Source organism: Colwellia sp. KS18-150 (assembly GCF_057551365.1).
Window position 1 is genome coordinate 288,357 of record NZ_BAAJMC010000003.1, and the last position, 115,343, is coordinate 403,699.

The 115,343-nt window shown below is 37.9% G+C and carries 113 protein-coding genes (2 of these 113 cut by a window edge); 37 read left to right on the top strand and 76 right to left on the bottom strand.

All coding sequences use genetic code 11. The features are described from left to right. Together ptsP and rppH are read right to left on the bottom strand one after the other, a co-directional pair. Nucleotides 1-1,876 carry the 5' portion of a phosphoenolpyruvate--protein phosphotransferase gene (gene ptsP / locus AC27IF_RS06840; protein WP_487053133.1) on the bottom strand. It extends 446 nt beyond the left edge of the window, so the window shows 1,876 of its 2,322 coding nt (coding positions 1-1,876); it begins with the start codon at nt 1,874-1,876; its stop codon lies off the left edge, out of view. Nucleotides 1,877-1,950: 74 nt separating this feature from the next. Then, the gene (rppH, locus tag AC27IF_RS06845; protein ID WP_487053134.1) at nt 1,951-2,478 is read right to left on the bottom strand and encodes an RNA pyrophosphohydrolase; all 528 of its coding nucleotides are present in this window, start codon (nt 2,476-2,478) and stop codon (nt 1,951-1,953) included. 144 nt (nt 2,479-2,622) lie between these two features. Here rppH and mutH point away from each other — a divergent pair, with 144 nt between their 5' ends. Beyond that, on the top strand, nt 2,623-3,303 hold the full coding sequence (mutH, locus tag AC27IF_RS06850; RefSeq protein WP_487053135.1) for a DNA mismatch repair endonuclease MutH: 681 nt from the start codon (nt 2,623-2,625) through the stop codon (nt 3,301-3,303). 117 nt (nt 3,304-3,420) lie between these two features. After that, nucleotides 3,421-4,866, top strand: a complete 1,446-nt coding sequence (locus AC27IF_RS06855; RefSeq protein WP_487053136.1) for a sensor domain-containing diguanylate cyclase — start codon at nt 3,421-3,423, stop codon at nt 4,864-4,866. Here AC27IF_RS06855 and AC27IF_RS06860 read toward each other — a convergent pair. The 8 genes from AC27IF_RS06860 to AC27IF_RS06895 all read right to left on the bottom strand — a co-directional run bounded on the left by AC27IF_RS06860 (nt 4,850) and on the right by AC27IF_RS06895 (nt 15,137). Further along, entirely contained in the window at nt 4,850-5,731 is an 882-nt protein-coding gene (locus tag AC27IF_RS06860; RefSeq protein ID WP_487053137.1) for a D-hexose-6-phosphate mutarotase, read from the bottom strand. The two genes, AC27IF_RS06855 and AC27IF_RS06860, sit on opposite strands and share 17 nt — an antisense overlap. A 63-nt stretch (nt 5,732-5,794) precedes the next feature. Beyond that, entirely contained in the window at nt 5,795-8,014 is a 2,220-nt protein-coding gene (locus AC27IF_RS06865; protein WP_487053138.1) for a patatin-like phospholipase family protein, read from the bottom strand. Nucleotides 8,015-8,102: 88 nt separating this feature from the next. Further along, nucleotides 8,103-9,386: an amidohydrolase family protein gene (locus tag AC27IF_RS06870; protein ID WP_487053140.1), complete on the bottom strand. Its 1,284-nt coding sequence runs from the start codon at nt 9,384-9,386 to the stop codon at nt 8,103-8,105. Between the two features lies 1 nt (nt 9,387). Continuing rightward, complete coding sequence (locus AC27IF_RS06875) at nt 9,388-10,776, bottom strand: amidohydrolase (protein WP_487053142.1); 1,389 nt, start codon at nt 10,774-10,776, stop codon at nt 9,388-9,390. A gap of 214 nt (nt 10,777-10,990) precedes the next feature. Then, nucleotides 10,991-11,596, bottom strand: a complete 606-nt coding sequence (gene msrQ / locus AC27IF_RS06880) for a protein-methionine-sulfoxide reductase heme-binding subunit MsrQ (protein ID WP_487053144.1) — start codon at nt 11,594-11,596, stop codon at nt 10,991-10,993. A gap of 94 nt (nt 11,597-11,690) precedes the next feature. Further along, a complete protein-coding gene (gene msrP, locus AC27IF_RS06885) occupies nt 11,691-12,698 on the bottom strand; it encodes a protein-methionine-sulfoxide reductase catalytic subunit MsrP (protein ID WP_487053145.1) in 1,008 nt (335 codons plus the stop codon). Between the two features lie 94 nt (nt 12,699-12,792). Next, nucleotides 12,793-13,161 (bottom strand): glutaredoxin family protein, encoded by a 369-nt coding sequence (locus AC27IF_RS06890; RefSeq protein WP_487053147.1) that lies wholly within the window; start codon nt 13,159-13,161, stop codon nt 12,793-12,795. Between the two features lie 113 nt (nt 13,162-13,274). Continuing rightward, the gene (locus AC27IF_RS06895) at nt 13,275-15,137 is read right to left on the bottom strand and encodes a glycoside hydrolase family 3 protein (protein ID WP_487053148.1); all 1,863 of its coding nucleotides are present in this window, start codon (nt 15,135-15,137) and stop codon (nt 13,275-13,277) included. Between the two features lie 297 nt (nt 15,138-15,434). Between AC27IF_RS06895 and AC27IF_RS06900 the strand changes: the two genes are divergently transcribed. Further along, nucleotides 15,435-15,764: a GIY-YIG nuclease family protein gene (locus AC27IF_RS06900; protein WP_487053150.1), complete on the top strand. Its 330-nt coding sequence runs from the start codon at nt 15,435-15,437 to the stop codon at nt 15,762-15,764. A gap of 82 nt (nt 15,765-15,846) precedes the next feature. Here AC27IF_RS06900 and AC27IF_RS06905 read toward each other — a convergent pair whose 3' ends face one another. Both AC27IF_RS06905 and AC27IF_RS06910 read right to left on the bottom strand, forming a co-directional pair. Then, entirely contained in the window at nt 15,847-16,656 is an 810-nt protein-coding gene (locus AC27IF_RS06905; protein WP_487053152.1) for a tetratricopeptide repeat protein, read from the bottom strand. A gap of 103 nt (nt 16,657-16,759) precedes the next feature. Next, nucleotides 16,760-17,569: a tetratricopeptide repeat protein gene (locus AC27IF_RS06910; protein WP_487053154.1), complete on the bottom strand. Its 810-nt coding sequence runs from the start codon at nt 17,567-17,569 to the stop codon at nt 16,760-16,762. Nucleotides 17,570-17,985: 416 nt separating this feature from the next. Between AC27IF_RS06910 and mutS the strand changes: the two genes are divergently transcribed. Beyond that, complete coding sequence (gene mutS, locus AC27IF_RS06915) at nt 17,986-20,565, top strand: DNA mismatch repair protein MutS (RefSeq protein WP_487053155.1); 2,580 nt, start codon at nt 17,986-17,988, stop codon at nt 20,563-20,565. 61 nt (nt 20,566-20,626) lie between these two features. Here mutS and rpoS read toward each other — a convergent pair whose 3' ends face one another. The 9 genes from rpoS to ftsB all read right to left on the bottom strand — a co-directional run bounded on the left by rpoS (nt 20,627) and on the right by ftsB (nt 27,269). Continuing rightward, on the bottom strand, nt 20,627-21,520 hold the full coding sequence (gene rpoS / locus AC27IF_RS06920) for an RNA polymerase sigma factor RpoS (RefSeq protein ID WP_487053157.1): 894 nt from the start codon (nt 21,518-21,520) through the stop codon (nt 20,627-20,629). A gap of 120 nt (nt 21,521-21,640) precedes the next feature. Further along, nucleotides 21,641-22,504 (bottom strand): peptidoglycan DD-metalloendopeptidase family protein, encoded by an 864-nt coding sequence (locus AC27IF_RS06925; RefSeq protein WP_487053159.1) that lies wholly within the window; start codon nt 22,502-22,504, stop codon nt 21,641-21,643. Nucleotides 22,505-22,588: 84 nt separating this feature from the next. Next, nucleotides 22,589-23,167 (bottom strand): YqaA family protein, encoded by a 579-nt coding sequence (locus AC27IF_RS06930; RefSeq protein ID WP_487053161.1) that lies wholly within the window; start codon nt 23,165-23,167, stop codon nt 22,589-22,591. After that, nucleotides 23,167-23,829, bottom strand: a complete 663-nt coding sequence (locus AC27IF_RS06935; RefSeq protein WP_487053333.1) for a protein-L-isoaspartate(D-aspartate) O-methyltransferase — start codon at nt 23,827-23,829, stop codon at nt 23,167-23,169. Before AC27IF_RS06935 ends, AC27IF_RS06930 begins: the two co-directional genes overlap by 1 nt. Then, a complete protein-coding gene (surE, locus tag AC27IF_RS06940; RefSeq protein ID WP_487053163.1) occupies nt 23,829-24,581 on the bottom strand; it encodes a 5'/3'-nucleotidase SurE in 753 nt (250 codons plus the stop codon). The genes AC27IF_RS06935 and surE overlap by 1 nt, the downstream gene beginning before the upstream one ends. Further along, the gene (gene truD, locus AC27IF_RS06945; RefSeq protein ID WP_487053165.1) at nt 24,578-25,657 is read right to left on the bottom strand and encodes a tRNA pseudouridine(13) synthase TruD; all 1,080 of its coding nucleotides are present in this window, start codon (nt 25,655-25,657) and stop codon (nt 24,578-24,580) included. Before truD ends, surE begins: the two co-directional genes overlap by 4 nt. Nucleotides 25,658-25,699: 42 nt before the next feature. Further along, nucleotides 25,700-26,212: a 2-C-methyl-D-erythritol 2,4-cyclodiphosphate synthase gene (ispF, locus tag AC27IF_RS06950; RefSeq protein ID WP_487053167.1), complete on the bottom strand. Its 513-nt coding sequence runs from the start codon at nt 26,210-26,212 to the stop codon at nt 25,700-25,702. Continuing rightward, nucleotides 26,203-26,934, bottom strand: coding sequence for a 2-C-methyl-D-erythritol 4-phosphate cytidylyltransferase (gene ispD, locus AC27IF_RS06955; protein WP_487053169.1), 732 nt, complete (start codon nt 26,932-26,934; stop codon nt 26,203-26,205). The genes ispF and ispD overlap by 10 nt, the downstream gene beginning before the upstream one ends. 5 nt (nt 26,935-26,939) lie before the next feature. Further along, nucleotides 26,940-27,269 (bottom strand): cell division protein FtsB, encoded by a 330-nt coding sequence (gene ftsB / locus AC27IF_RS06960; RefSeq protein ID WP_487053170.1) that lies wholly within the window; start codon nt 27,267-27,269, stop codon nt 26,940-26,942. 212 nt (nt 27,270-27,481) lie between these two features. On the opposite strand from ftsB, the gene AC27IF_RS06965 reads away from it, so the two are divergent. Then, nucleotides 27,482-28,567 carry an energy transducer TonB gene (locus AC27IF_RS06965; protein WP_487053171.1) on the top strand — a complete coding sequence of 362 codons (1,086 nt, stop codon included), beginning with the start codon at nt 27,482-27,484 and terminating at the stop codon, nt 28,565-28,567. 63 nt (nt 28,568-28,630) lie between these two features. Here the strand turns inward: AC27IF_RS06965 and AC27IF_RS06970 are convergent, their stop codons facing one another. From AC27IF_RS06970 to pyrG, 3 genes are all read right to left on the bottom strand, one after another. After that, nucleotides 28,631-29,290, bottom strand: coding sequence for a hypothetical protein (locus tag AC27IF_RS06970; RefSeq protein WP_487053173.1), 660 nt, complete (start codon nt 29,288-29,290; stop codon nt 28,631-28,633). Between the two features lie 197 nt (nt 29,291-29,487). After that, nucleotides 29,488-30,786 (bottom strand): phosphopyruvate hydratase, encoded by a 1,299-nt coding sequence (gene eno, locus AC27IF_RS06975; RefSeq protein ID WP_487053175.1) that lies wholly within the window; start codon nt 30,784-30,786, stop codon nt 29,488-29,490. A 90-nt stretch (nt 30,787-30,876) separates the two neighbouring features. Next, a complete protein-coding gene (pyrG, locus tag AC27IF_RS06980) occupies nt 30,877-32,514 on the bottom strand; it encodes a CTP synthase (protein WP_487053176.1) in 1,638 nt (545 codons plus the stop codon). Between the two features lie 281 nt (nt 32,515-32,795). Here pyrG and AC27IF_RS06985 point away from each other — a divergent pair, with 281 nt between their 5' ends. Then, a complete protein-coding gene (locus tag AC27IF_RS06985) occupies nt 32,796-33,389 on the top strand; it encodes a DUF4202 domain-containing protein (RefSeq protein WP_487053177.1) in 594 nt (197 codons plus the stop codon). Nucleotides 33,390-33,410: 21 nt separating this feature from the next. Here the strand turns inward: AC27IF_RS06985 and AC27IF_RS06990 are convergent, their stop codons facing one another. The 5 genes from AC27IF_RS06990 to rlmD are packed head-to-tail and all read right to left on the bottom strand — an operon-like array spanning nt 33,411 to nt 38,982. Then, nucleotides 33,411-33,851 (bottom strand): YbaN family protein, encoded by a 441-nt coding sequence (locus AC27IF_RS06990; RefSeq protein WP_487053178.1) that lies wholly within the window; start codon nt 33,849-33,851, stop codon nt 33,411-33,413. Nucleotides 33,852-33,861: 10 nt separating this feature from the next. Beyond that, the gene (locus AC27IF_RS06995) at nt 33,862-34,491 is read right to left on the bottom strand and encodes an RNA methyltransferase (protein WP_487053179.1); all 630 of its coding nucleotides are present in this window, start codon (nt 34,489-34,491) and stop codon (nt 33,862-33,864) included. Next, nucleotides 34,491-35,306, bottom strand: coding sequence for a nucleoside triphosphate pyrophosphohydrolase (gene mazG, locus AC27IF_RS07000; RefSeq protein WP_487053181.1), 816 nt, complete (start codon nt 35,304-35,306; stop codon nt 34,491-34,493). Before mazG ends, AC27IF_RS06995 begins: the two co-directional genes overlap by 1 nt. A gap of 52 nt (nt 35,307-35,358) precedes the next feature. After that, nucleotides 35,359-37,578 carry a GTP diphosphokinase gene (relA, locus tag AC27IF_RS07005; protein WP_487053183.1) on the bottom strand — a complete coding sequence of 740 codons (2,220 nt, stop codon included), beginning with the start codon at nt 37,576-37,578 and terminating at the stop codon, nt 35,359-35,361. A 45-nt stretch (nt 37,579-37,623) separates the two neighbouring features. After that, nucleotides 37,624-38,982 (bottom strand): 23S rRNA (uracil(1939)-C(5))-methyltransferase RlmD, encoded by a 1,359-nt coding sequence (gene rlmD / locus AC27IF_RS07010; protein ID WP_487053184.1) that lies wholly within the window; start codon nt 38,980-38,982, stop codon nt 37,624-37,626. Nucleotides 38,983-39,151: 169 nt separating this feature from the next. On the opposite strand from rlmD, the gene barA reads away from it, so the two are divergent. After that, on the top strand, nt 39,152-41,944 hold the full coding sequence (barA, locus tag AC27IF_RS07015) for a two-component sensor histidine kinase BarA (RefSeq protein WP_487053185.1): 2,793 nt from the start codon (nt 39,152-39,154) through the stop codon (nt 41,942-41,944). 26 nt (nt 41,945-41,970) lie between these two features. On the opposite strand, the gene AC27IF_RS07020 is transcribed toward barA, so the two are convergent. The 12 genes from AC27IF_RS07020 to rpoE all read right to left on the bottom strand — a co-directional run bounded on the left by AC27IF_RS07020 (nt 41,971) and on the right by rpoE (nt 51,750). Then, nucleotides 41,971-42,219 (bottom strand): hypothetical protein, encoded by a 249-nt coding sequence (locus AC27IF_RS07020; RefSeq protein ID WP_487053186.1) that lies wholly within the window; start codon nt 42,217-42,219, stop codon nt 41,971-41,973. A gap of 159 nt (nt 42,220-42,378) precedes the next feature. After that, the gene (acpS, locus tag AC27IF_RS07025; protein WP_487053187.1) at nt 42,379-42,756 is read right to left on the bottom strand and encodes a holo-ACP synthase; all 378 of its coding nucleotides are present in this window, start codon (nt 42,754-42,756) and stop codon (nt 42,379-42,381) included. A 1-nt stretch (nt 42,757) separates the two neighbouring features. Further along, entirely contained in the window at nt 42,758-43,495 is a 738-nt protein-coding gene (gene pdxJ, locus AC27IF_RS07030) for a pyridoxine 5'-phosphate synthase (protein ID WP_487053189.1), read from the bottom strand. Then, a complete protein-coding gene (recO, locus tag AC27IF_RS07035; RefSeq protein WP_487053191.1) occupies nt 43,470-44,231 on the bottom strand; it encodes a DNA repair protein RecO in 762 nt (253 codons plus the stop codon). The genes pdxJ and recO overlap by 26 nt, the downstream gene beginning before the upstream one ends. 45 nt (nt 44,232-44,276) lie before the next feature. After that, complete coding sequence (gene era / locus AC27IF_RS07040; RefSeq protein ID WP_487053192.1) at nt 44,277-45,188, bottom strand: GTPase Era; 912 nt, start codon at nt 45,186-45,188, stop codon at nt 44,277-44,279. 3 nt (nt 45,189-45,191) lie between these two features. Next, entirely contained in the window at nt 45,192-45,944 is a 753-nt protein-coding gene (gene rnc / locus AC27IF_RS07045) for a ribonuclease III (RefSeq protein WP_487053194.1), read from the bottom strand. Then, on the bottom strand, nt 45,944-46,864 hold the full coding sequence (gene lepB, locus AC27IF_RS07050) for a signal peptidase I (protein ID WP_487053196.1): 921 nt from the start codon (nt 46,862-46,864) through the stop codon (nt 45,944-45,946). The genes rnc and lepB overlap by 1 nt, the downstream gene beginning before the upstream one ends. A gap of 63 nt (nt 46,865-46,927) precedes the next feature. Then, nucleotides 46,928-48,718 (bottom strand): translation elongation factor 4, encoded by a 1,791-nt coding sequence (lepA, locus tag AC27IF_RS07055; protein WP_487053198.1) that lies wholly within the window; start codon nt 48,716-48,718, stop codon nt 46,928-46,930. 109 nt (nt 48,719-48,827) lie between these two features. Continuing rightward, nucleotides 48,828-49,343: a SoxR reducing system RseC family protein gene (locus AC27IF_RS07060; protein ID WP_487053199.1), complete on the bottom strand. Its 516-nt coding sequence runs from the start codon at nt 49,341-49,343 to the stop codon at nt 48,828-48,830. Between the two features lie 24 nt (nt 49,344-49,367). Next, a complete protein-coding gene (locus tag AC27IF_RS07065) occupies nt 49,368-50,411 on the bottom strand; it encodes a MucB/RseB C-terminal domain-containing protein (RefSeq protein WP_487053201.1) in 1,044 nt (347 codons plus the stop codon). A 60-nt stretch (nt 50,412-50,471) separates the two neighbouring features. Next, nucleotides 50,472-51,098: a sigma-E factor negative regulatory protein gene (locus AC27IF_RS07070; RefSeq protein ID WP_487053203.1), complete on the bottom strand. Its 627-nt coding sequence runs from the start codon at nt 51,096-51,098 to the stop codon at nt 50,472-50,474. 73 nt (nt 51,099-51,171) lie between these two features. Beyond that, nucleotides 51,172-51,750: an RNA polymerase sigma factor RpoE gene (gene rpoE / locus AC27IF_RS07075; protein WP_487053205.1), complete on the bottom strand. Its 579-nt coding sequence runs from the start codon at nt 51,748-51,750 to the stop codon at nt 51,172-51,174. Between the two features lie 223 nt (nt 51,751-51,973). Between rpoE and nadB the strand changes: the two genes are divergently transcribed. Beyond that, on the top strand, nt 51,974-53,563 hold the full coding sequence (nadB, locus tag AC27IF_RS07080; RefSeq protein ID WP_487053206.1) for an L-aspartate oxidase: 1,590 nt from the start codon (nt 51,974-51,976) through the stop codon (nt 53,561-53,563). A 40-nt stretch (nt 53,564-53,603) separates the two neighbouring features. On the opposite strand, the gene AC27IF_RS07085 is transcribed toward nadB, so the two are convergent. Both AC27IF_RS07085 and AC27IF_RS07090 read right to left on the bottom strand, forming a co-directional pair. Beyond that, complete coding sequence (locus tag AC27IF_RS07085; RefSeq protein WP_487053207.1) at nt 53,604-54,083, bottom strand: protein YgfX; 480 nt, start codon at nt 54,081-54,083, stop codon at nt 53,604-53,606. Then, entirely contained in the window at nt 54,025-54,294 is a 270-nt protein-coding gene (locus AC27IF_RS07090; RefSeq protein ID WP_487053208.1) for an FAD assembly factor SdhE, read from the bottom strand. Before AC27IF_RS07090 ends, AC27IF_RS07085 begins: the two co-directional genes overlap by 59 nt. A gap of 150 nt (nt 54,295-54,444) precedes the next feature. Between AC27IF_RS07090 and ygfZ the strand changes: the two genes are divergently transcribed. Together ygfZ and AC27IF_RS07100 are read left to right on the top strand one after the other, a co-directional pair. Continuing rightward, on the top strand, nt 54,445-55,422 hold the full coding sequence (gene ygfZ, locus AC27IF_RS07095; protein ID WP_487053209.1) for a tRNA-modifying protein YgfZ: 978 nt from the start codon (nt 54,445-54,447) through the stop codon (nt 55,420-55,422). Nucleotides 55,423-55,479: 57 nt separating this feature from the next. Then, on the top strand, nt 55,480-56,031 hold the full coding sequence (locus AC27IF_RS07100; protein ID WP_487053211.1) for an FKBP-type peptidyl-prolyl cis-trans isomerase: 552 nt from the start codon (nt 55,480-55,482) through the stop codon (nt 56,029-56,031). Between the two features lie 182 nt (nt 56,032-56,213). On the opposite strand, the gene AC27IF_RS07105 is transcribed toward AC27IF_RS07100, so the two are convergent. Next, nucleotides 56,214-56,696 carry a YajQ family cyclic di-GMP-binding protein gene (locus tag AC27IF_RS07105; protein WP_487053212.1) on the bottom strand — a complete coding sequence of 161 codons (483 nt, stop codon included), beginning with the start codon at nt 56,694-56,696 and terminating at the stop codon, nt 56,214-56,216. Between the two features lie 126 nt (nt 56,697-56,822). Here AC27IF_RS07105 and AC27IF_RS07110 point away from each other — a divergent pair, with 126 nt between their 5' ends. Both AC27IF_RS07110 and AC27IF_RS07115 read left to right on the top strand, forming a co-directional pair. Continuing rightward, nucleotides 56,823-57,242: a VanZ family protein gene (locus AC27IF_RS07110; RefSeq protein ID WP_487053214.1), complete on the top strand. Its 420-nt coding sequence runs from the start codon at nt 56,823-56,825 to the stop codon at nt 57,240-57,242. After that, nucleotides 57,242-58,183 carry a ketopantoate reductase family protein gene (locus tag AC27IF_RS07115; protein ID WP_487053216.1) on the top strand — a complete coding sequence of 314 codons (942 nt, stop codon included), beginning with the start codon at nt 57,242-57,244 and terminating at the stop codon, nt 58,181-58,183. The genes AC27IF_RS07110 and AC27IF_RS07115 overlap by 1 nt, the downstream gene beginning before the upstream one ends. Nucleotides 58,184-58,188: 5 nt before the next feature. Here the strand turns inward: AC27IF_RS07115 and thiI are convergent, their stop codons facing one another. The 3 genes from thiI to pomA form a co-directional block, all read right to left on the bottom strand. Beyond that, nucleotides 58,189-59,643, bottom strand: a complete 1,455-nt coding sequence (gene thiI / locus AC27IF_RS07120) for a tRNA uracil 4-sulfurtransferase ThiI (RefSeq protein WP_487053217.1) — start codon at nt 59,641-59,643, stop codon at nt 58,189-58,191. Nucleotides 59,644-59,778: 135 nt separating this feature from the next. Beyond that, the gene (locus AC27IF_RS07125) at nt 59,779-60,720 is read right to left on the bottom strand and encodes a flagellar motor protein MotB (protein WP_487053218.1); all 942 of its coding nucleotides are present in this window, start codon (nt 60,718-60,720) and stop codon (nt 59,779-59,781) included. Between the two features lie 41 nt (nt 60,721-60,761). Further along, nucleotides 60,762-61,529 carry a flagellar motor protein PomA gene (gene pomA, locus AC27IF_RS07130; RefSeq protein ID WP_487053220.1) on the bottom strand — a complete coding sequence of 256 codons (768 nt, stop codon included), beginning with the start codon at nt 61,527-61,529 and terminating at the stop codon, nt 60,762-60,764. A gap of 242 nt (nt 61,530-61,771) precedes the next feature. Between pomA and AC27IF_RS07135 the strand changes: the two genes are divergently transcribed. From AC27IF_RS07135 to dxs, 3 genes are read left to right on the top strand one after another with little or no spacing between them, the layout of a single operon-like run. Then, nucleotides 61,772-62,038: an exodeoxyribonuclease VII small subunit gene (locus AC27IF_RS07135; RefSeq protein ID WP_487053221.1), complete on the top strand. Its 267-nt coding sequence runs from the start codon at nt 61,772-61,774 to the stop codon at nt 62,036-62,038. After that, complete coding sequence (gene ispA / locus AC27IF_RS07140) at nt 62,035-62,925, top strand: (2E,6E)-farnesyl diphosphate synthase (RefSeq protein ID WP_487053223.1); 891 nt, start codon at nt 62,035-62,037, stop codon at nt 62,923-62,925. Before AC27IF_RS07135 ends, ispA begins: the two co-directional genes overlap by 4 nt. A 41-nt stretch (nt 62,926-62,966) precedes the next feature. Next, entirely contained in the window at nt 62,967-64,844 is a 1,878-nt protein-coding gene (gene dxs, locus AC27IF_RS07145) for a 1-deoxy-D-xylulose-5-phosphate synthase (RefSeq protein ID WP_487053224.1), read from the top strand. Nucleotides 64,845-64,905: 61 nt separating this feature from the next. On the opposite strand, the gene nqrM is transcribed toward dxs, so the two are convergent. The 10 genes from nqrM to AC27IF_RS07195 all read right to left on the bottom strand — a co-directional run bounded on the left by nqrM (nt 64,906) and on the right by AC27IF_RS07195 (nt 74,442). Beyond that, nucleotides 64,906-65,127 (bottom strand): (Na+)-NQR maturation NqrM, encoded by a 222-nt coding sequence (gene nqrM / locus AC27IF_RS07150; protein WP_487053225.1) that lies wholly within the window; start codon nt 65,125-65,127, stop codon nt 64,906-64,908. A 91-nt stretch (nt 65,128-65,218) separates the two neighbouring features. Beyond that, nucleotides 65,219-66,250, bottom strand: coding sequence for an FAD:protein FMN transferase (locus AC27IF_RS07155; protein ID WP_487053227.1), 1,032 nt, complete (start codon nt 66,248-66,250; stop codon nt 65,219-65,221). A gap of 221 nt (nt 66,251-66,471) precedes the next feature. After that, nucleotides 66,472-67,695: an NADH:ubiquinone reductase (Na(+)-transporting) subunit F gene (nqrF, locus tag AC27IF_RS07160; protein WP_487053229.1), complete on the bottom strand. Its 1,224-nt coding sequence runs from the start codon at nt 67,693-67,695 to the stop codon at nt 66,472-66,474. Nucleotides 67,696-67,736: 41 nt separating this feature from the next. Further along, entirely contained in the window at nt 67,737-68,360 is a 624-nt protein-coding gene (nqrE, locus tag AC27IF_RS07165; RefSeq protein WP_487053231.1) for an NADH:ubiquinone reductase (Na(+)-transporting) subunit E, read from the bottom strand. 4 nt (nt 68,361-68,364) lie between these two features. Further along, nucleotides 68,365-68,988 (bottom strand): NADH:ubiquinone reductase (Na(+)-transporting) subunit D, encoded by a 624-nt coding sequence (locus tag AC27IF_RS07170; protein ID WP_487053232.1) that lies wholly within the window; start codon nt 68,986-68,988, stop codon nt 68,365-68,367. After that, a complete protein-coding gene (locus AC27IF_RS07175; protein WP_487053234.1) occupies nt 68,988-69,758 on the bottom strand; it encodes a Na(+)-translocating NADH-quinone reductase subunit C in 771 nt (256 codons plus the stop codon). Before AC27IF_RS07175 ends, AC27IF_RS07170 begins: the two co-directional genes overlap by 1 nt. Then, on the bottom strand, nt 69,751-70,953 hold the full coding sequence (locus AC27IF_RS07180; RefSeq protein WP_487053236.1) for an NADH:ubiquinone reductase (Na(+)-transporting) subunit B: 1,203 nt from the start codon (nt 70,951-70,953) through the stop codon (nt 69,751-69,753). Before AC27IF_RS07180 ends, AC27IF_RS07175 begins: the two co-directional genes overlap by 8 nt. 2 nt (nt 70,954-70,955) lie before the next feature. Further along, nucleotides 70,956-72,293, bottom strand: a complete 1,338-nt coding sequence (locus AC27IF_RS07185) for a Na(+)-translocating NADH-quinone reductase subunit A (RefSeq protein WP_487053238.1) — start codon at nt 72,291-72,293, stop codon at nt 70,956-70,958. A gap of 450 nt (nt 72,294-72,743) precedes the next feature. After that, nucleotides 72,744-73,934 carry an enoyl-ACP reductase FabV gene (fabV, locus tag AC27IF_RS07190; RefSeq protein WP_487053240.1) on the bottom strand — a complete coding sequence of 397 codons (1,191 nt, stop codon included), beginning with the start codon at nt 73,932-73,934 and terminating at the stop codon, nt 72,744-72,746. Nucleotides 73,935-74,127: 193 nt separating this feature from the next. Further along, a complete protein-coding gene (locus tag AC27IF_RS07195) occupies nt 74,128-74,442 on the bottom strand; it encodes a BolA family protein (protein WP_487053242.1) in 315 nt (104 codons plus the stop codon). Between the two features lie 210 nt (nt 74,443-74,652). Between AC27IF_RS07195 and AC27IF_RS07200 the strand changes: the two genes are divergently transcribed. From AC27IF_RS07200 to AC27IF_RS07220, 5 genes are all read left to right on the top strand, one after another. Then, nucleotides 74,653-75,813, top strand: coding sequence for a methyltransferase (locus AC27IF_RS07200; protein ID WP_487053335.1), 1,161 nt, complete (start codon nt 74,653-74,655; stop codon nt 75,811-75,813). Between the two features lie 28 nt (nt 75,814-75,841). Then, a complete protein-coding gene (locus tag AC27IF_RS07205; RefSeq protein ID WP_487053244.1) occupies nt 75,842-76,405 on the top strand; it encodes a YajG family lipoprotein in 564 nt (187 codons plus the stop codon). A gap of 24 nt (nt 76,406-76,429) precedes the next feature. Then, nucleotides 76,430-77,035: a peptidylprolyl isomerase gene (locus AC27IF_RS07210; protein ID WP_487053246.1), complete on the top strand. Its 606-nt coding sequence runs from the start codon at nt 76,430-76,432 to the stop codon at nt 77,033-77,035. 321 nt (nt 77,036-77,356) lie between these two features. Next, a complete protein-coding gene (locus AC27IF_RS07215) occupies nt 77,357-77,647 on the top strand; it encodes a hypothetical protein (RefSeq protein ID WP_487053247.1) in 291 nt (96 codons plus the stop codon). Between the two features lie 90 nt (nt 77,648-77,737). After that, entirely contained in the window at nt 77,738-79,345 is a 1,608-nt protein-coding gene (locus tag AC27IF_RS07220) for an AmpG family muropeptide MFS transporter (protein WP_487053248.1), read from the top strand. Nucleotides 79,346-79,584: 239 nt separating this feature from the next. On the opposite strand, the gene AC27IF_RS07225 is transcribed toward AC27IF_RS07220, so the two are convergent. After that, entirely contained in the window at nt 79,585-80,478 is an 894-nt protein-coding gene (locus AC27IF_RS07225) for an ATP-grasp domain-containing protein (protein WP_487053250.1), read from the bottom strand. A 135-nt stretch (nt 80,479-80,613) separates the two neighbouring features. Between AC27IF_RS07225 and AC27IF_RS07230 the strand changes: the two genes are divergently transcribed. Beyond that, nucleotides 80,614-81,456 carry an HDOD domain-containing protein gene (locus AC27IF_RS07230; RefSeq protein ID WP_487053252.1) on the top strand — a complete coding sequence of 281 codons (843 nt, stop codon included), beginning with the start codon at nt 80,614-80,616 and terminating at the stop codon, nt 81,454-81,456. 33 nt (nt 81,457-81,489) lie between these two features. Here AC27IF_RS07230 and AC27IF_RS07235 read toward each other — a convergent pair whose 3' ends face one another. After that, nucleotides 81,490-81,870 carry a YacL family protein gene (locus AC27IF_RS07235; RefSeq protein WP_487053253.1) on the bottom strand — a complete coding sequence of 127 codons (381 nt, stop codon included), beginning with the start codon at nt 81,868-81,870 and terminating at the stop codon, nt 81,490-81,492. 270 nt (nt 81,871-82,140) lie between these two features. Here AC27IF_RS07235 and AC27IF_RS07240 point away from each other — a divergent pair, with 270 nt between their 5' ends. Further along, the gene (locus AC27IF_RS07240) at nt 82,141-83,724 is read left to right on the top strand and encodes an FGGY-family carbohydrate kinase (RefSeq protein ID WP_487053255.1); all 1,584 of its coding nucleotides are present in this window, start codon (nt 82,141-82,143) and stop codon (nt 83,722-83,724) included. 67 nt (nt 83,725-83,791) lie between these two features. Here AC27IF_RS07240 and AC27IF_RS07245 read toward each other — a convergent pair whose 3' ends face one another. Next, nucleotides 83,792-85,183 (bottom strand): hypothetical protein, encoded by a 1,392-nt coding sequence (locus AC27IF_RS07245; protein ID WP_487053257.1) that lies wholly within the window; start codon nt 85,181-85,183, stop codon nt 83,792-83,794. 171 nt (nt 85,184-85,354) lie between these two features. On the opposite strand from AC27IF_RS07245, the gene AC27IF_RS07250 reads away from it, so the two are divergent. Together AC27IF_RS07250 and AC27IF_RS07255 are read left to right on the top strand one after the other, a co-directional pair. Beyond that, entirely contained in the window at nt 85,355-86,989 is a 1,635-nt protein-coding gene (locus AC27IF_RS07250; protein WP_487053258.1) for an FMN-binding glutamate synthase family protein, read from the top strand. A 28-nt stretch (nt 86,990-87,017) separates the two neighbouring features. Continuing rightward, a complete protein-coding gene (locus AC27IF_RS07255) occupies nt 87,018-87,578 on the top strand; it encodes a lipid-binding SYLF domain-containing protein (RefSeq protein WP_487053260.1) in 561 nt (186 codons plus the stop codon). An 85-nt stretch (nt 87,579-87,663) separates the two neighbouring features. On the opposite strand, the gene argR is transcribed toward AC27IF_RS07255, so the two are convergent. Then, the gene (argR, locus tag AC27IF_RS07260; RefSeq protein ID WP_487053262.1) at nt 87,664-88,146 is read right to left on the bottom strand and encodes a transcriptional regulator ArgR; all 483 of its coding nucleotides are present in this window, start codon (nt 88,144-88,146) and stop codon (nt 87,664-87,666) included. Nucleotides 88,147-88,334: 188 nt separating this feature from the next. Here argR and AC27IF_RS07265 point away from each other — a divergent pair, with 188 nt between their 5' ends. Further along, a complete protein-coding gene (locus AC27IF_RS07265; protein WP_487053264.1) occupies nt 88,335-90,518 on the top strand; it encodes a S46 family peptidase in 2,184 nt (727 codons plus the stop codon). A 99-nt stretch (nt 90,519-90,617) separates the two neighbouring features. Here AC27IF_RS07265 and AC27IF_RS07270 read toward each other — a convergent pair whose 3' ends face one another. The 5 genes from AC27IF_RS07270 to AC27IF_RS07290 form a co-directional block, all read right to left on the bottom strand. Continuing rightward, nucleotides 90,618-90,860, bottom strand: coding sequence for a hypothetical protein (locus AC27IF_RS07270; RefSeq protein ID WP_487053265.1), 243 nt, complete (start codon nt 90,858-90,860; stop codon nt 90,618-90,620). A 66-nt stretch (nt 90,861-90,926) separates the two neighbouring features. Further along, on the bottom strand, nt 90,927-91,379 hold the full coding sequence (locus AC27IF_RS07275) for a hypothetical protein (protein WP_487053266.1): 453 nt from the start codon (nt 91,377-91,379) through the stop codon (nt 90,927-90,929). Between the two features lie 191 nt (nt 91,380-91,570). Beyond that, a complete protein-coding gene (locus AC27IF_RS07280; RefSeq protein ID WP_487053268.1) occupies nt 91,571-92,836 on the bottom strand; it encodes an inorganic phosphate transporter in 1,266 nt (421 codons plus the stop codon). Nucleotides 92,837-92,846: 10 nt separating this feature from the next. After that, entirely contained in the window at nt 92,847-93,527 is a 681-nt protein-coding gene (locus AC27IF_RS07285; protein ID WP_487053269.1) for a TIGR00153 family protein, read from the bottom strand. A 225-nt stretch (nt 93,528-93,752) separates the two neighbouring features. After that, entirely contained in the window at nt 93,753-95,198 is a 1,446-nt protein-coding gene (locus AC27IF_RS07290; RefSeq protein ID WP_487053271.1) for a coniferyl aldehyde dehydrogenase, read from the bottom strand. 189 nt (nt 95,199-95,387) lie between these two features. On the opposite strand from AC27IF_RS07290, the gene AC27IF_RS07295 reads away from it, so the two are divergent. Then, on the top strand, nt 95,388-95,804 hold the full coding sequence (locus AC27IF_RS07295) for a CBS domain-containing protein (RefSeq protein WP_487053273.1): 417 nt from the start codon (nt 95,388-95,390) through the stop codon (nt 95,802-95,804). Nucleotides 95,805-95,878: 74 nt separating this feature from the next. Here AC27IF_RS07295 and AC27IF_RS07300 read toward each other — a convergent pair whose 3' ends face one another. Both AC27IF_RS07300 and AC27IF_RS07305 read right to left on the bottom strand, forming a co-directional pair. Continuing rightward, nucleotides 95,879-97,006, bottom strand: coding sequence for a PilT/PilU family type 4a pilus ATPase (locus AC27IF_RS07300; RefSeq protein ID WP_487053275.1), 1,128 nt, complete (start codon nt 97,004-97,006; stop codon nt 95,879-95,881). Between the two features lie 16 nt (nt 97,007-97,022). Further along, nucleotides 97,023-98,066, bottom strand: a complete 1,044-nt coding sequence (locus tag AC27IF_RS07305) for a type IV pilus twitching motility protein PilT (RefSeq protein WP_487053277.1) — start codon at nt 98,064-98,066, stop codon at nt 97,023-97,025. Between the two features lie 103 nt (nt 98,067-98,169). Here AC27IF_RS07305 and AC27IF_RS07310 point away from each other — a divergent pair, with 103 nt between their 5' ends. The 7 genes from AC27IF_RS07310 (at nt 98,170) to tadA (ending at nt 103,304) form a co-directional block, all read left to right on the top strand. Then, the gene (locus tag AC27IF_RS07310; protein ID WP_487053279.1) at nt 98,170-98,898 is read left to right on the top strand and encodes a YggS family pyridoxal phosphate-dependent enzyme; all 729 of its coding nucleotides are present in this window, start codon (nt 98,170-98,172) and stop codon (nt 98,896-98,898) included. 59 nt (nt 98,899-98,957) lie between these two features. Next, nucleotides 98,958-99,770, top strand: coding sequence for a pyrroline-5-carboxylate reductase (gene proC / locus AC27IF_RS07315; protein ID WP_487053281.1), 813 nt, complete (start codon nt 98,958-98,960; stop codon nt 99,768-99,770). 5 nt (nt 99,771-99,775) lie between these two features. Then, on the top strand, nt 99,776-100,321 hold the full coding sequence (locus AC27IF_RS07320) for a YggT family protein (RefSeq protein WP_487053283.1): 546 nt from the start codon (nt 99,776-99,778) through the stop codon (nt 100,319-100,321). Between the two features lie 91 nt (nt 100,322-100,412). Continuing rightward, nucleotides 100,413-100,853, top strand: a complete 441-nt coding sequence (locus AC27IF_RS07325) for a DUF4426 domain-containing protein (protein ID WP_487053285.1) — start codon at nt 100,413-100,415, stop codon at nt 100,851-100,853. Between the two features lie 147 nt (nt 100,854-101,000). After that, the gene (gene rdgB / locus AC27IF_RS07330; RefSeq protein ID WP_487053286.1) at nt 101,001-101,600 is read left to right on the top strand and encodes an RdgB/HAM1 family non-canonical purine NTP pyrophosphatase; all 600 of its coding nucleotides are present in this window, start codon (nt 101,001-101,003) and stop codon (nt 101,598-101,600) included. 40 nt (nt 101,601-101,640) lie between these two features. Beyond that, nucleotides 101,641-102,798: a radical SAM family heme chaperone HemW gene (hemW, locus tag AC27IF_RS07335; protein WP_487053288.1), complete on the top strand. Its 1,158-nt coding sequence runs from the start codon at nt 101,641-101,643 to the stop codon at nt 102,796-102,798. After that, nucleotides 102,798-103,304 carry a tRNA adenosine(34) deaminase TadA gene (gene tadA, locus AC27IF_RS07340; protein ID WP_487053290.1) on the top strand — a complete coding sequence of 169 codons (507 nt, stop codon included), beginning with the start codon at nt 102,798-102,800 and terminating at the stop codon, nt 103,302-103,304. Before hemW ends, tadA begins: the two co-directional genes overlap by 1 nt. Here the strand turns inward: tadA and AC27IF_RS07345 are convergent. Both AC27IF_RS07345 and mltF read right to left on the bottom strand, forming a co-directional pair. Next, the gene (locus AC27IF_RS07345) at nt 103,301-103,441 is read right to left on the bottom strand and encodes a hypothetical protein (protein WP_487053292.1); all 141 of its coding nucleotides are present in this window, start codon (nt 103,439-103,441) and stop codon (nt 103,301-103,303) included. The two genes, tadA and AC27IF_RS07345, sit on opposite strands and share 4 nt — an antisense overlap. A 104-nt stretch (nt 103,442-103,545) precedes the next feature. Beyond that, the gene (mltF, locus tag AC27IF_RS07350) at nt 103,546-104,985 is read right to left on the bottom strand and encodes a membrane-bound lytic murein transglycosylase MltF (RefSeq protein WP_487053294.1); all 1,440 of its coding nucleotides are present in this window, start codon (nt 104,983-104,985) and stop codon (nt 103,546-103,548) included. 201 nt (nt 104,986-105,186) lie between these two features. On the opposite strand from mltF, the gene purL reads away from it, so the two are divergent. Together purL and AC27IF_RS07360 are read left to right on the top strand one after the other, a co-directional pair. Then, a complete protein-coding gene (purL, locus tag AC27IF_RS07355) occupies nt 105,187-109,140 on the top strand; it encodes a phosphoribosylformylglycinamidine synthase (protein ID WP_487053295.1) in 3,954 nt (1,317 codons plus the stop codon). Between the two features lie 111 nt (nt 109,141-109,251). Beyond that, nucleotides 109,252-109,926 (top strand): nitroreductase family protein, encoded by a 675-nt coding sequence (locus AC27IF_RS07360; protein WP_487053297.1) that lies wholly within the window; start codon nt 109,252-109,254, stop codon nt 109,924-109,926. 44 nt (nt 109,927-109,970) lie between these two features. On the opposite strand, the gene AC27IF_RS07365 is transcribed toward AC27IF_RS07360, so the two are convergent. From AC27IF_RS07365 to AC27IF_RS07375, 3 genes are all read right to left on the bottom strand, one after another. After that, nucleotides 109,971-111,074 (bottom strand): ABC transporter substrate-binding protein, encoded by a 1,104-nt coding sequence (locus AC27IF_RS07365; RefSeq protein ID WP_487053299.1) that lies wholly within the window; start codon nt 111,072-111,074, stop codon nt 109,971-109,973. Between the two features lie 83 nt (nt 111,075-111,157). After that, nucleotides 111,158-111,538: a VOC family protein gene (locus AC27IF_RS07370; protein ID WP_487053337.1), complete on the bottom strand. Its 381-nt coding sequence runs from the start codon at nt 111,536-111,538 to the stop codon at nt 111,158-111,160. Between the two features lie 42 nt (nt 111,539-111,580). Continuing rightward, nucleotides 111,581-111,925, bottom strand: a complete 345-nt coding sequence (locus AC27IF_RS07375; protein WP_487053301.1) for a hypothetical protein — start codon at nt 111,923-111,925, stop codon at nt 111,581-111,583. 101 nt (nt 111,926-112,026) lie between these two features. Between AC27IF_RS07375 and AC27IF_RS07380 the strand changes: the two genes are divergently transcribed. Next, on the top strand, nt 112,027-112,941 hold the full coding sequence (locus AC27IF_RS07380; protein ID WP_487053303.1) for a LysR family transcriptional regulator: 915 nt from the start codon (nt 112,027-112,029) through the stop codon (nt 112,939-112,941). A gap of 41 nt (nt 112,942-112,982) precedes the next feature. Here AC27IF_RS07380 and AC27IF_RS07385 read toward each other — a convergent pair whose 3' ends face one another. Together AC27IF_RS07385 and AC27IF_RS07390 are read right to left on the bottom strand one after the other, a co-directional pair. After that, the gene (locus AC27IF_RS07385; protein ID WP_487053305.1) at nt 112,983-113,210 is read right to left on the bottom strand and encodes a hypothetical protein; all 228 of its coding nucleotides are present in this window, start codon (nt 113,208-113,210) and stop codon (nt 112,983-112,985) included. 19 nt (nt 113,211-113,229) lie between these two features. Further along, nucleotides 113,230-113,565: a ribonuclease E inhibitor RraB gene (locus AC27IF_RS07390; RefSeq protein WP_487053307.1), complete on the bottom strand. Its 336-nt coding sequence runs from the start codon at nt 113,563-113,565 to the stop codon at nt 113,230-113,232. A gap of 108 nt (nt 113,566-113,673) precedes the next feature. Between AC27IF_RS07390 and AC27IF_RS07395 the strand changes: the two genes are divergently transcribed. Beyond that, nucleotides 113,674-114,567: an RluA family pseudouridine synthase gene (locus AC27IF_RS07395; RefSeq protein WP_487053309.1), complete on the top strand. Its 894-nt coding sequence runs from the start codon at nt 113,674-113,676 to the stop codon at nt 114,565-114,567. 108 nt (nt 114,568-114,675) lie between these two features. Here the strand turns inward: AC27IF_RS07395 and dapA are convergent, their stop codons facing one another. Then, on the bottom strand, nt 114,676-115,343 hold the 3' portion of the coding sequence (gene dapA / locus AC27IF_RS07400; protein WP_487053311.1) for a 4-hydroxy-tetrahydrodipicolinate synthase. Its footprint extends 241 nt past the window's final position; 668 of the gene's 909 nt are visible here — the last part of the coding sequence; its start codon lies beyond the right edge, outside the window; it ends in the stop codon at nt 114,676-114,678.

Here is a 115,343-nt window from a genome sequence, read left to right on the forward strand (position 1 = left end):
CGGAAGGTACTTCCAACATGATCCCTATTTTAGGGCGTGTTAGTTTACTGACTTCCTTGCCATCACTTTTTTCAGTGTTGGCATCGTTTTTTGCTTCACTGAGTAATTCACTTTTAACTTCATAGTAAGCTTGGTTTATCAGTCTGATAGCTTCATCAACTTCGCTAACATTAGAGATCATTGGTAGCATGATCTCTAAATTTTTATGCGTTTTGTTTGCGCGCATCATGGCTCGAACTTGCACAAGAAATATTTCAGGATGATCTAAAGTGATTCGTATGCCACGCCATCCTAAAAATGGGTTATCTTCATTAATAGGAAAATACGGCAACGATTTATCGCCACCAACATCTAATGTACGCATGGTGACTGATTTTTTAGGAAAACCAGCTAATATTTCTTCGTATAATTTTGTTTGCTCTAGCTCAGAAGGGAAGCAATGACGATTCATAAATGGAATTTCAGTACGAAATAAGCCAATGCCTAACGCTGATAACTGCTCGGGACAATCAAATTCCGCCGACAAGCCCGCATTTAATTGCAACTCAATGATACGACCATCGGGAGTAATCGTCGGTAAATGTATTTCTGCTAGAATTTTTTCTGTTAACGCATGTTCTTGGGCTATTAAATGCTGGTATTCACGCTTTAGCGCTTCATCAGGATTAATAAACAATTCGCCGCTATAACCATCAATAATAGCCTGCTGCTCATCTATTTGAGCGATAGGAATGCCACTTACCCCCATAACCGCAGGCACTTCTAATGCGTGAGCGAGTATTGCCGCATGAGAGTTAGCAGAGCCTGTTAATGAAATGATTCCTTTTAAGCCTTTATGTTGATACTCAGCTAACATAGAAGCAGTAACTTCGTTAGCCAGTAAAATAAACTCATTAGGTAAATTAACCGGCTGAATATGTTGTTGCTGTAAGTTGAACAATAAACGATTACCTAGATCTCGAATGTCACTAGCACGCTCTTGCAAATAACTATCGTCAATAGCCTCAAACTGTACAACATAGTGCTCAATGACTAACTTCAGTGCGCTTTCTGCTTGCCAACCTTGATTAATGTTCTTAAACACTTCTTGGCTAATATCAGCTTGAGTCAGTAATTGTTTGTAAACATCAAAAATAGCCAAGCTGTCATCACTAACAATTTGGCTTAATTTTTGGCTTAACTCATCAAAGTCAGCAGTGGTTTTAGTTAATGCTTGTTCAAAGCGAGTGGTTTGTTCTTGCTGAGTATTTAATGCTGATTTTCGCAAAGCTAAGGTCGACAAATCAGCTTTAGGCTGACACACCATGATTTGACTAAGCGCTATACCCGGAGCACCCGCAATACCAGTAAGCTGCTTAACCGCTCGGCTTTTTTCTTGTGTTGAATTGAGTAGGTTTTTTACTTCGGCATCTGCAAGCGCATTGGCAAGTTGTGCAGATAAGGTCACTAAGAAAGCTTCATCGTTTTCAGTAAAATGTCGCGCCTGCTTTTGCTGAATAGATAAAATACCCAACACCTTACGCCGATGAATAATGGGTGTTCCTAAAAAAGCATTAAAATCATCTTCCTGTACTTCAGGAGCATTGATGAAGTGCTGATGACTATGAGCATCAGCAATATTAATAGGCTCTTCACGTTGCCCTACCAAACCAATTAAGCCTTCGGAAAAGCCTATGGTGGTTTGCCCTAATGAAGTAATTGCTAAACCATCAGAAGCCATCAATAAAAAATGTTGCTGTGAATAATCGGCTAAGTACACCGAACAACAATCGGTTTTCAAGGCTTTTTTGATCTGACTAACCATACGCTCTAAAGCACTATGCAATTGAGCATCTTGACTAAATTCAAGCACAATACGGCGTAGAGTGGTTAGCATGATATCCTTTTATAACAAGTGAAATAAAATGACCCACAATAATGTAGGTCATTTAAATTAAATCATAGTAATAATTAAGCGCGGCGTTTACGTCTATGAGAACGTTTATCTGGACGCTTTTCATAGGCAAAAGATAAAGCTTGAGCAGCAAATTCTTTCATTACACGGCGATAAACATCACGTTTAAACGAAACAACTTGTCGTACTGGATACCAATAGCTTACCCATCGCCAATCATCAAACTCAGGATGAGAGCTATGTAATAAATCCACGGCTGATTCAGGTGCAGTTAATTTTAATAAAAACCACTTCTGTTTTTGTCCAATACACACGGGTTTACTGTCGTGTCGAATATAACGCTTTGGTAATTTATACTTTAGCCAATGTTTAGTTGAAGCAACAATTTTTACATGTTCAGGTTTTAAGCCAACTTCCTCATGTAACTCTCGAAACATGGTTTGCTCTGCTGTTTCACCCTCATCAACTCCACCTTGTGGATATTGCCATGAATGTTGTCCGAACCGTCTTGCCCAAAATACTTGTCCCCTGTCATTAATTATTACTATGCCGACATTGGCTCGGTAGCCTTCGGCATCGATCACAGGAACTCCTGGAAAACTAAAAAATATTTACATCAATTCAACCATATTAACGGCTAGTGAGCAAATAATAATTTCACTTGCTTGCATTTAACTTGCCCTTGATAATAGTGATAAATTTCTTATTCAAGGGTGAGTATAAGCGTTTTGCCAACTCCAATAAAAATCCCCGCTTCTGAAGCTGAACTAATTGATAGGGTGCGCGCTCTTGCGGGATTAACGTTAGGGGAAATATCCTCAACAGCGGGAATTCAAATACCAAAAGATTTAAAGCGAAATAAAGGCTGGATTGGTTTATTACTTGAACATGTTCTAGGTGCTAGTGCTGGCTCTAAACCAGAGCCAGATTTTCCTGAGCTGGAGATTGAATTAAAAACCCTACCCATAAATAGCCAAGGCAAAGTGCTCGAAACAACTTTTGTCAGTGTTGCTCCTTTAAAAGGGTTAACGGGTATTAACTGGCAAAATTCTTGGGTGAAAAAGAAATTAAAACGCGTGTTATGGGTGCCAATCATTAGTGATAAAAACATCCCATTAGCTCAACGACAAATAGCGAGTGCATTTATATGGTCTCCTACTATTGATGAAGAGCAGCTGTTAGCAATGGACTGGCAAGAGCTTACCGATATGATTGTTTTAGGTGAAGTAGAAAATATTCACGGTAAACATGGACAAGTTCTTCAATTACGACCTAAAGCCGCTAATTCCAAAGCTAAAACTCAAGCTTTTAATCGAGATGGTGAGCCATTTATGACATTACCACGAGGATTTTATTTAAAAATTCCATTCACTCAAATGTTATTAAACAAGCACTTACGTATAGACTAACAAAGTACGTCGTCGAACAAGTTGCACTAAACTAAATTGCGTCGTACAGTTAAGTTACACATGTTAATTATTCAGTGTGACTTATCTCTTATATAGCTTACTAGCAATGCAACTTTTATGAAGTTTATAAAAAAATTTGACCATTATATTTCAGCTATTTTCATCATCACTATTATTGTCATAATAGCGACTTCTTACTTCACCTTTAAAGAGTTTTTTGTAAGTAGCCACCAAAAACAGCAAGAAGCGGTAATGCCGTTATTCTCACTAATTACCAGCGAGATAATTAGACCCTTAACAGTGTCTCAATATATGGCGAGTGATCCTTTTCTTCTGGACTACATACAACAAGAAGAAATTGATAAAGCCGTAATCTACAATTACCTAACCAGCATCTCAAGTCGCTTTAGCAGCATGTCATTTATTGCGCTTGACAATCACCAACTACTTATTGATTCATATAACAAAACTACAGATCTATCGAGCCAAGGTGCAGAATGGTATCAAAGGCTAAAAAATATAGATAAAACACATTTTGCAGATTTTGGTGATGCCGAAAACCCCCATTTATTTTTTGATGTAAAAATGAGAAATAAACAAGGAGACTTTCTCGGTTTTATTGGCCTTGGGATTGATTTAGACCACTTTGCTGACAAGTTTTCTAGCTTTGAGGAATTATTTGGGTATGAGATATATTTTGTTGATGGTGAAAACAATATTACCTTAAGCTCAAGCCAATTGATGAAAACATCGAGTCATCACCGACTTGATGAATTAATAAAAGTAGATGAATTAGATTGGTATCAAAGCTACCAAGAAAAATACCTAGATAATAATGTTAACGGGAGCAGCGATAATATTTTTGGTGCTACTGACGATTTATTAATTGTCTCTCAAATTCCATTAAAAGAGCTAGATTGGCGAGTGTTTATTGTTGCTCCACCAGCTAATCAACAAGGGGCTTACTGGTTGTTGTTTATTCCTAAATTGGTGATTTTTCTGCTTGTATCTTTAGCACTGTATTATATATTCACCCTTTGTATTCTTAACTTCAAATCAAAACTGGTTAAAGACTCAGAGACCGATTATCTCACTCAATTACCAAATAGAAGCTATATACACTGGAAATACTCACAACTTAGCCAGAAACATGAGCATGTCAGTATTGTGCTTGCTGACATTGATAACTTTAAAGTAATTAATGACACTTACGGCCATTTATTTGGTGATGACGTATTAAAAGTTATTGCCGATAAGCTTGATAAAAGCTTGAGAAGTATTGACTTAACTGGACGTTGGGGAGGTGAAGAATTTATTTTAATTTTACCTGATACCGATGCAAAACAGGCACAAGAAACGGTTGATAGGATCAGAAAAAGTATCGCTACCATTCCTTTTTCAGTCTCTTCTAGCAGTAAAAAGATCAATGTCACAGTTAGTTTTGGTATCAGCGAGAATAGTCTCGCTGATATAACCTTAGAAGAGATATTAGCAAAAGCAGATAAAGCGCTTTATCAAGCTAAAGAGAACGGTCGAAACCAAGTTGTTATTCATATGGAATAACGCGGACACGTTGTGATATTGTTTGGCTTTCTCCTGTTAATAACACTTGTCCTTTGGTATTTGCTGCCTCTAAACACACAAACTCCTGCTCACCATTAACATGAATATCCGCCATTTTGTTTGCTAACTCTACACCTGGGTTCCAAAAAACCCATTGCGCAGTATTTGTAGCACTGACTTCAATAACTCGTTGCCACTGGCTATCCTCGATTTGCATTAACTGATTTGAATGATAAATTCTATCAATAGGTCCAACACCATTTGCTAATGGTTGCGGCTCACTCGATTTACCCGTTAATTTATCATCAAAAGAAGCAGAGCTTAAACCTTCAATAACGCTACTCTCTGGATTGCTAACACGAAAATAACTATGTAAAGCTCCTGTATAAGCAATATCCTGCTCACCTAAATTAGTGATGGTAAGTGATTGACTAAACGTTGAACCAAAAGATATTACTTGCGTTAATTTAAAAGCATTCGGCCATAATTCATGTAAGTTTTCACCTTCGAAAGTTAAGCTTATTTCAACCGCACTTTCATTGATATTAATATGACTGACTTGCCAGATATTTTCACGGGCAAAACCATGATTTCCAAACTTATTATTTACATCGTCAGCATGTGTGCCAAACCAAGGCCAACAAAGTGGAATTCCGCCACGAATAGCTTTTCCTTGTTTAAAAGGCGTGGTATCAGAGAGCCAAAAAACTTCCTTTTCGCCACTAGGCTGCCAGTTAAGTACATGACCACCATAAAGGCTCACACTTGCTTGGCAATTTTGGTGCTCTATCACCAAAGATGAAACATCATGATTTATGTTTACCTGTTTTACTTGGCCAAATTCGTTCTGCTCTAACACTGACATTAATTTTCTCGTACGCTAGTTTAATTGAGATGATCTTAAACAAAGCGAAGCACGTTGCAAAGCTTAAAAGCTTTTACCTAATGATAAAAAGACTGTACTTTTTCCTTCTGAGGCAAAACCAACCCCAATTACCGCGGGTCCAAAACTCGTATCAGTACCAAGATATAAACTTCCTGAAGTGATTAAATCGTCAAATTTTACCGATTGATTAACAGTCCAAACATTACCGGCTTCGATACTAGTACCCAGATACATAGGTAAACTGGTGTCACCAAAAAGCTCCCTGCCTAGATCGTATTGATAAACTATCGCTGCAAATGCTTTGTGTACGCCAATTAGCGCATCTTTTTGGAAACCAGAAAGATTTAAGAAGCCACCTAGCTCACTAACATGCACTGAAAAATTAGTATCATTGTCTACCGTTGCGAAAGATGCGATCCCCACAAAAGCATGATTACGCACACTTAACGCACCACGCCAATCAAATTGAACTTCTACTGATTTATCATTAGGTTCAATTTCTTGATGATCATCATAATTATCATTTCTTAAAAAAACATTAATCGTGAATTTATTTCCTTGGGTTGGGAAGTTCATGCTGTTCAAATTATCGTAGCCGAAAGTAAAATACCCCCCGACCGAGTTATAATCTATAGATGGCGAAGACTGCTCTTTAAAAGCTAAATTACCTGTTTCACCAATAAGACCTATTTCAATTGCGCCGTTATCTGTGTAGTTAAACCCTAGCCCTAAGTTCCCTTGAAAATATTCATTTGTTAGCTCTGAGCGCTCATCGGTAGGCTCCCATTTATCTTGAGAGTATTCGATTCTTGTTCTAGAAAAATAATCGTGTGTTTCATTTAGCGGCTGATACAGCTCAGTGGCTAATTGATATTCCCAGCCTATTTTGGCTTGATTTCGCCACTGACCGCCATTAGGGGTGATATTATTTTTTATATAAGCGACATCTAAAGCAATAATCGATTTATAGGAAAAGTCCGTTTGAAGATTAAAGCCAAAATGAAGATAGTCTGGCCCCCAAGACTTTTGCTGTGTGGTTAACGTTAAATGCCGGCCTTCAGGTAAATCAACAAATTCGGCATCTACATGTTCGAATTCATCAATAGAATAGACTCTATCAATCGCCGCTTTTAATGCTTCTTTAGTTACTATATCGCCGACTTTTATCTCAAATTTATCTTCAATAATAATTTGGCTAACGTCGGAATTATTTTGATATTTAATGGCGATAAGAGGTTTATCGAAATTATCAAACCACTGTCGGCTTTGCGCTTCTTTCGCTTGTACGTAAGCCTTAAACTCTTGTGGACTAACAGAAAGTTGACTCAATTTTTCTTGCGCGGCTAAGGCAACTTCCTCACCTAGCACCAGTGCTTGAGGCATAATTGAAAAATCGGTTGTACTTAAATCATCGATAGCAGGACGTAATAAAATATCTTGTTCTTCTAGCTGATTTTTTTGAATTAAGGTTGTGGTATTGGTGAGAATATTAGATAACTGACTGATGACATCAATGGTACTTTTGATATCTTTTTTATCCATTAACGGTGAGCCAATATCCACAGCAATAACAATATCGGCTCCCATCGCTTTAACTACATCAACAGGCATATTGTTAGCGATGCCGCCATCCACTAATAACTTACCATCGATATTCACGGGTTCAACTACCCCTGGCACTGCTGCCGACGCGCGCATAGCGGTTGTGATACTGCCTTTATCGATAACAACAGCTTTGGCGGTAACAATATCACTGGCTATGGCACGATAAGGGATCACTAAGTCATCAAAACTGGTGAACAAAGGGACAACATCAGTAGAAGTTTTTAATAATTGTCCAGCAGATTGCCCCAATAACAAACCACTGGGTGTTTTCATTTCGCCATCGCTATAGCCTAGTCTAAATGAAAGGTTATATTGGTCTCTTATTTTCTTATTTTCAAAAGAAAGAAATTGGCGAGGAATAAAGTCCGAATAACCTTCATCCCAAGGAAGCGAGAGCATGATTTTTTCAATATCAGCGGCTGAATAACCTAAAGCATATAAACCACCGACATAAGAGCCAATACTTGTACCAACAATATAATCTACCGGTATATTATTTTTCTCTAGTACTTTTAAGACACCAATATGAGCAGCACCTTTAGCGCCACCACCACTAAGTACAAGCCCTACTTTTGGACGAGTTTGTAACTCTTGTGAGAAAAGGTTTGCAGTATAAAGACTAGCAAACAAGAAAATGATGAAAAGTAAGAAGCGCATATGCTATAAATGTTAATTATTATGGTATTGATATTACAAGATTTTGCTACCAATACCATAATTATTTATGCTGTGCAGTAAGATGAAACTATTTACTGTATGCTTTAGGTAGAACACCTTGGCTAGTATAGCGATTGCGAAGCGCATCTTGTCGTGATTGAGTAGACACTTGCTCGCCATTAATCCACATCAAGTCAACTTTTGAACTTAACTCGAATGGGTCCGCACTCCATAATACTAAATCAGCATTTTTACCTACAGCTATTCGTCCTGAATTAAGCTTAAACACATCGGCTACATTGGCCGTTAATGCCGACAAAGCATCTGTTTTAGCTAAACCATTGGCAACGGCAACACCCGCATCAAAACGGATTTGATTTAAGTTATGAGTTTCCCCTTTAGGAGCAAGAATCACTTTAACACCAGCGGCAGTTAGCTTTGCCATATTAGTTAGATCGCCATGTAATGAATCAAAACTACTCGGCAAGTTATCTATTGCACTCATAATAACCGGCACATTGGCAGCAGCAATTTCGTCAGCAATTAACACTGCATCACTGGCACTAACCAAGACTAAATCAAGAGAATACTTTTTCTTTAAAGCTAATAATGCCAGTAAATCTGTAGCGCGATCGGCATAAGCTAATAACGGTTTATCGCCAGATAACAGCGCCTTAATCACTTTTTCATCACGTTTAAGCGCTTTTGCAGGCTTGTCGCTCTTCTCTGATTTTTTGTTTAGCTTTTCTTGTAAATCAGCAAACTTATGATCTAGGCTTTGTAACTTTTGAGCTCTCGAGCCTTTGCTTTCTGAACCTAAATGAACAATCACCGCATTTTGTTTATCAATAACACTATCAAATGTTCCTGATAAATTTACCGCAAACGCTTGACCGACAAAGACACCTTCGCCACCACTAGGAGTAACGATATTACTCGTTATACCGCCCTTGCGGGTATAAGGGATTAAGGTTGATTTAGGGTTAAATGCTAAGCTTGCATCGAAAGTAATATCTGCTTTTTTATCGCTTGCATCACGTGTTCTAGCCACAGCGTTAACTTCAATTAAGCCAAGATAATTCATAGTGCCAATAAAACCTGGCGTTAGAATACGGCCATTTGCATCAATGGTTTCATCTACATCCACTTGCTCAGGGTTAATTGCCAAGATAGTGCCATCTTCAATAACCACTGTTGCTTGAGTTAAGATCCCTTGGCTAGCCACGGTATAAACTGTTGCGTTGGTAATCGCTGTTGTTTTTGCTGATGCTGTTGCTGATAACAGAACCAATGATAATGCACTTGATAGAGTGTAAGTAGCCGTTTTAAGCTGCTTTAAATTGGTAAATCGTGTTAATTTCATTGTTTTCATCCTACTCTTGCCCTAACAGAAAATCGCTTTTCGCTTGATACTTTTCATCAAAACGGTCATACACTTTGGCGCCATCTATAAAGACTTGCTCAGCTTTAGCATAAACACTAAAAGGGTTGCCATTCCATAATACTAGATCAGCATTTTTACCTGTCGATAAGCTACCGGTTTCATCACTAATACCTAGAGATTTAGCGGCATTGTAGGTAATCCATTTAATGGCATCTTCTGCTTTTAAGTCAAAACCATTTTCATTAGCACGATACATTACTTTACCCGCTTCTTGGTTCAAGCGTTGAATCGTAGTATCGGAATCTGAGTGTACTATGGCACAAGAGTTTTTCACGGCATCGACAATAGCAACATTTTCTTCAACCATGTCGTAAGCTTCCATTTTAAAGCCCCACCAATCTGGCCATAAGGCAGCACAGTTACCATTTTCAGCGAGTAAATCGGCAATTTTATATGCTTCAATACCATGATGGAAAGTGCCTGACTTGTAGTTAAACTCTTTACCTAAATCTATCATCACCGCCATTTCTTCAGCTTTATAACAGTGATTGTGAACTAATATTTCACCGTCAAGTACACCCATCAATGTATCTAACTCAAGATCTCTTGTTGGTGCTTGAGGGTTTTTCCCTGCACTGTAATCTGTATTGTAATCATCCCAAGCACGTTTATATTCTGTTGCTGCTGCCCAAGCTGCTCGGTAACCAGCAACATTACCCATACGAGTTGAAGGCAATTGTTTTCGGCCACCGTAAACACGCTTAGGGTTTTCACCACAGGCCATTTTTAAACCGTATGGTGCATTGGTAAACTTCATCCCCTGCATAGTTTCACTAGGAACATTGCGTAATGTTACGCCACGGCCACCAAATAAATTAGCTGAACCTGGTAAGATTTGTAATGTGGTAATGCCACCAATTCTAGCGGCTTGAAAACCCGGATCTTGTGGCCAAACACTATGCTCTGCCCATACTTCAGCAGTATTAGGTGCAGTCATTTCATTTCCATCGGCGTGAGACTCTACGCTCGGACTTGGATAAACACCTAAGTGAGAGTGAACATCAATAATCCCCGGAGTAATCCATTTACCCTCTGCATCAATAGTGGTGACACCAGCGGCGTTAATATCTACGCCCACCTGCGTGATTTTACCATCAACAACCAATACGTCGGCATTGTCAATACGTTGTCCTGTACCTGTTAACACAGTCGCGTTAGTAAACAAGGTGTCTTGCTTAGGTAATGCCTGGTAAGTACTAGGAAAAGGATTTTTATTGATGCTAACTTTCGCATCTTGTTTTTCTGAAGGTAAGCAGGCAGTTAAACTTAATGAAGTCGCTGCGACAATTAAGCTTAACTTAACTGATAGTTTTTGCATGAAGGTTCCTATACACGAAAGATTTAAATCGATTCTATTTTAGACCAATCGGATTAATTTATTGAACCGTTTGGTCTTATAACTAAAAATTCTATTACGCTTTGCCTTAGACAACAAGCAGTTGAGGAATATAAATAGACTTATATTGAGTAATTGCGACCAAAGCTCATAAAACTACGGTAAATTGCACTGATATCGCTCTTAGTCGTGCTATTTATGAAAACTTAGCGAGTAATATTCGTTTCAGTTTTTTATATCGAAGCAGCAGTAATATAAAACAAATGAGAAAATAGCTAAGTGGTGACGTTAACTCTGACTTTACCGACCAATAAAAATGTACGGTGACTAACAATACCAGTATATAGCTATAGTTATGCAAGGTTTGCCAGCTCTTACCCAGTTTTCTTTTTAGACGATTAAATGAGGTGACGGCCAATAGTGTGATGATGATAAAAGCAACCATTCCCACGGTAATGTATGGACGTTTAATCACTTCACTAATAAATAACGCGCCATCAAATTGTACTTCAAAAGCGAGAAAATTAACTAAGTGAAATGCCGCGTAAGTAAAAGCATAGAGCCCTAATAACCGTCTGACTTGCATTACGTAGCTTTGTTTTGAAAACTTAGCTAATGGTGAAGCACACAAGGTGATCAGTAATAGATTTAAACTACCGATGCCGGTAAAGTGAATTACCGCTTCAACGGGGTCAGCGCCGAGTTTATCTGCAAACGCTAAGTAGTATAAATTTATTAAAGGAATTAAGGCAGTTAAGTGAATAAATACTTTTAAGATATTCACTTTTTTATTGTTATTCATATAATTAACCTAAGCTTGCCTTAGCACATGTTGCCCTGGCAGCTGTATTAACTGATTTTTTCGCTAAAGATCTTTCAAACCAAGATCATGCTAATCAATAATTTTTACTTAAATCCATACCTCGGTATAAATCTCCAACCTCTTCCCCATAACCATTAAAAGGTAGTGTAGGAATACGGTTACGGGTAAATAAACCACCACTGGTAATGCGCCTTTCACTTGCTTGACTCCATCTTGGATGATCATGATTTGGATTAACATTGGCATAAAAACCATATTCTCTAGGAGCTAGCTTATTCCATGTTGTGGGTGGCTCATGCTCCATTAATTTAATAGTGACGATGGATTTAATGCTTTTAAAACCATACTTCCATGGCACAACCAATCGAATCGGAGCGCCATTTTGTGGAGGCAAGGTTTTACCATATAAACCAACGCTCATTAATGTTAATGGATTCATTGCTTCATCTATTCGTAAACCTTCTACATAAGGGTATTTAATTCCCCCACCTAAGCGCCTGCTAGCTTGACCGGGCATTTGCTCTGGATCATATAAGGTTTCAAAAGCAACATATTTAGCTTTGGATGTTGGTGCTACTTTTTTCAATAAACTAGCTAACGAAAAACCTATCCATGGGATCACCATTGACCAAGCTTCAACACACCTTAGGCGATAAATACGCTCTTCTAGAGGAAACATACTTAGTAAATCGTCATAATCTAAGGTTATAGGTTGTTCACATTCACCAGATACAGTTAGTTGCCAAGGATTTACCTTAAATTTTTGAGCTAACTCTGCAGGTTGATCTTTTTTAGCACCAAACTCATAAAAGTTATTATGAGAAATAACTTTTTGTTCCGGTGTTTTTAGTAGCTCAATATTTTTGCTGTCTTGAGTATATTTCAGCTCTTTTGTCACAAAACTCGTTTCATCATCACCAAAAAAGCTTGCTGAAGATTGACGAGAAATACTTGCACTAAGTAAGGCGCCAGCACCTAAGAATCCCATTTTTTTAAGGGTATTTCGACGCTCAAGATAAACAGATTCATCGGTTATAGCCGATTCTTTCAAAGAGGAATTTTTTGGGGTTTTAATTAACATACTAGTGCCTAACAACAAAAAGGGATGCTTTAGCTATTAGACACTAATTCTTGAGAAATAATTTCAAGCTAGTCTATTAAAATACTAATATTACTTAAGCAGGTTGAACCAATTGCTGTAAATGATTAACGACATCGCTTGATTCATACAACCATTGAACATCACCATTATCTTTTTCAATACGTAAACATGGTACGGTTCTTTTGCCACCTTCACGAATTAATTCATCACGAAAATTATTCTTTTGATTGATATTACGAAGCTCAATATTTAAGCCTTCACGTTTCATGGTACGACGTACTTTCACACAAAATGGGCAGCTCGGTAATTGATATAAACTTAAGTGCTGAGTTTTAGCATCGACACTTTCTTGCTCGCTTTGCGTTCTTTTTGGCGAACGAGGTGAGAAAATAAAGTTTAGTAATAAAATAAGACGGCCAATAGGCCAGCGTATGAGAGTCATGATCATAAGAATACTTCTGTTTTATATAAAGGTTATTGCCAACGATTAATTTCGCGACGGATAATAACATAAAAGTATCCAGATAAGCTGTTACATTTTTCTCACAACATTGATTACAAGCTTACCGGTAAAACACCTTTTGCTTGCTGAACTCCTGTTGCAATAGCCATACTCGCGTTCATTCCTGCGCTAAACTGCTGCCCTTGAGCATCCATCATAATTTTATCATCATAAATTAATATTGCCGAATCTGCAGAGTTTAGATATGGCTCAACCAAAAAAGGAGAGCCTTGTACAATCAGTAGTGATGGAATACTTTGATCTTTAGCAAGTGCCAATTGTAGCTTTGCTAGCTGGCCATATTTAACAGCTAATGAGGTTTGCGTACCTTTGTTTGACTTAAATTGGTTTATTGCCTGTTGCAACAAATCATCAACGCCTCCTAAATCAACGACACTGCCTTTTTTAAGGCTCAAAGTGGTAATAACCAGATCGGCATCTTTTAATTGTTTAATATTTTGAATTTTAGCTAAGGCTTTTTTGTGCTCGCCAATAATACTGGTAATTTTCAGCTGCCTTTGCCCTGCTCTTTGCCACTGGTGAACGATGGCATTTTGTAATGCCTGCTGCTCTTGCTCATTAGCGACCAGTAGATGAATATGTCCAACCTTGTCAGGAGAAAGAGGCAGTGTCTGGGTATTATTTTTTAACAAGGTTGTCGCTTCATTAGAGAGCTGCTGTTGCTCAGCAATATGGGCACCACTGGCAACAATCGCCTGCGCACTTTCAATTTGTTGAGAGATTGAACCAGGCGGCGTTTGAATATATAAATCTTTGTAATGATTCAACCTCGCAATTGATTCATCAATTTCATCATAAGTTAATGAGCCGGTTGAAATTTTATTTGTGATCCCTTTACTCACCGCAATCACAAAATGCTTAAAGTGATCAATATCTGCAGGTGTTCTCACTTTAAATGGCATTACGGCTAAATCAGCACCAGCGGCTATCGTTTCAACCGTAGCGGTAACTTGATCAAAATAATGCGCCACACCTGCCATGTCTAATGCATCAGTTGCGATAATGCCTTTAAAGGCCATCTCATTCCTCAATAAATCAGTCAGTATTTTTCGAGACATGGTTGCAGGTTTAACCGTCTTAATTCCGTCTTTGCTGATAAATGTCGAATTATCTAGTGCTGGATATTGAATATGAGCAGTCATTATCATTGCCGGCTCACTATGGGCAATAGCCCACTTAAAAGGAGCTAAATCTACTTTTTCTATTTTTGCCAAGTTATGGTCTACGCGAGGCAAGCCTAAATGGCTATCAACACTAGTATCTCCATGTCCCGGAAAGTGCTTCAATGTCGCCATTACCCCATGGGATTGCATAGCTTTCACGGCAGCAGCACCTAATTCTGAAACCTGTTGAGGGTTTTCACCAAAAGAACGTGTGTTGATAACAGGATTATTAGAATTGGTATTTACATCGACAACTGGCGCGTAATTATTATTAATACCTAGTGCCTTGAGCTCTGTTGCAATAACTTGATTTACACGGGTAGAAAATTGAGTGTTATGTTTAGCGTAGGTAGCACCAATAGCCATATTGCCGGAGAATGATGTTGCCTGTGGTAGACGAACAACTCTGCCACCTTCTTGATCGATAGAGATAATTAATGGTTTAGCACTTTGACTTTTTAGCGCAGCATTTTGTAAATCTTGAGTTAACTGAATAACTTGCTCATTAGATGCTAGGTTCTCAGCAAATAACACCACGCCACCAATATCAGTTTCTTGTACTAAATCGGCTAATGCTTTAGGTAATTTAAGCACGCCTTTAGTACAAGCTTTAGTTTCTTGAGGGGATTCATCACAAAAGTAACGGATATCTAAAATTATCTTTTGAGCTATTTTACGTTCGAAATCAGTAAACATTAATCTTGTTGCTTGATTGGTATCTTCTGCGGGCATATTACTACAAGATGACAGGATAAGTAGAGGAAATCCCATTAATAGTCTAAACACAAAATTCAATTTTAAATTAAAAGAAGAAAACTTTAGATAACCTGTCAGTACTTTGATCATAAACAACCCAATAAGAAAAATGATGTGATAAGTTCATAATTGAAAACTTACCTCGCGCTTAAGTATTTATTAATTAGAGGTGTGAAACAAGCGCTTTATCACTCAGCTATTTGATAAAAGATGTAAAGGCTATATAACAACTGAGGTATAATTTCCTCAAGTAAATCAAAGGATACAATTGAAATGGATACTGTAAATTCGATTAACGAGGACAATAATCTATCTTTGGGTCATGTATATGTGATGACTCATTCATTATTCTCTGATGTCGTTAAGATTGGTTGTACTCCAGAAGATCCTCAGTTGTATGCGCAGTCACTATCAACAAAAACCATTGGCGAATACACGGTTGTTTTTTCACTTAAATGCGATAATCCATGCAAACTAAAAAAGCAGCTTCGCGAGCATTTAAATGCCCAAACATATGTTAATGACTTTTACCAAGTGCCGACACAAGTAGTTAAAAATATAATCAAAAGAGAGGCGTTTCGAATTCCTACCCTTTCAAGTTAAGGAATTTAAGATATATATTTTTGAAAATGATAAAAACAACCAGCACTCAGTTAAAAATTGGTACTGGTTGTTTAGAAAATTACTAATTTGAGTAAGCAAAGCCTTCAAAAATATTGAAGAATGTATCAGTCGCCTGACCATTAAGCCTAGTTTGATAACAACCTATATCTTCATCACAAGTTTTTCCTTGCAGTTTAGAGCCAGTAGTTTTCTTTCTTTTCCTAAAAGTAATAATTTGCTCATCAAAGATAGTTGTTAATGGTGCCGAATTGATAGTAATTATTTCTATGTTAGATTTAGGCCAAGCGAGACCAGCATCAGACTCAATCAACGGTTTCTTTTCCATGGCCGCAATCAGTTTTGGGAAAGAAGTAGAATACTTTTCTAGGGACTCATCAATTGACTCAAGTAGCTCAGGCAGTCTTTTATCTTTTTGCTGATATGCTTTTGCCAAATAATAATCTGCTTTTTCTATATCTTTAGGAACTAATTTATCATTAAGGTAAAGCGTACCAAGTAGATAGTTAGCGTCTTTATAGTTACCTTTCGCCACTTTCTCTAAGTACTTAATTCCTTTTTCAGGATCTTTATTTTTTTCACTTACTAAAGAAATTACCCCAACAAGGTATTGTGATGAATACTCACCCTTCACTGCCGCTTTTTGTAAATATTTTAAGGCTTTATCTTCATCTTTTTCAGTACCGTACCCTACATAGTAAAATTGACCTAAACTTGCATTGGCCTGCACATAACCACGCCTAGCACCTTTTTTAAATTTTTTAAAATAATCGATACACGACTCTGTTTGACACTCTTTGATCTCTTCTGCTTTTGTATACGTTGTCATAAGCAACAACACAACTGAGATTAAAATGACGACTATACTTTTCATACTAAATCCTTCGTTATTATTATTGTAAGCATTCTCACTCAAGACACTACCAAGGCTAAAAATAAATATTGGCTTAACCTTGGGTGAATCATTATTTAAATGATTAATTTGAGTAAGCACTACCGTAGCTAAGATTAAAAAATGTATCTAGAGGTTGACCGTTTAATCGACTTTGATAACAACCTATATCTTCAGCGCAAGTTTTACCTTGAAGTTTTGAACCGGTAGTTTTCTTTCTTTTTCTAAAAGTAAGGATTTGCTCATCAAAAATTGTTGTTAGCGGTGCAGAACTGATGGTGATGATTTCTATATTAGATTTAGGCCATTCGAAACCGTCATCAGATTCAATTAATGGTTTCTTTTCCATTGCAGCTAATAGTTTTGGAAAAGAGCTAGCATTATTTGTTAAAGACTCGTTAATTGACTCGAGTAACTCTGGTAACCTTTTGTCTTTTTGTTGATACGCTTTAGCTAAATACATATCTGCTTTTTCTAAATCCTTAGCCACTAATTTATCATTAATAAATAATGTACCTAATAAGTAGTTAGCATCTTTGTAATTACCTTTTGCCACTTTTTCTAAGTATTTAATACCTTTATCAATGTCCTTATTGGTTTCACTTGTTAAAGAGATCATACCAACAAGATACTGTGAGGCATACTCACCTTTAACGGCTGCCTTTTGCAAGTATTTCAGAGCCTTATCTTCATCTTTTTCTGTACCATAACCAATATAATAAAATTGACCTAAACTTGCATTGGCTTGAACATAACCTCGTCTGGCACCTTTTTTAAATTTTTTAAAGTAATCAATACAAGATTCAGTTTGACACTCTTTGATTTCTTCTGCTTTGACATAAGGTGTGAGAATCAGCATTACCGCTGATATTATTATTGCTACTCTACTTTTCATATCTATATCCTTTATAATTAATACAACCTTGATAGAGCTACCGTATAGCTAAGTAATTACATTACATAATATTAACAAATAAGTATAGTTTCCAACCTTCTTTCGCATTTGTACTTTTGCTCAATTTGTAAGCTTTTATTTTCATCCACAAAAGAAAAAGACACAAACCACTAAATATCAAGAACTTAACTATAAAACCAACATAATAAAAACCAGAAAATACTCAGTAATCAACTTCTGTCAGTTTAGGGGATTTTTTAAAAGCAAATTATCGCTAGCGCTGTTGCTTTATCCAAAGTAACATTAACTATTAGCCTTTATACCTTTAAAAGAATCTATAGTTTATTGTACCTCCCAGCTATCTCTAAATGCCCAAAACTCAATAAACAAATAACATAAAAAAGTAACTATAAGACATGCAAGATCTATCCAAACACACCCCGATGATGCGTCAATACTTAACCATCAAGGCCGAATTTCCTCATATATTAATTTTTTATCGTATGGGGGATTTTTATGAACTATTTTTTGATGATGCTAAAAAAGCCGCTGACTTATTAGATATATCTTTAACCGCCCGTGGCAAAACTGGTGGTAATGCTATTCCTATGGCGGGAGTACCCTATCACGCCGTAGAAAACTATTTGGCGAAGCTCGTTCAGTTAGGGGAAAGTGTCGCTATTTGTGAACAAATAGGCGATCCCGCGACAAGCAAAGGTCCAGTAGAGCGTAAAGTTGTACGTGTTATTACTCCTGGCACCGTCAGTGATGAAGCACTATTAACCGACAAGCAAGATAATTTGATTGTTGCTGTGGTTGAAAATCAAAGCCCAATAAAAAAATCTTCTGAACCCTTATTTGGTTTAGCTTATTTAGATATGACTAGCGGCAGGTTTGTATTAACTGAACCCGAAACGAGCGAACAATTACAGGCTGAGTTACAGCGTCTTTCACCTGCAGAGCTTCTTTATCCCGAAACTTTAAGTGACCTGACACTTATTGATAGATGTAAAGGTTTGCGTCGTCGCCCTGAATGGGAATTTGATATTCAAACAGCAACCTCCTTACTCAATAAACAGTTTGGAACTAAAGAATTAACAGGGTTTGGTGTAGAGGGAAAAAACTTAGGCTTGGCTGCAGCGGGTTGTTTATTTCAGTATGTTAAAGATACACAGCGAACCGCTTTACCGCATATTCGTTCGATCATTAGTGAATCTGCCATTAAAGGGGTGGTACTTGATGCCGCTACTCGTCGTAATTTAGAGTTAACACAAAACTTGCAGGGAGGCATCGATAGTACTTTAGCCTCGATATTAGATAAATCAGCAACACCGATGGGCTCTCGATTATTAAAGCGTTGGTTGCACTTTCCGTTGCGAGATATTGAAATATTAACTAATCGACAAAGTACCATATCGCAAATCATCGCCAGCGAACTGCACCTTGATATTCATCCTTTGTTTAAAAGCTTAGGTGATATTGAACGGATTGTTTCGCGAATAGCTATAGGCTCAGCTCGCCCTCGCGACTTTGCTCGTTTACGTTTTGCTTTACAACAGCTGCCACAACTGCAGAGTTATTTATCTGAAAATAACTCTGGCTATATTCATCAGTTAGGACAATCCTGTTTACCCATTCCAAATATTCAATCATTACTTGAAAGTGCCATCGTTGAAAACCCGCCAGTGCTAATTCGTGATGGTGGTGTCATTGCACCAGGTTATGATGAAGAGCTAGATAGATTACGAGACTTAAGTCAGGGAGCTGAAAATTTCTTAGCCGAGCTTGAACAAAGAGAAAAAGAGCGGACAGGTATCCATACCCTAAAAGTTGGCTACAACAGAGTACATGGTTTCTTTATAGAAATTAGTAAAAGTGCCGCAAACGATGTACCTGACAACTATATTCGCCGTCAAACCCTCAAAAATAATGAGCGTTTTATTACCGAAGAATTAAAAGAGCATGAACATAAAGTACTCAGTGCACAAAGCCAATTTTTAGCATTAGAGAAACGTCTTTACCAAGCATTATTTGAACAAATTTTACCTGAAATTTCTAAACTGCAAACGTTAAGCCAAGCCATTGCTGAACTTGATGTATTAAGCACCTTTGCTGAGCGTGCTATTAGTTTAAACTATGTAAAACCAACCCTTAGCGAGCAAGCTGGAATTGATATTGAAGCTGGCCGACATGTAGTCGTAGAGCAAATGACTGATGATGCCTTTATTGCTAACCCTGTAGTATTAACAGAGCAAAGAAAAATGTTGATTATTACCGGTCCTAACATGGGGGGTAAATCAACTTATATGCGACAAACTGCACTTATCGTGTTGTTAGCTCATGTTGGATGTTATGTACCTGCCCAAGGAGCTACTATTGGTATTGTTGATCGTATCTTCACTCGAATCGGCGCTTCTGATGATTTAGCAAGTGGACGCTCAACTTTTATGGTGGAAATGACCGAAACAGCAAATATTTTGCATAATGCGACAGACAGAAGCTTGGTACTTTTAGATGAAATTGGCCGAGGTACTAGCACTTATGATGGCTTATCGTTAGCATGGGCATGTGCCGAGATGCTTGCCTTAAAAACACAAGCTTTTACCTTATTTGCCACTCATTATTTTGAACTAACCTTGCTTGCGGAGCAAATTGATAGCTTAGCCAATGTCCACTTAGACGCAATGGAGCATGACGATAACATTATCTTTATGCATGCAGTTCAGGAAGGGGCAGCCAGTAAAAGTTTTGGTCTACAAGTTGCGCAACTCGCTGGTGTACCGAAAACTGTTATTTCTCGTGCAAAGCAGCGTTTATCTGAATTAGAAGAGCAGCAACCCCCTTCTATCTTGCCAGCACAAACAGATAACTTTCAGCAGTTATCGTTAGTGGCTGATGATCACCCAACATTGGATAGGTTGCGTGAAACTGACCTTGATGATATTTCACCTAGACAAGCATTGGCTTTATTGTTTGAGCTAAAAGAAACGCTATAAAAAACGCGTAAAAAAAGCTGCTAGGTTTACCTAGCAGCTTATTAAAATAACTTAAACGTTATTATTGAGCTTCGAAAATCGCCTCAATTGATAAGTTTTGCTGACTTAAAATATCTCTTAATCGTTTTAAGGCTTCCACTTGAATTTGACGAACACGCTCTCTGGTTAATCCTATTTCACAGCCTACATCTTCTAATGTTGCCGCTTCATAGCCCATCAAACCAAAGCGTCTCGCGAGAACCTCACGTTGCTTTGAATTTAATTCATTCAACCAATTAACAATGTTATTACTCATATCTTCAGACTGTAAGTCCCCTTCAGGACCACAACTCTTTTCATCGGCAATGACATCAAGTAAAACTTTATCTGAATCACCGGCAAACGGTGTATCAACTGAGGCAATACGTTCATTTAGACGTAGCATTTTATTGACATCAGCAACAGGTCTGTCTAGTGAGTTAGCAATTTCTTCGGCGCTTGGCTCATGGTCAAGCTTCTGGACAAGCTCACGTGAAGCTCGTAGGTAAATATTTAATTCTTTAACAACATGGATAGGTAAGCGAATGGTGCGAGTTTGATTCATTATCGCTCGTTCAATAGTTTGGCGGATCCACCAAGTAGCATATGTTGAGAAACGAAAGCCTCTTTCGGGGTCAAACTTTTCTACTGCACGAATCAAACCTAGATTCCCTTCCTCAATTAAGTCGAGTAAGGGTAAACCACGATTATTGTAACGCCTGGCGATTTTAACGACTAAACGTAGATTACTTTCAATCATGCGTTTTCGTGAGGCCTCATCTCCTTTGAGGGCTAATCTTGAGAAATAAACTTCTTCTTCTGCACTCAACAATGGCGAAAAACCAATTTCGCTTAAATAAATCTGAGTGGCATCTAAACTTGATGATGTCTCTTCTTTCTCATTCAGTACTGCGGTTTGTTTTTTTTCTTTTACCATGCTGTTCTCCCGTTTATAACGTAGCAAAGTTATATTGATTATTAAATATTCACACTATCTCCAGTTTTCTTAATTATTTTGTTGGTATGTTCGTAAGTATGACTTACATGAATACACTTATTATAGTTTGGGTAAATACTTCAAAGGATCTACTGACTTTCCGCGAAAGCGAACTTCAAAATGAAGCATGACTCTTTGCGCATCGGTATCGCCCATTTTAGCGACTATATCACCAGCTCTAACGTGCTGCTGCTCTTTGACTAGTATAGTGTCATTGTGAGCATAAGCGCTAAGATAATCATCATTATGTTTAATAATAACTAACTTACCGTATCCTCTTAAAGCACTACCCGCGTAAACAACTTTGCCACTCGCTGCGGCTTTAATGTTCGTGCCGCGCTTCCCTGTGATATCAATTCCTTTATTACCTTGTACCTTAGAAGAAAACTTAGCAATGATTCGGCCTTTAACCGGCCATTGCCAATGACTAATTTTCTGAGAAAAACTCGTTTTCTGTAAGTCATTTTGTACTGTTTTCTTTTTAGTTACATTTTTACCATACGCCTGCTTTTTTGTAGATGCAAGTGTCTTTTCAACTGGTTTACCACTGGTCTGATTAGAGCTTTTATTCTGGTTTTTACTAGAGTGCTTACCATTACTAGTGTTGCCCGATTTTGATGGTTTTTTAGCCACTAAAATTAATTTTTGATTTGGATAAATATTATAAGGAGGTGAAAGTTTATTCAATTTAGCTATTTGGCGAACATCTGAATTTGCTCGCCATGCAATAGAGTATAGAGTCTCCCCTGCTTTCACCTTATATTCAGTGCCATGAATGCTATTTTGAACACGATTTTTAAGAGGAGCACTTCCATAAACACTAACAACGGGAGCAGGTTTGTCTCGTGAAGAACACGAAAAAAGGCTAACAATCAAAAATAAGTAGCAAATTATTTTTACTGAACGACGTGCAGCACTATACATACAGTGATAATAAGTACTGCAATTAACGTTTAGGTAATGATGAGATAACCGCTCAAATCTCATAACTGCTATATAAGTTTCCTATTAGCGTAGAATAAAATAGGCGATTACGATTAAGACAACTAATCCCCACCCTAAAACATCGACCCATTGACGTAATTTTTTCTCCATAGCACTACCACCCCATTGTATTAGGCCAGCCACTAAAAAGAAGCGCATGCCTCTACCAATCGCAGAAGCGAGTAAAAATGGCAAGAAAGCCATATGTAAAAAACCAGCACTGACTGTAAATAGCTTATAAGGTATTGGGGAAAATCCAGCAATAAACACAACCCAAACACCCCACTCACCAAACCAAGCCATCGCAGTATCGAAGCGCTCTTGGTAGCCAAACTCAGTGATTAAGGGTTGTATCCAAGGTTCGAACATTAAATACCCTAATATATAACCAACCACACCACCGACAATTGAAGCGATAGTCGTTAAACTTGCTAAACGCCAAGCTTTCTCAGGTTTAGCTAACACCATTGGCGCGAGTAAAACATCTGGCGGTATCGGAAAAAATACTGATTCGGCAAATGTTATCAACGCTAACATTCTAGGGGCGAATTTATGTTCAGCCCACTTTAATGTCCAATCATAAATAGCAGAAAACAACTTCATTACAGCAAATCTCCTGGTACTAGAGGCACAAACCGAACAGCTTCTACTTGTTGTTCACTATAATCATCACCATTACGGGTAATAATTTTAAGTATTTGGGTCTGCTCTCCCACTGGAATAACTAAACGGCCACCATCATTAAGTTGTTCTAATAACGCTTGCGGAACACTGGCAGCACCTGCGGTAACTATAATGGCATCGAAAGGTGCTTTACTTGCCCACCCTTGCCAGCCATCACCATGCTTCATGGAAATGTTATGTAACTCCATGGCTCTCAAGCAACGTTTAGCCTGAAATTGCAGTGATTTTATACGCTCAACCGAAAACACTTTATCGGTAAGCTGCGCTAAAATAGAAGTTTGATAGCCAGAGCCAGTGCCTATTTCTAAGATACTGTTTGGTCTGCCATTTACCAGTAATAGCTCTGACATTTTAGCAACGATATAAGGCTGAGAAATAGTTTGCCCTTGCCCTATAGGTAAAGCGGTATTGTCATAAGCTTTATGGGCTAGGATTTCAGGAATGAAAATATGACGTGGCGAATTGGCAATTGCTTGTAATACCTGAGGATTAGTAATCCCTTCAGCTTGTAATTTTTGAGCTAATAATTCGCCACTGCGTTTTGATTTTCCGGCGGCTCGGGTATTTTTCGTGTAAGTCATCATAACGTTACTTCATTCATCCATTTTTTCATATTATTTATACTACTATGTGCTGTCATATCAACGGTTAATGGGGTTACTGAAACATAACCATTGGCAACGGCATGAAAGTCAGTACCCTCACCTCCATCAAGCTCTTGGCCTAAAGTTCCATACCAGTAAATATCTCGTTGCCATGGGTCTTTCATCTTTTTCATCATTTCCGCTTTATGTCGATGACCAAGACGAGTCACTTTTATCCCTTTGATTTCTGATAGCGGCAGATCTGGAACATTAATATTGAGTATCTGATCTGCTGCTAGCGGATGATTCTGAATACGCTTAATGATATTTGCTGTCACTGTCGCTGCGGTTTGATAGTACTTCTCATGCTTACCTAGCAATGAAACGGCAATAGCAGGTATGCCCATATGCCGCCCTTCTGTTGCTGCTGCTACAGTACCTGAGTATAAAGTATCATTGCCTAAGTTAGGGCCTTTATTGATGCCAGCAACGACTAAATCAGGCATCGAGGTTATCAGTTGACTGACACCTAAGTGCACTGAATCAGTAGGTGTACCATTAACTGAGATAAAGCCATTATCAAGCGTTTGCGCTCTAAGTGGGTTAAGCAAAGTTAATGAGTTACTTGCCCCGCTACAATTTCTGTCAGGGGCAACCACAGTGACATCAAAATGCTTTACTAGTTCTTGATGAAGGACTTTAATCCCTAAGGCATAAACGCCATCATCATTACTTAACAATATGTTCATTCATTACCTTGCTTCGCGTTATCAGTTGCATTAGCAACCACTCTTTGAGTGCAATCTTGATAATCGATTAATTCACGTAATACTGTGGTTGCATAAGATCCTGCGGCTAGGGTGAAGCTTACTTTTACTGTTGCTAACGAGTCGCTAGTTAAAACTTCAATATCAGCATCTGTAACTCCTAAGCGAATACGGCGCCGTTCTTGCTTTAAGCCAAAGCGAGGTAAACCTTGAGAAAATTCGCTGTGACTATCTGCAACTGTTTGCTCCAGTGCTTTTGGGCTATCACTGGTCATTAGTTCGCCCGCCCCCCACATAGAAGCGGTTATATCGACATCTTTTTCATTAAATCGCTGCTTGATAGCTTCATCAATTTCATCCAATTGAAAAACAGATTGAGTGCCCGCCAGCATAAGTACATCACCTACTTGCAACTGTGAGAAAACATTTTCCTTGATCCGTTCATTAAGAATGTCATTGAAAATAGTAGAGCGTGCCGCCGATAAATACATACCACGCTTTTTCTTATCTTTTACTTTAGTCCCTGAAAATAGCGCTAAAGCACGGTCAATATTCCCACCATCAATACCAAAGCGTTGCTCGCCAAAATAATTGGGGACACCATGAGTAATGATATTTTGCCAGCGAGATTGTAGCGACTTCAGTTGCGTAACATCACGTAAGATAAGTTCAAATCGATTACCAGATAAGGCCCCTGTGCGTAATTTTTTATTATGTCGCTGATAACTTAGTATTTCGACACCTTCAATTACAAGATCGCTTAAATCGTATTCTTTCTTACCCGGCACATGAATACCAAACCATTGCTCAGTGACGGCAAATCTATCTTTTAAACCGGCATAAGAAACTAACTGCTCTTTAACTTTAAAGTATTTTGCAAGCTCTCGAGCAACAAAGACAGTGTTAGCGCCCGTTTTTCGAATATGAATAAATAAATGCTCTCCCTCACCACAGGGTGAAAAAGGTAATTGTTCAAAAACTTTAAAATCGCTAATCTGGCTTCGTAATAGCCCTGTTGATTCTGGTTTACCGTGTAAAAATTTAAGTTCTGGTAACATTAGGCTCTCATTAATATCCTGTGTTGACTATCAATTAGGCATTTAAGCATTTTGTACTTCCTCAATTAATGGCATGACATGAGATGATGGCGTTAATAGCACCACACTATGAACTGATATTCCTTCTTTTCGCCCCGTATATCCCAATTTTTCAGTCGTAGTGGCTTTCACGTTGACTTGTTCAATATCGCAATTTAAATCTTCAGATAAACAAGTTCGCATAGCTAAAAGATGAGGCGCTATTTTAGGTGCTTGGGCAACTATAGTGACGTCTGCATTACCTAATTGATAACCTTTTTCTGTCATCAGCCCAACCACATGGCGCAGTAAAATACGACTAGATATATTTTCATATTGCCCATCCGTATCAGGAAAATGATTACCAATATCGGCTAAACAAAGTGCTCCTAAAATGGCGTCACAAAGTGCATGAATAGCCACATCGCCATCAGAATGGGCAATAAAGCCTTTTTCAAAAGGAATGCTTACACCTGCTATTACCAGTGGTCCTTTACCGCCAAATTTGTGCACATCAAAACCGTGTCCTATACGCATGTGTTTTCCTTAAGTTTATTTTGCTGCTGATTAAGATAAAAAGCAGCTAAAGCCAAATCCTCTGGGCGAGTGATTTTTATATTTTCTCGACTTGCCGAAACAAGCATACTAGGCAAGCCTGCCTGCTCAATGGCAGAAGATTCATCGGTGATCACTACCCCTTTATTCTGCGCTTGCTCAATCGCATTTACCAGCTCACTAGTTTTATACATTTGGGGAGTTAAAGCATGCCACAACTTACTTCTGTCGACGGTATCAGTAACTTGTGCACCTGTAACCATGTTGTTACTTTGTTTTATCGTATCGACAACATGCGCTGCAAGTAAGCCACCAATATTGTTATCTACACATTGCTTAATAAGTAAATCAATATCATGGTGGCTCACACAAGGTCGAGCGGCATCATGCACCATCACCCAAGGGAATAAGTTTTCATCAACAGCTCGCAAGCCACTTAATACTGAATCAACTCGCTCTTGCCCTCCATCAACTCTTATTATGTCAGGATGATCTGCTAAATTCGATTGTGAGAAATAACTATCATCGCGACTTAAGGCGACAATAACTTTACTCACTTGTGGATGGCTTAATAGGCGATGCACCGTGAGTGATAAAATAGACTCGCCATCAATTTGTAAATATTGTTTTGGGCAATCAGCTAGCATACGTTTACCGACACCCGCGGCAGGAACAATAACAACAAAGTGTTGTTTTACAGACACCACTATTAACGAGCTCCTTTATTGGAAGATGATGAAGTTGTATTCTTAAAGGAGTTTTTATCTTTACTCGGAATAAGCCTGAAAAAAGTTTCGTTTTCTTTGATCATGCCTAACTCATTACGTGCTCGCTCTTCAATAGCTTCACTGCCTAATTTAAGATCATCAGTATCAGCGTAGAGTAATTTATTACGTTGTTTTAATTTTTCATTCGCAACTTGCTGTCGGCTTACTTCTTCTTGTAATGCAAAATAGTCAGGCACACTATTCTTACCAAACCAAAGTCGGTATTGTAATAATGCTAATAAAGTCAGCAGTAGTGCTGTAAATGCCCGCATAAAATAGAAAAGATCAAATATACTATGAATTATCACCATTATATAAAGGTGGCGGCTAGTGTAAATGTTTATATAGACAAACTCCCCGAATCTGACTATTTAACCCCCAACTTTATTGTTAAAAACCCCATTACACAAACTATCTTTATTGTTATGATGTTTTGCTTATTTAAAACTGATACTTATATTATTAGTAATTAAAAGGAACTTAGATGTACAGGCAAACTTTCTTTTCAATATTTTTTACCCTTTCCCTAGTTTTATGTAGTTTTCAACTATTTGCTTTTACTGAAGTAGAGAAGCCGCTTCCTTGTTCAAAAACTATTGAGCCACTCAATAATGAAATAAAAAGAGCAAAAGCTCTTCACAGAGAAGCCCCAAAGTATCCTGTTACAGCCGCTAGAAAAAGACAAGAAGGTTGGGTGCGATTAAGCTTTGTCGTTGATAAAGATGGCAGTGTTAAATTACCAATCGTTGAGGATTCTTCAGGTATAAAATCTTTTGAAACAGCTGCTAAGAATGCAGTAAAACACTGGAGCTATCAACCCGCAATGCAAAATGGTGAAACTATTCAGCAATGCAGAAATAGCGTTCAACTTGACTTTAAAATGAATAAAAAGGCAAAAGGAGCATCACGAGGATTTGTTAAAGAGTATAGAAAACTGCAAACGTTAATTAATGATAACGAATTAACAGAAGCCAAAATTGCTTTAGACTCTTTAACAGAAAGAACTAAACAAAACTTTTATGAAGATCGTTTCTATTTCAATATTCAATCAAGCTATTACCAAGCTATCGGCGATAAACAAAAAGAGCTTATCGCTTTAAAAAAACTAATCCCTCAAGGAAAAGATTATCTACCTAAAGGTGCCTATGTATATGCCGTTGTTAGGGCATTTCAGTTAGCAATGATGAGTAATGAATTTGCTAGTGCTTTATATTACAACGAGCAACTGAAAAAATTTGACGATGATCATGAGAAAATATCGCAACTAGCTCCTTATGTAGAAAAAATCCAAGCATTCATTAACAGCAAAGATAACATTTTTGTGTCAGGAGAAATTAATGAACGTCAACATTGGCGTCATTATTTAGCGAGAAAAAATTTCACCTTTACCAATATCGAAGGCACGGTAGACTCTGTTGATATTCGTTGCGCAAATCACTTCTCTTCTCATCAGGTATCTAAAAATAAAGAGTGGAAAATCCCAAAATCATGGGGGAAATGCCAAGTATTTATTCAAGGTGAAATCGGAGCTAAGTTTAATTTAGTTGAATTAGCCAGTGCGTCAACTTAATAAACTTAAAATCAGGATAGATAAACACCTTTCATGATGATTTCAAGGTGCTATTGATTAGAACTAAGTGAGCTTTTTTTGGAAGTTTTGCCAATCAATACCACAAGAAAGCAATAACTCTCGTAAGGTCGGCATTATCGGCCTAAGTTTGGTGTTACTGTGTAAGTTTTGCCACCTATGACCTGCACAAGCTGCTAACATGACTTTTTTATTGGGTTTCAATAACCGTCTAGCTTCTATAGTATTGGGCAACTTATCTGTGGAAGAAGTTAATAAAAACCAACCTGAAGCGTTAGTTCTCAGCCGTTTTTCTTCAACATTTACTCTATCGATGCAATCAAGAATGATATGGTCACCTACTAATACAGGAACCACCAAGCCAATTAGCGGGTTATCCTCTTTAGCGAGTAGATGTAAATACCATAAGAAAATATTTTCATCTTCCTCGCCCTTAAGTGGTAATTGAGCTGCCTGCTTACTTGACCAAGCAGCATTTTGTACATCAAGTGATAAGGGCGACAACCCTTGCTCATTTACTTGTGTCATTAAATTTGCGGTTTTATTAATGTAATAAGATAGGCTCTTCAGACGCCCTTGAACTCCTTGAGCTGTACTGATATCAGCATTCGCAATCAGCTGCAATTCTCGCTCGTAGAGCGCATTGCACACTTCTGAAAAATCATTGCTATGTTTATTGTGTTGCCACAAGGATGATTGAGTCACTAGGATTATAAATCAATAACTTACTAACTATATATTTTAAGCATACTCGATTGTGGGGGAAAGATAAAACTTGTCATAAAAAAACCGAGTCTAAAAAGACTCGGTTTTATATTTTCATATATGAAAATAACCAATAAAATTAATCTTCATTACCACAAGAGCAAAGCGCTTGGGGTAAATAACAAAAAATTTGGTGGTTATTGTCCTTTAACTTCAGATAAACCGTTAAATACAGCTTTATCACCTAAGTACTCTTCAATACGTAATAATTGATTGTATTTAGAAACACGGTCAGAGCGACATAGTGAGCCAGTTTTAATTTGACCAGCAGCCGTTCCAACAGCTAAATCAGCAATAGTTGCATCTTCAGTTTCACCACTTCGGTGAGAGATTACAGCAGTAAAGCCAGCATCTTTTGCCATTTTTATCGCAGCTAAAGTTTCAGTTAATGAGCCAATTTGGTTAAATTTGATCAAGATAGAGTTACCAATACCTTGCTCAATACCACGGGCTAAAATCTTAGTGTTTGTTACAAACAAGTCATCACCGACAATTTGAACTTTATCGCCAAGAATTTTAGTTTGATAAGCAAAACCATCCCAGTCTGATTCATCCAAGCCATCTTCAATAGATACAATTGGGTATTCTTCACAAAGTGTTGCTAAAAAGTCAGAAAACTCATTGGCAGTAAATTGCTTGCCTTCACCTTTTAAGTCGTAAATGCCTTTATCTGCATCATAGAATTCAGAAGCAGCACAGTCCATCGCTAACGTTACATCTTTACCAAGCTCATAGCCGGCAGCAACAACAGCTTCTTTAATTACCGCTAATGCATCAGCATTAGAAGCTAAATCAGGAGCAAAACCACCTTCATCACCAACAGCAGTATTCAAGCCTTTGCTTGATAAAACTTTTTTCAAGGCATGAAAGATTTCAGCGCCCATACGTAAGGCTTCTGTAAAGCTTTTAGCGCCAACAGGCTGAACCATAAACTCTTGAATATCAACGTTATTATCAGCATGTTCACCACCATTGATGATGTTCATCATAGGTAAAGGTAAGCTATAAACACCTGAAGTACCGTTTAAGTCACTGATGTGCTCAAACAATTGTACGCCTTTATCTGCAGCGGCAGCTTTAGCCACAGCTAATGAAACAGCTAGAATAGCATTGGCACCAAAGTTTTCTTTGTTTTCTGTACCATCTAAATCAATCATAATTTGATCGATATTCGCTTGCTCTAAAGCACTTTGGCCAAGAAGCGCTGGTGTGATGCTATCTTTTATAGCTGCAACAGCTTTTAATACGCCTTTACCTAAATAACGTGATTTATCACCATCACGTAATTCTAATGCTTCACGAGAGCCAGTTGAAGCACCAGAAGGCGCAGCTGCACGTCCCCATGCACCAGACTCTAAATAAACATCGGCTTCAACCGTTGGGTTGCCACGAGAATCCATGATCTCACGTGCTAAAATTTTACTGATCTTTGACATTTTATTTCCTTTCCTAACTTTAAAATTATTTTTTAATGCTGATTAAAAAACAAAGCCGCAACACAAAGGTTACGGCTTAATTATTATGAGCTAACTCGATTGCTGCTTTTGATATTCAAAAGAAGCAGCAACAAAGCCTTCAAATAGTGGGTGACCATCGCGTGGAGTCGAATTAAACTCTGGATGGAATTGCCCGGCAATAAACCATGGGTGATCTGCTATTTCAATCACCTCAACTAAACTTTTATCTGTTGATAACCCCGAAAACGTCAAACCAGCTTGGCTTAATTGTTCACGGTAGTTATTATTTACCTCAAAACGGTGGCGGTGTCTTTCATTAATTGTTTCACTACCATATACGTCACATACCTTGGTTCCTTTCAAAAGGTGGCACAATTGAGAGCCTAAACGCATAGTTCCACCTAAGTCAGAATCTTCACTTCGGTACTCAACTTGCCCTTCTTCATCTAACCATTCACTGATTAAACCAACCACTGGGTGCGAAGTTTCGGCATTAAACTCAGTACTGTGAGCATCTGTTAACCCTGCTACGTTTCGAGCATATTCAATTAATGCCACTTGCATACCTAAACAAATCCCTAAATAAGGTACTTTGTTTTCACGTGCATATTGCGCTGTTAAAATCTTTCCTTCAACACCACGTTCTCCAAAACCTCCGGGAACGAGTATTGCATCAAGATCATGTAATAACTCTGTACCTTTAACTTCAATATCTTGTGAGTCTACATATTTAATATTAACGGTTACTTGGTTTTTAAGGCCGGCATGTTTTAAGGCTTCATTCACTGATTTGTAGGCATCTGGTAATTCAGTATATTTACCTACCATTCCAATTGTTAATTCACCTTTAGGGTTGGCTTCTTGATATAGAACTTGTTCCCACTCAGTTAAATCCGCTTCTGGGATCTCTAAACCAAAACGTTTAGCAACTAACTCATCTGTTCCTTGAGCCTTTAACAACGCTGGAATTTTATAAATACTGTCAACGTCTCGCATTGACACAACCGCTTTTTCTTCAACATTACAAAATAAAGCGATTTTTGCTCGCTCAGAATTAGGCAGTGGTCTATCTGAACGACAAACTAAAATATCAGGGAAAATACCAATAGAGCGTAAATCTTTAACCGAGTGCTGTGTTGGTTTGGTTTTAATTTCACCAGCAGCGGCGATATAAGGCACTAACGTTAAATGCATGAACATTGCACGTTCACGACCCACTTCAGTTGCTAATTGACGAATAGCTTCTAAGAACGGCTGTGATTCAATATCACCAACTGTGCCGCCTACTTCAACCATAGCTACATCGTAGCCTTCAGCACCTTCAATGACGCGACGTTTAATATCATTAGTAATATGAGGAATAACTTGAATAGTTGCGCCTAAAAACTCGCCTTTACGTTCACGAGCAAGAATATCTTGATAAATACGGCCGGTGGTAAAGTTATTACGCTTAGTCATTTTGGTACGAATAAAACGTTCGTAATGACCTAAATCTAAATCAGTCTCTGCGCCATCTTCTGTCACAAATACTTCACCATGTTGAATTGGACTCATGGTACCAGGATCGACATTAATATAAGGGTCAAGTTTCAGCATGGTTACTTTTAAACCACGTGCTTCTAAGATTGCTGCTAATGAGGCTGCGGCAATACCTTTACCAAGAGACGAAACCACGCCGCCAGTAACAAAAATATATCTAGTTGTCATGTCTACACCGATGTAAGGAAAACAGAAATTTTGCGCTTTTTTACAATTACCAAATAGAATTAATGACCTATAGTCAATAATTACTCTATATTTTAGTCAAAAAGAGACTAAAAAACGAATAAAGAACTGGGTAAATGATATTAAAGCAGGACGGGAAAACATTATACTTAAAAGCGAAGCTAACAACAATAACTACAAGCATGTCGATAACAAAAATAACTATTTTTTTATTCGCGGTTAGTGGTTATGATATTGTTCTAGTCCTATAGAGAAAACACATTATGACAAACCAATTAGAGCAGGTTTTATCCGCCATTGATGCCATCAATAGCCAAGACACCAATATCACCTTAGCCAACGATACAGAGTATCCAAAAGAGTTAATTTACGGTCAGCGTATGACCGAAGTTTTAACTCAACATTGGCCAGAAGCAAATGAGCTGTTGCAAATAGCCGTTAGAGCTCAACACATAAAACGTTGGCATTTAAAACGTACTGAATTTGCCTCAGGTAAAGCAGGTTATTATCAATGGCGAATCGCCTTAGGTAAATTTCATGCCCAGTTAACTGCTGAAATAATGCTTGAACATGGTTATACCCAAGAGCAAGCTGAGCAAACGGCAAGTATTATTCGTAAAGAGAACTTAAAAACGAATCCGGATAGTCAGACGTTAGAAGATGTCGCCTGTTTAGTGTTTTTGGTGCATTATTTTGATGATTTTGCAGCTCAATATCTTGAACAAGATAATGAAGCTAAGATCATTCGTATTGTACAATTAACTTGGGGAAAGATGTCAGAAGAGGCACATAACATCGCCTTGCAGGTAACTTTACCAGATCATTTAGCCGATATAGTCAATAAAGCGCTCGCTTAGTTGACTCGTTAACTAGGGCGTTTATCTGCTTTCAGGTAGACGCCATAAAAAGACAAATGGCCAAGAGACTAAGGCGATAACTAATAATGTCAGTGCTATATTTTGCAGTAAATAGCTTGACCATATCACTGATAGCACAATAGTTAACAATGCAATTCTTTTAGCCTTGCGTGGAATACTACGATGCTGCTGCCAGTCACGAATTAGTGGCCCAAACAGTTTATTATCAAGCAACTTTTGCTGCATTCTTGGTGAAGATTTAGCAAAACAAGCGGTTGCCATGATTAGAAATACTGTAGTAGGTAAAATAGGAAGTAATGCTCCTAGTATCGCTAAACCGACACAAAACAGACCACATGCTTTCCATAAGAAAACCTTAAACTTGCTTCTTGTCGCAACAGGTATAGGGCATTCATCTATAGAGACATTGTTCTTTTCCATTGCTTGCTGATTATCTGCCACAATTCCCTCGCTAGTTATTTTTCCCTAAATCAGGTGCGCTATTTGCCACTTTTACCTTGTTATTGGTATCGCGGCTTTTCCTGATCAAAGCAGTGTCGCTTTGCGTATTATTACTTTGAATCATTGATTTAGCTAATCTATCGTACAAGAGCACATTGACTGAGGCCGCTAAATTCATACATCCTACGGTTGGTACATAAACAACTTCATCAGCTTGATTGATCACTGTTTGACTAATGGTGCCATCTTCTGGGCCAAAAATATAAAGCGCTTGTTCAGGGTGCTGAAAACTTGGTAATGGCGTCGCACCTTCAACTAAGTCTACACAAATAACTTTAGTCGTTTGTGGCAAATTTTCCAGTTGTTCTTTGACATTTTCAAATTGCTCTACAGTCAACAATGGGATTTTATCTCGCGCATTTTTTGTATCGGTATTGTGTTTATCACCACTATATTTAGCTGCATTTGCATAACGTTGACCAGAGTAAACAACCTGGTCAACACAGTAACAGCCTGCAGCACGCATAACCGCACCAACATTACTGGGACTTTTAGGATTAGTTAACCCTACAGTTACATGGCTATTTTCTACTTGTAAGCTTTTTCCTAAGGCCATGGTCGATAATAATAGTTTAGTCATTACCCTACTTCTTTCTCTTGTAATTTCACTTGCTGCCAATAGTGCTCTAGCTCTGATAAATCATGCTCAGTAAAGCTTTTACCTGACGTGTTAACTTGTGACTCAACCCCATGAAAACGTTTGGTAAATTTTCGGTTTGCCTGACGTAATAATGTTTCAGGATCTTGTTTAGCATGGCGACATAAATTCACCACAGCAAACATCAGATCTCCTAGTTCTTCATTCAGCGCTGTTGAGTTAATTGGCGCAGCATCGAGCTCTTCTTTAACTTCAATAACTTCTTCTTCAACTTTCGCAAAAACATCGTTAATGTTATGCCAATCAAAACCAACATGTGCACAACGCTTTTGAATTTTTGCTGCCTGCGACAAAGCAGGTAAATGTCGAGGAATATCAGCAAGTATACTTATGTCTTCTTGCTCATTTTTGATTTGACGTTCTTTAGCTTTTTCGTTTTCCCAATTTGCCTTTATTTGTGAGTCACTACTTAAATCCGCATCGCTAAAAACATGAGGATGACGGCGAATAAGCTTCTCACAAATAGCATCAACAACACTATCAAAATCAAATAATTGTTGCTCTTTACCTAATTGGCTATAAAAAATAACTTGGAAGAGTAAGTCTCCTAACTCTTTGTTAAGCTCAGAAAAATCGTGCTGTTCAATAGCATCAACAACTTCATAAGCTTCTTCAATGGTATGTGACGTAATTGAGGCAAAATCTTGTTTAATGTCCCAAGGGCAACCAGTTTCTGGGTTGCGAAGTTCACTCATAATCCAACGTAGTTTTTCGATGGAAGCTTTTTCATTTAACATTATTATCTCAACTCTATATTTCAAATACTTTTATTCAACACCAAAGATAAAGCTATACCCTTTTTACTTCAATCACATCGTCAAGCTGGCGTAACTTATCTAATACTCGGGTGAGTAATTCACTGCTATTCACTTCCATCTTCACCATCATACTCATGGTTTGTTTAACGCTGTCAGTATGACTTTCAATGCCAACAATGCTTACTTTTTCATTGGCTATAATCGTGGAAATATCACGAAATAGCCCTTGTCTATCACTGGCAATGATTTGTGTACTGGCTTGGTAACTTTGCTTGTCATCAATTCCCCATTGCACTTCAACTTGCCTTTCAGGTTGTTGATGTAAGGAATTAGCCAGTTGTTCACAATCAACTCTATGAACTGATATGCCTCGTCCTTGAGTAATAAAGCCTAAAATATCATCTCCCGGCACTGGAGAGCAGCATTTTGCCATATGGGTAACTAAGTTTCCGACACCTGAAACCGTAATATCATTACTATCAGGTGATATTTTTTTATCCACTGAAGTATGTCTAACAAGACTTTGCGGATCTACTTCTGGCAGCGGTTTAAATTTATCATCAAGTTGAATTAAGTAATTGATGACTTGCTGTAAACGTGCGTTACCTGAGCCTATTGCGGCATATAAATCTTCTATGCTTTTTACGTTATAACGTTCGGCAGCTTTTTTAAGAACAGCTTGATTGATAACAAGTTCACTAACTTTAGCGACCTCTGCATCAAACATTTCTTTACCTAAGGCGAGATGTTTATCTCTATCTTGTAATTTGAAAAAGTGCTGAACTTTTGCTCTCGCTCGTGATGAATGAATATAATTCAAACTAGGGTTTAACCAATCACGACTTGGGTTCGGTTTTTTACTGGTTAATATCTCAACTTGATCGCCAGTTTGTAGTCTATGGGTAAAAGGAACGATTTTACCAAAGACTTTCGCCCCTATGCAGCAATGACCAACATTTGAGTGAATGTAATAAGCAAAATCTAACGGTGTAGCTCCCATCGGCAAGTCAATAACATCACCACCAGGAGTAAACACATAAATCCTGTCCTCAAAAACTTGGCTGCGTAACTCATCTAGCAAGGCACCACTTTCTGCAACATCATCTTGCCATTGCAGAATTTTTCTAAGCCAACCTACTTTTTCATCAAAACTACCCGCTTTATCACCACCTTTACCAGAAGCTGAGCCTTCTTTGTAACGCCAATGAGCAGCAACACCAAGCTCTGCGTCATCATGCATTTGTGCCGTTCTTATCTGTATCTCTATAGACTTACCGTCAGGGCCAATAACCACGGTATGGATTGACTGATAGCCATTAGGCTTTGGTGTTGCAACATAATCAGAAAATTCGTTAGCAATATGACGCCACTGAGTGTGCACAATGCCTAGCGCTGAATAACAACCTTGAATTTCATCCACCACCACGCGTACCGCTCGAACATCAAATAGCTGCTCAAAGTCGAGTGACTTTTGCTGCATCTTCTTCCAAATACTGTAAATATGTTTTGGGCGACCATAAACAGTGCCACTAATTTTCAACTCTGCTAACTGTTGGTTCAAATTCCCAACAAAATCACTCATATACTGCTCTCTCTCTAGACGAGTTTCATCAAGTAATTTAGCAATTTTTTTATACACTTTTGGATGAAGATATCGAAAAGAAATATCTTCTAACTCCCACTTTAGCTGCCCGATACCTAGGCGATTAGCAAGGGGAGCATAAATAGTGGCACTTTCTTTAGCCGCTAGAACACGGCTTTCTTCATCATTATTTTTTTGACTACGCAAATCACATAAACGTTCAGCAAGTTTTATTACCACGGCCCTAACATCTTCGACCATAGCCAATAACATACGGCGAATATTATCTATATTGGCAGCATTACTTGCCCCTAACTGATGCCCTTTGCTTAGTCCTTTAATGGCAGCCATTTGCTCAACGCCGATACATAACAATACGACTTCACGGCTAAAATTTTCACTGACAAACTCACTAGTGATAAGCTCTTGTTCTAACAAAGGAGTTAAAAACGCTGCCACTAATGAATTTTTATCGAGATTAAGGCTGGATAGAATTTCAACCATTTCCATGGCTTTCAATAAGCTAGACGGTCGGTCTTGAAAATAAATAGCGACAATTTCCCATAACTCATCAAGAGCTTGCTGTTTATTTTGTGATAAAGCCAGTTCAGCCAGCCAATGCTGGAAACTAATACTAACAACTTGATGAGATTTACGCACCGATACCATGAGGAGTTCCTTTATCGCAGAAAGTAACGATTGATGATAAAAATTCTATTTCGCAAACAATACCATAGTCTCAACGTGCTTTGTTTGCGAAAACATGTCAATTAAGCCAATTTTTACAATTTTATACCCTTTTTCCACTAACAGCTTAGTATCTCTTGCGAGTGTACTTGCATCACAACTGACATAAAGAATATTTTCCACGGCAAGTTCAGATAACTGTGTTACCGCTTGCTCTGCTCCTGCTCTTGCAGGATCGAGTAAAACTTTATTAAAACTGCTTTGTACCCAAGGTGCAGCCAGCCAAGTGCTATTCAAATCTGCTTGAAAGAACTGGCAATTATCTAGTTGGTTTTGCAGGGCATTGGCTTTTGCTTTATCGACCATAGATTGTACACCTTCTACCCCCACAACTTTACTTACCTTTTTAGCAATAGGTAAACTGAAATTTCCTAAACCGCAAAATAAATCTAATACCTGATCTTCTGCTGTAATAGACAGCCAATCCATTGCCTGCTTAACCATTTCTTCATTGACAATTTGATTAACCTGAATAAAGTCGTCGTGTGATAATGATATTTCACATCCGTCAGCTAAGGTGTAGGTAAGTGATTTTTCATCGGATAATGGCTCTACTTTACCTTCACCAAAATCGAAAAACACTTGCCATTGATGCAGTTTCGCATAACTTTGCCATAACGCTCTGTCTTGCTCTGAAACTAACTTTAATTGCCTCACAACGAGAGTAAGCACCTGCTCTGTTTGTGACTTTAATATACTAATTACTTCTACATGGCCAATGGCTTTTTTACCATTCAACTTGGCGATGATTTCTTGCAAGATAGGGAAAATATCATGTAATGGCTTAACTAAAGTTGGGCAAGATTTTATTGGCACCAGCTGGTTAGTGCCTTTTTGACGAAAACCAATTGTTGCTTGCGCATTTTTATCAAACTGTACGCCAATTCTCGCTTTTCTTCGATAATGCCATGGTTGACTTACTATAGGGTTTTGCCAAGGTAGATCATTGATAACCTCTGCATCAACTCCACTTCGAGAAAGTAGTTCAGAAACTTTTTTCTGTTTAAATAATAATTGTTCATTATAGCTAAGGTGCTGCAGGTCACAGCCACCACATAATTTAAAATGCTGACAAGGCACGTCAACCCTATGCTCACTTGCTGAATTAACTTTTAACAGCTTACCTCGAAAATACTTATTTTTTTGCTCTATAACACGAACTTCAACTTTCTCGGTCGGTAAACAACCATCGACAAATATCGGCTTGTTTTGATAATAACCAACACCACAACCGGTCATATCGAGCTTTTTAATATTTATCAATAGATTAGATTTTATTTTATTATGATTTGTTTTTTTATTACTGGCTTTAAAAAAATTTGCCACGCTTAGGTGTTCCTTAGTTTATAAACTATATATTTTGATATGCTTATGACATTATATGTTACTGGGTTGTACAATTTGTTTTGTAAATTGGTATAACAACGATAGGTAGTATTTTACACTAGTTCCCCCATCAGTTCTCTTAAAAAGTAATAGGGATAGTTCACAAGCAATGTATAAAATAAGTCTTAAAGACTGGGTTATATTACTGACAATTGTGCCAACCGCCTTCATTGGTTTTGGTCTTGCAGGCTATTTTTCGTATAGTCGAAATGCCGAAATGAGTGAGGTGCTAAATGTTAGGGCTCAAAGCATTATAGAGCCACTGGCTATTGCGGGTACTGCTCCCCTACTTAACAATGATAGAGAGCAACTTCGTCGTATCATAAGTTTCGCTCATCGAAGCCAATCAAGCATCATTAAAAGCATCGCCGTATTTACACTAGATAATCAAGTTTTCGTCACTAGCGCATACCATGGTGATACGAATACTATGCGTTTAAAGGCTGGCGAAAAACTACCTAGCTTTACTCAGTCAGAAACGATCAATGACTTTATCATTTATCGCAGCCCCATTGTTGATGAATCAGCTATTAATGCTAAACAAAACAACAATATAGCTGGTTCATTTATTCTTGGCTATATAGCCATTCAAGTTGATCAAAGCAACTTGAAATTTAAGCAGCAAAGCCAATATTTAATTGCCTTCACCATGGCATTCTTAGGGTCATTCATGAGTGGAATTTTTGCAATGAAACTCATTGGAAATGTCGCTAAACCTGTAAACTCTATGGTGCAAGCTATTGATAGGATCCGGGAAGGTAAACTAGAAAGCCGTGTCAGCGGCCAACTAATAGGTGAACTAAACTTTCTTAAAAATGGTATTAATACCATGGCACAGTCATTAGGAAATTATCAACATGAGATGCAAGGCAGTATAGATCAAGCGACAATAGATTTACGGGAAAGCTTGGAGCAATTTGAAATTCAGAACGTTGAATTAAGTATTGCGAAGAAAAAAGCACAAGAAGCGAATAAGATAAAATCTGAATTCTTAGCGAACATGAGCCATGAACTACGAACACCTTTAAATGGAGTTATCGGTTTTACCCGCCAAGTATTGAAAACCCCTTTAAGTGAGCCACAACGCGATTATTTGCAAACTATTGATAGATCAGCAAATAATTTACTAGCTATTATTAATGACATACTCGACTTCTCTAAGCTTGAAGCGGGTAAAATGGTAATTGAAAGTATTCCATTTTCTTTAAGAGAAGCAATTGATGATAGTTTAGTATTATTAGCCCCTAGCGCTCATAAAAAGAATATTGAGCTTTCCATTAATATTGAACAGGCAATTCCTGACTCTTTACTTGGGGATGCTATGCGTATCAAACAGATCATGAGTAACTTAGTCAGCAACGCTATTAAGTTTACCGAGAAAGGCTCTGTAGTTATTGATATAAATTACAAGATAATATCTGCCAAAAGAGCAGCAATTGAGATCACCGTAACAGATACGGGGATTGGCATGAATACCGAACAACAACAAACTATCTTTAAAGCCTTTGCTCAAGCTGATCAAAGCATTACCCGTTTATACGGTGGTACGGGCTTAGGTTTAGTCATTTGCCAACGACTTGCTTTTGAAATGAAAGGCGATATCGGTTTTAAAAGTAATGCTAACCTCGGCTCAACTTTTTGGTTTAATTTTGAGTGTGGGGTCAATTCACTACCACTAAATAATGAACTTGATACTCATCAATTAGCCGATAAGAGTATCTTATACTTTGAGCCGCATGAGCATACAAGAGTATCGACCAGTGCTATTTTGACAAGTTGGCAAATGCAAGTGACGAGTGTTGATAACTTGACCGAGCTAAATCAAGCAATCACTGAAAAAAATGCTGCTAACGAATCGTTTGAATTTGCACTCATTGGTCATGATAACGCTGCAACAGCATTGAGTGAATTAAAGAAAACGATTACACAACTCAAACCGCACATCGAAAAAATTCATTTAGCCATTAATAGTAACTCACCTAGTTTACAAGACGCTTTAACTTCAAATGGAGCATTAAGCTGCTTAAGTAAACCAGTAACGGCTAATAAACTTAACTTTGCCTTACTCGCCAAACAGCATAATCAGCCTAAAACGAATAAAAAAATCCTACCAATAAAAGTGTTAGCCGTTGATGATAATGAAGCTAATTTAAAATTGATCAATGCCCTTTTACTTGAACAAGTTGCAGACGTCACACTTGCGGAAGACGGATTAAAAGCATTAGAGATATGTAAACGTGAAACTTTTGCTTTAATTTTCATGGACATTCAGATGCCGGTTATGGACGGGATCAGTACACTTAAAGCAATTAAAAGTGAAACCATCAATAGGAAAACACCTATCATAGCTGTTACTGCCCATGCTTTAAATGGTGAAAAAGAAAAAATGCAGCAGCAAGGCTTCAATGCCTACATGACCAAACCTATTGATGAAACAATGTTAAATCATATTATTTATGAGTACTGTGATTTCACCAACTCCTCTTACTTTGAGGATAGTAATTTACCTAGCTTAATCTCTCCTAATAAGGAGAAAGAGCAAGCGAGCATTATTGATTGGACATTAGCACTTGAACGTACAGGTGGAAAAGTCGGGTTAGCAAAAGAAATGCTATTAGGTCTGGTTGAACACTTAACTGCTAATCATGAAAAGATTAGTAAAGCGCTCGTTAAGGAAGATACAAGTCAATTGAAGCGTTTAATACATAAACTTAATGGTTCATGTTGTTATACCGGAGCCCCCAACTTGCACCACATTTGCCAGCAGCTTGAAACGCAGTTAAAAAATGAAGTGCACTTGGATAATTTAGAGCCAGAATTTTTAGAGCTTTTTGAACATATAGAACAAGTATTAGCTGCTGCGCCAAAAATATTGGACAAAGTAGACGAAGAAATGTCATAGCAGCAGTTACTACTGCTGCTATGGAGCTAATCTCGAATATTTATATTTGGCGAGGTGTTAATATCACCGTCTTCCGTTATAACGGCAACACCTGAACTACAGGTTAAGACAGCCATGCTATGCCCATTTTCATTACGAACAAATGACAGTTCGTAACCAAACTTACCTAAGCTGCTAGCTGAAAATTTCTGTGCCAAAGATAATTTATTCCACCAAATTGATTGCTCAGGCGCAATCTGTCGCCTTTCCAACATAGGTTTCTCTTGTGCTTGCATTATTGCCTACTCCTACTCACAGTCCATTGTTTGAGTTACATAACAAAGTTAGAGCCATTGACAGGCAACGACTCTAATTTAAGTGTAGTACAAAATTAATACAACAAAAGAAAAAATAACCATGGCTGAGGCTACCTTAAACTCAACACCTAGATAACGCTATGAAAGTGTTACAAAAGCGGTAGCATATTCTTTTTCATCTGCAAGAGAAATATGCCAATGACTGGCATTCATTGCTTTAGCAACAGCTAACGCCTGCTCAGTGAGTATTAATGTTGGCTGACCGCTTGCTAAAGATTTGATAGTGATATGCTGAAATGAAACCCCTTCAGCAATACCTGTTCCTAATGCTTTGGCTGTAGCTTCCTTTCCTGCCCAACGTTTAGCTAGATAGCGTTCAGGATGCTTACATTGCTCATAATATTGATACTCCACAGGAGTTAGCACCCTTTGTGCTAAACGATGTCTAGTATTCTCAGCCATCTTTGCGATACGGCATATTTCTATAATATCGGTTCCGATACCAACAATAGACATTTTATCGGCCGCTTCTTGCTTCGTTCATTAGCGCTTTCATATCTCGTACAGCTTTATCTAGCCCATCAATTGCAGCTCGAGCGATAATGGCATGACCAATATTAAGCTCAATAATTTCTTCAATGGCAGCTATTGGTTTAACATTAAAGTAATTTAACCCGTGACCAGCATTAACTTTAAGGCCTATATTGTGAGCGTACTTAATACCGTCAGTTAAACGTTGTAACTCAGCTTGTTGTTCCTGCTCTGTGCTTAAATCAGCATAATGACCAGTATGAATTTCGATGTAAGGGGCACCACTTGCTAATGCTGCATCAATTTGAGCTTTATCTGCATCAATAAACAAACTAACTTGCGTACCAACAGCATTTAACTTGTTAACTGCATCAGTTATTTTCTCTAATTGACCAATAACATCTAAACCGCCTTCTGTTGTAAGTTCTTCGCGTTTTTCAGGAACCAAGCAGCAAAATTCGGGCTTAACATCACAAGCAATTGCCACCATTTCATCTGTCACAGCCATTTCAAAATTCATGCGGGAGTGCAAAGTTTGCTTTAGTACATATATGTCTCTGTCTTGTATATGTCTTCTATCTTCACGTAAATGCACTGTAATACCGTCAGCTCCCGCATGCTCCGCAACACTTGCTGCATAAACAGGATCAGGATAATCAGTGCCGCGAGCCTGACGTAAAGTAGCTATATGATCAACATTAACGCCTAGTAATATTTCTTTCATTTTTGTCTCTTGTATTTTTAAATAATTTACGACTATTTAGTGGTTTACCTTCAAGTAAATGATTAATCACGTCTCGCATTAACAACTTAAATGTTAACTCAACCTGTGGATTTTCTATTACTTGTCCGTGATGGACGAATTCTGCAATAGCTTGTAAATGCTCAATAGTATAATAGGGTGTCGTAATGGTGTTTACTGAATACTTATACGCAGGCATAAAGCCTTGCTCCGCCAGATAATAAAAACCAACAATATTGTCGTTATTTTCATTAAATATCGGGCTAAAATCAAATGATAAACCTAATTCTTCTAATAAACTTATTTCAAATTGTCTTAATTGTGGTGCAATAGGCTGACTTTGAGATAAGCAGGATAATGTCGTTTTGTATTGAGAGAATAACGATTCGCACAGAATATCATCATTTAATAAACGTACTAATAACTCGTTAATATAAAAAGCACTAAATAAATAATGCTTTGTTAAGTGATAAGATTTCGCATTTGTTTCAATATTGGTGATCCGTTTTAAACGATCATCTTGCCCTTTAAAAATCACTTTTAAAGGTAAAAAAGGTTGAATAACCCCTTTTTTAATAGAGCGTTTAGATTGCCCAACATAAACAAGAGCACTCACTTTGCCAGCATGCTCTGTGAATAACTCTACCAGCTGCTGATTTTCTTGAAATGGCCTTGAATGAAGTACAAAGGCATTTTGCTCTAGAAGTTTATTTGACATTGTTTAGGCACTTATGTAAGCGCAGACAAACTTCCAAAAGTAAGTTTAACCAGAGTAATCATCGCCATACCCTAGACTACGTAGTGCTCTTTCATCATCTGCCCAACCAGACTTCACTTTAACCCAAGTTTCTAAAAACACTTTACTATCAAATAAGTTTTCCATATCACGTCTAGCTTCTTGGCCTATCGTTTTTAAACGTTCGCCTTTATTGCCAATAACCATACGTTTTTGACTATCTCGTTCAACCAAAACAAGCGCATTTATATGAATAACACCTTTTGCATCCATTTTAAATTGTTCAATTTCTACGGTTGTTGAGTAAGGTAGTTCATCGCCGGTAAAACGTATAAGTTTCTCTCGGATTATTTCTGAAGCCATAAATCTGCTTGAACGATCAGTAATATGATCTTCAGGAAACCAAAAGTCACTTTCTGGTAAACTATCTAAACAAAGCTTAGCTATTGTATCAACACCATTACCTTTGCTGGCTGAAATAGGTACGATATCAGTAAATTCATGCATAGCGCCAAGTTTTTGTAGATGCGGTAATAAATCATCTTTGTCAGCTATGTTATCAATCTTATTAACGACCAATATGCAAGCTGAACCACTCTTTTTAACCTTGTTTAATACCAGCTCATCATCAGCTGTCCAATGAGTGCCTTCGACTAAAAAAACGATCAGTTCCACTTCAGCAATTGAGCTTGCTGCAGCACGATTCATTAAACGATTAATGGCACGTTTTTCTTCAGTGTGTAAACCAGGAGTATCCACCAAAATAGCCTGTTTATTAGCTTCAGTTAAAATACCTAATATACGATGTCTTGTCGTTTGGGGTTTACGTGAGGTGATACTAATTTTTTGGCCAAGTAAGGCATTTAGTAGGGTAGATTTACCAACATTTGGTCTACCTACGATTGCAATCAGCCCTGCATGAGTTGTTTCATTTTTCATTATCTATTTACCTTTACTAGCACGCATGTTTTGTTTGCTAGCTTTTTTATGAGCGTTAGCCTTATCAATTATAGCCAGTACTTGCTGAGCTGCTTCTTGCTCAGCTTTTCGTCTACTTGTACCTTTGGCTATAACTTCACTATCGATAACAGATGTAATGCAACGCACTGTAAATTGTTGATTATGAGATTGACCCGTTGTATCAATAACCTCGTAGGCTGGCAGTGGAATTTTTCTACCTTGTAAATATTCTTGTAATCGCGTTTTAGGATCTTTTTGTTCATTACCCGGCTTAATTTCACCTAATCGAGTCGCGAACCAAGTTAAAATTAACGTTTTACAGACAGAGATATCGGAGTCCAAATAAACAGCACCAATAATGGCTTCTATCGCATCTTCTAAAATAGATTCACGACGGTGGCCGCCACTTTTAAGCTCACCAGGGCCTAAAATAAGGAACTCACCTAAATTAAAATCACGGCCAATTTCAGCTAAAGTTACACCTTTGACTAAGCTAGAGCGCATACGTGTTAAATCGCCCTCATCGTGTTGAGGAAATTTTTCAAATAATGCTTCAGCAATAACAAAGCCTAAAATTGAGTCGCCTAAAAATTCCAGTCTTTCGTTATGCTGACCTTTGGCACTTCGATGTGTTATTGCTTGAGTTAGTAGGTTTGGCTCTTTAAAGTTATAGCCAATACTTTTCGATAAGCGTGCAATTGCTTGCTCTTTATTAGCTTTAACATGCAATGCCATTACTTAATAGCGCCAATACGTTCAAAACGAACGTTACTCGGTACCCATTTAGGTAAAAAGCTATCATCTGTGCGATTGAAATCAAAACTCATCCAGATAGCAACAGCTTCACCAACAAGGTTTTCTTCAGGTACAAACCCCCAAAATCGACCATCTAATGAATTGTCACGGTTATCTCCCATCACAAAATAATGACCGGCAGGAACTAAAAACTCATCTTTTGCGGTACCAGCTTGTTGGAAGTAATGGTTACTTCTAGGCAAGGTATATTGATCATTTAAAATGTTGTGGTTTCTGTCTAGCATTGAAACTGAAAATTGATTCATACCTTCTTGAGCATCAGGTCCTTGATATTTATTTGTAAAGGTATTTACCACTTGGGTAAACTCTGGACACTTTGTATCCGACTCTTTACATGCTGGTTTAATATATAAAGATTTATTTTTGTAGATAACTCTATCACCAGGTAAGCCAATGACACGTTTTATGTAATCTATACGAGGATCTTGTGGGTATTTAAATACCACTACATCACCACGTTCGGGTAATCCAACTTCAAAAAATTTATGACGTGCGACAGGATCTCTTAAACCGTAATTAAATTTATTAACCAAAATAAAATCACCGTCGAGTAAAGTCGGCATCATTGAGCCCGAGGGTATTTGAAACGGCTCATAAATAAAGGATCGTAAAATTAAGACAAAGGCGATAACAGGAAATATTTGCACCGAAGTGTCAACCATCGGCGAAGGCTCAGTCAAGGTTGCTAATGTTTCTTTCGTTAACTCAACGGCACTTTGCTCTTGTGCGGCAATGGCATTTAATTTTCGTTGAGGCGCTAGATAAAATTTATCTGCAAGCCAAACAAGTCCAGTGATAAGGGTAATTATTACTAAAATAATTGAAAAATAAACTGCCATATTTGTCCTAATATTATGATTTACTCGCCAGTGACCTAGGTAACTGACTTAATTTTTTTGTTTTTACTTTTCGAGCTTCAATACAGCTAAAAACGCTTCTTGTGGTACTTCAACATTACCCACTTGTTTCATGCGTTTCTTACCTTCTTTTTGCTTTTGTAAAAGCTTTTTCTTACGACTTATATCGCCGCCATAACACTTAGCCGTTACGTTTTTACGCAGTTGCTTAACGGTTGTTCGTGCGATAACGTTATTGCCAATTGCCGCCTGAATAGCGATATCAAACATTTGACGATGAATAAGCTCTTTCAGTTTATCAACCAATAAACGACCTCGTGATACAGAATTACTTCTGTGGGTGATCATCGCTAAAGCATCTACTCTATCACCATTAATCATGACATCAACACGTACCATATCCGCCGCTTCAAAACGTAAGAAGTGATAATCAAGCGAAGCATAACCGCGACTGGTTGACTTTAATTTATCAAAAAAGTCCATTACCACTTCAGCCATAGGTAACTCATACGTCACCGCAACTTGGTTACCATGATAAATAAGATCTTTTTGAACACCACGTTTTTCAATACATAAGGTAATAACGCTACCTAAATATTCTTGTGGTACTAAAATATTGGCTTGTACTATCGGCTCACGAATTTCATCGATGCTGTTTATTGCCGGTAAATCAGCAGGGTTATCGATAGATAACACTTCGCCACTTGTACAAGCAATTTCATAGTTTACTGTCGGTGCTGTGGTAATCAAATCTAGATCATATTCACGAGCCAAGCGCTCTTGAATAATTTCCATATGTAGCATACCGAGGAAACCAATTCTAAAACCGAAACCTAAAGCAGATGAGTTTTCTGGCTCGAAAAAGAGCGATGCATCATTCAAGCTCAATTTATTTAAGGCATCACGGAAGTTTTCATAATCATCCGAGCTAATAGGAAATATACCTGCATAGACTTGTGGTTGAGCTTTTTTAAAGCCAGCAAGCGGCTCAGCAGTTTCTTTCTTACTGATGGTGATGGTATCACCTACTGGTGCACCATGAATTTCTTTAATGCCCGCAATAATAAAGCCAACTTCACCCGCGCGTAATACGCCTGTCTCAGTTTGCTTCGGTGTAAAGATACCCACTTTATCTATTTGATGAACTTGTCCTGTAGACATCACCAACATCTTATCGCCACGTTTTACTTCACCATTCATAACTCGAACTAGCGAAACGACCCCTTGGTAATTATCAAACCAAGAATCAACAATAAGCGCTTGTAGGTTTGCATTAGGATCACCTTCTGGTGCGGGAATATTTTCAACAATCGTTTCTAATACATCATCGATACCAATGCCGGTTTTTGCTGAACAAGTCACTGCATCTGTAGCTTCAATACCAATAATATGTTCAATTTCTTCACTGACTCGTTCTGGATCTGCCTGTGGTAAATCAATTTTGTTTAAAATAGGTAAGACTTCAAGATCCATTTCAATGGCGGTATAACAGTTTGCAACGGTTTGTGCCTCAACCCCTTGACCGGCATCAACAACAAGTAACGCCCCTTCACACGACGCTAGCGAGCGCGAAACTTCATAAGAAAAATCGACATGCCCTGGTGTATCGATAAAGTTTAATTGATACGTTTCACCGTTTTTAGCTTTATAATCTAAAGTAACACTTTGCGATTTAATAGTGATACCACGTTCACGTTCAAGATCCATTGAATCAAGCACTTGTGCTTCCATTTCACGGTCTTGTAAACCACCACAATGCTGAATTAAGCGATCTGATAAGGTAGATTTACCATGGTCAATGTGGGCAATTATTGAGAAATTTCGAATGTTTTTCATAAATGGGAGTTCAAATAAAAAGCTACAACGATAGCGAATAAGTCGGGAATGGCGTAATTTTAACGAATTTAGCTCGCTGGGGCTATCTTTTGTTCAGAATTTTACAACGCTAGCTGAGTTTTATATTTTCAACTGTGACACTTTGAGCATTTTTAGGTAAAACACGAATTATTTCAGGTTGAAGTTTAGCAACCTCATTGGGATTACTTTGCCAGTATTTAGCCAATCTAAACCCTAAATAGCCACCAACAATGCCAAATAATAGTGCTTGTAACTCATGAGTTAATACGTCTTGGTTCAATAAAAATTGACCAAGGGCAGAAAAAGAAAATAAGCCTAACAGTGGCGATAAATAAACTTGCCAAGCGCTTTTTAGTACATTCACTTCAGGCAACATTAATATGACACAATCACCAATTTCGATAGGCACGTCATGATTTAAACCATTTGCGAGGGACTGCGGGTAAGGTAGAGTAAATGACAACGTTTTATGAGGAATAGCTTTAGCAATTTGTCCACTAGCGCAAGAATCAACTTGCTTGCAGCTGCTACAAGTCGATTTTACTTGGCTCACTAAGCTAATTTGAGCATGTTCTATAGCAACTACTTCTGCTAACTCTTCCATTAACACTTACCTTGCAACGACATATTACTTAGGCGATTTACGCGCGAAGCTAACCGAGCTAACAATTTCTTTCGCGGTCGCTAAAGGGATCTTTCCAACAACACTTACTTCAATATTATTGACCACTTGATTCAACACAAGGGTTGCGCCATCACTTGCATATTCAATGGCTCTTTGTTTTTCTTTGCTTGGATTAACATACACAGAAATATCAATTAAGCCATCATTAAAAAGCATAAACTCAACGGCTTGTTTACTACTGTTAATTCTATGCCTGTCTGACTTAACTTCTTGAAAGCCATCAGGTAACCAATTCACCTGCCATGACAATTCAGCATCATCTTGCTGCGGAGAAAGCTCAATAATATTCGGTAGTTCAGTTACGTAAAGCTGTTTTAAATTATCAGACAAAGTATCGGTTATATCGAGATGCGTAAATTGAATCTGTTCAAGCAACTTACCTTTGCGTGTAATCACGGCTAGTTTAAGCATTAAGCCACTATCTTGATCTAACCAAAGCCAGTAACCATATCGATGGACATCTTGAGGCACCACTCTGATTAATTGTGCAGCTCGCCCAAGAACTCGGCTTTTTCCTACGGAAACAAAATGATAGCTATCTTCCAAGATACTAATATCTCGGCCGAAAACTGCAGGAATAGGACCACTAATTTGCGCTGAAGTGATAGAATAAGGCGCGTATTCAGGTTCGATATAACTTACTGTATTGCCTACTCTTAATATATCTCGGCGGGGCCCATTTAACAGAGCAAGTATTTCAAGTTCAATACCTTGCTCTTGTGTATCGGTATCGCTTTGAATATTGTTACCATCGCTTGATGATGGTTCAACAACACCATGTAACCAATGATATGGCTCTGCTTGGTTATTTTTAACGACAACAAAGGAAGTGTTAAAGTTTAATTGGCGTAACGATTTTGAAAGTCGTTCTAATGATAACTTTGCTTGCTCTGCATCAGCTGATATAGCGGGAAAGCTAAAACAAACAAACGCAAAGCAGGATAATAAGGATAAGTTACCGGGAAACCTTAAAGAAAAAATCTTCATGTCTTCTCGAAAAGTGTAGTCATGACTACAAAGCAAGTGAATAAATTAATTATTCACTATTTACTGATCTTTTTCTACCAATGATTGCTTTGCATCTTTTGGTTGGTCTGATTTAGCAGCACTTAACTTTACTTGTTGCTGATGATCAGATAATAACGCTTGAAAACGACGTTGTTGTTCAATTCTTTGTTCAATAACCGCTTGTTTTTGAGATTGAGTATTTTGCTGAAAATTAAAACTGACCGGGTTTGCAAAACCTCCCAATGGTTTAGTTTGAACCACTTGAGTCGGGGTAATAACTTCATTGGTATCGGCCGTATTTTGTTGGACTCCAAGAATCATTAAGCCTGCAGCTGAAGCGGCAATAGCAACTTGTCCAAATGGTTTAATTAATTGAACAACTTTAGCTTTAATACCATTTTGTAGGCTATTAGTTTTACTCGCACTGTGTGGCGCTAAAATACTAGGCTCGTCAGCAATTGCCTCGGCAATTTGTGCAGATAAATCTAACTGTAATGTTTGTGGAATGTCATCGCGGATAACATCACCAATCAAGTGATATTGCTGCCATGTCGCTGATAAGTGTTCATCCTTGAGCATGTCATCAATAGCTTGTTCTGAGTCAAGCTCAGTAACACGATAATTATCAACTAATGACGAGATTGTCTCAAACTTACTTTCACTCATACTTAAACCTTTAAACTCACAAAAAATAATTTATTAAACGTAATATTAATACACTAAACCAGGTTACTTACTGTTACCTATGTAGCAGAGGCGATATCTTTTTATCGATAGCGTCACGAGCTCTAAAAATTCGAGATCGTACTGTACCTACTGGGCAATCCATAATGGTGGCTATTTCTTCGTAACTCAAACCTTCAATTTCTCGAAAGTTAATCGCAATACGCAAATCATCGGGTAATTGCTCAATCGTTTTAAAAATAACTGTTTTAATCTCTTGCGTGAGTAAAACTTTTTCAGGTGAAGCATTTTCTCTTAATGCCTCACCACCATCATAAAATTCAGCGTCTTCAACTTCAACATCATTACTTGGTGGTTTTCTACCAAGTGCAACACTATGGTTTTTAGCGCAGTTTACAGCGATACGATATAACCAAGTATAGAATGCGCTTTCCCCTCTAAAATTAGGTAAAGCTCGGTAAGCTTTAATAAAAGCTTCTTGCACTATATCTGGCACATCACTATTGTTGCTGACATAACGTGACACTAAATTGGCCACTTTATGCTGATATTTTGTCACTAACAGGTTAAAGGCGTTTTTATCACCCTTCTGTACCTTTTCAACCAATATTTGGTCGACGTTCTGTTCGCTCATTTGAGCCATATCTCCTATACATACCACCACTTATTTTTAGCGGTATAAAATCATTCACTACATTTGGCTCATAACAAACGCATCAATTAAGACTGCACGTTTCTGAAAAAGTTCTAAATTAATTTAATTATTTTTAATTTTAGCCTTAATCCTCTTGTTAACTCTATTCTCAAACGTTAATAAAAGTTAATATCACACTATAATACCTGATTATCCTTTATATATGAATCAACAAAACAATTGTGACGTTTTAATTATTGGTAGTGGCGCCGCTGGTTTAACCCTTGCCTTACATTTAGCTAAGAATGCCGATGTAGTCATTCTAAGCAAAGGCCCCCTTAATGAAGGCTCTACTTTTTATGCCCAAGGTGGAATTGCTGCAGTATTTGATGAAAATGATAGCATTGAAGCACATGTCTCTGACACTTTAATAGCGGGTGCTGGATTATGTGATGAGCCCGCTGTTCAATATACGGCTGAAAATGCAAAAGCATGCTTAAACTGGTTAATTGCCCAAGGCGTTGAGTTTGATAAAGAAGAAGGTGAAGAAAAGTATCATCTGACTCGAGAAGGTGGTCATAGTCACAGAAGGATATTACATTCAGCTGATGCAACGGGTAAAGTGATTCAAACGACCTTAGCTCAGAGAGTTAAAAAGCATTCGAGAATTCGAATATTTGAACGATATAATGCCATTGATCTTATTTGTCAGCCAGATGAGAGTAGCGAGTCAAAGAAACAATGTATTGGCGCCTACCTATGGAACAGAAATACAGAAAAAGTCGAAAGCATTTACGCCCAAAAAACAATTTTAGCGACAGGTGGTGCAAGTAAGGTTTATCAATATACTTCAAATCCTGATGTCGCTAGCGGTGATGGCATTGCCATGGCTTGGCGAGCAGGTTGTCGTGTTGCTAATATGGAGTTCAACCAATTTCACCCTACTTGTTTATTTCATCCGGAAGCAGGGAACTTTCTTCTCACTGAAGCTTTAAGAGGTGAAGGGGCTAAATTAAGGCGCCCTGATGGCAGCCGTTTTATGCCCGCTTTTGATAAAAGAGCAGAGCTAGCCCCAAGAGATATAGTAGCACGCGCTATAGATTTTGAAATGAAACGCCTTGGCGTTGATTGTATGTACCTAGATATTAGTCACAAACCAGCAGACTTTATCAAACAACATTTCCCTACTATCTACCAACGCACTAAAGCTTTAGGGATAGATATCACCAAACAACCAATGCCTGTTGTGCCTGCCGCTCATTATACCTGTGGCGGCGTAATGATTGACCAGCACGGAAAAACTGACGTAAACCAACTTTATGCCATCGGAGAAATGTCTTATACAGGCTTACACGGCGCCAACCGTTTAGCCAGTAATTCTCTATTAGAATGCTTAGTTTATGCACGTGCAGCTGCACTTGAAATTAGCGACACGCTTATGCAAAACAACACCTTCCCTATCCTACCTCGCTGGGATGAAAGTCGAGTGACTGACTCAGATGAAGAAGTCGTTATTCAGCATAACTGGCATGAGCTGCGTTTATTTATGTGGGATTATGTCGGTATTGTCAGAACAACCAAACGTCTTGAGCGTGCTTTGCATCGCGTTGAATTATTACAACGAGAAATTGAAGATTATTATCAGAACTTTAAAGTGAGTAATAACCTACTCGAATTGAGAAATTTAGTACAAGTAGCAGAATTGATTATTCATTGCGCTTTAAGAAGAAAAGAAAGTCGAGGTTTACACTACACTTTGGACTATCCTGACATGCTAGAGAAATCTGAGCCAACCATCCTCAAACCTAAATAACCTGAATTCATGAATTGAGCTCAGGTTAAATAAACAATTATCAAGAGCTAGCTAGGTTATTTATAACTCTAGATAAACGAGAGAGTTCTTGCTCACTTAAACTATCTCGATAAATAAACAGTTGTTTTTGATTATGTTTACCGACTGATTGCTGAGTGGTTATCGCTGTTAAGTTTAACCAACATCCTAAGAAACTTAATCGACTACTGGCTTGTAACTGATAATTACGATTATCATCAAATGTACAAACACCTTGGCTTGTCATGTTAAATTGATATTCAATCCGTCGCTGTTTATTTCTTAACTGTTGAAATGATACCCCTAAAAGAATAACAGCCAGTAAAGTCACAGCGAGTGCAAGATGATAGTAATAACTAAAGAAGACTAATAGAAGTAAACCAATAAACACGATAAAGCTACAAGCAATCAGAGGTTTATAACAAGAAGCTTTAACAACAATATTATAATTTGACGCGATTGAGTATAAATTGCACCATGGTGTTAAGTTCACTGTCTTCACAAGTTTTATGCCCCATAAACCAAGCAAATAAATCTGGATCTTGCTCAGTTAATAAGCGTTCGAAAACCCGTTGATCTTTTAGTGCTAAATCATCATATGCTTCATCAACAAAAGGGATAAAAAGTACATCTAGCTCTAACATGCCACGACGACATGCCCATTTTAGCCTTGCCTTATTTACCGTTGGTTGAGTATTTTCTTCTGCTGACATTTCACATTACCTAAAAATAAAGTTAGTGCCATTGTAACAAAAACACCAGTTTACTCGCCAATTAAATGTGTGTTTTTTTGATGAAAAACTTGATTTTTATGTCATTAATCCCTATCTACATCCTATCAACCATAGTATAGCGTCCCCTTTATGCCTACAAATTTCGACAAAAGTTTGCCTTCTCTTCAGCAGTTACCAAATACTTATCTAATTGCATTAACACATTACAGTGCCATCTCTTTAAGTGGCGAAGAGCAAAGTAGTTATTTACAAGGTCAAGTGACTTGTGATGTCAACAATTCAACGGCTGATAACTTACTTGTTGGTGCTCACTGTAACGCTAAAGGTAAAGTATTTAGCACCTTTAGGTTAATCAATCGCGATGGTGCTCACTTGCTAATACAGCCCAAAGCTAGTATCTCGGCATCAATAACAGAGTTGAAAAAGTTTGGTGTTTTCGCAAAAGTAGAAATTAAGCAAACCGATGATTTAGCGATTTACGCTTTAGTAGGTGAACAAGCAAGTGAATTGCTGCAGGTAAACTTCAATGAGGTACCGAACAGTTTAACTCCCGTTGTACATAACGATGGCACAACACTTGTTTATATTGCCGGCAAGCAAGCACGTTATCTATTAATCGATAACCCAGACAATCTTGCAGAAAAAATGGGGCAACTTAACTTAAGTACTTACACTGCGCCGATATGGGATTTGTTAGAGATTAATGAGGGCTTCCCGCAACTCAGTGAGCTAACTAGCGGTGAATATGTTCCGCAAATGCTGAACTTACAGGCTATCAATGGTATCAGCTTCACAAAAGGATGTTATTTAGGGCAAGAGACCGTCGCTCGGATGCAATATTTAGGTAAAAACAAACGTGCATTATATTCGCTATCATTGAAGACAACTCAAGCAATATCAAGTGATGATGTTATTGAAAAACAACTTGGTGATAATTGGAGAAAAGCCGGTGATACCCTAGCTAGTTACCAAAGTGAACAAGGCGAATGTTACCTACAGGCGGTACTAGGTAGTGATGTTGATGAAACAACATCGTTAAGAATAAAATCTCAGCCATCGATAAAGGTAACCATTGAAACTTTGCCTTATTCACTGATAACAGAATAACACTAGCTTCACATAGCTATAACTAAATAACTTACTTCACAAAAACGTGGGAAAAATATGAAAATCACTAAAAACTCAGTCGTCGTAATGCATTACGCTGTATCAGATAGCGAAGGCACACTTATCGATAGCTCTTATGATCACAAACCTATGGCTATTATTCAAGGTACAGGTTACTTAATCCCAGGCTTAGAAGATGCACTTATTGATCATCAACAAGGGGATAAATTTGAAGTAGCCGTTGCCTGTGATCAAGCTTACGGTGAACGTCATGACGAATATGTACAAACTGTACCTAAAGAGTTGTTACAAGGTGTTGAAGATTTAGCAGTAGGAACACAATTACGTGCAACTACAGACGATGGTGAGCAAACCGTTATCGTTATTGACGTTAATGACGACGAAGTTACGGTAGATGGTAATCACCCGTTATCTGGTATTGATCTTAGCTTTGATGTTGAAATACTAGAGGTTCGCGAAGCAACAGAAGAAGAGCTTGCCCATGGACATATCCATGCCGAGGGAGAAAGCTGTGGTAGCGAACATAACCACGAACACAATGAAGATGATTGTTGTGGTAGCTCGACTTGTGACTCTAATACTAAATAAAATATTGTTTAGTCTTTTTAAAACTGCACATGTATTAAACTAAAGCCTCAACTAGAATAATCATTTATTTAGCTGAGGCTTTATGTTACTGAAACTTCACCAGTATAAACTTCATATTCATTGCAAGGCTGAAGCCTTACCGACAAAATAACCGTGCGGTATATGAGGTTTACGCTAGTAAGCTAATCTTTAAAGTTAGTGAACTGGAACGACTGCTCCAAATCGGCTTTTCTCACCATAGCCATCACAGCTTGTAGTTCATCACGCTTTTTACCCGTCACACGAACTTGTTCACCTTGAATGGCAGCTTGCACTTTAAACTTTTCAGCTTTAATTAACTTGACTAATTTTTTAGCAACATCTTGCTCAATACCTTCTTTAAAGGTAACTTGCTGACTCCAATTTTTACCTGTGGCAGAAGCATTACCAACGGACATGGCTTTAGCATCAACGTTACGCTTTGTTAATTGACTACGTAACATATCGGACAATTGTTTTAATTGAAAATCCCCTTCTGCTTTTAAAGTAACACTAGGTTTTTTCCATTCAAAACTTGCCTCAACCCCACGAAAATCAAATCGCGAACTTAGCTCACGATTAGCATTATCAACTGCATTACGCACTTCTTCTAAATCAGTTTCAGATACTATATCCATTGACGGCATAACTTTTCTCTTAATTTATTGATATGAAATATAGTTAACATTATACCTCGCAAGAAAAGGCAAACAAGCATGCATTTATTAACCATGTTATTATCATCAAACATTGAAGTCATTTAAGTCATTTTTGTGAAAGCTCGTCACCATCTATTATTTTTTATCCTATTGTTACTCGCTGCTTCGCTATTATTCTTTTCGAGTGCACTATTGTTACCGACTGAGCTGAAAAATGCAGTTTTTCGCTCGCCACAAATTGATACTATCGGGCATTTTGTTGGTTTTTTTATATTAGCTTGGTTATTGCATTCATTATTAAAGGTATCCTTAAGCTTAACGTTATTGACGCTATCTTTTTATGGCGCGTTAAGTGAGCTAGGTCAGTATTACCTCGGGTTTAGAAACGGCGAATTTAGTGATTTTTTTGCCGACATTGCTGGCATCGTTTGTTTTATCTTATTGAAAATGCTTTATTTGTATTATAAAAAAACACTCACAAACAAAAACAACGCGTATCAGAAGAAAACAATATCTGCAGTTGAGTATGAATAATGAATTTGGTTATTGTTGGCCAAGGAGCTATGGGGCTGCTCTGGTATCATTATTTAAGTACCTACATGCAATTGAATTCAAATAAGCATGATCAAACTAATAATACCTTAAGCTTATTAGCTTCTAAGCAGCATGACTTAACGAACACTTGTTATCAATTTACCTCAGTAAATAAACAAGTAGTCAAAGGCATAATCCACTTTACTAAAATAGAACAGTTACAAACTGCTGATAATATATTACTGTGTTTAAAGTCTTATCAAATCACAGATGCTATCTGTGAAATAGCAAAGCACATAAAAGTGGGTTGTAATGTTATTCTTGCTCACAATGGTATGGGTACGGTAGAGCAACTGCCAGAAAAGTTTATTGAACACCACAATATCTATACCCTTTTGAGTACTCACGGCTGCATGCGAAGCGCTCCTTTAACCATAACCCACACTGGCGCTGGTGAGTCACACTTAGGCTTAATTTCAGGAAAACAAGGTGCTTTCCAGGCAAAACAACTAACCACAATGTTAAACCAGGCACTGCCAATCACCTCATTAGCAAGCAACATTGCTAAGAAACAATGGTTAAAACTTGCCATTAATTGTGTCATAAACCCCATTACCGCCATCAACAATATCGATAATGGCTTAGTAAATAACGTTAAGTTTATTAAACCAATACAAGCGATACTTACAGAAGTAAGCGTAATTGCAGCCACTCAGGGCATAGAATTATCAATAGATGCGTTATGTGAGCAAGTTAGCAAAGTCGCTCAGGCGACGTCGAAAAACACTTCATCCATGCGTTGTGACATTTTAGCTAACAGGAAAACTGAGGTAGATTATATTAACGGTTATATTCACCGTTTAGGAGAGCAATACCAAATTGCCACACCTGAGAATACTCAACTGTGGCAAAAAATAAAACAACTAGAAGTTCAAAGTTAGCCTTATTAAGGACGGTACACTTTAACGTTACTAAAACCATTATCCAGTAGATAAAGTGCTTGTAACTTACTCATCACGCCATGATCACAATAAAGTAAATAGTCTTTACTCATATCTAGGTCGCCAAACTGCGTGGCAAGTTTATAAAAAGGGATATGCTTTACTTCAACATGATCAAGCTCTAACGGGTTTTCTTCTTCTTCTTCAGGAGAGCGAATATCAACTACGATGGCGTTTTCACTGATATTTTCAACGAGATCAACAGCAATAATTTCAGCCTCTGTCTCTTTACCGATATCACGAATATCAAATACGCGAGTTTCCTCAACGACTTTATCTAAGATTGAAAAATCAAAATTACCTTCTTCCGCTTCAACTTTTGATAATACCGCTTTAACGGTAGGTTTTTTAGATATAACACCACAATACTCAGGGATCGTTTTAGCAAAATCTTCCGTGCCAATTTTACGCGCGATATCAATAATATCTTGTTTATCGTAAGCACCTAGAGGACGCAAAATAAGCGTATCTGTAACACGGTTAATAACATTTAAATTAGTTAGCGTTTGGCTTGAAACCTGCCCTAAACTTTCTCCTGTTACTAGCGCTTGTATTTTGCCTTTTTCAGCTATTTTACTGGCAGCTCGCATCATCATTCGCTTAAGTACCACGCCCATTTGGCCATTTTCTACTTTTTCTAAAATTTCAGCGACAACTGGTTCAAAATCAACAGCAAAAAACTTAACTTTATGAGAAGCGCCAAACTTATCCCACAAATAGTAACTCACTTGTTTCACACCCACTTCATGTGCCGAGCCGCCTAGATTAAAGAAACAATAATGAGTACGAGCGCCCTTTTTAATCATTTGATAGCTAGCCACACCAGAGTCGAAACCACCAGACATCAAAGATAATACATCTTCTTGAGTCGCAATAGGGAATCCACCTAAACCTTGATGACGCTCTGTAACAATAAATAATTTTTCATTTTTAATTTCTAATCGAATCGTTACTTCAGGCTTTTTCAGTTTAACTTTGGCACTTTCAACAGCCTGATTTAAACCACCACCAACATATTGTTCAACCTTTAATGAATTAAACTCATGTTTACCAGTGCGCTTTACACGCACACAAAAGGTTTTATTTTCAATAGTTTTAGCATGAATTGCTAAGGTTTTTTCATAAATGTCATGTACGTCGGTAAATTCCGTTTGCTGTACCTCTAAAAACATAGGCACGCCAGGAATACATTTTAGCGCCTCAACTAAACGATCTCGATTTTCAACACTGTTATTTTTAGTATTAACTTCAACATTATCCCAGTTCATACGCGTGGTAACTTGCTCGTCAACACGGCGCAAAACGTTCTTAATGTTCGACTCGAGGATCTTAGTGAAACGTTTACGCACAGGGCGTGATTTAATAGTGATTTCAGCTTGCAGCTTTACGATAAATTTCATCGACGAGTAACCTAAATAATAACGGTTGAGAATTGGCGCGCATTATATACCCAAATGACGACAAGATACTAGTTTCAACACAAAGCAGCCCACGACTAATACCTATTAATCGTGGGCTGCGAATATTCAAAAAACTTACTCTATGACTTGAATAGGATCGGTTTCTTTTGCCTTACCTTGATTAATCGCAATTTCAACACGTCGATTTCTTCTACGATTCAAAGCATTAGTGTTTGGCACTAAAGGTCTAGTGTCTGCATGACCAGCAACAACCAAGCGAGTTTGATCAAAGTTAGGTACTTTAATTAACTCATGGGCAATAGCGACAGCTCGCTTACTCGACAAGTCCCAATTTGAGCTAAACAACTCAGAATCAAGTCCTCTATTATCCGTATTCCCCGAAACCATTATTTCACCGGGCACCGTATTAAGTAACTCACCAATTTCTTTGATAATAGGTATAAATTTTGGTTGTAAAAATGCGGAGCCTGATGGAAAGGAGCCGTTTTCACGAATACGAATGATCACTTGTTGCCCCAATGACTCTAACTCAATAGCACCATCTTGAATTTGCTGTTCAAGTTGCTCAGCAATTTTCTTCACTAAATCGTTCACCTGCTCTTGTGCAGCATTTTCCATTTGTTCTTTAGCTTGCTGTAAAGCTTGGGCAGACATAGCATCTTCTGTATTTTGCGCCTGACCACCACGTTCTGTACCACGCTGTTCTTGACGACCACCGGCAGAAGTTTCATCACCCGCTTGAAACTCTAACATTTGCTGAGTCATTTCCATGGTTTGCTGTTGAATAACTTCAATTGGTGTAGGCTCTGGTTTACCCGGACGAAACTCTTGGGCAATAATACTGGTACCTTTAGGAATGTCTTTAACTTCTATTTTATTTTGCACACCAAAAGCAAACTTCATTGAACCTGCTATTTGTTTGAATTTAAGTACATCCATTTCTGAAAAAGATAGTAACAGTACAAAAAAGCACATTAACAAAGACATAAGATCGGCGAATGTTCCCATCCACGCCGGTAGTCCTGGAGGTGGACATTTACACTCTTGCTCAGCCATAAATCCCCCTAATGCATAAAATAATCATTAAATGCATCATCCTATTCTTCCGTATTCGTATCTATAGCTCGCTTACCTTCGGCTAAGTAGTTCTTCAATAAACCTTCGATAACTCTTGGGTTTTGACCATCTTGAATTCCCAATACGGCATCGAGTACTAATTCTTGGTTCATTTTTTCTTCAGCTAGTCTAAGTTTTAACTTTGACGCAATAGGAATAGCAATAACGTTGGCGAGGAAGGCACCATAAAGTGTTGTTAATAAAGCAACCGCCATCGCAGGACCGATTGACTTAGGATCATCCATATTTGAAAGCATGGCAACCAAACCAATTAAGGTTCCGATCATCCCCATCGCAGGGGCAACATCAGCCAAGGCCATCATCATGTCTGAGCCAGTTTCATGACGCTCTGTAGTAAGGTTTATATCTTTTTGCAAAGTAGCACGTACCACATCCGCATCATGCCCATCGACGAGCATATCAACGCCCTTTTGCATAAAAGGATTGGTAATCTCTGCTTCTTCTAAGGCAAGAAAACCACCTTTACGCGCTGCATCAGCCATATCAACCGCTTTCTCAATTAGCTCTTCTGGTTTTTCGAGCTTGAACATAAAGGCCTTGCCGATAATTTTACCAATGCCGAAAAACTGGCCTAAATTATAGTTTGATAAAACAATGAAAATTGAGCCACAAAATACAATTAAAACTGATTGCGTATCTGCGAACATCATGATGTCACCAGATAAAATCATTGCCATTACGAGCAAACCGATGGCGCCGAGAATACCAATTAACGTTGCTAAATCCACAAAATTCTCCTAAAACTACAAAACTCAAATAGCACTATTAAAATAATAGTACATGATGCAAAAAATATTCGCTAATACTTATATAGCCACAATTCATATTATCGCCCGTACAGTCAATAACTTAATAGCTTGTTTCAAATTAATATTAGCTTAATAAATGTATCCTCCACATTGACCATTGCGCTTAGCTAGGGTAAGTTTGCGCCTAGTCCTAAATTGTAAGCACTCTTTAAGTAGATAGCATGGCAAAGAAAAAATTAGAAAACCTTAGTTTTGAAGAATCACTTACCGAACTTGATACTATAGTACAAAGCCTTGAACAAGGGGAATTGAGCTTAGAAGAGTCGATGGCATTATTTGAGCGAGGATTAAATTTAAGTCAAGTAAGCCAAAGTAAGTTACAAGCCGCTGAGCAGAAAGTTAAAATCTTACTGGAAAAAAATGGTGAGCCACAATTAACTGATTTTGATCTTACAACGAGTGAGAGCAGATCTGGTGATCATTTGTGAGTGAGCTAGTCAATTATCAACAACACCAAGATAGTATTAACCATTTTTTAGCTGAACAATTAGATAAGTTAACCACTAATGATGAAAAGCTACTTGCCGCTATGCGTTACGGTTTGCTTATCGGCGGTAAGCGCATGCGTCCTTATCTTGCGTATATCACAGGGGATGCATTAGGGGCTCAGCAAAGTGATATAAATGCTATAGCTGGGGCACTTGAATGTATTCACGCCTATTCATTATTACATGATGATCTTCCTGCGATGGATGATGATGATTTAAGGCGAGGCAACCCTACTTGTCATAAAGCATTTGACGAAGCAACAGCGATCCTCGCTGGTGACGCTTTGCAAACGCTTGCTTTTGATATACTCGCCAATCACACTTTTAGCGATAAAATACAAACTAAACAAGTCATTTTAATACAACATTTAGTGTCAGCTTCTGGTTATCAAGGTATGTGCGGCGGACAAGCTTTAGATTTATCCGCGACAGCTAAAGTAATAAACTTATCAGAATTAGAATTATTACACTCTCTTAAAACGGGTGCTTTACTTAAAGCTTGCGTCTTAATGGCTGCAGAATGTTCACCTAAAGTGAGTATTGAAGAAAAAAAAATACTAGAGAAGTATGCTGAATTAGTTGGCTTAGCATACCAAGTACAAGACGATATCATTGATATTACTTCCAGTGAAGAAGAGCTAGGTAAACCGAAAGGCTCTGACTTAGCTGCCAATAAGAGTACCTACCCTGCATTACTAGGTTTACAAGGTGCACAAGAGAAAGCAGAAAACTTATTGCAACAAGCACTTCAAGCTTTAGCCTGTTTGCCTTACAATACACAGGCTTTGGCGGAATTTGCTACTTTTATTGTAAAGCGCAGCCATTAGTTCTCACTTTAGACAAAATATAATTAAATAAACAAAAAAATATGACTACAAACCTTGCTGATTACCCCTTACTAGCTCAAATTAATTCGCCAAAAGATTTGCGGAATATCTCCCAAGATCAGTTGACGAAAATTAGCAATGAGCTACGTAGTTATTTATTAAATTCAGTGAGTAAGAGTAGTGGCCATTTTGCTTCAGGCTTAGGCACTATTGAGTTAACCGTAGCATTACATTATGTATACAACACGCCTTTTGATCATCTAATTTGGGATGTAGGCCATCAAGCCTATCCCCATAAAATTTTAACTGGCCGACGTGATCAACTTCACACCATTAGACAAAAGGATGGTTTACATCCTTTTCCGTGGCGTGAAGAAAGTGAATACGACACCTTAAGTGTTGGTCATTCTAGTACCTCTATTTCAGCAGCACTTGGTTTAGCGGTTGCTGCTGAAAAAGAAGGAAAAAATCGAAAAACGGTCGCTGTAATTGGTGACGGTGCAATGACTGCAGGCATGGCTTTTGAAGCACTAAATCATGCCGGCGATATACGAAAAGATATGCTTGTCATTTTAAATGATAACGAAATGTCTATTTCAGAAAACGTTGGCGCACTTAATAATCACTTGGCAAAAATGCTCTCTGGCAGTATTTATACTGGCTTACGTGAAGGTAGCAAGCGAATATTAAATAATATTCCACCTATAAAAGAACTCGCTAGCAGAGCTGAAGAACATTTAAAAGGTATGGTAGTACCAAGTACTTTTTTTGAAGAGTTAGGTTTTAACTATATTGGTCCTATTGATGGTCATGATGTTAATGGCTTAGTGGATACCATTACCAACATGCGTAGTTTAAAAGGGCCACAGTTGCTTCATATTGCCACTAAAAAAGGTAAAGGCTATCACGCAGCCGAGCAAGACCCGATTAAGTACCATGCAGTACCTAAATTTAACCCAAGTGATGCAAACTTACCAAAATCTAAACCGACTTTACCTACCTACTCACAAATATTTGGTGACTGGTTATGTAAAACAGCCGAAATTGATAAGGATTTAGTCGCGATTACACCAGCGATGCGTGAAGGCTCTGGCATGGTTGAGTTTAGTCAACGATTCCCGAATCAATATTATGATGTTGCTATTGCTGAACAGCATGCGGTGACCTACGCTGCAGGACTAGCAATAGGAGGACAAAAACCTGTTGTTGCAATTTATTCAAGCTTTTTACAACGTGGTTACGATCAACTTATTCATGATGTCGCTATACAAAATTTACCAGTCTTGTTTGCCGTTGATAGAGCTGGCATCGTTGGGGCTGATGGTGCAACACATCAGGGCTCATTCGATTTAAGTTTTTTACGTTGCATACCTAACATGACCATTATGGCACCAGCAAATGAGCGTGAGTGTCAATTAATGTTAAATACAGGTCATCAAATGACAACACCAGCAGTTGTTCGTTATCCTCGTGGTAATGGCACTGGTGAGGAATTACCTACTACCGATGAAACCATTGCAATTGGCAAAGGCGTAACTATTACTTCATCGAATGCAGTTCAAGGTAGAAAGCTTGCACTTTTAAGTTTTGGAACCATGTTGGCTGAAGCTCAAAAAGTTGCCGCTGAATTAGATGCCACTTTAGTTGATATGCGCTTTGTAAAGCCTTTAGATACTAACTTGATTGATGAAATAGCTAATTCACATAGCGTGATAGTTACCATCGAAGATAATGCTATCGGCGGTGGTGCAGGCTCTGGGGTCAATGAGTATATTTTGTCAAAAGCAATTTCAATAAAAGTGCTAAATATAGGTATTCCAGATCACTTCGTAAAACACGGTACTCAAGATGAAGTGCATCATGAACTTGGCATTGACTCCCAAGGCATGTTAGAGAAAATCAACGCCTTTACGGGATAAAAAAACGCCAACTTAATGACTTAAGTTGGCGCTTATATACTTTGAAAAGCTAATTGAAAAATTAAATATTTTTCACTGAAATACGCTCTTGCTCGGCAGCGGCTACCCGTTCACGCTCTTGGCGCTTTTCACAAGGGTTGTCACAGTTACACTCTTTCTCAATCCCAACACTTGCTAAGCCACCACAGCTGCCAGCAAGGGTTTTATGTTGGAAAATATAACCCACTCCCATAGCAGCACCAACGAGTAGAAAAAAACCAAGGGTTATCAAAAAAATCATCATAATATTTGCTCTCTTTGCATAGCGACTTTTATAAAACTATCACTATGTTGTACTTTACACTCACTGTATGAAGAATATTTGTCAGCAAGGACTACTTTAAATATTGCTTGAATTTTACCGTAAACTGCTCCTTAAAGCCATGTTCTGTTTTAGAAATAAACAAAGCAGCTAAATCATTTTCTTGTGCAAAATTAACTCCTTGTTCCTCCCCCATCACCATTAACATGGTCGACAACCCATCTGCAGTCATTGAGCTCTCAGTGATTACCGTTACCGAAACTAAATTATGGTTAATTGGTTTGCCTGTTGCTGGATCAATTATATGCGAAAAACGCTGACCATCAGCTTCAAAATAATTTCTATAATCTCCTGATGTTGCAACTGCATTATCTTTAGGAATAATAACCTGTTGAACCGCACGTTGTGCTCCTGAGGGATCTAAAATTGGCTTTTCTATTGCGATAGCCCACAACTCACCAGTATGTTTAAAGCCCTTTAAACGCATTTCTCCGCCAATTTCAACCAGATAGTTAGTGATACCATTAGCTTCAATGAGCTCTGCAATAATATCAACGCCATAGCCTTTAGCTGTGGTCGATAGATCTACATAAAGATCAGGTATATCTTTAGATACAGTATTCCCAGATAAATGAAGATTCTTTAAACCTACTCTTGCCTGAGTATTAGCTAAAAGCTCATCACTAGGCACTTTTTCTGGACGCTGCTCAGGGCCAAACCCCCAAAGATTAACTAAGGGTCCAACGGTAATATCTAACTTACCACCTCCGAGCTCTCCCAAACGGATAGACTCTTTTAATACACGAGCAAACCCCGTTGATATCTCAACGGGCATAGTTGAATTTGATTGATTAAATCGCGATATTTCTGAGTCTGGAATATAAGTCGACATCTCTTGATTGACTTGTTTTAACGCAGAATCAATTTTTTCTTTTAGCTGTAGTTTTTCTACTTGCTCTACAGTGGAAACCACTTTGACATTATAAGTCGTCCCCATCGTTCTGCCCTGCAATAGTATTTCTGTTTTAGCTGAGTCATTGCTAGGGAAGCACGCCAATAAACTAACAGATAAGAATACTGTCAGTATGAGTTTAATTTTATACATTGTTATATTCCAAATTTTATTATTTATATCAAAATACTCATGAATATCTTGATATAAATAATAAAGACGACCGAAGTCGTCTTTATTATCTATCAACAGTATATTTATTAATTAAGCACTGAATAGGAGTGCTAATTCAAGGCGGATGCACGGAGCCTATGACTATAGGTGAGTACATCCAACGATGAAGTAGTGCTACTAGGCAAGCTTAAATATAAATATTAGCCACCGAAGTCATCCAACATGATGTTCTCATCTTCTACACCAAGATCTTTCAGCATGTTAATAACCGCTGCATTCATCATTGGAGGACCACACATGTAGTATTCACAATCTTCAGGAGCTTCATGGTCTTTCAAATATTCTTCAAAAAGAACATTATGAATAAAACCTGTTAAACCATCCCAGTTATCTTCTGGTTGAGGATCAGATAAAGCTACGTGCCATTCAAAGTTGTCATTATCAGCTGCTAAGCCGTTATAATCATCTTCATAGAACATTTCACGAAGTGAACGTGCACCATACCAGAAACTCATCTTACGCTTAGACTGTAAACGTTTAAGTTGGTCAAAGATATGTGAGCGCATCGGCGCCATACCAGCACCACCACCAATAAATACCATTTCATTATCAGTTTCTTTGGCAAAGAACTCACCAAATGGACCTGAAATAGTCACTTTATCGCCGGCTTTAAGGCTAAAGATAAATGATGACATTTTACCTGCTGGTAAATGTAAACGTCCAGGAGGTGGCGTAGCAATACGCACGTTCAGCATAATAATGCCTTCTTCTTCTGGATAGTTTGCCATTGAGTATGCACGTAATGTGTCAGTATCAACTTTTGACTCTACGTCAAAGAAACCAAAGTGGTTCCAATCACCTTTATACTGCTCATCAATATCAAAATCACTGTATTTCACGTGATGTGCAGGGGCTTCAATTTGAATATAACCACCCGCTTTAAACGGCACAGATTCGCCATTTGGAATTTTTAGTTTTAGCTCTTTAATGAAAGTAGCTTTGTTATCGTTCGAGATAACTTCACATTCCCATTGTTGAACACCGAAGATTTCATCTTCAACTTCAATTTCCATGTCTTGCTTAACAGCAACTTGACAGGCTAAACGACAACCTGCTTTCGCTTCACGCTTGTTAATATGCCCTTGTTCAGTAGGTAAGATATCACCACCACCTGAATGCACATCAACACGACACTGGCCACATGTACCACCACCACCACAAGCTGAAGGAATAAAAATTCCTTGGTCAGCTAGTGCACCTAATAACTTTCCGCCTGCAGCAGTTGTTACTGCTTTTTCTGGATCGCCATTTATATTTATCGTGACATCACCGCTTGATACTAGCTTAGATTTAGCAAATAAAATCACTAATACTAAGGCTACAACTATCGTTGTGAACATCGATACGCCGAGAATAATTTCCATCGACCTTTCCTTAATTACTTATAAAATTAGAATCTAAATCGTTACAGTGAAATACCGCCGAAAGAAAGAAAGCCAAAAGCCATCAAACCTGAGGTGATAAATGTGATACCTAAACCTTTCAAACCATCTGGTACATCAGAATATTTCATCTTTTCGCGTAGACCTGCTAGTAAAACGATAGCCAGTGCCCAACCGATACCAGAGCCAATTCCGTATACAACACTTTCACCTAAGGTTAGGTTTTTAGCTACCATGAATGACACAGCACCAAAGATTGCACAGTTTACGGTAATTAACGGTAAGAAAATCCCAAGCGCTTGATAAAGTGCAGGGAAGTATTTGTCTAGAACCATTTCTAAAATTTGAACTAACGCCGCAATTACACCGATAAAGGTAATAAAAGACAAGAAGCTTAAATCAATTGATTCATTTGGATCTGTGATACCCATCACAGAGTCTAATGCACCCGGCGCTAAAATGGCTTGATAGATAATTTGGTTAACTGGAACAGCTAAACCAAGTACCACAATAACCGCAACACCTAGACCAATGGCTGTATCGACTTTTTTCGATACAGCAAGGAAAGTACACATACCTAAGAAAAACATTAAAGCGATGTTTTCAATAAAAATAGCTTTAACTAATAATGCAATATAATGTTCCATGCGATTAATCCTTCTCTACTTGTTCTGGTTTCCATTGGCGAATAGCCCAAATGATTAAACCAATAACGAAGAATGAACTAAATGGTAAAACTAATAAACCATTACCTTGGTACCAGCCACCATTTTGAATTAATGGTAAAATTTCGATATTAAATAAAGTACCAAAACCAAATAATTCACGAATAAAAGCAACAGCCATTAAGATTGCGCCATAACCTAAACCATTACCAATACCATCTAAAAAGCTCACACCAGGCTTTTCTTTCATAGCAAAAGCTTCAGCACGTCCCATTACAATACAGTTAGTAATAATCAAACCAACGAATACCGCTAGCTCTTTTGATAGCTGATAAGAGAAAGCTTTTAATACTTGGTCTACCACAATTACCAGTGAAGCAATAATCGCCATCTGTACAATAATACGCACGCTTGATGGTATATGATTACGAATAATTGAGATAAATAAGTTAGAAAATGCTGTTACAAACACAACCGCTAAGGTCATAACTAAGGCATTCGCCATAGAGCTAGTTACAGCTAACGCAGAACAAATACCTAAGACTTGTAATGCAATCGGGTTATTGTCAACAATAGGACCCGTTAATACTTTTTTAGCATCTGAAGACATTATTGAACCCCTTCTGCACGATATTTAGTAATGAAATTTTCATAACCTTCTTTACCAAACCAAAACTGCAATGTATTAGTAACACCATTACTGGTTAACGTTGCACCTGATAAGCCATCCACACCGTGAATATCTTCAGCTTTAGCACCACCTTTAACCAACATAACTTTTACGTCACCTGCGTCGTTATATATTTTCTTACCAGGCCATAAAGCTTTCCACTTAGGGTTCAGTACTTCAGCACCTAATCCTGGGGTTTCCTTATGATCAGAGTAAATAACACTTTTTATTGTGTTTAAGTCAGCTTCTAAGCCAACATAGCCATACATTAAGTCCCATAAACCAGAGCCAACGATAGGTAAAACAACCGTATCAACAGCACCTGCTTCATTTTTAACTAAATAGACAACCGCAGTATTTGAGCGACGATTAATGCCAGCGATATCGTTTTCAGGTTTAATTGATAGCGCAGTATCTCGAGAGTTACGACGCTCATCAAAATTAATCACATCACCTTCAACAAAGTCACCTGAAGCTAAATCGATTAGACGTGCATCAACAAATTTGTTGTAAGTATTTACAACATCTTTGCCAGCTTTTTCTAAAAGGCCTGATGCTTCAAGGATTTTAGTTTGTTGGTCAAGTAGCTTGTTTGCTTTTTGTAATGGCTTTAACTGCACGGCAGAGAAAGACACTAACAAGGCACAAACAACACAAACAGCTAGTACAAAACCAACCGTTTTACCGAATGTTTCTTTATTACTAGACATTGCGTGCAAGCCTCCGTTTTATGTTGCTCTTCACAACAAAATAGTCAAACAGTGGCGCAAACAAGTTAGCAAATAATATCGCTAACATCATACCTTCAGGGAAGGCAGGGTTTACTACACGGACTAGAACAACCATGATACCCACTAAGGCACCAAACCAATATTTACCAGTGTTTGTAAATGACGCTGATACAGGATCTGTAGCCATAAACATCATACCAAAAGCAAAACCACCAACAACTAAGTGCCAGTACCAAGGCATAGCAAACATTGCATTTGTATCACTACCAATCGCATTAAATATAAATGCAGTGGCAACCATGCCGCCAAATACACCTAATACAATGCGCCATGAAGCAATACCCTTATAAAGGATGTATGCACCACCAAGTAAAATAGCAAAGGTTGATACTTCACCTACTGAGCCGGGAATGAAACCCCAAAATGCGTTCCACCAATCAGCATTCATTGAATAATCAACTAAACCTTGGTTAGCAGCACTTAATGCCGTCGCACCTGAGAAACCATCTGCAGCAACCCAAACAGTATCACCAGAGATTTCTGCTGGATAAGCAAAGAATAAAAATGCACGACCCGCTAATGCAGGGTTTAAGAAGTTTTTACCTGTACCACCAAACACTTCTTTGGCAATAACAATACCAAAGGTTATACCGATAGCAACTTGCCATAATGGAATAGTTGCTGGCACGATAAGTGCAAATAAGATAGAAGAAACGAAGAAACCTTCATTGACTTCATGTCCGCGCACTGCAGCAAATAATACTTCCCAAAAGCCACCTACTATAAAAGTGACAGCATAAATAGGCAGGAAGAATACTGCACCGTATAGCATCATACTAAACCAGTTAGAATCTGCAGTTAGGGTACCACCTAGCAAAGCAAATAAAGCTGTTTGCCATGTATCTGGCGTTGCAAAACCTTGACCTAAAGCTTCTACAGCTTGAAAACCAATGTTGTACATACCAAAAAACATCGCAGGAAAAACAGCAAGCCATACAGTGATCATGATACGTTTTAAATCAATGCTATCACGTAGGTGAGTTTTGCCTTTATTCACATACCCTGGAGTAAATAAACCCGTAGCGACTGCTTCATATAAAGCAAACCACTTTTCATGTTTACCGCCTTTTTCAAAATGCGGTTCTATATCTTCAATAAACTTTTTCACGCCCATGACTAACCTTCCTTCTCTATTGTGGTTAGGCAATTACGAAGGTAAACGCCGTAATCTGTTTTGCCTGGGCAAACAAATGTACAAAGCGCTAAATCTTCTTCGTCTAGCTCTAAGGCACCAAGTTGTTGTGCTGTATCGGTATCACCGGCCACTAAATCACGCAATAACATGGTAGGTAAAATATCTAATGGCATAACACGCTCAAAGTTACCAATTGGCACCATGGCACGAGGACTACCATTAGTAGTAGTGGTCATATTGAAAATTTTCTTCGGGAAGAAATGAGACATATATGCACGTGTTACTGAAAATTTATTAGGTCCTGGGTACATATAACCAATAAATTCTTTCTCACGACCTTCAAGGATCAAAGCTACTTGAACGTGGTAACGACCTAGGTAGCCATGAACAGCAATCGCTGTTGAACCCATTAATAAGGAGCCAGAAACTACACGTAACTCACCATCGGTTGCTTCACCAGCGGTTAATTCAGCTGTGCTAGCACCAAGTACTGTACGTACTAAACGAGGATTTTTAGCTGCTGGACCGGCAAGTGAAATAACACGAGTACTATCAAGTTCACCCGAGGTAAAAAGTTTACCAAAAGCGATAACGTCCTGATAACCAAGATGCCAAACAAATTTGTCAGCGCTAGCAGGTTTCAAGAAATGGATATGTGTACCAACTAAACCTGCAGGATGTTTACCGGCAAATTCGTTAACCTGAACTTCATCAGTTACAGGAATATTAGCACCTGGTGCTTTACTAACGAATACTTCTCCGTCAGTTAAACGCGACAACACAGTTAAGCCATTTTTGAATGCTTCACTTTGTTCAGCGATAACAATTTCAGGGTTAGCTGCAAGCGGATTAGTATCCATAGCACTAACAAAAATTGCCGCAGCAGTTGAGTCGACAGCAGGAATTTTGCTAAATGGGCGAGTTCTTAACGCAGTCCACAGCCCAGATTCAACTAGGTTCTTTACCACATCTTCACGTGATACTGAGCCTAATTCGCTAGCTGAGTAACTGGTAAATGTTTCTTGATCATAACCGTCAACTTCAATGACGACAGATTGCAAAACACGTTTTTCACCACGGTTAATTTCTTTAACAACACCGGCAGCTTGAGCTGTGAATTTAACGCCAGGATTCTTTTTATCGCTAAAAATATCTTGACCTTTTTTGACACGATCACCCACTTTTACAAACATGGTTGGACGCATACCCACAAACTCTTCACCTAATGTTGCAACGGTTTTGATGGACGGACCATCATGGATTACCTGCTGTGGTGCACCTTTAACAGGAACATCTAAGCCTTTTTTTATTGTAATCATAAACACTTGCACTACTTTTGATGGGAGTATAAAAATCGAAAACAATATGATTTCTAAAACTTAAGAAAAACTTAAGCTATGAAACTCATAAGCAATTGATTTTATTGTATTTCAGTGAAAATTTTATTATTCCTTACGAAATAACAAGTTCCACTGGCTCTAAGTTAAATTTTTCTGGCGCGAATATTACCACAAAAAGCCCTTTTTATTCTACGGGCATAGATAACTTTTCTTTACAATTTAGACCATAGTCACATGTTTTGCCTGAAAATTAAGCAAAACATCTTTTTTGCTAGCTTGTTTGAAGGTAATTTGCAGTCTTTTACGGTTGAGCTACCACTAAAGTTCTATCCGTATTTACAAAGGTATTTAGATTAACTGAAGAAAATAAAGCAAAAAAAACCGATGACTAAGCATCGGTTTATAAAAATTTTAGCGCTAGATACTTGATTAACTTAAGTTGTTAATCTCAACTACAGGGCTTAGGTCAGCATCATAATCAACACCATCAACACCAAAACCAAATAATTTTAAAAACTCATTGTGATAACCAACATAATCAGTCATTTCATCAATGGTGTCAGTATCAACAGTGTTCCAAATATCTGTTACACGCTGCTGGACACTATCTTCTAACTCTTTATAGTTTTGACGGAAACGACCTTGTTCATCAAGACGAGGGGTATCGCTATAAATATTTTCTTTAAATAAGTTAGCAATCTGCTCAATACAACCTTCATAAGTACCATCAGCTTTCATTACTTTGAACATCGCTGAAATATAAAGAGGCATAATTGGAATAGCAGAGCTTGCTTGCGTAACCACAGCATTAAGTGAAGTTACACGAGCTTGACCATTTAAGCTGCTTGTAGTCTCATTGATAGCAGTTGCTGCTCTGTCTAAATCTTCTTTTGCTTTTCCGATAGTTGCTTTACCGTAAATTGGCCAAGTTAACTCTTTACCAATATAAGTATAAGCAACAGTTTTAACACCTTCAGCTAGTACATCAGCATCTTTAAGGGCATTTAACCATAACTCCCAATCAGCACCACCCATAACATCTATGGTACCTTGAATTTCAGCTTCATTCGCCGCTTCCACCGATACTGAATCAATAATGCGCTTTGAAGTGTTTAAGTTTTTAGTGGTTACACTTTCGCCGATTGGTTTCAAGGTAGAAGAATAAACTTCTCCAGTATCTGGATCGGTTCTACGTGGTGATGCTAATGAGTATATGACTAAATCAATTTTCCCCATGTCAGCTTTAATGGTTTCAATAGCTTTTGCTTTAATTTCGTGAGAGAAAGCATCGCCGTTAATATTTTTAGAATATACACCGGCTTCATCAGCAGCCTTTTGAAAAGCAGCTGTGTTATACCAACCTGCAGAGCCGGTTTTCTTTTCTGTTGGTGGTTTTTCAAAGAATATACCTAATGTACTGGCGTTATGACCAAAGGTTGCGGTGATACGTGAAGCCAGACCATAGCCAGTTGAAGCACCAATAACTAAAACGTTTTTAGGGCCACTCTCACTAGACGCTTGACTTTTAACATAAGAGATTTGCTCATTAACATGCGCTTCACAACCTGCAGGGTGAGCATTAGTACAAATAAAACCACGAATTTTTGGTTTGATAACCATAAGAAAACCTTTTTAGATTGTTTATACCAAGTGAATTTTTGGCATCATAAGAGTATAAATTTTCGCTATTGTACCTTGCTAATAGATTAAAGAGGTACGAGCAGTTAATTGATTCAATAAAATGAGGAGTGTATTGAAAAAAAACGTCACTCGCAAGAGCAACGTTTTCAAGAATAACATATTGTTTTTAGAACTATTTGCTACCACCTAAACAATTAGGTGAAAGCGGCGTATTCTCAGCATAATAATCATTCCATTCTTTTTCTGTGTAGGTGTGCAATGCTAAGGCGTGAATTTTTTCTGCCAACTCTTCTGACAGAACAGAGTTAACGGCTCTATGACGTTTTATTAAACGCTCATCTTCAAAATCTTTAGAAACAATAGTCACTTTAAAATGTGATTCACTGCCTGGCGGTACATTGTGATTATTACTCTCATTGATTACATCTAAGTGGAGAGGTGAAAAGGCAGACAACAGTTTTTCTTCGATTGCAGCGGCAATAGTCATTATTATTCTCGATAAAGTGGGATACTAATAATTCTAGCTAATCTAATTTCATATGCCAAAGTGAAAATGTCAAAATCATGTAAATACTTGTTAACTTAATGGCGTTATTAAAGTTTATTTTTAATAAATTTTGTCAAAGTGATTCAAGAATTATGCTGATAAATATGACACAATAGCGGCAGATTAATGACTACTTTAATAATTACCCCTATGTTAAGCCCTTTTTTAACTGCAGATAAACAACTCACTCTTAATCGGTTCCCTCTAGCGCAAGTAAACCGTAGCTTACAAGCATGGGATGCCGCTGATGAATATTTAATAAATTATCTCGACGAACATCATTTAGTGAGTGCTGATTCTAAAGTGTTAATTTTTAATGATACTTTTGGTGCGCTAACGACTCATTTTTGTTCGCCTGCTAACGCGAAGATATTCTGCGTTAACGACTCCTATATAAGTCGCCAAGGTATTTGTCATAATATCGAGCAGAACCAACTTGATGATAGTAATGTTAAACATTTAGATTTTTTAGACACATTACCCAAGGATATTAATGTTGTTATATACAAGATCCCAAAAAGTAAATCCTTACTTGTTGAGCAATTAATTCACATTAAAAAAACTCTTCCTCACGATACTGTATTTATTGCTGCTGATCGTGCTAAAGATATTCATAGCTCAACATTAAAGCTATTTGAAAAGTATTTAGGCACAACAAAAACCTCGCTAGCAGTGAAAAAAGCACGTTTAGTTTTTTGTCAGTTAGATCAAAAGCAAAGGTTTGACTCTCCTTTTCCAACTGTATGGTCTATGCACAACCAAACCTTATCCCGTGACTTTACCATCAGCAACCATGCTAATGTTTACTCTCGAGAGAAGCTTGACATTGGTGGCCGATATTTTATTGAGAATTTACCAGAGATCAAAGCTGATTGCAGAGTAATAGATTTAGGCTGTGGTAATGGTGTTGTTGGTTTAAGCGTACTTGCCAGCGAGCCAAGCGCCCAAGTTCAATTTTTTGATGAATCCCAGATGGCTATTGCTTCTGCCAAAGAAAATGTTCAAACAAACTTGCCAAAATTGCTCAATCAATGTCAATTTCATCTTAATGATTGTTTAACGGGAATTGACAGTAATAGCGTTGATTTAATTCTCTGTAACCCACCTTTTCATCAGCAAAATGCAACCACAGATCATATTGCTTGGCAAATGTTCAAAGATAGCCACAGGGTCTTGAAAAAAGGCGGGGAATTGCGCATTATTGGCAATCGTCAATTGGCTTACCATATCAAGCTTAAGCGAATTTTTGGCAATGAGAGATTAATTGCCAGTAATGATAAATTTGTCACTCAATCAGCGATAAAGCGTTAATTATTTTAGAAAAAAAGCGATCCTTTCCATGAATACAAAAATTTTACTAATTCTCTTGTTAACTATCCTAGTTAGCGCCTGTAGCAATACCCCAAGCCACTTAATTATTGCACCAGATATTATGAGCACACCAAGTTTACGATATAATGATGCCCAAGCTCAGCTTGAAATTATCGATATGCGTACCGCTAATCATATTGTACAAATATTACGAGAAGGTGAAGCTGCAACACTTGTTTCAGCACAGGAGCGACTTGAAAAAACCATTCAGGCTTCTTTAGTCCAGCAATGGCACCAACAAGGCTTAACAATTGCTGATAAAGCCCCTAATACCATCAATATTACTATTGAAAAAGCAATTATTAGTGTTAGTCAGCAAAGCATGGAATATCAGTCTCAAACTGAAATTGTCTTAAAGGTTGTCGTAAATAATGGCTCACAAACACAAACAAGCACCTTTAAGAATCGTGGCAACTCAAAGGGGCCATTACAAGCCGATATTGCAATATTAGAGCGTAACTTCAACCAAAGGTTAACTAATTTACTCACACAGGTTTTATCCTATAAAAAAATTAATACTTTTATTATATAACAACTGATAATTGAGAATAAAACAATGACAACAATCACAAAGTTTTTCAGTGTATTACTACTTATTAGTTTAGTAGCAGTCCCTTTGCCCTCTTCAGCTAAAAATGTAGCTATAGACCCAACCAATATTTACCCGAAAGTAAAATTAGAAACCTCTATGGGTATCATTATTGTTGAACTAGATAGAGTTAAAGCGCCAATCACCGTCGATAACTTTTTAATGTATGTCATCACGGGTGAATACGACAACACCATCTTTCATCGGGTTGTCAGTGACTTTATTGTTCAGGGGGGAGGTTATGATGCCGATTACACTCCTAAAAAGCTTAATGACGATATAGTAAACGAATCAGGCAATGGTTTGAAAAATGAAGTGGGCACTATTGCTATGGCAAAGGAAAGCCGACCACATACTGCAAATCGACAGTTTTTCTTTAACATTAATGACAATACCAATCTCGATCCTGGTCGACGCTGGGGTTATACCGTTTTTGGAGCTATTGTTGAAGGGGAAGAAGTGCTTGAAGCAATGGCAATAGTAAAAACAGATTATAATGATTCACTAGGCTGGGAAGACGTACCATTGGAGCCAATAATGTTGATAAAAGCGACATTATTACCAGCAGAGTAGTTTTAATTGTATTTATTAATATCGCTCTTTTCGTAAAGAGCGGTTATGATTTAAAATATCTTTACAAAAATTTACGTGAATTTTTTTGACAAAACCCGCTTTCTAGCCGATAACTATAGATACACGTAGATCGTTGTAGCCAGTAGTTTTAGTTTTACTTTTTGTCAGCAAACCTATTTCTGAGTAATAACCAGAACAAAAATTAATAAAATCCACCTCGCTAACCGGTTTGTTTCACAAGGAATATTTTAGTATATTTCAAACATACTTCGAGAATTCATTATGATAATTGAGCAGTTTATCAATGAGAGAACGTTGCAAATGACAACATACGTCAGTGCCGTTATTGAGCATTCAATACATTATACTGAATTAGATAAGTTCATTGTCGATACCATGGAAGAATGGGCATATTTAAACGTTACAGATGAAACTCCAAGTAACGCGCAAGAGCGTGTCTTTTGGCATTTAATACACGAAATAAGTTTACATGGAGCACAAGCTCTGCATAAAAACTTATTCTTTAAGAGTGAAATGAATACATGTCTCGACTTTTTCAATGGTGTTGGTAGTTACCCTATCGATTGTATCGGCTGGCGTCCAATTTCTTAATCACCATTAATCCCCTTAAAAACTATTTGGTTGGGTTTCGACAGTAGTTTTGCTAACCTAGTGCATTCTTCATAGCAATATCAATTTTTCATGTCCTCTAGTCATTCCATCAAGCAAACGTTAACTTATTTTAAAGATCGTCGCCTACTTAGTATTTTCTGTTTTGGTATCGCCAGTGGTTTTCCTTGGGTGATGATTGGCTCAGCTATGAGTGGCTGGCTAAAAGATGAAGGATTGAGCCGTTCAAGTATTGGACTTTTCGGATTAATTTTCGTTGCTTATAGTATTAATTTCTTGTGGTCTCCTTTAATTGATAGACTGAAAATTCCGTTACTAACCTCTAAAATTGGTCAAAGAAGAAGTTGGATATTAAGCACGCAGTTAATTGTAGTACTTTGTGCGCTACAAATGAGTCAATTAAATGCTAGCGGCCAATTATCATTAATGGCGTTATTCGGTTTAATTATTGCAATTACCGGTGCTACACAAGATATTGCCATCGATGCTTATAGAATTGATACCTTATCAGACAGTGACAATAATTATATGGCAGCAGGCTCAGCGATGGCCACTGCTGGTTGGTGGACAGGTTATGCAGGCCTTGGCAGTATACCTTTTATTCTTGTCGATCAACCTAATTGGCAATGGTCACAAGTATATATCGTCTTAGCAGTAATCATGAGTATTTTAATGATTACTGCCGTTATTGTGAGAGAGCCCGTAAGTCAGCGTGAACAAGAACAAGAGTTAATAGAACAAAACTATTTACATGCATTGACGCAGCAAGGTAATAAACCATTAGCTATATTGCTAATTTTACCTTTAATCATTAGCACCATTTTGTACGCTAATATTGGCTACCCTGCCTGGCCTGAGCATATAATTAGTCAAGATTATCAATTTACTTTTGTTACTTTAATGGTCGCCACTTTGTTGATAGTTTTTATTCGCCAGTTAAGTGATTTAAACCGCACGATGAATAACAACAGAAATAATTCATTGGCATTGGCAAATGGAACAAGCCAATCAATAAAGTTTAGTTATCGAGTAAGTGCGTGGTTACTAAGTACCATGGTCGCGCCTATCCAAGAGTTTTTTCAACGAAATGGCACTCGATTGGCGCTCTCAATCCTATTATTTATTTTCCTTTTCAAACTTGGTGAAGCCTACTTAGGACGTATGTCCATTGTATTTTATCGTGAGGTTGGCTTCACAAACTCTGATATTGCTTATTACTCTAAAATGATTAACTGGGCAGTCACGATAGTTTTTTCATTGATTGGAAGTGTTTTCACTATTCGGTATGGAATTTTAAAAGGGTTATTTATCGGTGGCATTGCAATGGCAAGTAGTAATTTATTGTTTGCCTTGATGGCTGTTGTAGGACCTGATAAAGCCTTATTTGCCTTTACAGTTTTTGTTGATGGTTTTACTTCAGCTTGGGGCTCTGTTGCGTTTGTTGCTCTTTTGTCAGTGCTTTGTAATAAAACCTTTACTGCCAGTCAATATGCTCTTATGGCGTCGTTAGGAACCTTTGGTCGTGTCATGCTCGGCTCTTATTCAGGGATCATGGTGGACTGGTTAGACGGGAATTGGGCGCTGTTCTTTATTTTAACGGCTTTAATGGTATTACCGAGTTTATTGTTTTTATACGCAATTAGAAAACCATTAACTCGATTAATAGAAAAAACTTCATAATAATTTCAGACAAGAAGTACATTTTACTCTATGATAAATATACCTATCACGAAACAAGTAAGCTTATGATCCGATTGTTCTTTCTATTACCTATTCTTATGTGCGCTGTCTGGTGGTGGTACCTTAACAATCACGGTTATAGTATAAAAGAAGGTTTAAAAGGTTTTATTTATATTTTATCTTTTAATGCCGTGATTGTACTGTTTTTTGTCACTATGATTTATGTGACCCACCAATAATTAGCTACTCATTCGCGTTACAAATGCATCCGCAAAACGTGGCGCCGCCTTAGGGTCCATATTGAAATATAATGAGGGCTCTATTAATTCCGCCTCCATCAAGGCAAATTCTTTGCCCTGCTCTTTATCCCCTGTACGTACATAATCGAGTCGTGCGTATAAAGGCATTTCTCCAACTTCACCTGAAATGGCTAATAAACTTTGCTGCGCCTGCATTTGCAGTGATGATTCTGGTTCAATTAGTTGTAATTGCCCACCATGCTCTTCCTGCACTCTAAAGTCATCTTGCTTTGGCGTTTTTAAAATGGCGTGACTGTACTCACCATTAAAATAAAACAACGAAAACTCTCCTTCTTCAATAACACTTTTTATAAAAGGTTGAACCATAAATTCACTGTGACTAAATACTGCCTGTAACTCTGGTAATGAATGTATTGAATCTTCTTTTTTTAACCAAAAAGTATTATCAGCATTGGCACTAATACGTGGCTTAATTACTATTTGAGAGCATTTAAAATATTCAAAGAACTTGGATAAATCGTTAGTTGAAAAGTTTGAACTCCACAGTGTAGGTACGATATTAATGTTATTTTCAGCAAGTGACTTTAAATAAATTTTATCTATATTCCACCGCACTGTTGCAAGTGAATTTAGTAGTATCGCTGTTGATTGCTCAATCTGCTCTAATACCTTAATAAAATCACGAGCATCATCTTGATAATCCCAAGGACTTCGAATAATAACCGCATCAAATTTTTGCCATTCGACATTATTGCTTCGCCATGAGACGAGTTCTGTTTGCCAATTAAGTGCTGCCATAGGTTCATCAATCAAATTGTCATAGCACTCAAAATCAGACAAATCATCCATAGTTAGTATTGCACAACGTTTCATCTCTTTCCTTAAATGTATACAGTATAATCGTTAAAAATAATAACAAATATTCAAGCTGTTATTAAGCAATTTTAGTACTCATGGCTTATTATTTAACTATAATAATATTCAACTTTACTCATGTATGGAATCGAAATGCTCATAATTGACCAAAGCGTGCTAGATGATATAGGACGTGGTTTTTCAGTTCCTGCCCAACCTAAGCTTTTGCTAAGTTTATTAAAGTTAATGGCGGAGCCTAGCCCTGATGTAAATTCGATTGCTGACTGTATCAGTAAGGATATTGCCGTCAGTGCTGCTATTTTAAAAGCCGTAAACTCACCATTATATGGTTTGAGTAGAACCGTGACAGACATAAAAATGTCAGTTAATTATATCGGTATTTACGGCGTGGTAATGTTAGTAACGGGCAGTTTACTCAAGAAAAGTTTTGATCCTAAGAGTTGTAGTATTGATCTTGAGCTTTTTTGGACTGCGACTAGTGATCTTTCTAGTACTGCAGTCGCGATAGGAAAGAAATTCAAAAAGAATATTCCCGTCGACAAACTATCAAGTTTAGGGTTATTCCATGCTTGTGGTATACCTGTAATGGCAATGAAATATCAAGATTATCAAGATATAATTGATCAAGCATTAGTGACTTCTGAGCAGTCTCTTATCGAATTAGAAGAAAAGCATTATCAGGCAAACCATGCAACCGTTGGCTATTATGTGGCAAGCTCTTGGCGTTTACCTAAGGATGTCTGCCAAATAATATTGCAACATCACGAACGAGATTATTTAGATAATATTAATGGCTCAGTGGAGCAGGATATGTTCGCGGTTTTAAAGTTAGCAGAGCACATCATGTCATTAAAATATTTAGACTGCGCGGCTCCAGATTGGGCGTATATTGAACCAGCTGCACTTGCGATTTTAGGAATTGAACAAAGTGAACTAAGTAACACCATTACACAACTAACCGAATCCTTGTCATAAAGTGCCTGGTTACTGAAAAGTTGCAATTGAATACTATGAAATATTAGTAAATTTCGCCCAAGACAATAGCATGAGTCTAAAATCATCAAGACCACAAGCAGCACTTTCATTTTGATCAAGATTAATATGTTCAGAGGTTAGCATTTCTGGTAATGGTTCGGCACCATTTAAACTAGCGTTTGTTTGTATTTCAACATCATCTTGGCTAATAGCAATAGAGTACTCATGCCCAGATATAACAATTTCACTTTGTATACCTTTATCCACTAAATCAATTGCTGTTAATAATTCAGTTAATTTATGACTATCATGCCGTAACTCTACTTCCATCCATGGTCCAACGACTTCATGCTCTAAAGAAAATCGTGCTTTTGCCTCTCCTGTGATCGCATCATGTAAAAATTCGTATTCCATAAGCTTGCCATTTAAATTTGCCTAAAAGGCTATCATTAACCTTCTTATATTGTAGCATTATATTAGCCTTTTAGCGGTGTTAAAACAGTTTATACCTGCAAGCTACTCATAACTTAACGAATTAAATTTATCTTTATGGGTTAAATATAAATGATTGCTTTAAAAGTAAACAAAGAATAATTTTACGACTTTTACTTTTGCTTTTTTAGTAGTCGTAATAAGCTAACGTGATAAATCCCCCTTGTGATCTTAATAATAAAAAGAAAGTTTATGCCCCAAAGCAGTATTTCTCATAATAAAACTGACCATTATCTACTTGCTATTGATAATGGTACGCAAAGTGTTCGTGCAATTATCTTTGATCTTCACGGGCAAGAAATTGCAAAGAGTAGAGTAGAACTCGAACCATATTTTTCAACTGCACCAGGGTGGGCAGAGCAAAATCCTGATTATTATTGGCAAATGTTATGTAAAGCGTGTCAACAGCTTTGGCAAAAAATTGATTTTCCTAAATCAAAAATAAAATCCATGGCAATAACAACTCAACGCGCGACAGTCATCAATCTAGATAAAAATGGTAATCCATTACGACCTGCTATTGTCTGGCTTGATCAACGTCAACAGTCGACTTTAGATAAAATGCCTTGGTACTGGCGAGGAATATTTAAAGTGCTAGGAGAAAGTGGCACTGTTGAGTATTTTCGCTCTCAAGCAGAAGCAAACTGGTTAAAGCATCAGCAAGATGACATTTGGCAAAACACTCATAAATATCTATTACTGTCAGGTTTTCATAGTTTTAAATTAACAGGGAAATATGTAGATTCTGTATCAAGTCAAGTAGGTTATCTGCCTTTTGATTTCAAGCGCCTTAACTGGTGTAAGCCTCGTGATTGGCGCTGGCATGCATTACCCATTACCCAAGCAATGTTGCCTAAACTTATTCCTTGTGGGGAAGTTTTAGGGAAAATCACCAAACAAGCCGCACTTGAAACAGGTATCCCTCAAGGTTTATCTATTATTTCTGCCGGTGCAGATAAAGCCTGTGAGGTATTAGGCTCAGGTTGTACACAGCCTAATGTCGGCAGCTTAAGTTATGGTACAACAGCTACTTTTAATACCACCAATGCCAAATATGTGGAAGCGATAAAACACCTTCCTGCATACCCTGCTGCGATGCCTGCAAGCTATAATACTGAAATGATCGTACAACGAGGCTACTGGATGGTCAGCTGGTTTAAACGTGAATTTGGATTAAGAGAGCAACAATTAGCTGATGAACAAGGCATTGCAGCAGAGGTGTTTTTCGATGAGTTACTTAAAGAAGTGCCTCCTGGCTCTATGGGGCTTATTTTACAGCCCTATTGGAACCCTGGTATTCGTAACCCTGGTCCAGAAGCAAAAGGAGCAATGATTGGTTTTGGTGATGTTCATACTAGAGCTCATATTTACCGAGCCATTATTGAGGGCCTAGCTTATGCACTACGTGAAGGAAAAGAATTATCAGAGAAAAAATCAGGAGTAAAAATTACTAAATTAAAAGTCTCCGGTGGTGGTTCACAAAGTAATGAAGCAATGCAAATTACCGCTGATATTTTTGGCATTACGGCTGAGCGACCACACACCTTTGAGACATCTGCTTTAGGTGCAGCGATCAATGCCGCCGTTGGTATTGGGCTTTATGAAGACTACCAAACTGCGATAATGCATATGACACATGATGGAGACAAATTTGAGCCTATTGAAGAAAATAAAGTGATATACGAGCAGCTATATCGAAGCGTTTATCAAAAGATGTACCAAAGGTTAAACCCTCTATACAAATCAATTCGTACGATAACTGGTTATCCTAAATAACCATGAGGTAGCATAGGATGAAGACCGTTAGTAGTTATAAGCGAGTAATGACTAGATGAATTGTGAATTACTGACGAATATGCGCTCGATTATAACTTACATTATCGGGAAATAATGCTTTGAGCTTTCCTTCACCTGCCAACTTTTTAATGCGCTCATCAAAATATTTTTTAAGACCATTTCCTTCTGGCGTATCATGAAACACCACGTAAATTGGCGAGTATTCCACGAGTATTAATTTCGGTAGTATTTGGGTGGCTTCATCAAGGTTATAGTCATACTCGACAACTACATCAACTTTGCCTTTATCAATTAATAGATAACAATGCTCTAAATCTGTTTCTATTATATTGTCCATCGGTAAAAAGCTAACATGACTAAGTAAAGAGGAACCAATATTTAAACAAGCAGTAAGTTCTTTATCTTTGGCTATAAAACGAGTTAGCACATCTTGATCACGCATAAATGCATAAAGGGGATATTCATAATCTATATGGTAAGATGAAAAAATAGCATTAGTTAATTTTTCACTGCGGTAGGCACCCACTAATACGTCTGCTTGTTTATTTTCAAATGCTCTTAGTGCCCTTGACCAAATACTACTTTCTTTATTGACTGCAAAGTTAATGTTAAATACTTCATCAATAATATCCCAATAAACACCTGAGCCATCTATATTGGTATAGTCTACCCAATTTCCTGAAATCGCTTTAATCTTTTTACGCTTATCCCAAGCCACTATAGTACGTTCGGTAATTTCATACTTCGCCTGCAATTTAGCTAAAGTGCCATTATCATTAAGCTGATTAAATGCTTTCAATAACGGCTCTTTTAAATGTGCTTGTTTGGGTGATAGATAATGGTAATCATATTCCAAAGCAACGGTTTCAATAATTAGATGGGGGTTTTCATCAGCTTTTTCAGACAACTGAAAGTCCATAATTAAAGCCGAATCTACTCGTCTTTTTAAGATCATCTCGTTTAATTTCTGAGGATTTAAAATGGCTAATTTATCCATAGACTTACGGAGTGTTTTTGCATATTGCTCAGATATATGGCTGCCCTTTGCATAAATGATCGAGCTAATATCTTCATCTAAGCAGTATCCACACCTTTGCCTATCGCTTACTTTCAACAACTCAAAATGTAAGACTTTAAAAGGCACCCTAATTAAATCGGGGTATTCTTTCTCAATAACAGTCGCTCTAGCTAGCGCGGCAGTTAATTTATCTTGATTAACAAGATCTAATTCATGAGCTCCCAGTGTGTTAATCCATCTAACTTTATTACCAGTCAGCGCATACGCCTGAGTTAAAACTTCTTTAATATACTGTGCTTTAGCAACTGCCGGCGGCTCTCTTAATTTAACAATGTTAACTTCTTCTGAAAATGAAGCTGTCGCCACCAGAGAAAGGAAGAGGAACATAAAAGGTAAAAAATCAAGCAATCGATATTTCATAAATTGATGTCAGAATCGAAGGTAAAAAAGGGAAAACCACTTCCTACATAATAACACAGGAAATCAGATATTGAGCATTACTAGATTATTCGTCAGAATTAACAATATATTAAAGAGCATTCACATAAAGTTAATGGTAAATTAATATAAAACAAAAATTAAGGGATGAATATGACGATAATGCAAAAGGTGTACTGGTTAATTGCTAGCTTGGGAAATATTTTTGCGCTAACCCTATGGCTTAATTCGGGTAGCAGCGTTTTGTTTATTTTTACCCTACTTTATACCTTAGTTGGTTATTACGACTTAAAATACAGTAAACATAGCTTAAACCACCTTTACCCTGTTGTTGCTTATATTCGTTATTTTCTCGAATCTTTTCGGGTCGAAATTCAACAATACTTCATTGCCAATGATATTCAAGAACGCCCTTTTAACCGAGAGCAACGTACCCTAGTTTATCAAAGAGCTAAAAATATTCGTGATACTATTGCCTTTGGCACGCAGCGTAATTTGGTCGAAGAAAACTACCTTAGTCTATGGCATTCATTATCTCCTAAAAAAATACTCGCTACGGCTAAACGAGTCACTATAGGTGGCGATGATTGCCAACAGCCTTATCAAGCATCCTACTTAAATATTAGTGCCATGAGTTTCGGCTCTTTGAGCAATAATGCAATTGAAGCACTCAATTTGGGGGCGAAAAAATCAGCTTGCTACCATAATACCGGAGAAGGCGCAGCCAGCCCTTACCACTTAAAGCATGGAGGAGATATTGTCTGGCAAATAGGAACTGGCTTATTTGGTTGTCGCGATGAACAAGGTAACTTTTCTGCTGAAAATTTCACTGCGATAGCAACACAAGCGCAAGTTAAGATGATAGAAATAAAACTATCACAAGGAGCAAAACCCGGTCATGGCGGCGTACTTCCACAAGCAAAAATCACCGAAGAAATTGCCCGCATTCGAAATATTCCAATGGATAAAGACTGTGTATCGCCGGCAATTAACCCTGAATGCACCACGCCTAAATCCTTACTTGCTTTTATTGAAAAATTAAGAGCATTAAGTCACGGAAAGCCTATTGGTATAAAGCTTTGTATTGGTAACCCCGCTGAGTTTCTCAGTGTTTGTAAAGCAATGTTAGAGACTAATATACAGCCTGATTTTATCACTATCGATGGTGCTGAAGGTGGCACAGGTGCAGCTCCAGTAGAATTTAGTAATCGATTAGGTATGGTTTCCCTTGAAGGCATTAACTTTGCTCATAATGCCTTAGTCGGGGTTGGGTTAAGAGATAAAATAAAACTGATTGGCTCAGGAAAGACAGCATCAAGTTTTGATTTATTAGCGAAAATAGCTGCCGGCGCTGATATAGTCAATGCCGCTAGAACCATGATGATGGCGATAGGCTGTATTCAATCAAGGCACTGCAATACCAATAATTGTCCCACTGGCATTGCAACTCAAAACCCACAACGAGCAAAAGCTATTAATATTGAAGATAAGAGTGAGCGGGTTAAGAATTTTCACCATAATACCTTAGAAAGCTTTTATGAGCTGGTTGGCAGTATGGGTTTAGATGATCCAAAGCACTTACTACCGCAAATGATCAAGCGTCGTTCCCCTTACGGTGCTCAAATGTCAACAGGCAGTTTAATTTCACCACTTAAATCAAATGCCTTACTCGATAATGAAATTGCTGATGAATCTTGGCATCATTGGTGGCATAGTAGTTCAGCTGAACAATTTTATGTTGCTGATACTTATATTTTATCGCCGCCAGAGTTTAGTCACAATACATAACATTTTTACATTAACCTAGGACTATACAATGAAAAAAATATACATAGCATTACTGATGTTTTTATTTTCAAATATGGCAATAGCTGATAATAATTCCAAAGCTATCGCCAATTTCAAAAAATCACCTCAAGTGGAAGCGTTTTTTAAAAGTGCTTATGGCTACGCGATATTCCCGACAATAGGTAAAGGGGGTTTTGGTATAGGCGGCGCCTATGGCGATGGTGTGGTTTATAAGCAAGGGAAAAAGTCAGGCACCACATCAATGGCCCAATTAACGATAGGCTTTCAATTGGGTGGACAAGCTTTTAGTGAAATAATTTTCTTTGAAGATAAAAGATCTTATGACAAATTCACCAGTGGAAATTTTGAGTTTAGTGCACAGGCATCAGCGGTAGCCATTAATGCTGGCGCCAATGCCAAAACGAGTACAACGGGAACTTCCGCTGGAGCAGCGACTAGCCCAGATAAAAACAAACAGGAAGGTATTTATCAAAATGGTATGGCTACTTTTACTTATATCAAAGGTGGCTTGATGTATGAAGCTGCTCTAGGTGGTCAGAAATTTAGTTTCGAAAAACTCGAAAATTAGCAATCCGCACATATTCAAAAATGAAAAAAGGAGTTGCGCTAGCAGCTCCTTTTTTGTTTCACCAAATAACTTATTTAATCCACATTTAGTTGTTAGCTTTAACGCCTAGTAACTCTCTAACAGATTGTGCTATTTCTTCTATGCGACTTGCATCAGCGGGCGCAATAAAAATAGTATCATCCCCTGCTAATGTTCCTAAAATTCCTGCAGATTCCCCCATACTATCAAGCATTCTTGAAATAAGTGGCGCGCCACCAATACCGGTTTTTAAAATAATTTGCATACCATTATGCTTAACACTTAACACTACAGATTCGATAGCATGTTTAGACTTAGGAACAGCCAGCTCGTCAGGCAAAATATAAATCATTTCATTATTGGCATTACGGGTTTTCACCGCGCCTAATTTAGATAACAAACGGGATATTTTCGCCTGTGACATATTTTCAAACCCTTGCTCAGACAAGGCTTGTGCTAACTGCCCTTGAGAGCCATAACATTGCTCTTTCAACAATCGTTTAAAAGCATGTACTAAATTGGATTCATTTTGTTTTCTCAGTGTGGTCATTGTTATGACATCTCGCAATAATAAATTTTAATAGTGAAGTACAATAATATTGACATTATTCTACACGAAAAAAATGTAATTGGCACAGTTAGCTTGACTGAACATAGGCACTCAAGCACACTAATTCATACTGTAATTTCATTAACATTAATTTTACATGTTCATTCAAAATAATAATCGAGATTTTTATGAAAAAAATTGCATCATCATTAGTTGCTGCGCTATTAACCATTAGCTCAAGTTCTGTACTTGCCAATGAAGGTATGTGGCAACCAAACCAATTACCCTCTATCGCTAAACAGCTTACTGAAGCAGGACTTGAGTTAAATCCCAATGATTTAACTGATTTAACTGGCTTTCCAATGGGAGCAATTGTTAGCTTAGGCGGTTGTACGGCTTCTTTTGTTTCTGATCAAGGTCTTGTCGCCACCAATCATCACTGTGTTTATGGTTCAATACAATATAATTCAACCGCAGAAAACAACTTGCTTAAGAACGGTTTTTTAGCAAAAACGTTATCAGACGAACTACCGGCGACTCCCGGCAGTCGCATTTACGTTACTGAAGAAATCAATGAAGTTACTAAGCTTGTAAAAGCAGGATTAACTGAAGCAATGTCAGGTAGCGAGCGTTATAAAGCTCTAGACTTAAATTCCAAAAAATTAGTAGCTGAATGTGAAAACGATGACAGATATCGTTGTAGCGTAGTGAATTTTCACGGCGGCTTGGAATACTATTTATTTAAACAGCTGACCATACGTGATGTACGATTAGTGCATGCTCCTGCAAGTAGCATAGGAAAATATGGCGGCGATATTGACAACTGGATGTGGCCAAGACATACCGGCGATTACGGCTTTTATCGCGCCTACGTAGGTAAAGATGGTCAACCTGCTGACTACAGCGAAGATAATGTGCCTTACCAGCCAAAGCATCATTTAAAGGTAAATAAAAGTAGTGTTGATGATGGCGACTATATAATGGTATTAGGTTACCCAGGTAGAACCAACCGTTATAGAACCGCTTATGAGGTAGAAAACCAATTCACTTGGGTTTATCCACAAGCGAAGGCCTATCGTGAAGAAATCATTGCTCTTATCCATGAACATTCAGAAGTTGGTAGTGAATCACGCATAAAATATGAAAGCACTCTTGCAGGTCTTGCTAACTACGCCAAAAACTATGGCTCAATGATCCACAGTTATAATAAAGGCAGCTTTGCCGCACGCAAAACTAAACTTGAAACTGATTTAGCCCAGTGGATAAACAGCAGTAAAGAGCTTAAGTCTGAATACGGCGAATCATTAAACGGGTTAAACAACTTACTTAAAATGGATAACGCACAACAAGCGCGAGATCTAATTTTAGGCTATTTACGCTATAGCAAAATGCTCAATAGTGCTAACAAATTGCATAGGTTAGCGGTAGAAAAGCAAAAACCAAACATTGAACGCGAACGTGGTTATCAAGAACGTGATATTGCTCGATTTGAGCAAAGTATGAAAGCGGTTAATCGCCGTTATGATGCAAAAATTGACCTTGAAATTGTCTTTGCTATGTTAAGCCATTATGTCGCACTACCTAAAGAAGAGCGTGTTAGCTCAATTGATAGTTTCTTCGGATTAAAAAACATCACCGCAAGCAACTTCAATGAGAAAAAGCTACGCAAACAGCTAAACCGTATGTACAAAAATACAAAACTTAATTCTCAAGAGCAACGTCTAGCGTGGATGAATAAAGAGCTGAGCGAATTTGAAAACAGTCGTGACCCTTTTATTCAATTAGCCGTAACAAGCTTTAAAGAGCGTAAAGCAATTGAAGATAAATCAAAAGAGTTAACCGGTGAAATTCAAACTTATCGTCCGAAATACATGGCAGCATTAATTGCCTATTTTAATGATAATAATTTACCTGTTTATGCGGATGCTAATAGCACTCTACGTATCACCTACGGTAATGTTAAAGGCTATTCTCCTCAAGATGGGTTAACAGCGACACCTTATACCACTCTTGAAGGTATCGTAGCAAAAGACACTGGCGTAGCTCCTTTTGACGCTCCTAAAAAGCAACTTGAACTCATCAATGATAAACGTTATGGCGAGTATGCTAAAAAATCTCTTGGCTCAGTACCAGTTAACTACCTTGGAACACTAGATATAACCGGCGGTAATTCAGGCTCACCGACATTAAATGATAAAGCTGAATTTGTTGGTTTAGTATTTGACGGTGTCTATGAAAGTATTATTGGCGACTGGGATTACGATCCTAAGTTAAATCGTTCAATTCATGTTGATATACGTTACATGCTTTGGGTAATGGAGCATGTTGACGGTGCAACAAACTTAATTGAAGAAATGGATATTGTTGAATAACCATTTGCTTTAAAACTCTTTAAAAAAATCCGGCAACTGCCGGATTTTTATTTTCTGTATGACTAGAATAATGCATAACTTCCCTGCTCACGCAGAAAACTATTCATCCGGCTGAATAATCACTTTGCTATCATGCTGTTTTTTCTGTTGGCGCTTTTCTACAGTCACTGCTTCGATAGTTTTTTCGACAAAGGGATCAGGGCTAAACATTTGTACTAACACCCCAAAAGCAATTGCTACTCCACGCTTTTTTCTTGCAAAATGAATTAATAACTTAGCAATAAATGCAAAGACAATAAACACAAACCAAGGTGCTAGCACTAAATAAAATGCACTTTCCATATTGGAATTCCTAAAATAATTGAGTTACTCCTTCAGCTTGAATGTTGTGAAGGATAAAGTTTCTTTTCAATTAAATTTAGAAAGGGAGTTAAGCGCTTTTTGTCGCTCAGCCTGATAACTAGCTTGCCCTTGATAATGAGTGTTTTTCTGGGCTTGAATATCGCGATGAACATTGTTTTGTTGTTGACGTGCTTGGTTATAAATCACACTATCCCATGAGTTAATAACCTTGTGACAACACGTGTTGGTTAGGAATACTGATAATTTTTCCTCATTAACAATAATCTCTACCGTTTTTTGCTGAACTAATAATGACAAACTCTTAACCAGTTTGGAGTGGCTGTTTTTACTAAAAATGCCATCATTACTGGTAAGGTTTAGCTGTGAAGGTGCATCAACCAGTAGCGAAGGTGTTGCATGGTCAATGTTAAGTAAAGAAGACAAGGAAACGGCTATAGCAGCATTCGCTGATAAACCGATACTCAATACCAGTAATAGTTTTAACCAAAACTGTTGCAAATTAACTTCCTTTTTAATGAACCAAGGTACTTGGTAACTATGTATACAAAGATAAAAATAATAATATCTTCTTCTTAAATAAGGTGTATTTCATTATTTTCAAGGGCAGATTCCTCTAAACAAAAAAAGGCCGCCATTTGGCGACCTTTTCAAAGTATTAAATATTCGATTGTTTTTTCATTTGGTATTGATTAAGCAAACATACCTTTCATCATCCAGAAGAATATAATCGATAAACCGGCACCAACTGGTAACGTGATTACCCAAGAAACAACAATGTTACGTACCACACCTAAGTTAATAGCTGCGATACCTCTGGCCATACCCACACCCAAAACGGCACCCACTAATGTTTGCGTAGTTGAGATAGGAAGACCCGCACCAGAAGCGATAACAACGGTACAAGCCGCAGCTAACTCAGCAGCAAATCCGCGACTTGGTGTTAAATGTGTAATACCTTTACCAATAGTGGCAATAACTTTGTGACCAAATATTGCTAAACCTGCCACAATACCAAAACCACCAAGCGGTAAAATCCACCAAGCAATTGCTGATTTAGCTGCAATTTGACCACCATTATCAACAATACTTACTACTGCAGCTAGTGGACCAATCGCATTCGCAACATCATTTGAACCGTGTGCAAAGGCCATACAACATGCAGTCACTATCATTAGAATCGCAAAGACTTTTTCAACATTAGCATAATGAGTTTTCAGCTCAGCTGTTTCATCAAACTTAATGCGACTAATAAAGTATTTACCAACCATGGCAACAACTACAGCCGTTATCACGGCATAAATATAACCGTCTGCCGTTCCAATGTGTAGGTTAAGATGCTTTAAGCCTTTCTTTATTGTCACTAACGCAAGCACAAAGCCCGCCATAAACATATAAAGTGGAACCCAACGCTTGGCTTGCTGTAATGGTTTTTCTGTATCAAAAATTAGTTTTTGTGCACTATTGAAAATCAAAAATGCAATAACACCTGAAATAAGTGGTGTAATTATCCAACTACCAACAATACCGCCAACTTTTGACCAAGTTACGGCATCAACACTTACGCCCATCGCAGCAAAACCAACAATGGCACCAACAATAGAGTGAGTAGTTGATACTGGCCAACCTAATGCAGAAGCAATTAGTAACCAAGTTGCTGCCGCAAACAGTGCTGAGATCATACCAAAGACCAGCAGCTCAGGACTATCAACAAAGAAACTTGCGTCAATTATGCCTTTTCGAATAGTTGAAGTAACTTCACCACCCGCTAAATAAGCACCAGCAAATTCAAATATCATGGCAATAATAATTGCCTGCTTAATAGTTAACGCTTTCGAGCCAACTGAGGTACCCATTGCATTTGCAACATCATTAGCACCAATGCCCCACGCCATAAACAAGCCAACAACAGCAGCAATAATGACTAAGGTCGAACCTGAGTTAAGTAAAATATCCATCGGTTAAACCTTATTTTCTAGCTAAAAGAATTTCTAAACGTGCACCTACACGTTCAGCAAGATCGGCTAAATCGCCAACCCAGTCAATAATTTGATATAAGAACATTACATCAACAGGATTCAATTCACTTTCAAGCGCAAGTAAATCTTTACGTAATGCTATTTGCATCGTATCGGTATCATCTTCGATTTCATCAAGTTGATTGATCATTTTCTCCACCAACTCAACTTCTCTGCCTCGAAAGCCAGTTTCTAACAAGTCATCTAACTCATTAATGGCTTCAGCCGCTTTCTCTGTCGCAGCAATACATCTGGCTAGATAAGCATTAAATTGCTCTTGTAAGCTAGCAGGTATTTCTAATTTTCTTCCTAAAATTCGACCGGCAATATCTTTAGCTTTATTGGCTATTTTATCTTGCTGGGTAAGTAATTCGAGCAAGTCGGCGCGATCAACCGGCATGAATAAGCCACCTGGAAGCTCTAAACGTAACTGACGTTTTAAGACATCAGCATCTTGTTCTAATTTTGAGAGTTTACGACGTACTTTCGCGGCTTCACTCCAGTTTTGCTCACTACATGCCGCAAAGAAAGGAATAAGTTGGTTACTACATTTAACAACCAATCGAATATGTTTTTCTAATGGTTTAATAGGTGATTTTGCAAATACACCCAAAATTGAGTTTCTGGCCATAATAGGTTTCCAGTTATTTTTGTTGCAGATTCTTCGTTGCGGATAATAACGCATTTACTTTGCAATTACTAAAGGACAACATCTTCTATTAGAATATTACTAACATGACAATTATATGACAGTAATATGACAGAAATATTACAAAAATAAAACTGTTGTTTTTCAGAGGGATAAAAACAACAGTGTATAATAAACTACCATTAAGTACTCAGAGAGATTTGGAATTTATTTTAAGAAAAATTTATAAATTAACTTATGAATCAACTTATCATAAGGAGGAAAGGCGTTTGAGGCGGTATTTATTTTACCTTTTTGAAACACTGACTTCGCTTTTGAAAAAGTTAAAAAGCCTTCGTGACCATGGTAATGCCCCATTCCTGAAGGGCCAATGCCCCCAAATGGCATATCGTCTTGGGCAACATGCATAGCAGCATCATTTAAACAAACACCGCCAGCATGAGTACGCTCTAAAACAGTTTGTTGCGTGCTACTATCATGACTACATAAGTATAATGCTAATGGCCTTGATCTAGCGTTGACATAGGCAATAGCATCATCTATTTCGTTATAACTAACAATAGGTAGTAAGGGCCCGAAAATCTCGTCCTGCATTAATAACATGTCATCATTAACATTATTAACTAAAGTTAAGGGCATTTTCCCTGCATTCAGACAATCTTGCTCACTATCGCTGCCTAGAGGCGTAATTATGGCTCCTTTTGCTTTAGCATCGCTACGCCACTGATTCAAACGTTGTAATTGTGCTTCGTTAATTATACTAGAATAGTCTTTATTGCTAGCAACGCTCGGATACATTTTAGTGAACTGCTGACTTAAAGCTTGTTTCAACTCATCAATACGCGTCGCAGGACAAAGAATATAATCTGGAGCCACACACGTTTGTCCGGCATTTAACGTTTTGCCTAAAATAAATCGCGAAACAGCATCCTTTATATCTATTTTATTATCGATTATGGTAGGTGATTTACCGCCTAGCTCTAATGTCACTGGAGTTAAGTTTTTTGCCGCTGCTGCCATAACGATTTTACCAACCCGTGTTGAGCCAGTGAAAAGTAAATGATCAAACGGCTGAGCTGAAAAGTGCGCAGCGACGTCTGGTCCACCATTAATAACGGCCACTTTACTCGTTGGAAAAATATCATTGATTAACTTTTTGATAACCTCATTGGTGGCCGGTGTAAACTCTGACATTTTAATCATCGCTCTATTACCCGCCGCGAGTGCTGTTGTTAATGGCCCAAGAGAAAGAAATATTGGATAATTCCAAGGAGTAATAATACCAATGACCCCTAACGGCTGATACATAACAAAAGCTTTTGCAGGCTGAAATAATACCCCTACATGACGTTTTGAGGGTTTCATCCATTTTTTAATATGTTTTATTGCGTAATTAATTCCCATAATAGTCGGCATTAAATCGCCCATTTTACTGTCATCAACACTTCGACAGCCAAAATCTTGAGACAATGCCGTAACTAATGCCTCTTGGTGTTCCAGAATCGCCGACTTTAAGGTAAGTAAATCTGCAATACGCGCTTGTGCTGAAAGATAAGGCTGGCTAGCAAAGTCTTGTTTTTGTGCTAATAAAACCTCATCAACCGCATTTATCTCTTGCTGATCATCTGCTGCACTGTACACATTATTAGCCATCGTCAATCACCTTAATTTTATTCTTGTCATTAATTACTTTGTGCAGTTACTATAAACATTACGGTTAAAAAAGTAACATTAATAACTGCTCCGATGAGCCATATAAGCATACTATCTAATGAATGGCGATAGTTTTCTTACTAATAAAAACAATATAAATAGAACTAATGTATGAAAATTGAAAACATAATGAGTAATAAACTAATTACCCTTTCAATGGATGCCCCATTAAGTAAAGCCAAGCAACTATTTGAAGAGCATAATATTCATCATTTACTGATCACTGACGATGATGAATCTTTAGCGGGAGTGATCACAGATAGAGATCTTTATAAGCATTTAAGTCCAACTGTTGGCACCAGTCAGGAATCACATCGAGATACCGCTTTATTACAGAAAAAACTACATCAGATCATGACAAGAAGTTTAACCACCGCACATATAGATACGCCTATCACAAAAGCGGTGATAATGTTTTATGATAACCATATCTCTTGTTTACCTATTGTTGATAGTGATAATAAACTTGTTGGTATTATGACTTGGCGAGATATTTTAAAAATATTGGCTTTACGCTATAAAAAAAAGCTAACAACAACCAAATAGGTATCGCTAGCTTTTTATAAAATATAATGGTTTATCAACCTATCTACTGCCGTTAAACCATTTATTCAATCATATTAATCATCAGGATTATCAAAACCATCAAGGGTAACGCCAGCTAAACCGCCTGTACCCCCTTGCTCATTACTACGCAGTTTAATCATTAAGCGTAAATCATTTGGTGAATCCGCATGATGAAGAGCATCGGCATAAGTGATCAAACCCTGTTGGTATAAATTAAATAGCGCTTGATCAAAGGTTTGCATACCTTGCTCATTGGATTTCTCCATCACTTCTTTAATGCTACCTACTTCACCTTTTTTAATCAGCTCAGCAACATAAGGTGAATTAAGTAAAATTTCTATCGCGGCAACTCGGCTATTACCATCTTTAGTGGGAACTAATTGCTGTGCGATAATACCACGTAAATTTAAAGCCAAATCAAATAATAATTTACCGTGTTGATCAGCAGGTACTAAATGCATAATACGGTCAATAGCTTGGTTAGCGTTATTCGCATGCAAGGTAGCAATACATAAATGACCTGTTTCAGCAAAACTTAACGCATGCTCCATGGTTTCTTGGTTACGAATCTCACCAATAAGAATTACGTCAGGCGCTTGGCGTAACGAGCTCTTTAATGCAGCGTCAAATGACTCGGTATCTAACCCAACTTCACGTTGCGTGATCATACTTTTAGCATGTTCATGAACAAATTCCACAGGATCTTCAATGGTCAAGATATGGCCGCGTGAGTTTCGGTTTCGATAACCAATAAGTGAAGCCATTGAAGTAGATTTACCTGTACCAGTACCACCGACAAATAACACTAGGCCACGTTTTGACATCACTACATCTTTAAGTACTGAAGGAAGGCCAAGTTCATCCGCATCAGGGATTTCTGTCACGATACGACGAATAACCATGCCAGCCATATCACGTTGCCAAAAAGCAGAGATACGAAAACGGCCAATATTCTCAACAGAGATAGCAAAGTTACATTCTTTTTCCTCATCGAATTGGCGTACTTGCTTTTCATTCATGGCATTGCGAACTAAGCCTAACGACTCTTCTGCTGACAACGTGTGATCGGTTATGGGTTGTAGTTCACCATTAATTTTTGCACTGACCGCTAGTTTGGCCGTAACAAACATATCTGATGCGCCTTCACTAACCATTTTTTCTAATAACTGATGGAAATTCATTTGCTACCTACTTAAACTAGAAACTGCTAAATTGATTTTTATCTACGGCTTTTTCCATCGCGGCACCTTTTGTGATCATGCCGCGATTAACTAAATTTTGTAAACATTGATCCATCGTTTGCATGCCATTAGACATACCTGTTTGAATTGCACTATACATCTGAGCAATTTTGTCTTCACGAATAAGATTACGAATAGCAGGAGTACCTATCATTATTTCATGTGCGGCAACTCGTCCCCCACCTACTTTTTTAATCAATGTTTGAGAGATAACAGCTCTAAGTGACTCTGATAACATAGAGCGCACCATAGACTTTTCTTCTCCCGGAAATACATCAATAATACGGTCAATGGTTTTAGGAGCAGACGTTGTATGTAAAGTACCAAAAACTAAATGACCAGTTTCTGCTGCTGTCATCGCAAGACGAATCGTTTCTAAGTCACGCATTTCACCAACCAGTATAACATCAGGATCTTCACGAAGGGCTGAGCGTAATGCCGCTTCAAAACTTAATGTATCTCGATGCACTTCCCTTTGGTTAATCAAACACATTTTATTTTCATGTACAAATTCAATAGGATCTTCGATGGTTAAAATGTGATCATGTTTCGAGTTATTAATATAATCAACCATGGCCGCCAAGGTAGTTGATTTACCCGAGCCCGTAGGACCTGTTACCAATACCAAGCCACGCGGGGTATCTGAGATATCTCTGAATATATCAGGGCAACCTAAATCATCAAGAGATAGTATTTTACTTGGAATAGTACGAAATACTGCCGCAGGGCCACGGTTTTGATTAAAAGCATTAACCCTGAAACGTGCTAAATTAGGTACTTCAAAAGAAAAATCCACTTCCAAGTTTTCTTCATATTCTTTACGTTGTCTATCGTTCATGATGTCATAAACTAAAGCATTAACATCCTTAGCATCAAAGGCGGGTATGTTTAATTTACGAACATCGCCATCAACACGGATAGACGGAGGCGTACCTGTTGATAAATGTAAATCTGATGCGTCATGTTGCACACTAAAGGCAAGTAATTCGGTAATATCCATAAAAAACCCCTGTTATATATTGTAATTGTTCCATTGAAAGTTGAACAACTTTCTCAAAAAAGTCAAAATAGTGTTCGTATTGATACTAAGTAAAAGATTATAAATGCCGAACCTCAACCAAAGCATCACAGAAAACATTAATAAAATTAAAGCACAAATTAGTCAAGCTTGTCTTAATACTGATATCAATAATAATAGGCAAGATCCTGTCAGTTTGCTTGCTGTAAGCAAAACCAAGCCTAGTTTGGCTGTTGAGCATGCTTATCAAGCTGGCCAACGTCATTTTGGCGAAAATTATTTACAAGAAGCCATTGAAAAAATTGCTGACCTGTCAGAGTTACCTGACATTTGTTGGCACTTTATTGGTCCAATACAATCAAATAAAACCAAGCTGATAGCGCAAAATTTTAACTGGGTTCATACCGTTGATAGAGCCAAAATAGCCCTGCGACTTAATGACCACTTAAACGAACAAAATCATGAAAATAATTGTCAAGATACTCCGCTAAACATTTGTTTACAAGTGAATATTAGTGATGAAGCATCAAAATCAGGCATTATGGCGAGTGAAATGTTATCTCTCGCTAAAGTGGTTGATAATTGTGATAATCTTACCTTAAGAGGTTTAATGGCCATTCCGGCTAAAAATGCTGCACTTGATAGTTATCAAAACATGCAGCACTTGTTTAAAACATTACAAGCCCAATATCCAACAGTAGATACACTCTCAATGGGAATGTCGAACGATTTAGATATTGCTATTGCGCATGGCGCTACCATGGTCAGAATCGGCACTGCCATTTTTGGTCAAAGAGAAACGAAAACAACCTAAGCGATAACAACTTGCGCTTACTAAATGAGAAGTTTGTGAAAATTCACAACTAATATGACATGAATAAAATAGCATTTATTGGTGCCGGAAATATGGCACGAGCCATTATCATCGGCTTAGTGAATTCAGGTGTTTCAGCCAGTGACATCATAGTGGCTAATCCTTCACCTGAAAAAAGAATACAACTTGCCAATGAATTTGGCGTGCAACAAACAGACGATAATCTTAAAGCAGGAGCATTTGCCGATATTATCGTACTTAGTGTTAAGCCGCATTTCATCTGTGATGTTTGTCAACAATTAGCGGATGAAATTGATATCAGCAATAAGCTTTTTGTCTCTGTTGCTGCAGGTACTACAGTGGCACAGATTCAACAAGCTCTGAAGTCTAACCCTCCAGTCGTTAGAGTTATGCCTAATACTCCATCGCAATTAGGTTTAGGTATGAGCGGCATGTATGCCTCAACTGAAGTAAATGATGCACAAAAAGCCGCCAGTGATAAATTAATGTCTGCGGTTGGTAAAGTTATATGGCTTGCTACTGAAGATAAAATAAATGATATTATTGCCGTAGCAGGCTCTGCGCCGGCATACTTTTTCTTGTTTATGGAAGCAATGGAAAAGCACGCGCAAGAATTAGGCTTTAGCGCACAAGAAAGCAGAATGCTAGTACAGCAAACCGCCCTAGGTGCAGCACAAATGGTTGAACATAATAACGTTGCCATTAGTACCTTAAGAGAAAATGTTACTTCAAAAGGCGGCACTACCTTTGCAGCCCTTGAACAATTTAGAACGGATGGCATTGAAACCATGGTTAGCAATGCGATGAATGCCGCAATTACACGTGCCGAAGAAATGGCAAAAGAAGGTTAAATACAATGGAAGCTATAATTTACTTATTACGATTTGCATTTGATGCGTTATTAATGATTTTGATTATGCGTGTCTGGCTTCAATGGGTTAAGGCCGACTTTTATAATCCCCTAAGCCAATTTATCGTTAAAGTCAGTAACCCATTAGTCGTTCCGGTTCGCCGTATTATACCTGGCTTAGGTGGTATTGACTTAGCAACTATAGTTGTTGCCTATATCGTAGCAACTCTTAAATTTTTCACGCTAGCAGCGTTAGCGGGAGAAAGTTTAGGAGCGTTAGCTTTTTATATTGGTTTACTTGTGCTGTTAAAACAAGCCGGCTTTATGTTGTTTGTGATCATGATCATCATGGCTATCATGAGCTGGGTAGTACAAGGCTACAACCCTACCTTGATGATTTTCCACCAATTAACTGAACCGTTTTTAAACCCTATCAGACGCATTATTCCTAATATGGGTGGCTTAGATTTATCCATGATAGTCGCATTTCTAGCGATGAATGTTATCAATATTCTCCTTTCTAGCTCTTTACCGTATTGGGGTGCTTTGTAAAGTTTGACTAAACTGAAACACTAAAGGCTTTTAGTCATTTCGCAAGAATATTCTATACTTATCATTAACGAGAGTTTAACCGGAGAGCAAGATGAAAACACTACTGCTAAACATTATAATCACGCTAGGATTAAGCTTTTCTGTCTTGACGAATGCAAGCGCTGAAAATATGAAAAAGCTTGGCACCATGAACGTTCATTATATGGCGATTGGCTCAACTTTTTTTACTCCTGAAATAGCTAAAGCTTATGGCATAACTCGCAGTCGCTACAACGGTCTAGTTAATATTTCAGTACTTGATAATAGTGAAACTGGTACTCCTGCTAAAACAGTGAGTATCAATGGTCAAGCCAAGAACAATCTTGGGCAGTTTAAAGATCTCGAATTTACTGAAGTTAAAGAAGGTAAAGCAATTTATTATTTAGCCCAAGTTAGCTATCATCACGAAGAAGTATTACATTTTACTCTTGAGATTACTGACGGAAAAGATCAGCAAACCTTAAAGTTTTCACAAAAATTTTATGTTGATTAATCTCCCTAGAATTTAAAGCCAATAGTTATTTTAATTTAATGATTAACATTGGCTTTTTACTCTCTGTAAATCAGGTACCTTTAACACCCTCTCCATAAAGTAAGGTATCATAGTCACCATTATTCTAAGCCACCGAAAAAACTCCTCATGTCGAAAATAGTATTAGCCACAGGCAATCAAGGTAAAGTAAAAGAATTAGCCAGTTTACTTGCCGAATATCAAATCAGCATCGTACCGCAAAGTGATTTTGATGTGCCTGAAGTAGCCGAAACGGGCACTACCTTTGTTGAAAATGCCATAATCAAAGCACGTCATGCCTCAAAAATAACAGGCCTTCCTGCTATTGCTGATGATTCAGGATTAGAAGTTGATGCCTTGCAAGGTGCACCCGGCGTTTATTCTGCTCGCTATGCTGGCGACATACTAGAAAACCCAAGTGACAACGATAATACCAATAAATTACTTATTGCTTTAGAGAATGTACCTGAAAGTGAGCGTACTGCACGTTTTCATTGTGTTTTAGTCTATATGAAGCATGAAAATGATCCAATACCAATAATCTGTCATGGTGTTTGGGAAGGTAGTATTAGCCGAGATAAACAAGGAGAGCAAGGTTTTGGCTATGATCCTGTGTTCTGGCAAGATGATTTACAGTTATCCTCAGCACAGTTACCTCGCGATATTAAAAATAAATTAAGCCATCGAGGCCAAGCATTAGCTAAACTTGTCGCTGAGCTAGTATCATAGTATTTCCAATCCCCCCCGAATACAGAACGAGAGAAAAAGAGTGAGTACTAACTTTTTAATCGCACCACCGTTATCTTTATATATTCATATTCCCTGGTGTGTGGAGAAGTGCCCTTATTGTGATTTTAACTCTCATGCCCTAAAGTCTCAGATTCCAGAGCAAGACTATGTCACGGCATTAATCAAAGATTTAGATGCTGATATGCAACGCTTTGAGTTAATGGGTAGAAAGCTGCATTCCATATTTATTGGTGGTGGTACGCCAAGCTTATTTTCACCAAGTGCTATTGAAAGCCTATTATCTCAAGTACTTTCACGGTTTTCACATGATAACTCACTAGAAATAACCTTAGAGGCCAATCCCGGTACTGTAGAAGCAGATAAGTTTATTGGTTTTGCTCAGGCAGGTGTTACCCGCTTATCGATTGGCGTTCAAAGCTTTGAGTCAGAAAAGTTAATAAAGCTAGGCAGAATTCATAATGTTAGCCAAGCAGAGCAAGCGGCTAAACTTGCCAAAACTTCTGGGGTAAAGAGTTTCAATTTAGATTTAATGCATGGTTTACCCAACCAAACCCTAGAGAATGCTCTTGACGATTTGAAAACAGCGATAAGCCTACAGCCAGATCACCTTTCTTGGTATCAGTTAACGATTGAACCTAATACAGCTTTTCATTCTAAACCACCAAAATTACCACAAGATGAAACCTTGTGGGAGATTCAAGATCAAGGTTTTAAAATGTTAGCTGAAGCAGGATATCAACAGTATGAGATTTCGGCTTTTAGCCAAAAAGGTAAACAATGCCAACACAACCTTAACTATTGGCGCTTTGGCGATTATTTAGGTATTGGCTGTGGCGCTCATGGGAAAATTACCGACAGTAAAACAGGCACAATTAAGCGCACCATTAAAGTAAAGCATCCTAAAGGCTACCTTGACCCTGATCGAAATCCTTTAGATCACTTAACCAGTGTTGCATCCAGCGAATTACCTTTTGAATTTATGATGAACCAGCTGCGCTTATTTTCTAGTTTCACTTTACATGACTTTCAACAGCGTACTAACTTACCAATGAGTTCAATTTTACCGACATTGGAGTTAGCTCAAGATAAAGGGTTATTACTATGCACACGGGAAAAATGGCAGGTCACGCAGTTAGGTCATCGATACCTAAATGATTTATTGGAGCTATTTCTTTGATGAGTACAAATACTGAATCCGAAGATAAAGACTTTATGCAACGCGCATTTGAGTTAGCACAACAAGCAGAAAGTATCGATGAGATCCCTGTAGGTGCCGTCATGGTTCACCAAGGAAAAATTATTGGCGAAGGCTTTAACCAATCAATTACGCTAAACGACCCCTCTGCGCACGCAGAAATGATCGCGATACGCCAAGCAGGACAACAACTTAAGAATTACCGGTTACTTGACTGTACCTTGTATGTGACACTTGAGCCCTGCCCTATGTGTGCAGGTTTATTGGTTCACAGTAGAATTAAGCGGCTTGTATATGCCAGTAAAGATTTAAAAACGGGTGCCGCAGGAAGCGCCTTTAACTTGGTAGATAGTGCTCAACTTAACCATCAGATTGTTGTTGAAGCTGGAGTTATGGCTGAGCAGTGCAGTAAGTTATTATCGGATTTTTTTAAACGACGTCGCAGTGAAAAAAAACAGGCTAAGCAAGCGAGAAAAGCTAAAATTTAGTGTTCTTTAATTTGCGTCGTTGTATCTTGTGACAACTGTTGATTGAAGTAAAATTGTCTACGTGCGTTCACTTTATGATGCTGAACTTTCAAATGCTTTTTACGGGCGTTGGCTGATTTTTGTCTTCTAATTTTCATAATTAGTTTCTCTTTTCTTTAATGTATTATTTAATTTCCTTCATTATTGTTTAAGTATATGACAAGCATATGACAATCATTAAACAAATTATATTGATTATGTTTTATTCTGTAATTTCTGCGGTATCAGCTATCTCTGCTGCACTTTCCTTTGACTTATTATCTAACCAAGTCAAAGTATCATAATAACGACGAATATTTTCCACATAACTTACTGGCTCTGCACCTCGTGCATAACCATATTTAGTTTTTTTATAATATTTCTTCTGCTGTAATAATGGCAAACGTGTTTTTACTTCTACCCAACGATCAGGATCTCCTCCTTGTTGTTGAGTAATAATTCTGGCGTCATTTAAGTGACCAAAACCAACATTATAAGAAGCTAGTGCAAACCACATCCTATCGGGGCTTGGTATCCTATCTGGCATCTTATCTATCATACGCTTAAAGTATTTAGCACCACCGCGGATACTTTGTTCAACATCTAAGCGACTTTTAATGCCCATTTGTTTTGCCGTATCCAGTGTCAGCATCATCATGCCACGTACTCCAGTATGAGAGCGGGCATGTGGCCGCCAGTGGGACTCTTGATAACTGATTGCGGCTAATAAACGCCAATCAATTTCTTGACCATGCTTTTCAAATAAAGGTTGGTATTTAGGTAATTTATTTTCTACTGCTTTAATAAAAGTACGTGTCTCAACATAATTGAACTCTTCGATATGACCATAATATTTATCATCTAGAGCTAACAAAGTACCATCGTGATGAACCTGACCAAAAAACTCCACCAAGCTAGCTAAAATGGCATCATCGCTGTTTTGACTTAACATCCAGGCTAATGGCTCTGCTTGGCTAATACTAAAGGCAATACTAATTTCTGGGTAATAGCGGCGATTAATCGCGAGAATATTACTGTCAATTACTGTGTAATCAATTTCTTCATCGAGTACTTTTAACAATAGCTCTTCACTGTCAAAGTCTTTACTTTCTTGCCAAGTAAGCTCAGGATTCGTTTGTTGTAATCGTTCTAAGTTTTCCACATAACTCGAATCAGCGGTAACCATTAACGTACCTGATAAATCGGTTAACTTTCTTGGCCAAGTTTTTCCCTGTTTAAACACTAGTTTTTGCGTGGCTTCTTGATAGCTTGGTGCAAACCGAAAACGCTGTAAACGTTTATCCGTAACGGATAAACCTGCCGCCAGAAAATCAACTTCTCCATTGTTTAACTTGATAAATAACTCATCTAAGTTATAGCTAGGAACAATTCTAAGCTCAACATTAAGGGATTGGGCATATTTTTTTGCCAGCTCATATTCAAAGCCAGAAAAATCATCACTTTGAACACCATCACCTTTGATATAAAAACTATTAGGTCCATACAAGGTACCAACAGTAACAAAACCACGATCAATGATGCGTGCGAAACTTGCTTGCTGATTTTTTTCATCACAAGAAAAAAGCACAGTGAGTAGCAATAAAGTTAAAAATATTCGTCTTACGCGAAAAATATTTTTTTGTATAAAGTCGATAAGTTTCATAGGGTAATTGTCGCGTGTATTACCTTGTTAGCCAAGTACTTTTTTTTTGTACAAATTTTTAATTAAAACATAGCGCTTTAGCGCTTACTAAACGATGAAAAAACAATTATAATACGCGCGAAATTTTCGCTTAGGCTAAAATTAATATCTAGCCTAAATGTATATAAACGAAAACCCTACATAAATATGGTGATTAACCCTATGACGATGTTGATAAAAAACCTTCGTGGCGCTCCTGCTCTTTCTGATTTTAGAGTACAAAAGCTACTGGCGCAATGTGCTGATTTAGCACTACCAGTAACAGATATCTATGCTGAATTTGCCCACTTTGCCAAACTTAATGGCACTTTAGCGACCAATGAAGAAAACGTTTTACAACAATTACTCACGTATGGACCAACTATTGAAGAGCATGAGCCACAAGGTCAGTTCTTACTAGTAACTCCTCGTCCTGGCACCATTTCTCCTTGGTCTTCTAAATCAACCGACATTGCCCATAACTGTGGTTTAACGCAAGTTGACCGTTTAGAGCGTGGCTTAGCGTATTACATTACTCTTAATGATGGCGCTAGCTTAACCGCAGAGCAAAAAATTAAACTAACTGCACTTTTACATGACCGCATGATGGAAAGTGTTTTTACTGACTTTAGTGATGCAGAGCAGTTATTTGCTAGTGCAGAGCCAGGCAAGTTAACTGCGATTGATATTGAAAATGGTGGCAAAAATGCCTTAGTGCAAGCCAATATTGAACTAGGTTTAGCCCTTGCTGATGATGAAGTTAATTACTTATTTGAAAACTTTAGTAAATTAGGCCGTAATCCTCACGATATCGAACTTTATATGTTCGCCCAAGCTAACTCTGAGCATTGTCGTCATAAAATATTTAATGCTGATTGGACTATTGATGGTGAGAAACAACCTAAATCATTATTTAAAATGATCCGCAATACCCATGAAGTAAATCCTGACTTTGTATTAAGTGCCTATAAAGATAACGCTGCTGTAATGGTAGGTAATAAAGGTGGTCGCTTCTTCCCTAACCCTGAAACTAATGTCTACGGTTATAGCCATGAAGACATTCAGGTATTAATGAAAGTTGAAACCCATAACCATCCTACTGCTATTTCACCATACCCTGGCGCAGCTACTGGCTCTGGTGGTGAAATTCGTGATGAAGGCGCAACGGGTGTGGGTTCAAAACCTAAAGCGGGTTTAGTAGGTTTTTCTGTATCGAATTTACGTATCCCTGACTTTGAACAACCTTGGGAAACAGATTTTGGCAAGCCAAGTCGTATCGTTTCTGCCCTTGATATCATGATGGAAGGTCCATTAGGTGGTGCGGCGTTTAACAATGAATTTGGTCGCCCTGCTATTTTAGGTTACTTCCGTACTTTTGAAGAAGAAGTTAATTCCTTCAACGGTGTTGAAGTACGTGGTTATCATAAGCCAATTATGCTTGCTGGCGGTTTAGGTAATATCCGTGATGAGCATGTACAAAAAGGTGATATTGTTGTTGGCGCCAACTTAATCGCACTTGGTGGCCCAGCCATGAACATTGGTTTAGGTGGTGGTGCTGCATCAAGTATGGCATCAGGACAATCAGCTGAAAACTTAGATTTTGCTTCTGTACAACGTGAAAACCCAGAAATGGAACGTCGTTGTCAGGAAGTTATCGATAAATGTTGGCAGCTTGGCGATAAAAACCCAATTTTATTTATTCATGATGTCGGCGCTGGTGGTTTATCAAATGCTTTCCCAGAGCTAGTTTCTGATGGCGGCCGAGGTGGTGTGTTTGAACTACGTAATGTGCCTAATGACGAGCGCAGTATGGCGCCACATGAAATCTGGTGTAATGAATCACAAGAACGTTATGTACTAGCGGTATCTGATGAGCAACTAGCACAATTCACTGAAATTTGTGCCCGTGAACGTGCACCATTTGCCGTTGTTGGCAGAGCTACTGAAGAAGAACACTTAACCGTTACTGATGAACACTTTGCTAACGATGAAGCATTAAATACGCCAATTGATTTACCGCTTGATGTGTTATTAGGTAAAACACCAAAAATTATTAAAGATGTTAAAAGTACTAAAGCTGTTGGTGACACATTAAATACCAGTGATATTGCCCTTGAAGATGCTGCTAACCGAATATTGAGCCTACCAACCGTTGCTGAGAAAACTTTCTTAATCACTATTGGTGATCGAAGCGTAACCGGTATGGTAAACCGAGATCAAATGGTTGGCCCATGGCAGGTACCAGTAGCAGATTGCGGCGTAACCGCCTCCGCACTTGATTCATATCATGGTGAAGCTATGTCATTGGGTGAACGTACTCCGGTAGCCCTACTTAACTTTGGCGCTTCAGCTCGTCTAGCTGTGGCTGAGTCTTTAACCAATATTGCTGGAACTGATATTGCTGGTACTGACGGTGATAGATTAAACCGCATCAAACTTTCAGCAAACTGGATGTCACCGGCAGGTCACCCTGGCGAAGATGCTGGTCTATATGAAGCCGTTAAAGCAATTGGTGAAGAACTATGTCCTGCCCTTGGTTTAACCATACCCGTGGGTAAAGACTCTATGTCAATGAAAACCCAGTGGGATGAGAATGGTGAACAAAAATCTGTTACCTCTCCGTTATCATTAGTGATTACCGCCTTTGGTGTTGTTGAAGATATTCGTAAAACCGTAACACCTCAACTACGTACTGATTTAGGCGACACCCGTCTTGTAGCCATTGACCTATCAAAAGGTAAGAACCGTTTAGGTGGTTCATGTCTAGCACAGGTTTATAAACAGTTAGGTAATGAAACTCCAGACGTTGACAGCCCAGAAACATTAAAAGGTTTCTTCAATGCTATGCAAACTTTAGTACGTGATGAAAAGTTAATTGCTTATCATGATATTTCTGATGGCGGTTTATTTACCACGGTAAGTGAAATGGCTTTTGCCGGTCATACCGGTATTGATATTGATCTTTCTAGCTACAGTGGTGATAACGTTTCTGTGCTTTTCAATGAAGAGCTAGGCGCTGTTATACAAGTTCGTGAATCTGATGTCGATGCTATTCATAAAGTGTTAGAAACTCATGGCATTTTAGATTGTTGTACTGATGTTGGTCGCATTAATAATGAAGACGTAATCCGCTTTAGCCGTGATGGTGAAGTTGTGCTTGAGAATTCTCGTACTTATTACCGTACTACGTGGGCACAAACCACTTATAAGATGCAATCGTTACGTGATAACCCAGCTTGTGCTCAAGAAGAGCACGACGTTAAATTTGATACTGAAGATCCAGGTTTACAAGCTGAATTAACTTTTGATATCAACGAAGATAATGTTGCTGACTTGATTGCTAAAGATGCCCAAAACGACACTAACCCACGTGTCGCTATTTTACGTGAGCAAGGGGTTAACTCCCACGTAGAAATGGCTGCAGCATTTGATCGCGCCGGCTTTATTGCCGTTGACGTACATATGTCTGATATTCTATCAGGCCGAGCCGATTTAGCTGATTTTAACGGCTTAGTCGCTTGTGGTGGCTTCTCTTACGGTGACGTATTAGGTGCAGGTGAAGGTTGGGCAAAATCAATCTTATTCAATGAAAAAGCACGCGCTATGTTTAAAGCATTTTTTGAGCGTGACAATACCTTCTCATTAGGGGTTTGTAATGGCTGTCAGATGTTATCTAACCTAAAAGATATTATTCCTGGAAGTGAACACTGGCCTCGTTTTGTGCAGAATGAATCAGAGCGTTTTGAAGCACGTTTCTCATTAGTTGAAATTCAAGAAAGCCCATCGGTATTATTTAAAGGCATGGCTGGCTCAATGATGCCAATTGCAGTATCTCACGGTGAAGGTCGTACTGAATTTAGCTCTGATGAAGCAGTAGATGCTGCTAATAATTCAGGTACAGTATCGATGCGTTATGTCAACAACTACGGTGATGTTACAGAAACTTACCCTGCAAACCCTAATGGCTCTGCAGACGGTATTACTTCATTAACCACCACCGATGGTCGTGTTACTATCATGATGCCACATCCTGAGCGTGTATTTAGAACGGTAGCTAACTCTTGGCACCCAGATAGTTGGGGTGAAGATTCACCTTGGATGCGTATGTTCCGTAACGCTAGAGCATTTATTGGTTAATCATGTAAGCAAACTGATACACCTTAAATAAAACCCGACCTTGTTCGGGTTTTTTATTGTCAAAAACTTCTGTTAGGCTAATAAGTACAATCAAAGAATAAGAGACTATTAATGCAAGATCATGACTGTTTACCTTTAACTGACTTCATTGAATACCCAAAAGCTGAAATGCTAGAGCGCTCCGAAACTTTTTATCACGACATTAAACGTCGGCATTCAATCAGAAGCTTCAGCGATAAACCTGTTGATAAGGCTATTATTGAAAATTGCTTAAAAGCGGCAGGTACAGCGCCAAGTGGTGCCAATCATCAGCCTTGGCATTTTGTTGCAGTTAATTCACCTGAAATTAAAAAACAAATACGGGAGCAAGCTGAGCATCATGAGCAAGGGTTTTATAATGGCCGCGCTGGTGAAGAGTGGCTTGATGCTCTGAAAGATTTAGGTACCGATGCCAGTAAACCTTATTTAGAGCATGCACCTTGGCTGATTGCTATATTCAGTCAAAAAAAGGGCGGCATTAATGAAGAAGACAAAAACACTAACTATTATGTTCATGAGTCTGTAGGTATTGCCACTGGCTTCTTAATTAACGCACTACATAATGCTGGCTTAGCAACTTTAACTCACACACCTAAACCTATGTCATTTTTGAATAAAGTTTGTAACCGTGGCGATAATGAACGCGCATATATGTTATTAATTGCAGGCTATCCTGCTGATGATGCCACGATACCAACTCATGCTCAGGTTAAAAAATCATTAACCGATATCGCGACTTTCCTATAGCGTTAATTGTAGGTTTATTTAGTAGGGTTTTATTAGAGGATGCATCATTGAGAGCATAAGTCACTTTTCAAAGATGTTTTTTCTAAGTTTTCGATAGTATATTCAAGCACTTTGTTCTCTGAATATTTAAAACGAGAAAAGTCGTAACAATCAAACTGTTTGTTGACCAAACGATGACTGAAGCTTTTATAAAATGGGCTTAAACTTGACTCAAATATATTAATAACCTGATGTCTTTGACTAATTGGTAACTTATTTTCATTAATATCTGCAAGCATAATTAACGCTTTGGCTCCTAAGGTAACATGACCACCATAGGAAACATCTACCGGGTAATGGCTATCATCAATATCCCAGTTGATGCCGCCAATCATAATTGGATACGCGACTTTTGACTCTAGAACAGCTTGTTTAGCACCAAATGCCATGGCATCATTCGCCGCCCAAATAATATCAATTCGAGTGCGTTGTAAAATACCTTTAACTTTTTGATATGCTTCTCTCTTAGACCAATGAGCTACAGTACTATCAATATGTTGTAAATTTTGATGACTTAGCAGCCCTTCTGTCAATCCTTTTTCTCGAGCTAAGGAAGCTGGTGTGTTGTAATCTCCTAGTAGTGCCAAAACATTCTTTGGGCTATTACCACTCATTTCTTGTGCGTGTAATTCATACCTACTAGCTAAGTCATCTATCAAGTGTTTGCCGACAATAAAATTATTGGGCACTAAACTGCCCGTAATTAACGACTTCTGTTCGGTTGATAGCTGAGTATGCTGTTCATGACTGATATCATTTAATAGCATAAATATTGGAATATTCTCGGCAGATATTTGTTTAATTAGCGTTAAAGCCGCACCTTTTTCATTTACTAAAACCACGTAATCAGGCTTATTAGCTAATATTTGTTCAGCTAAATTTGTCATTACAATGTGGTTTCGTTGAGTATAAAGGGTAATTAACTCTATATTAAAATCAATAGCTGCCACTTCCATAAAGCGGCTAACATTCGGCCAAAAGCTGCCTGTGGTATTTTCACTTGAATGACCAGGGTTAACAAAAACAACTTTAAAATCACTCTTCGCTTCACTGTGGAATATAAGTAAAGAAAATACGAATAGAATAATTTTGAACAAGGTTTTGAACATAAAGGGCTATCAGGTTAATTATATATTTCAACTCTAAGTTTAGCTTATTTTAGCCGCTGTGATTAGTAGTATTGCTTGCTAAATCAACTTGACTTTTCTACTCGCCATGGTGGGTTAAGGCGATTTTCGCCAGCCCAGTAAAGTATGATCTTATTGCCACTAGGATCATACAGCGACGCTTCCCGCCATAAATATCTTTCATCTCTTGGCCCATGAATAAACTCAACACCTTTAGATTGTAATTGCGTGACCCATTCATCTAGCTCCTCATGCTCAAAATATATCACCGCACCACTTTTGGCCAATGAGTCGGTTAATGACAATGAAAATGTAGAATCACCTTCTGGACATTCAAAACGAGCATAATGTGGGGTATCAACAATTTGGGTAAAACCTAAACGCTGGTAAAACTCTGTAGACTTATCCATATCATGTACTGGTAAAGTCACTTGATTTAAATTCATCATCTTTCCTTAAATTATTTGTGAAGCAATTTTAGCAAGGTATTATAACCCACGACCAAACTGTAAAAATGATTGTAACAACAACCATTCTGCTCTCTCTTTAGGTAAACACTGAAATAAAGGCTCCACCTCAGGTGTTTCATTTTTAACTTGATGTTCAGCTGACTCCCAGATCATGTGCACTAACTTAACTTTAACTCTACACGTTACGACCTCATCATTTTTAGTATAGTAAATCTTAATATCATTAACTCGTTTACTCAATTGTTTATACGTTTTTTCTTGCGGGTTTATTAGCCTAGAATATTCAAAGGCCAATAAAGAAGCTGATAATAAAACCATTGAATATAAAGATATTACAAGTATTTTTAAGATTGAATTTTTCATATATTTTCCATTTAGTATCGAAAGTGTAGATAACAGATTAGATATGATAAGGTGACAAAACAAACGATTTAATATTAAGTTCACTTAAGAAAAACTTAACCATGAAAAATTTACCACCGCTAAAATCCTTACAGTTCTTTTTAATCGTTGGGCAAGCGAAGAATTTCAAGCAAGCTGCGGATCGACTAAATTTGACTCAGGCAGCAGTAAGCCAACAAATTAGATTGTTAGAAGAGCGTCTACAAACAACATTATTCTTGCGCTCTAACAAGCAAACAACACTTACTGATAAAGGTCGACAATTATTACCCTTCGTTGAAAGAGCTTTTGAAGAGTTCTCTAATGGCGTACAACTTATTACCGGCGATCCTAATCCACATGTTTTACGTATTTCAGCAGTACACTCTTTTAGCTCACTCTGGCTTATTCCAAGGCTTCAAGAATTTCAACAATTACACCCTGAAATTATGGTGCAATTAGCTCCCTCAAGTGAGCTTATCGACTTTAAGCAATCAAATATTGATTTGGCTATTCGTATGGGTACCGGAAAGCACAGTGATTTACAACAAAAGAAAATTTACCATGACAATTTAAGTTTTGTTGCTAGTCCAAAGTTAATCAAAGATATTGATGACAAGGATCCTAAGCAGGTATTTAATCTCCCTTGGATTGAAGATACCACGATAGGTTTACAACAAAAGTTTAAAGAATATTGTCATAGTAATAATATAGATTACCAAAGTTTAGTTCCCGTCATTCAGGCAAATGACGCTCTGCCGTTAATTAATAGTGCCGTTCAAGGGCAAGGTTTTCTATTAGTGAATACTAGCCTAGTGATAGAGCATTTGCGTGATGGTCGATTGGTTACATTACTTAATTATGGTGAAAAAAGTCCATATTCACTTCACCTAGTTGCTCCAGAGCGGCAATTTCTTTGGCGGAAAGTTAAACTTTTTGAGCAGTGGATAACACCAAAATTAAAAGCTTCAATGGCAGACTTAGAGCACTTATTATGATAAATATCACTTAATCTCTTCGACATTAAACCTATAAAAACTTATACGAAATCCAACTGAATTTCAGTACAACCTTTGCTGCAGCGAATACCTGAAATGTTTGAAGGTGAGTTTTTTTCAGACTCTGGTGTTAGTAAAGTTAAAGGCTGCCGACAAACTTCACACAATACTATTTGACCCGCCATTACTTTTTTCAATACTTGCCGGTGCTCAGCAAATGAGTTTTTACTTTTCTTTTGCAGCTGTTCAAACTGTTTAATATCAATCATTCGTTATCACCAGAAAATTTTATAAACAGTAAAAACCATCGAACTTGCCTTGCAATGGCGCACCACTGCTTTCGAGTAACTCTTTATAGGCGCAAATATTCTCATAAGTTAATGGCATTTCTGGGTAAGCAGTTATTTCCCAAGGCAGTTCTTCATTATCTTGAAATGGTGTGAAAGAAAGCTTTTGGTTATTTTCTAACAATATTTGACCAAACTGCAACGCTAGCTCTGGTGAGGGAAATAATATTGAGAATTCGACTTCTCTCAATTGGTCAAGATCATCGCCAGCTTGATGCATTTTCCATAAAGCATCGCCAATAGTATCTTGTGGAAAAAGGGTTAAATCACGGCTCATGAACAAACTCGACTAATATGTTAACTTAAAAGGAATGGCAGACATTTTACCTGATAACAGATAAAAGTGTTAAACTAAGCAATATTATTTTCCTATTTTACTTCCTCAATGACAGCAATTTTTGAGCACCACGTAACTGTTAGTGACGCTTCGATTCAAATCAATAATACAGCTATTTCAATATTATTTGATAGCCTTGAAGTAAGTGGAAATCCCTTAAGCAAAGGCCATCTGAAACAAGCGATCAGTAAAGGAGCATTATGGCTAACTCGAGGTAAGCATACTCAAAGACTACGTCGAGTAAAAAAAACACTTCAAGCGGGTGATAAGTTACACCTTTATTATAATGAAGCCGTACTTGGGTCAGAAGTTGATGATGCACTTTTGATCAGTGACGAAAGTCATTACAGCGTTTGGTATAAACCTTATGGCATGCTTTCTCAAGGCTCTAAATGGAGTGAACATTGTACTATTGGCCGTTTTGTACAGCAGTATTTTACTGAGCAACGCCCCGCTTTTGTCATTCACCGTTTAGATAGAGCAGCAACAGGCTTAATGCTCATTGCTCATAGTAAAAAAGCAGCAAGAGCCTTATCTACCATGTTTGAAGAGCGAACAGCGCAGGACAATTCACTGACCAAGCATTATCAAATTATTGTTCATGGCGATCATCGCCTACATGAACAGCCACAAACCATCACATCTGATGTTGATGGTAAAAATGCGAGTAGTACTTTTACTTGTTTATCTTTCGATGAAATAAACAAGCAATCTCTAATCGAGGTAAAAATTGATAGTGGTAGAAAGCATCAAATACGTGTCCATGCTGCTAGTATTGGTTTACCCGTGGTCGGTGATAGGCTACATGGTATTGAAGGTAAAGACGCAAGCATTAACTTACAGTTATGTGCGATGAGTTTACGCTTTAATTGCCCTTTATCAGGCGAGATTAAGCATTTTGAATTACCTCAAGACTTAAGGACTCAGCTACTTTCACAGTAAATAAGTCTTTCTAAGGAAGCACTCAGTTAATCTTTTGAATATGACTCAAGCAAATAAATATTTTTACTTACTCAAGCCACAGCTACAAATGTCTAGATTGATATCAGCTTATACGCAGTAATTGAAATCATCATCGGCCAGTAAAGCTAAAGATTCGCCGACAATTTCACTACTGTCTAGTTCGTTTAGTAATTCATATCCTTGCTGACGTTGCTCTGTTGATAAAGCAATATAAGGTAAACGAAAGTTTGGCTGAACAGCTCCAGTCATCATCAAAGTAGTATTTACTGCGATAGGGTTTGGCTCACAAAACAACCACTGCATTAAGCCATGAACACGAGAATTTAATGCTTTATTTTCGTTATCCATTAATTGGCGCATGATGCCTGGAATAACATTGGATGTTACTGATATTACGCCATGTGAGCCGTATTGATGGCGTCCATCATGACTTTCATCATCATTACCTGACCAACAAGCGATTCCTTGTTTTTCATAGTGAGCAATACGTTCGTTACCACCACACTCTTTAACGCCAATGAAGTTTTTATGTTTAGCTAACGTTTCAATAATATCAGGGGTTAAGTCTTGCCCTGTTCGCCCTGGTACATTATAAATAAAGGCAGGTCCAATATCTAAAGTTCGAGTAAAGTGCTCAATTACACCTCGAGTAGAGGTTCGGCCATAGTATGGGTTAATTTGCAAAGTAGCGTCCATTCCTGCTGCAAAACCATTGATTGTCGCCTTAATAGCTTCACCAGTATTATTACTGCCGG

What these genes read in the sequence shown, in the direction of transcription:
- AC27IF_RS07320 (WP_487053283.1), top strand. Translation starts at nt 99,776, where the DNA reads ATGGAAGCTATAATTTACTTATTACGATTTGCATTTGATGCGTTATTA.
- eno (WP_487053175.1), bottom strand. Translation starts at nt 30,786, where the DNA reads ATGTCAAAGATCAGTAAAATTTTAGCACGTGAGATCATGGATTCTCGT.
- AC27IF_RS07200 (WP_487053335.1), top strand. Translation starts at nt 74,653, where the DNA reads ATGTTAAGCCCTTTTTTAACTGCAGATAAACAACTCACTCTTAATCGG.
- AC27IF_RS07385 (WP_487053305.1), bottom strand. Translation starts at nt 113,210, where the DNA reads ATGATTGATATTAAACAGTTTGAACAGCTGCAAAAGAAAAGTAAAAAC.
- AC27IF_RS07390 (WP_487053307.1), bottom strand. Translation starts at nt 113,565, where the DNA reads ATGAGCCGTGATTTAACCCTTTTTCCACAAGATACTATTGGCGATGCT.
- AC27IF_RS07370 (WP_487053337.1), bottom strand. Translation starts at nt 111,538, where the DNA reads ATGAATTTAAATCAAGTGACTTTACCAGTACATGATATGGATAAGTCT.
- AC27IF_RS06925 (WP_487053159.1), bottom strand. Translation starts at nt 22,504, where the DNA reads ATGTATAGTGCTGCACGTCGTTCAGTAAAAATAATTTGCTACTTATTT.
- rpoS (WP_487053157.1), bottom strand. Translation starts at nt 21,520, where the DNA reads ATGGTAAAAGAAAAAAAACAAACCGCAGTACTGAATGAGAAAGAAGAG.
- recO (WP_487053191.1), bottom strand. Translation starts at nt 44,231, where the DNA reads ATGTCAAATAAACTTCTAGAGCAAAATGCCTTTGTACTTCATTCAAGG.
- mutS (WP_487053155.1), top strand. Translation starts at nt 17,986, where the DNA reads ATGCAAGATCTATCCAAACACACCCCGATGATGCGTCAATACTTAACC.
- truD (WP_487053165.1), bottom strand. Translation starts at nt 25,657, where the DNA reads ATGTTACCAGAACTTAAATTTTTACACGGTAAACCAGAATCAACAGGG.
- nqrE (WP_487053231.1), bottom strand. Translation starts at nt 68,360, where the DNA reads ATGGAACATTATATTGCATTATTAGTTAAAGCTATTTTTATTGAAAAC.
- pyrG (WP_487053176.1), bottom strand. Translation starts at nt 32,514, where the DNA reads ATGACAACTAGATATATTTTTGTTACTGGCGGCGTGGTTTCGTCTCTT.
- AC27IF_RS07135 (WP_487053221.1), top strand. Translation starts at nt 61,772, where the DNA reads ATGGCAAAGAAAAAATTAGAAAACCTTAGTTTTGAAGAATCACTTACC.
- mltF (WP_487053294.1), bottom strand. Translation starts at nt 104,985, where the DNA reads ATGAAACTTATCGACTTTATACAAAAAAATATTTTTCGCGTAAGACGA.
- AC27IF_RS07105 (WP_487053212.1), bottom strand. Translation starts at nt 56,696, where the DNA reads ATGCCGTCAATGGATATAGTATCTGAAACTGATTTAGAAGAAGTGCGT.
- AC27IF_RS07115 (WP_487053216.1), top strand. Translation starts at nt 57,242, where the DNA reads ATGAATTTGGTTATTGTTGGCCAAGGAGCTATGGGGCTGCTCTGGTAT.
- lepB (WP_487053196.1), bottom strand. Translation starts at nt 46,864, where the DNA reads ATGGCAGTTTATTTTTCAATTATTTTAGTAATAATTACCCTTATCACT.
- AC27IF_RS07230 (WP_487053252.1), top strand. Translation starts at nt 80,614, where the DNA reads ATGCTCATAATTGACCAAAGCGTGCTAGATGATATAGGACGTGGTTTT.
- AC27IF_RS07310 (WP_487053279.1), top strand. Translation starts at nt 98,170, where the DNA reads ATGCCGAACCTCAACCAAAGCATCACAGAAAACATTAATAAAATTAAA.
- acpS (WP_487053187.1), bottom strand. Translation starts at nt 42,756, where the DNA reads ATGTCTATTGTTGGTATCGGAACCGATATTATAGAAATATGCCGTATC.
- purL (WP_487053295.1), top strand. Translation starts at nt 105,187, where the DNA reads ATGACGATGTTGATAAAAAACCTTCGTGGCGCTCCTGCTCTTTCTGAT.
- rnc (WP_487053194.1), bottom strand. Translation starts at nt 45,944, where the DNA reads ATGGCATTGCATGTTAAAGCTAATAAAGAGCAAGCAATTGCACGCTTA.
- AC27IF_RS07285 (WP_487053269.1), bottom strand. Translation starts at nt 93,527, where the DNA reads ATGGCCAGAAACTCAATTTTGGGTGTATTTGCAAAATCACCTATTAAA.
- msrP (WP_487053145.1), bottom strand. Translation starts at nt 12,698, where the DNA reads ATGTTAATTAAAACCCCAAAAAATTCCTCTTTGAAAGAATCGGCTATA.
- AC27IF_RS07380 (WP_487053303.1), top strand. Translation starts at nt 112,027, where the DNA reads ATGAAAAATTTACCACCGCTAAAATCCTTACAGTTCTTTTTAATCGTT.
- AC27IF_RS06935 (WP_487053333.1), bottom strand. Translation starts at nt 23,829, where the DNA reads ATGACTTACACGAAAAATACCCGAGCCGCCGGAAAATCAAAACGCAGT.
- AC27IF_RS07125 (WP_487053218.1), bottom strand. Translation starts at nt 60,720, where the DNA reads ATGGCTGAGCAAGAGTGTAAATGTCCACCTCCAGGACTACCGGCGTGG.
- AC27IF_RS07245 (WP_487053257.1), bottom strand. Translation starts at nt 85,183, where the DNA reads ATGAAATATCGATTGCTTGATTTTTTACCTTTTATGTTCCTCTTCCTT.
- AC27IF_RS06895 (WP_487053148.1), bottom strand. Translation starts at nt 15,137, where the DNA reads ATGCCCGCAGAAGATACCAATCAAGCAACAAGATTAATGTTTACTGAT.
- lepA (WP_487053198.1), bottom strand. Translation starts at nt 48,718, where the DNA reads ATGAAAAACATTCGAAATTTCTCAATAATTGCCCACATTGACCATGGT.
- AC27IF_RS07280 (WP_487053268.1), bottom strand. Translation starts at nt 92,836, where the DNA reads ATGGATATTTTACTTAACTCAGGTTCGACCTTAGTCATTATTGCTGCT.
- AC27IF_RS07065 (WP_487053201.1), bottom strand. Translation starts at nt 50,411, where the DNA reads ATGAAGATTTTTTCTTTAAGGTTTCCCGGTAACTTATCCTTATTATCC.
- AC27IF_RS06965 (WP_487053171.1), top strand. Translation starts at nt 27,482, where the DNA reads ATGTACAGGCAAACTTTCTTTTCAATATTTTTTACCCTTTCCCTAGTT.
- dxs (WP_487053224.1), top strand. Translation starts at nt 62,967, where the DNA reads ATGACTACAAACCTTGCTGATTACCCCTTACTAGCTCAAATTAATTCG.
- AC27IF_RS07345 (WP_487053292.1), bottom strand. Translation starts at nt 103,441, where the DNA reads ATGAAAATTAGAAGACAAAAATCAGCCAACGCCCGTAAAAAGCATTTG.
- rdgB (WP_487053286.1), top strand. Translation starts at nt 101,001, where the DNA reads ATGTCGAAAATAGTATTAGCCACAGGCAATCAAGGTAAAGTAAAAGAA.
- AC27IF_RS06875 (WP_487053142.1), bottom strand. Translation starts at nt 10,776, where the DNA reads ATGCAAAAACTATCAGTTAAGTTAAGCTTAATTGTCGCAGCGACTTCA.
- rpoE (WP_487053205.1), bottom strand. Translation starts at nt 51,750, where the DNA reads ATGAGCGAACAGAACGTCGACCAAATATTGGTTGAAAAGGTACAGAAG.
- fabV (WP_487053240.1), bottom strand. Translation starts at nt 73,934, where the DNA reads ATGGTTATCAAACCAAAAATTCGTGGTTTTATTTGTACTAATGCTCAC.
- AC27IF_RS07365 (WP_487053299.1), bottom strand. Translation starts at nt 111,074, where the DNA reads ATGTTCAAAACCTTGTTCAAAATTATTCTATTCGTATTTTCTTTACTT.
- AC27IF_RS06930 (WP_487053161.1), bottom strand. Translation starts at nt 23,167, where the DNA reads ATGAAGTTGTTTTCTGCTATTTATGATTGGACATTAAAGTGGGCTGAA.
- AC27IF_RS07185 (WP_487053238.1), bottom strand. Translation starts at nt 72,293, where the DNA reads ATGATTACAATAAAAAAAGGCTTAGATGTTCCTGTTAAAGGTGCACCA.
- AC27IF_RS07090 (WP_487053208.1), bottom strand. Translation starts at nt 54,294, where the DNA reads ATGTCAGCAGAAGAAAATACTCAACCAACGGTAAATAAGGCAAGGCTA.
- AC27IF_RS07215 (WP_487053247.1), top strand. Translation starts at nt 77,357, where the DNA reads ATGACAACATACGTCAGTGCCGTTATTGAGCATTCAATACATTATACT.
- nqrM (WP_487053225.1), bottom strand. Translation starts at nt 65,127, where the DNA reads ATGATGATTTTTTTGATAACCCTTGGTTTTTTTCTACTCGTTGGTGCT.
- AC27IF_RS07305 (WP_487053277.1), bottom strand. Translation starts at nt 98,066, where the DNA reads ATGGATATTACCGAATTACTTGCCTTTAGTGTGCAACATGACGCATCA.
- AC27IF_RS07290 (WP_487053271.1), bottom strand. Translation starts at nt 95,198, where the DNA reads ATGGCTAATAATGTGTACAGTGCAGCAGATGATCAGCAAGAGATAAAT.
- thiI (WP_487053217.1), bottom strand. Translation starts at nt 59,643, where the DNA reads ATGAAATTTATCGTAAAGCTGCAAGCTGAAATCACTATTAAATCACGC.
- AC27IF_RS07180 (WP_487053236.1), bottom strand. Translation starts at nt 70,953, where the DNA reads ATGGGCGTGAAAAAGTTTATTGAAGATATAGAACCGCATTTTGAAAAA.
- AC27IF_RS07225 (WP_487053250.1), bottom strand. Translation starts at nt 80,478, where the DNA reads ATGAAACGTTGTGCAATACTAACTATGGATGATTTGTCTGATTTTGAG.
- ftsB (WP_487053170.1), bottom strand. Translation starts at nt 27,269, where the DNA reads ATGCGGGCATTTACAGCACTACTGCTGACTTTATTAGCATTATTACAA.
- AC27IF_RS07250 (WP_487053258.1), top strand. Translation starts at nt 85,355, where the DNA reads ATGACGATAATGCAAAAGGTGTACTGGTTAATTGCTAGCTTGGGAAAT.
- AC27IF_RS07175 (WP_487053234.1), bottom strand. Translation starts at nt 69,758, where the DNA reads ATGTCTAGTAATAAAGAAACATTCGGTAAAACGGTTGGTTTTGTACTA.
- surE (WP_487053163.1), bottom strand. Translation starts at nt 24,581, where the DNA reads ATGAACATATTGTTAAGTAATGATGATGGCGTTTATGCCTTAGGGATT.
- relA (WP_487053183.1), bottom strand. Translation starts at nt 37,578, where the DNA reads ATGGTATCGGTGCGTAAATCTCATCAAGTTGTTAGTATTAGTTTCCAG.
- AC27IF_RS06985 (WP_487053177.1), top strand. Translation starts at nt 32,796, where the DNA reads ATGACAAACCAATTAGAGCAGGTTTTATCCGCCATTGATGCCATCAAT.
- AC27IF_RS07395 (WP_487053309.1), top strand. Translation starts at nt 113,674, where the DNA reads ATGACAGCAATTTTTGAGCACCACGTAACTGTTAGTGACGCTTCGATT.
- barA (WP_487053185.1), top strand. Translation starts at nt 39,152, where the DNA reads ATGTATAAAATAAGTCTTAAAGACTGGGTTATATTACTGACAATTGTG.
- msrQ (WP_487053144.1), bottom strand. Translation starts at nt 11,596, where the DNA reads ATGAATAACAATAAAAAAGTGAATATCTTAAAAGTATTTATTCACTTA.
- nadB (WP_487053206.1), top strand. Translation starts at nt 51,974, where the DNA reads ATGAATCAACAAAACAATTGTGACGTTTTAATTATTGGTAGTGGCGCC.
- ispF (WP_487053167.1), bottom strand. Translation starts at nt 26,212, where the DNA reads ATGCGTATAGGACACGGTTTTGATGTGCACAAATTTGGCGGTAAAGGA.
- AC27IF_RS06870 (WP_487053140.1), bottom strand. Translation starts at nt 9,386, where the DNA reads ATGAAAACAATGAAATTAACACGATTTACCAATTTAAAGCAGCTTAAA.
- AC27IF_RS07020 (WP_487053186.1), bottom strand. Translation starts at nt 42,219, where the DNA reads ATGCAAGCACAAGAGAAACCTATGTTGGAAAGGCGACAGATTGCGCCT.
- tadA (WP_487053290.1), top strand. Translation starts at nt 102,798, where the DNA reads ATGAGTACAAATACTGAATCCGAAGATAAAGACTTTATGCAACGCGCA.
- AC27IF_RS07220 (WP_487053248.1), top strand. Translation starts at nt 77,738, where the DNA reads ATGTCCTCTAGTCATTCCATCAAGCAAACGTTAACTTATTTTAAAGAT.
- AC27IF_RS07060 (WP_487053199.1), bottom strand. Translation starts at nt 49,343, where the DNA reads ATGGAAGAGTTAGCAGAAGTAGTTGCTATAGAACATGCTCAAATTAGC.
- AC27IF_RS06890 (WP_487053147.1), bottom strand. Translation starts at nt 13,161, where the DNA reads ATGACTCTCATACGCTGGCCTATTGGCCGTCTTATTTTATTACTAAAC.
- AC27IF_RS07255 (WP_487053260.1), top strand. Translation starts at nt 87,018, where the DNA reads ATGAAAAAAATATACATAGCATTACTGATGTTTTTATTTTCAAATATG.
- proC (WP_487053281.1), top strand. Translation starts at nt 98,958, where the DNA reads ATGAATAAAATAGCATTTATTGGTGCCGGAAATATGGCACGAGCCATT.
- AC27IF_RS07195 (WP_487053242.1), bottom strand. Translation starts at nt 74,442, where the DNA reads ATGACTATTGCCGCTGCAATCGAAGAAAAACTGTTGTCTGCCTTTTCA.
- ygfZ (WP_487053209.1), top strand. Translation starts at nt 54,445, where the DNA reads ATGCCTACAAATTTCGACAAAAGTTTGCCTTCTCTTCAGCAGTTACCA.
- AC27IF_RS07325 (WP_487053285.1), top strand. Translation starts at nt 100,413, where the DNA reads ATGAAAACACTACTGCTAAACATTATAATCACGCTAGGATTAAGCTTT.
- AC27IF_RS07265 (WP_487053264.1), top strand. Translation starts at nt 88,335, where the DNA reads ATGAAAAAAATTGCATCATCATTAGTTGCTGCGCTATTAACCATTAGC.
- AC27IF_RS07240 (WP_487053255.1), top strand. Translation starts at nt 82,141, where the DNA reads ATGCCCCAAAGCAGTATTTCTCATAATAAAACTGACCATTATCTACTT.
- era (WP_487053192.1), bottom strand. Translation starts at nt 45,188, where the DNA reads ATGAAAAATGAAACAACTCATGCAGGGCTGATTGCAATCGTAGGTAGA.
- AC27IF_RS07210 (WP_487053246.1), top strand. Translation starts at nt 76,430, where the DNA reads ATGACAACAATCACAAAGTTTTTCAGTGTATTACTACTTATTAGTTTA.
- AC27IF_RS07270 (WP_487053265.1), bottom strand. Translation starts at nt 90,860, where the DNA reads ATGGAAAGTGCATTTTATTTAGTGCTAGCACCTTGGTTTGTGTTTATT.
- AC27IF_RS06910 (WP_487053154.1), bottom strand. Translation starts at nt 17,569, where the DNA reads ATGAAAAGTAGAGTAGCAATAATAATATCAGCGGTAATGCTGATTCTC.
- AC27IF_RS07360 (WP_487053297.1), top strand. Translation starts at nt 109,252, where the DNA reads ATGCAAGATCATGACTGTTTACCTTTAACTGACTTCATTGAATACCCA.
- AC27IF_RS06855 (WP_487053136.1), top strand. Translation starts at nt 3,421, where the DNA reads ATGAAGTTTATAAAAAAATTTGACCATTATATTTCAGCTATTTTCATC.
- argR (WP_487053262.1), bottom strand. Translation starts at nt 88,146, where the DNA reads ATGACCACACTGAGAAAACAAAATGAATCCAATTTAGTACATGCTTTT.
- AC27IF_RS07300 (WP_487053275.1), bottom strand. Translation starts at nt 97,006, where the DNA reads ATGAATTTCCATCAGTTATTAGAAAAAATGGTTAGTGAAGGCGCATCA.
- AC27IF_RS07155 (WP_487053227.1), bottom strand. Translation starts at nt 66,250, where the DNA reads ATGTATAAAATTAAACTCATACTGACAGTATTCTTATCTGTTAGTTTA.
- AC27IF_RS07100 (WP_487053211.1), top strand. Translation starts at nt 55,480, where the DNA reads ATGAAAATCACTAAAAACTCAGTCGTCGTAATGCATTACGCTGTATCA.
- AC27IF_RS07070 (WP_487053203.1), bottom strand. Translation starts at nt 51,098, where the DNA reads ATGAGTGAAAGTAAGTTTGAGACAATCTCGTCATTAGTTGATAATTAT.
- AC27IF_RS06865 (WP_487053138.1), bottom strand. Translation starts at nt 8,014, where the DNA reads ATGCGCTTCTTACTTTTCATCATTTTCTTGTTTGCTAGTCTTTATACT.
- AC27IF_RS07235 (WP_487053253.1), bottom strand. Translation starts at nt 81,870, where the DNA reads ATGGAATACGAATTTTTACATGATGCGATCACAGGAGAGGCAAAAGCA.
- AC27IF_RS07375 (WP_487053301.1), bottom strand. Translation starts at nt 111,925, where the DNA reads ATGAAAAATTCAATCTTAAAAATACTTGTAATATCTTTATATTCAATG.
- AC27IF_RS06905 (WP_487053152.1), bottom strand. Translation starts at nt 16,656, where the DNA reads ATGAAAAGTATAGTCGTCATTTTAATCTCAGTTGTGTTGTTGCTTATG.
- mazG (WP_487053181.1), bottom strand. Translation starts at nt 35,306, where the DNA reads ATGTTAAATGAAAAAGCTTCCATCGAAAAACTACGTTGGATTATGAGT.
- AC27IF_RS06900 (WP_487053150.1), top strand. Translation starts at nt 15,435, where the DNA reads ATGGATACTGTAAATTCGATTAACGAGGACAATAATCTATCTTTGGGT.
- AC27IF_RS06995 (WP_487053179.1), bottom strand. Translation starts at nt 34,491, where the DNA reads ATGACTAAACTATTATTATCGACCATGGCCTTAGGAAAAAGCTTACAA.
- pdxJ (WP_487053189.1), bottom strand. Translation starts at nt 43,495, where the DNA reads ATGAAAGAAATATTACTAGGCGTTAATGTTGATCATATAGCTACTTTA.
- AC27IF_RS07170 (WP_487053232.1), bottom strand. Translation starts at nt 68,988, where the DNA reads ATGTCTTCAGATGCTAAAAAAGTATTAACGGGTCCTATTGTTGACAAT.
- AC27IF_RS07295 (WP_487053273.1), top strand. Translation starts at nt 95,388, where the DNA reads ATGAGTAATAAACTAATTACCCTTTCAATGGATGCCCCATTAAGTAAA.
- nqrF (WP_487053229.1), bottom strand. Translation starts at nt 67,695, where the DNA reads ATGGAAATTATTCTCGGCGTATCGATGTTCACAACGATAGTTGTAGCC.
- AC27IF_RS07205 (WP_487053244.1), top strand. Translation starts at nt 75,842, where the DNA reads ATGAATACAAAAATTTTACTAATTCTCTTGTTAACTATCCTAGTTAGC.
- AC27IF_RS06860 (WP_487053137.1), bottom strand. Translation starts at nt 5,731, where the DNA reads ATGTCAGTGTTAGAGCAGAACGAATTTGGCCAAGTAAAACAGGTAAAC.